Below are 99330 nucleotides of genomic sequence, written 5' to 3'. Positions count from 1 at the left end.
CCGAACAGAGAAGTTAAGCCCGCCAGAGCCGATGGTACTGCAGTAAAATGTGGGAGAGTAGGTCGGTGCCAACCTTTATTAGAAAGCCTTCACTGGAAACAGGAGAAGGCTTTTTTGCGTTTAGGCAATTTTTGCTTGTTGGAGCGAAGATTACAGAGCTGGAGTCGGGATATTGTAATTTGATTAAATTGCAGCCATTAGCTTCAGAAAATGATACGATTAATCTTTAGCATTCTACTGCTGTTAACAGCCTTGCTGATCCTGTTTCCTGCACCCGAATATCATCTGTGGCTGCTTGCTGTTATTTCCGGCGAGTATTGCTGGGTGCTTGCACTGGTGGCATTGGTCGTGTTGGGTGCGGGGCAACGGGGCGACAAGAATTTTATCATCGGTAGTATCATAAGTGCCATAGGTTTCCTGATATTTATTCTTCCGCTTTTTCAGGCAAGCCAGATTTCCGGCAAATTGGGAAACGATCTTGATAAAGCATTTCCTGCTAAAAATAGCTCCGAGGCAGCAAAGCCATTTTCTTTTGCAAAGCTTTTTGCTAAAACACCACCGATAGGCCACTCCACACGCACATACATAACTTACGCAGACACTTCCCTAACCCTGGATTTCTACCCAAGTAAGGTCAAAGCACCACGACCTTGCGTTATCGTTATCCACGGTGGATCATGGAGCAGTGGCGACTCGCAGCAATTGCCTGAACTTAATAACATCCTGGCTGCCAATGGTTACAACGTGGCATCCATCAATTACCGCATGGCGCCGAGGTGGAAGAGCCCGGCACCTGTTGAAGACGTAGAGAATGCCCTTAAATGCCTGCGTGCCCATGCTGCCGACCTTTCCATCGATACCAACCGGTTTGTTTTGCTTGGCCGCTCGGCGGGGGGGCAGATAGCGTTGGTGGCGGGGTATACGCTTAAGAACCAACACATTGCCGGAGTGATAGACTTTTACGACCCTGCCGATATGGTGTGGGGTTATTCGGTACCGTCCAGTAAGTTGATAATGGACTCGCGGAAGGTGATGGAGCGGTACCTTGGTGGTACGTATGCCAAAGTGCCTCAGCAATATGTGAATAGCTCGCCATTGACGTTTGTGGATGCTTCGGTGCCGCCTACGCTTATCATCCATGGGGCTAATGATGCCCTGGTGGCTTATGAGCATAGCCGCCGCCTTAACGAGAAATTACAGCAGGCAGGGGTGCCGCATTACTGGCTTAAACTGCCCTGGGCCACCCATGGCTTCGATTATAACATTAACGGGCCGGGTGGCCAACTGTCTACCTACGCGGTGCTGCGGTTTATGGCTGCTTTGGGCCCAAAGTAGCTTAGTATGGGGTTACTTTGGCTTACTTTTTTTGCCCACTACTACCAAATCACCCCTAAAAGTGGGTGTTCACGTTCACGGTATGAACGCTGGTGAACACCGTGAACGCCGTGAACGCTGACAGCATTGTGTCACCATTTGCTGTGGCTTTGTTGAGTATATTTGTAATGGCTGCGTTCTGCGGCTTTGGTTTGCACGGTGTTTCTGCCGTGCCATGTTGTATTACAAAATTAATTTGATGGAATATTACTATCCTACCGGCCGGCCGGAGAAGATCGACCGGATACGGGCCGAATCACGCGGCATGATCTACTGCCCTACGCCTCCGCCCGATCCTGAACCTGCTAAAGAAGACCCCATTTACCGTTACCTGTTTCACCCTGCTACCGGTAAGCGCTGGATGGACCTGGGCGAGCAGGAACCGGTACTCAAAATGCTTTTCGGAGAGTTTTGGCACGAGGGCGAAATAGCCATCCTGCTTGCCGATACCAACGTGGGCAAATCGGTACTGGCCGTGCAAATTGCCAACAGCATAGCCGAGGGGCGGCCCATTGCGCCTTTTGGCATGGATGCCGACCCTGCCAAAGTGCTTTATGTAGATTTTGAATTAGGGACCCGGCAGTTTTACAAGCGCTACACCCACGCCGGTGCCGACTATAATTTTAATAACAACTTTTTAAGGGCGCAGTTTACGCCCGAGCGCCTGTTAGCTAACGGGATAGATTACCAGGAAGAGCAGATAATTGATGCCATAGAATTTTGGGTGATGGAATTAAAGGCCACCGTACTCATTATTGACAATATTACCTGCCTGCGTGCCGGTATGGAGAATGCCACCGCTGCGCTTAATTTGATGAAGAAATTGAAAACGCTGCGGGCCGACTATAACCTCTCTATCCTGGTGCTGGCCCATACACCTAAGCGCCGCAACCCTTGTGCGCCTATCTCGGCCGATGATATGCTGGGCAGCAAGCTGATGATAAACCTAGCCGATAGTGCCTTTGCCATTGGTACAAGCGCTACCCAACCCGGCCTGCGCTACCTCAAACAGATAAAGCAACGTAGCAGCGCGCAGCTGTATGGCGAAGATAATGTATGCCTCTGCCGCATTACAAAACCACATAACTTTCTGCAGATGGATTTTGAAGGCCACAGCCCCGAGCGCCAGCACCTATCATCCCGCACTTATCACCAGAAAGCATTGGCAACCCGGGTGCCCGAGTTAGCTGCCCGGGGTTACAGCCAGCGGCTGATCAGTAAAGAGCTTGGTATTTCTTTGGGGATGGTGAATAAATTGATGAAGAAATAAATTGTTAAAAAATCACTAGCCGATAAGGCATATTCAACCGAATTTGTGTCATAGAAATGCATCGTTGATGTTCAAATTTTTGCTTTTGATAAAACATAACTATACTTGAAAAAATATTTATATGTACGTAGATTTTATATCAGACGAGCACTACAAAGAGTGCGTGCGATATGTGTTAGATTCATTCAATAACGCAAAAAAATTAAAGGAATCTCTACAAAAAGCAATTGTCGCGAAGGATATTTTCAAAAGTTCTTTATTTAGTAATGTTGTGGATCCGTTCAAAATGACTTTCGAAGTTTCAAAAATAGGGGTCAAAGATTGGATTAGAAAAGAAATATTAAGACAACTGGATAAGTCAGTTGAACAAAAGATGGGAGAATTTCACCAAAAAATTTTAGGTGGAGTCGATAATTGGACCGATCTCAAAGTAGGTCAAGGTATCGATCTAGTAAACGATGATAAAACACTATTCATTGAAATAAAAAACAAATTCAACACCTGTAGCGATAGCGCCCTTAAAGATGTGAGACGTAAATTGGAAGACATTACAAGTAAAAAGCATCAAGCAACAGCATATTGGGCATATATAATTTCGAATTCCACTAAGAAGTCTGGCGAAGGAGTTTGGGTGAAAAAGGGGTTTAATAAAATCGAATCTGTAAAAGCAATTTGGGGGAAAGCAGTTTATGAAAAAGTAACTGGAGACCCTGATGCTTTGTACAAAATTTATAAAACTTTACCATCAGTTATTGCTGATGTGACAAAAGAAGATGATATCAAAGACGTTTCAGAGATAATAGACGATATTGTAAACGGATTGGATGATCATTTCGAAATGATACAGAATCAAATTTTTAAAGTAGTTTTTGGATAACTCAAATTATATTGCAATCAAAGATTTTTCACTCTGTTCAATTAACCTTTTTTCATTTAAAAACTTTACAATAGATTCTCCTATTGCTTTAGCTAAGTTTACAGGCACTGCGTTACCAATCTGCTTATATTGACTTGATACAGGGCCAGCAAATTTCCAATTATCTGGAAACGTTTGTATACGTGCATATTCTCTTACTGTGAAGGGGCGAGTTTCCTCAGGGTGGCATCGTTCAGTTTGTTTTTGAGCTGGGCTACAAGTTAAAGTTAAACTTGGTTCATCCCAGCTAATTCTGCGTGCAATACCGGTTTTTCCACCGCCAAGAAAGAAGCTTTTCTGCATGTATTCTTTTTGTAAATCTAACGGAAGATCGCGCCAGTATCCGCCGGGCGGAACTAACTCCAATATTTTTTTCTTGCTCACAGGATATTTAGCGCCTGGAGATAATGGAACATCTTCATTAAAAAGCTCGCCCTTTTTTAAAGCATCTTTCAAGGTATAAGTAGCTTTTGTTGGTTGAGGATATTCGAAATCAATTTCAATGTCTTTTCTAACACCAACCAAAATCAATCGTTCACGTTTTTGGGGGACTTTGTAATATATGGCTTTAAGTACTTTTGGGTCTATCACACGGTAGCCAATTTCATCGAGAATGGAAATCATTCCCTTCAAAGTTTTACCACCATCATGGTTTAGCAGGCCTCTAACGTTTTCGCCGATACATATAGCCGGCGAGGTTTCTTGCACCGCCCTTGCAAATTCATAAAATAGTGTACCCCTTGCATCTTGTAAACCAAGTTTTTTGCCAGCATAACTGAACGCCTGGCAAGGAAATCCACCGGTTACAACATCTACTTTACCCCTCAAACCAGAAAAAGATATTTCGCGGATATCACCCTCTAAAACATTCCAATGTGGCCTATTAAAGCGTAATGTTTCTGCAGCCCAGTGATCAATCTCATTTAATGCTGCACATTTAAGCCCAGCCTGTTCAAGTCCAATTGCTAAACCACCTGCTCCAGCGAATAGCTCTAATACGTTATAGTCACCTTGAGGTTTAATATCAATAGAATCCTGAATTTGATGGTTATTAAATTCTTCAAAAAAAGAAAGCTGTTCTTTTTTATAATAGCGATAATTGCTCATTGGTTCTCTAAGAGCACACAATTTTCCGCTCTTGTCCCATCTTCTAAGCGTTTCTTTACTTTTGCCCAATAAACTTGCGACTTCAGATATTGTATAAACTTTTTTCATAAAACCATGTTAAACAACCTTACACATGGTTACAAATATATTTCTTGATTTGAATATATTATTATGCTAATAAAATTAGTTTTCCACAATTTTGTATATGGGTGATACTGAGACAGAAAAAATAAAAGTACCGCGTTTTGAGAAACGCTATGGATTTTCAACAACTGAAAAACGTAGCCGTTTGATGTCAAAGATTAAAGGAAAAAATACTACACCCGAGGTTTTAATCAGGAAAGCCCTTACCGCTGTGAATGTCCGATATCGGTTACATAATAAAGGTTTGCCTGGAAACCCCGATATCAGTAGCAAAAAATATAGATTAGCAATTTTTATAGATGGAGAATTTTGGCATGGCTTTAATTGGCAAATCAAAAAGAACAAAATTGCAACCAATAGAGCCTTTTGGATACCAAAGATTGAACGCAATATGCAAAGGGATGAAGAAAATAATAAAAGGCTGGGAGAATTAGGATATACCGTATTTCGTTTTTGGGATAGAGAGATAAAAACAGATTTAGAAGCTTGCGTTACTAGAGTAGTAAATTATATACGGGCATTAAAAAAAGTTGATGAGCTATAAGTTATTCGATATAAACGGGCATGAAGTCAATCAAGGCGACCTTCAGCAAAAAGAAATTTGGTATGAAGAAGGAATCTCATTTGAACAAGCGTTTATTGATAAATACGGTAATGCACTTTCTCTAGAAATCAACCCTGAGAAGAAAACCAATAGATTTACAGTAGATCTACTTAACACAAACACAGGAAACCTTGGTGATTTAAAAACGCAAACCACCCCTTTTTTTCAGTCTTCTTTTAAATATGGAATTGACCCTCAGTATGCTGTAACCTTTAATCACAAGGACTATATTAGATATTCTAAATTTTATGATAACCTAGAATTATATTTTTGGATCGATTGGTATGTAGTGAAGTTTGAAGGCAAACAAACCATCAAAGTTGACCCAATGAATGGCGTTTGAATGGTGTCTTTCAACAATTTGAAACCTTTCTTAAAAAATGCACCCAAACATTCTTATCAGCAAAGAATTTTCGACTTTCGGAATAATAAAGAAAGTTACGTATTGGATTTGAACAACCCACTATTTAAAAGAATAATATAAACTGTCAGTACCTACCCCTTGCTGGCGCATGCGTTCCGCGTGTGCTTAATTTGTCGATAAGATTGTCAGTCTCAGTTTGTCGAAGGCTTATCACAGCGACAGATGGTTCGACGGGGCTCACCATGACTTACTTATAAGTTAGCTTACTCTTCGTCCTGAACTTGTTTCAGGAGCCTACTTGCTATGGCTCTGCTTGTGGGATGCCGAAATAAATTCGGCATGACGTAACTGAATTACCTAAACCCGATAGCAACGGATACCGGCCTTCGGGTGTAAGGCTTGCAGGCGTATGAGTGGATAGCGGGGCTACAGGCTCCTACGGAGCACAGCAATAACGTTTACTGAAAAGAATCAGAATCTACCTGCCTGTCATGCGGCCAAATTCGGAGCCGCTGGCGTTGGTGATCACACGGTACACTGTCCAGTCGTCGGTTTCGTAAACCTTGCGGAAGTTAAGGTCTGATATGGTTTTGCGGATAAAGGTGATGTACTTATTGTTCAGCTGCGTGTAACCGGCCTCGGTATTGCGGGCATTGGCTACAATCACATAATCTACATACTTATCCGGCGATTCCAGCGCGCTCAGGAAACTGCCTTCGTATGGCATAATCAGCGGCTTTATATCGGTAGTAAAAGCTACAATGGGGTAAGCAATGGCATCGTCAACCAGTACGTGGGCATCGCTGGGCAGGCTGTTAAGGTAGTTGGCCACATCAATGTTCTGTCTGTCAATAGCGTCCTCGGTACGGTCAACCAGTACCTTGGTAAAGTTGCGCTCTTCGGCAATATTTGATGTGCGCAGGTAGTACCAGCCAACGTATAGCTGCACCAGCACCAGCGCCAGCAGGCCCAGTTTAAACAGTCCTTGGTTTTTTACGGTTTGCGCCTTTAGTATAATGGCCAGGTAAGCCAGTATCAAAAACATTAAATAGTACTGGTAGGCCAAAAAAACCTTATCGTACTTAATGTGCAAAAACTCGATAAAGGCAAAAGGAATTAATATGGTAAGCACCTGGTAGGTACTCTCGCGGAAGAGGTACACGGCCACCAGTATCATGGGGGCGAACAGCAGCACGCGCGCCGATAGCAGCAGCGAAACTTCGGGTATCTTATATTGCGTGTTGGTGGTTAGCTGGTCAAAGCTCAGTTTATCTATCAGCACGTTCCAGGTGGCGTACGGGCTTTCGGCAAAGTAGTTAAGGTCACTGGCGTGGGTAAGGTTAAGCAGCTTGTAACAAAGTACGGCCACCAGCGGCAGGCTGAACATGATGATGTACAGCGCAAAGGTTTTATTGACCAGCTTACGCCTTAACGACGGGCTGTTGAAGCTCATGAACAGCCTGAAAATGGATTCCTGCTCGCTAAGGTTTAAGCTGTTGATGGTGATGATGAGTATCAGCGGTAAAAAGAACAGCGTAAGCCATACAAACTTATAATCGCAAAAGATCAACCCTACCAAACTTAAGCTGGCGATAGACAGGTGGAAGGTGGTATTGGAGCGATAGAACTTGAACAGGTTAAGAAAGAACAGGAAAAAGCAGATGAGTATTAAATAAATGCTTTTGCCGGATGCTGCCGTGTAGATGATACCCGGGTGGAACAGGAACAGGGCCAGAAGCAGCAGCACGTAACCATTATCGTGCAGGCGCTTTACCACGTTGCTGGCAATAATGTAGAACAATATGGCTGTGCCTACGGCAGATGCCAGTACAGGTGCCAGTGTATAACTTACCGGGGTGAACAAAAACGTAGCATAGAACGGGATAAGCGGTGCCGTTAGGCCCATGGTTTTTAGGCGGTTGCCCACACCCTCGAAAACGATCTTAGCCTTCTCGATATAAAACAACGACTCGAGATTGTAGTAATCGAGCTTGTTTAAATACACGGCGCATACCAGGTAGTAAACCACCAGGAAGAGTGTAATAATAGCTAAATATACTGCACCGGATATCTTCATGTTATTTTACAAGGTTTGTTGGGTTGTTAACTTTACTTAAACCGTGATTTGTTTTTTCCCAGTAGAATGGTTTCACGATGAGCTGATACAGGCCTTTATATGCCGATATGGAGTGCATTAACCAGTATATAGGGTTGGCAATGGCAAATAATATCAGCTCGTAATAGCGGCGCTTAAATACGGCTATCATGTTCACGTAGATCATGAGGATGTTACCCACCATGAGGTTAAAGATAGACATGAAAAGCACCCAATCAGGAAACAAGCTGCGGATGGTTGAAAGATCAAACACCACGTAGCAGATGAATATCAGCAGCAGCAGCGGGTAAACCAAAAAGGTAATCGGGGTTGCCCCGATAAAGAAGTTAAAGCCCAAAAAACCTTTCCAGCCTATCTCGCGCACCAGGTTGGCCGGGTTACGCATGTGCACCAGGTAGGTTTGCATGTAGCCTTTTATCCAGCGGCTGCGCTGGCGGATCCAGTTAATGGGTTCGTTGTTGGCTTCCTCGTAGGTGGTGGAGTTGATGATGGCTATTTTGTGGCCCTTTGCATAAGCGCGCACACCAAGGTCGGCATCTTCGGTTACGTTGAATGGGTCCCAGGCGCCAAGGTCAACCAGTTCCTGCAGTTTAAAGTGGTTACTGGTACCACCCAACGGGATGGGGATATCAAGCGTATCCAGCCCGGGCAGCATATAATCAAACCAGTACGAATACTCGAGGGTGAACATACGGGTGAGAAAGTTCTCGTTACGGTTAAAGTAGTTAAGCGCACTTTGTATGCAGATGTATTCTTCCGGCAGTTTGTTAAACAGCGTTACCACTTTCTTCAGCTGGTCGGTATCGGGGATATCCTCGGCATCATAAATGGTGAGGTATTTGCCGCGGGCAAAGTGCAGGCCATAGTTACATGCCTTGGGTTTGGTTTTAGGCATGTGGAAGGGCACTACTATCACCTCAAATATCGCGGGGAAATCGAGGTTCTTTACTGCGTTGAAGGTTTTATCATCATCTTCCTCTATCAGCAGTTTTACATCCAGCTTGTGGCGCGGGTAGTCTATTGATTGCAGGTTCCAGATCAGTTTTTTGATCAGCTTATCTTCCTTGTAAACCGGCAGCAGGATGGTATAAATGGGCAGGCCGTCGTCATCAACATGGCGCAGGTCTTCGCGGGTTACGGCCTGGTGCAGCTCAAACCTTGAGCCTACCAAAGCCAGGAACAGCTTAAATATAATAGCCACCAAAAAGAACGAACTGATGAGCACGTTGATAATGATGGAGGTATTCTTAAAGCTCAGCACCAAGCCGATAGCTACCAGGGCTATCAGCACAAACAGGATAATAAGTTGCGCGGTAGAAAAGGTAATTACTGCAGAGCTATCCGGGTCGCGCTTTACCAGCTCAAATACAGATGCTTTTACATAGGGCTCGCCCAGTAGTTTGTTGCTTAGCCAGGTAATGTCAAGGTCGGAGGTTAGCACTACCTCGGCCTCCATGTCGTATGTAAAGCGGATGAAATCGAGCACCAGCTGATCGTCTGGTGCGGCCATCAGGGTTACTACTTTGCCGTTCTCAACGCGCAGGGGCAGGGCCATACGGTCGTGGGCAAAGGGCAGGTCTATCTTATCCAGTATCTCACGGTCGTAGGCTTCTTCGCGCGGGTGTTCGTTGATGGTGAAGCCGGCGTTGAGCAGGGAACGGTCGTAGTTTTTACGTGAGATATACCCCGAGGTGAGCGCAATTTTGATGAACGACAAGCCCGACTCCTCGGCGTAGGCCAGGATGCCATCGCGCTCGGCAGCGGTTAAAAAGCCATCGTTAACCAATAGATCAGGAATGGATATACTCATGAATAAGTTTCTCTGTCAAAAAAAATTAAACCTTATGAACAGCAGCATTTGTTGCTGCTGTTCATATCCCCGCATGTGAGAGAAATTAGTCGTTAAATAACTCCTGTGATTTTTGCACCCTCGAACGTATGTACAGGAACGATAGCAGGATCAGTACCAGGATACCCAACAGGATATACAGGTTGTAATTGTCCCAGAAACGGGTTAAAGCGCTCTTGGTATCAATGTATTCCAGGTTATCGCTTGATTTGTTGATGTTGAACAGGTATTTGTTGTTGTTAACATCAGAGATACAAACGTTGCTTGATAGGGTTGATAGCTGCTCGGTAATAGATTTTGATGCCGCCAGGAATGCCTCTGCCAAATGCTTACCGGTTGCGGTTAACACCAGCGTAGCATTATTGCTGCGGCCGTAAAAGATCTGGGCCAAACCGTTTGATGTGGTATCAGACAGTGAGTACACCACCGAGTTGTTATCTGTATTGTATAACCTGAAGTTCTTATCAAATTTAATAGGCGCATCAGGGAATTCACCGTTCTTAAACATCTCGTCATCCTTTGATAAAAGGGCGATGATGTTGTTCTTTTTAAGATCGTTTGAAGCTAACTCGTCAGAGTAAGAAAACTCAGGGAAGTTATTAGCGTTGATGTTGTTGTTCAACTCATAGATGATCTCGCCCATGGCACCTGCAGCGTAACGTGCATATGGTTTTGATACCACGATGCGGGTTGTACCACGGTTAAATGCTTCCGGATACTGGTAGAAGCTTAAGTCGCTGGTGATGAACGGGTTTTTTGATTCCAAGTATGATTTGTCAACGTCGATCTCAGCGAAGAAGTTGGTGAAGCTGTTTTTACAGTTACCGCTGTTAGGGTAAAAACGGAACTCGCACTCCAGCGTGTTGTATTTGTGGTGCTGGTACCTGTTAATGGTAACAGCTGTATTTAACTTACCTGATGCATCAAGTTTTTCGCTGCTTATCAACAGACCATTTAAATAGATGTTGAAGAAACCGCGGTCGCCGGGGTTTAAGCTGCTGTAGTTAGCTACTACGCGTATTTCAACTTCTTTTGGCGTAAAGCTGAAATCGGAGTTTTTGAAATTGAATGAGCTTTTTAACGAACCGATACCTGAAAGGAAATCGCTGGTACCGCCAATTTGCTTTAACGTTAGTTTAGAGCGGTTTTCGTCGATGGTTTTAAAGAAGGTATTTTGTGCTTTGTTTATCAGCAAATAATCGCCAAAGGTTGAGTTAAGCACGTTCATGTTACCCAGGGCGGTAATGGTTTTCTCGTAACCTGCATCATCGCCACCGGTTACAAACAACACTTCCGATGGTACGGTTTCCTGTACAACAGAACGGGTTGGCACAAACTTACCGTTGATGTTCACCATATTGGTGATGGTATCCGTAATGGTTGAAACCGATTTGTTAAGGTATAGTAAACCCTGGCTGCTTTGCGGGGTAACTTTTATCAGGCTGCGTTTTGCTGCCGGTAAAGTATTAACCGCACCAACCATAATGTAGTTCCTCACGCTATCAGGCAGCTGGTCTACCTGGTAAACACCGATATTTCTTTGCTGGGTTTTCTTTAAACGAGCATAAGCCCATGCCACCGCCTTAAGATCATGCAGGGTAGGGTTGGTATTGTAAACAACCGCAGTTTTGGTATCAAAACAGTTGCTGATGTTTACATTGTTAAAGAAATTCTTGGTGCTTTTGGTAAGCGACAGGTAAGAGTAGTTCTTCACCTTAACCCACATTGCAGGGTTATCAAGGTCGCGGCACTGGTCATCTGTAATGGTCAACGCAGTTTTAACCTGTATCTTTAAGTAGTTATCGGCAGGCACATCCGCACGGCTCAGATTAAGCTGAATGCGCTGGATAGAATCCTTAGTTAAACGGCCGCTGTAAACCGGCTTAGTGCCAATAAATAAGTTGATGTAAGATTTTTCGCGTATTAGGGCCTGCGAAGCTTCAATAAAAAGGGTAAGCTTGCTGCCGGTCATTTCATATTGAGGGGTGATCTTAAAGTAAAATGACACCGCACCACTCATACCAAAGATGGGAGTATCATCATCATGCCCCATGGCTTTGAACGAGATCATTTTTTGAGCTTGCCCAAAAGCAAAAGTGGTAGTAAGGATGAAGGCTAAAAGGGTGAAAATTCTTTTCATCAGATTATAGCGTTAGTTACAGATTATAAGCGTGTATTAGTTTATTACGTAAAATTCTACTCTAAAATAGTTTCCGTTATCGTTGCTGCGGTAAGTGAGTTCGCCGCCAAGCTCCTGCGTCATCAGTTTAGCTATTGATAAGCCTAAACCCAGCCTGCTTTCGCCCGGCCCGCCGGATGCATCGTTAAGGGTTTTTAATTTATTGAACATCATGTCCAGTTCATCCTGGCCAATAGGTACGCCTTCGTCAATTATCTCAAAAACAAATTTTTGGCGTTGCAGGCTGGTAACCACGCGGATGCTGTTATTGGTTTGCGAAAACTTAATGGCGTTTGATAAAAGATTTTGGAATACCTGGCCCACAAAAACCTTATCAAGCTTAACATTTAAGGGCAGTTTCAAAATATTATCAACCAGGTGAATGTTCTTCATGTTAGCAGTTTCCTGCAAACCTTTAAACACATGGGTAACCTCGTGGTTAATATCAAATATCTCCATGTTAAACTTCATATCAGGCGACTCTATCTCCTTAACATCCATTAGTTTGTTAAGCATATACTGCATCTTTTCAGAGGCCTCTGATATAAAGTGGATATATTCTTTCTGATCGTTGCTTAAGCGGTAATCCTCGTCTTTAAGCAGGTTATTGCTCATAATAACCTGTCCGATAAGGTTCTTAAGATCGTGGCCGGCAATGTTGATGAAGTTGTTTTTCTGATCGTCGAGCTTGCGGAGTTGTTCGTATTGGCGATCGATGATGTTGTTTTTTTCGTTGATGTTCTGGTTCTGATCTTTAAGCTGCTCGTTTGATTTTTCGATAAGCAGTTGAGAGCGAACCTCGCGAACAATTACCTTGTAGCGTGCGTTGGGAATAAGGCACGATAAAAAGGCGATAATAAAGAACATGGAGCCGCCGTTGTTGATAACAAGCTCAAGCGTGTACTCACTAAAAATGTTGTAAAAAACAGCAAGCAGTAAAAGGGCTATTAATCCCTGAGCTATAGAGTTGATAGGTTCCCAAAAAACCTGCAGGTTAAAAAACAGTATAACTACTGCGTATATCAAATAATAAGTAGTTGATTGTTGGATGCTTACCACATTACAAAGAACCGCGCATGTGGCCGAAAGTATAAAAAAGCAAATATGCAGCAGTGTGCGGTAATTGTACTTTCTTAACTGGAACCAGGTATACAATCCATAAATGATCAATATGGAAATGATACGGACTATAAAAAACTGAAGCCAGATATTTGGTGCAAATATGTAATCAACAACGCTGAAGATCGGGTATAGGAAGATGATCGTCCAGATGATGTTGTTGGTTTGATACCAGGCTTTTTTTTGTATCTCTTTTTTATACTCTTCTTTCGTAATTTGTACAAACATTTGCAAGCTTATTTGTATATCTATCCTAATAACTATTAAGAAAGTGTGAAAATCAAATCATGTAAAAATACCATCCCAAACGTAGTATTGGCCGGCACTTTATTTTTAACTGTGATAAGTACGACCCCAGTTATTGCAAAAAACAAACCAATGCCCCAAAGCACGCGGCAGATAGCGTTTAGGCGTGCCGGCAGCCTTAACAATGGCATAAGTATATCATGGTTTGAACAAACCTGGAACGCCAAGGTTTGGGATGAAAACCCACTTAAAACCTCCGGTTTTGAACTTTTAAGAAAATTAAACATCAAAACCATAAGGCTGCCTGTGGCTTTTGAATACTTTAAAGATGCAGGCGTACCAAATGAGAAAGTATTTGCACACATTGATGAAGTTTTGGAACAATGCAAGAAATACGGCTTTAACCTCATCATAGATTTTCACTACGGTAAACTTACAGATAATAACTATTCAACCGAAACACCAAAAATAATTGACCTTTGGTTAAAAATAGCGACACATTTTATACGCGAAGATCCTGATAAGGTTTTCTTTGAACTTTATAATGAGCCGCCCCACATGGACCCCAAAGTGTGGCATGATGCTGCTTATAACATAGTAACCGCTATACGCAAGGTAGATAAGCGGCGTACGCTTATTATTGGGGCATCAAACTTTAACAGTATATATGAATTGAGCCGGATGGAGCGCCTGGCCGACGAGAATATTATTTACACCTTTCATTTTTACGAGCCTTTCCTGTTTACGCATCAGGGGGCAGATTGGGTTGGGGCGCAAATGGCTACCACCGGCATACCTTTCCCATACAATGCATCAACTTACCCGCCCATGAACCCCACGGTTGCCGGTACCTGGGGCGAAACAAACTATAACCAATACTTAAAGGATGGTAATGAACAGGCCATACATGATAAACTGCAAATAGCAAAAAACTGGGCCGATAAATATTATGTGCCTATAATTTGCGGAGAGTATGGTGTTTATAACAAATATGCCGACCTGGACAGCCGTTGCCGGTACATAAAAGCGGTACGGCAAAACCTTAAGGCGATGGGTATACCGGGGCTTTTATGGGATTATAACAGCAACTTCAGTATATTTAGCGGTGAGCCATCGTTAGAAAATTTACCCGATTGTATGAAACAAGCGATAGGTTATAATGGTTCTAAATAAATAGGGTAAATTACGTACCTTTGCACACCAATAAGTATTTATGAAATTTTTCGAAGAAAAACGACGCGAGGTGATGAAGCATATAGAAAAGTTCATGCTTGAAAAGATGAACGAGTACTTAAAGCCCATCGATACCATTTGGCAGCCATCAGACTTTTTGCCTGATGCATCGCGTGAGACTTTTTTTAGCGAAATAAAAGAATTGCAGGAAAGTGCGCAAGGCCTGTCATATGATCTGGTTGCTGTGTTAATTGGTGATACCATCACCGAAGAAGCTTTGCCTACTTACGAATCGTGGTTAACCATGGTTGAAGGGGTTAGCGATGACGAAGAAGGTGGTTGGATGAAATGGACCCGCCACTGGACTGCCGAGGAAAACCGCCACGGCGACCTGCTGAACAAATACCTTTATTTGAGCGGCCGCGTTAACATGCGCGCCATGGAGGTATCAACCCAGTACTTAATTGCTGATGGTTTTGATATTGGCACCGGGCATGATCCATATCGTAACTTCATCTACACATCTTTCCAGGAATTGGCAACCAACGTATCTCACCGCAGGGTGGCATCTCATGCTAAAAAGGCAGGCGATACCTTGTTATCAAAAATGTGTGGTGTAATTGCCAGTGACGAAGCACGCCATGCCAAAGCCTATAAATATTTTATCGAGCGTACTTTTGAGGTTGATGCCAACGAAGCCATGCTGGCTTTTGAGGATATGATGCGCAAGAAGATTGTAATGCCGGCTCACTTCCTTAGAGAAGTAGGTTTAAAAATAGGCCAAACCTTTGGCCACTTTACCGATGCAGCACAACGTTTGGGCGTTTATACGGCTATTGATTATGTTGATATACTTAAAGAGCTGATAACCGATTGGCACATTGCCAGCGTTACCGACCTTAAAGAAGACGGTGAAAAAGCCCGCGATTATATTATGGCCCTGCCGGACAGGTTATTACGCGTTGCCGAACGTATGAAAAACCCAATGCTGGAGTATAAGTTCAGCTGGATAGACGGATAATAAGTCTTGAGTCTTTAGTCCGAAGTCACCACAGATATTATAAAGCCCTCTTTGTTAGCAAAGAGGGCTTTATTGTGTCATGGATCTCGCTTCTTCTTTCATGGTAGCCTATAAAAAAGGCACACGAATTTTATTTAGCGGTTCTACGAAGCGGTAGCCCCGATGGGACATATTAAAACTTACCTTGCTTAACGATCGTCCTGTATTAGTTTACAGTTTGTTTTTGCTCCGTAGGAGCTGTCGCTTTGTAGCAAATCAATCAGCGGTATTTATTTGCTTTTATTAGAGATCCTATGAAGCGGTAGCCCCGATGGGACATATTAAAACTTACCTTGCTAACAATCGTCCTGTATTAGTTTACAGTTTTGTTTTTGCTCCGTAGGAGCTGCCGCTTTGAAGCAAATCAATCAGCGGGATTTATTTGCTCCGTAGGAGCTACCCGATATTACCCTTCTTCCACCAGGTCTGTCCCTAATTTTCCTGAAAGGTCATCAAAAAGCAAATTGAGGATAGATTCAATGGTTACAGAGTTTACATCGTCAACATAATTTTCGTTGCGGGTAATCCATAGCTCATCGTCCTGCACGGCAATGGTGTATAAAGGGCCGTCGTAAAATTCCGGCTGGAGAATCTTGATGCCTTCAGGCGTGTTTTCAACCAGAAACTCCAGATCGCTTTGGCGTTGTTTACGAAACAGCGGGTTAAGCTGGTCTTTGATATGGTTATACAGCTTTTCTGTTTCTATGGGTTTATGCAGGGTGATGGTCTTCATTTGTTCATGCGTTTTATTAGTTACAAGCGGCCAGGCGGGATTGTTTAATGCACCTTTTATTTAAAGTTTTAAAACAGCAGCTTTGCGATGCCGTTAACTTATAAATACTAATGCTATGAAATACAAATTGCTGGGCCGCTCTGGCCTTAAAGTATCCGAACTTTGTTTAGGCACCATGGGCTTTGGCACCGAGGCAGGCTGGGGCGCGGATGCTGATACCAGTTTTAAAATAATGGATGCCTATGCCGAAGCAGGTGGCAATTTCCTGGATACGGCCAATATTTACAAACTGGGCACCAGCGAAAAGATCATAGGCGATTACCTGAGCAACCATGACCGTGACCATTTTGTAGTGGCTACAAAATATACTTTGAAGGATAACCAAACCAATGTTAACGCCAGCGGCAATAACCGCAAAAACATGATGCGCAGCGTTGAGGAAAGCCTTAAGCGTTTAAAAACCGATTTTATAGATGTGCTTTACCTGCACATTTGGGATGATATTACACCTATTGACGAGGTGCTGCGTGGTATGGACGACCTGATACGCCAGGGAAAGATAAATTACGCCGCCATAAGCGATACTCCTGCATGGGTAGTGGCAAAAGGGAACACCCTCGCCGAGCTGATGGGCTGGAGCCAGTTTATTGCTTTACAGGTGGAATATAGTTTGCTTGCACGTACTGCCGAGCGCGAACTGATACCAATGGCCAAACACTTCGGTATGACGGTTACACCATGGGCACCACTTGCCGGCGGAGCGCTGACCGGTAAATACCTTAAAGGCGAAAAAGGACGCATTAAACCCGACAGCAAACGCCTCAATGAAAAAGCGGAGCAGATCACTCGTGTAGTAATGGAAATAGCACAGGAGTTAGGCGTATCAGAAAGCCACGTTGCGCTGCAATGGACCATGAGTAAAGGTTTTCAATGCATCCCAATTGTAGGTGCCACCAAAGTTGACCAGCTTAAAGATAACCTGAAAACCGTAGATGTAACTCTCACGGAGCAGCACATTGCCAAACTCGACGAAGCCAGCAAAATTGAATTAGGCTTCCCCGGCGATTTCTTTAACGAGGATGCCGTGAAGATGAATTCGTTCGGCGGGTTTTATGATAAGGTGGAGAAGCGGTAGAGTATGGCAAGAATATCACTGATATGGTTCATGATAATATTCTTCGGCGTTGATAAACTTGCTCTGAAGAATGACTTGAAAAATGACAGGAGAAGACTAAAAGATCATGGCGTGTATTTGGAGAAGGATGCCATAATAAAACTTAGGGCTTTTGATCGATACGCTTCTCTTGATTTAAATGGTTATAAGTTTTCCAAGCGCAAAATTAATAACCACGTGATTAGTAGATGGTATAATAGCAAAGCCAAACAATATCTCTATCAAATAGAAAGTATATCGTATGTAGATACGCTTTTAGCAAATAAAGAGGTGTACATCGATACGATTAAAAAAGATCCGCAAATTGTTAAACCCAATATACCCGTTAGGGGAGATTTTAAGTTTCGCACTTATGTAATTGAGTCTTCGGCAAAGGAAAGACTTGTTTATTTAACACAGGAAGGAGAAGGGCTTGTCTGGTTCAGTGTGGGGAATAAAAATTACAGTCCGGTTCGGGAAGATATAATTGTTGGTGTTGTTTATCCCAATATGACTGAAATTAATAAGCTCATCAAGCAAATGTAGTTGGTTGAGTAAGGTTATACCGTCCCTCCAAAATAAATTACAACCCGCTTGTAAATTAAACAATTAAGCGTATCTTTGCAGTCCCGAAAATGCGGGGTTTACAAAAACGTTTAATTATTTAATTTAAAGCAAGTGAATACGTTAAGTTACAAAACTGTCTCAGCCAACAAGAAAACCGTTAATAAAGAATGGGTTGTTGTTGATGCAAACAATGAGATTTTGGGGCGCTTGTGTACTAAGATCGCTATGATGATCAGAGGTAAACATAAGCCAGGGTTCACCCCGAACGTAGACTGCGGTGATAACGTTATCGTTATTAATGCAGACAAGGTAAAACTGACCGGAGACAAATTTGCTACCAAGCAATACGTTTCTTACACTGGTTACCCAGGTGGTCAGCGTTTCATTTCTCCTAAGGAGTTAATGGCAAAACATCCGGAACGTGTAATTGAAAAAGCAGTTCGTGGTATGTTACCTAAAAACCGTTTGGGCCGTGCTATCTATGGCAACCTGCATGTTTACGCTGGTGCAGAGCATCCACACGCAGCTCAAAATCCTAAAACCGTTTAACTTTTTATTTTCAAAGGAGAAAAAACACAATGCCAACAACTAACACTTCAGGCAGAAGAAAAACAGCTGTTGCCCGCATCTACTTAAGCGAGGGCAACGGTGCCATTACCGTTAACGGTAAAGATTACAAAGAGTACTTCCCTACATTGCCTTTACAATACATCGTTACCCAGTCTACAGAAGTTTCTGGCTCAACTGGTAAATTTGATGTTGTTGTAAACGTAGCAGGTGGTGGTGTAAAAGGACAGGCAGAAGCCGTTCGTTTAGCTATCGCTAAAGCCATTGTTGAACTGGATGCTGAGAAAAAACCAGCTCTGCGCGCTAAAGGTTTAATGACACGTGATGACCGTATGGTTGAGCGTAAGAAACCAGGTCGTAGAAAAGCTCGTAGAAAATTCCAATTCAGTAAACGTTAATTTCAAAGGAGGAAACAAACAATGGCAAGAACAACATATCAGGATTTACTGGATGCAGGTGTACACTTTGGTCACCTTACCCGCAAATGGGATCCGAAAATGTCTCAGTACATTTTCATGGAGCGTAACGGTATCCACATTATCGATTTAAATAAAACATTAGCAAAGGTTGAAGAAGCCGCTGCTGCTATCAAACAAATAGTAAAATCAGGCCGCAAAGTATTATTCGTAGCTACTAAAAAACAAGCTAAGGATATTGTTGCCGAACAAGCTAAGAGCGTAAACATGCCGTTCGTAACCGAGCGTTGGTTAGGTGGTATGTTAACTAACTTTGCAACCGTACGCAAGTCGATCAAAAAGATGTCAAACATCGATAAATTGACCAAAGACGGTACTTACGCTATCCTTTCTAAGAAAGAGCGTTTAATGATACAACGTGAGCGTATTAAATTAGAGACCCTTTTAGGTGGTATCGCTGATTTGAACCGTTTACCTGCAGCATTATTCCTTATTGACGTTAAGAAAGAGCACATTGCAGTATCTGAAGCTTTAAAGCTTAACATCCCAACTTTTGCGATGGTTGATACTAACTCTGACCCATCTAACATCGACTTCCCTATCCCGGCTAACGATGACGCTACAAAATCAATTTCATTGATCACCGGTATCATCATCAAGGCTATCGAAGAAGGTTTGGATGAGCGCAAACGCGAAAAAGAAGACGAAACTGAAAAAGAAGCAGCTGCTGCTAAAGCGAAAGCTGACGCTCCTGAAACAACTTCAGGTGGCCGTGGCGCAAAAAGAGTAGCCGAAGAAGCTGAGGCTGGTACTCCAACTGCTGAATCTACAGAAGAGTAATATTTATTTAATGTTGTAAGGTTGCAAGGTTGGAATGTTTTAATGTTTCAACCTTGTAACCTTTCAACTTTATAACATTTAACATAAAATAAAATGTCTACAGTACAAATTTCTGCATCAGACGTAAATAAACTGCGCCAGCAAACCGGTGCAGGTATGATGGATTGCAAAAAAGCTTTAACTGAAACCAACGGTGATTTTGAAGCTGCAATTGATTACTTAAGAAAAAAAGGCGCTAAAGTTGCTGCAAGCCGCCAGGACCGTGAGTCAAACGAAGGTGTTGTTATTGCGCGTACTTCAGAAGATGGCAAACGTGGTGTTATCATCGAGCTTAACTGCGAAACCGATTTCGTAGCTAAGAACGCTGAATTTGTTGCTTTTGGCAACGAGATAGCTAACGCTGCTGTACAAGGTAACCCAAAATCACTTGAAGAGCTTAACGCTTTAGAAATTGATGTTGAGAACGCCCGTGTTAAAATTGGTGATGCCACTGTTGACAAAACAGGCAAGATCGGCGAGAAGATCGGTGTATCTAAATACGAAGTTTTAGAAGGCGAAAAAGTTGTTGCTTACATCCACGGTAACTTCCGTTTAGCTGTATTGGTAGCATTAAACAAAAACGCTAATGGTGTTGATGAAGCCGGTAAAGATGTTGCAATGCAAATTGCTGCAATGAGCCCGGTTGCTGTTGATAAAGACGGCGTTGACTCAACTACTATTGAGCGTGAGTTAGCTATTGCTAAAGATCAGATCCGTGCAGAAGGTAAACCGGAAGAAATGGTTGAGAAAATTGCTGCAGGTAAACTGAACAAATTCTACAAAGACTCAACTTTATTAAATCAGGAGTTTGTTAAAGATTCTTCTAAGAATGTTAGCCAGTTCCTTGATACTGTTGAAAAAGGCCTTACTGTTACCGCATTTAAGCGAGTTGCTTTAGGAGCTTAATCATATTATCCCCCTCGGCTTACCGAGGGGGATTTTTTTTGTTTGCCCCACCCAACCTTCCCCGGTAGGGAGGGCTTTGTTGTAAAAGGGACATTCACAATTAAAAACAAAAGTCTCCCCTAACGGGGGCGATTTAGAGGGGGCTATCTACCCATGATCACAGCACTTCACAATCTTCAACTCATCACCAACGGTACCATTACCGCAGGCAAGGCTGTCCTTATCGAAGGCAACAAGATAAAGGCTATTATTGATGAGCAGGCCATCCCTGCTGAGGCTTCTAAGCAAGACCTTAATGGCGCTTACCTTGCACCCGGGTTTATTGATCTGCAGATCTACGGCAGCGGCGGTAAACTTTTTGCGGGTAAGCCGGAAGAAGCGGCGCTGTTACGAATGGAAGATGACCTGCTTAACCAGGGTACCACAGGTTTCTTTGCTACCATCGGTACAAATACTAATGACATTGTAGAGGCGGGTATAGATGCCGCAAAGGCATACCGCAGCAAAGCACGCGGCAACTTTTGGGGCGTACACCTCGAGGGGCCGTATCTAAACGCTGCAAAGCGGGGCGCGCATCCTGAAAAATATATTAAGAAAGCAACTTTGGCAGAGGTTAAGGGCTGGATAGAGCGGGCGGAGGGCGTGATCACCATGATAACGATAGCGCCGGAGTTGCAGGACGAGGAAGTGATAGACTACCTGCACGGCCAAGGCATTATAGTATCTTCCGGCCATAGTAATGCTACTTATGAGCAAGGAAAAGGTTTCTTAAACAAACCTATCCCGGCGGTAACGCATTTGTTCAATGCAATGCCGCAGATGCACCATCGCGAACCGGGCTATATCCCCGCTATTTTTGAGGAACGCCCGTATACCAGCATAGTTGCTGACGGTAACCATGTAGACTGGCCTATGATACGACTGGCAAAGCGCGAACTGGGCGATAAGCTATTCCTGATAACCGATGCTGTTACTGCCGCTACGGAAGGTGCTTACCAGCACCGCCTGGAGGGAGATAAATACGTAATGCCCGATGGCACTTTATCAGGCTCCAGCCTTACCATGCTGAAGGCCGTACAGAACTGCGTGGAGAAAGTGGGAATCGGTTTGGCAGAGGCAGTAAATATGGCTTCGCTTTATCCGGCGCAGTTAGCTAAAAAAGAAACTAAAGGAATCATCCGCGCGGGTTTTGATGCCGATCTGGTAGTTTTTGATGCTGATTTTAAAGCACTTGCAACTATCCTTCAAGGTAAATACTTAACCATTAACACATAAAATTTTAACAATACCATTAATTATCTATTTTTGGCAAATCTTCCATTTAAATGAGATACAATAGAGTCCTTCTAAAGCTTAGCGGCGAATCACTTATGGGTGAGCGCCAGTATGGTATTGATAACAAGCAGGTTCTGCAATACGCGCAGGACATTAAAGCCGTAAAAGATCAGGGAATTGAGATAGCAATTGTAGTTGGCGGTGGCAACATCTTCCGCGGACTAAGCGCTGAAAAATCCGGTATGGAGCGTGCGCAAGCCGATTACATGGGTATGCTTGCTACAGTTATCAATTGTATGGCGTTGCAAAATGCTTTAGAAAGCATTGGTGTGGAAACGCGCCTGCAATCGGCCATAAAAATGGAGCAGATCTGCGAACCCTATATCCGCCGCCGTGCAATGCACCACCTGGAGTGTGGTAAGATAGTAATATTTGGTGCCGGTACCGGTAACCCTTATTTCACTACAGATACAGCAGCTTCGCTTCGCGCTATCGAGATCAAAGCCGATGTGGTACTGAAGGGAACCCGCGTTGATGGCATATACACCGCCGACCCGGAGAAAGACCCGACAGCTACACGTTTTGATGAGATAAGCTTCCAGGAAGTTTATGATAAAGGCTTAAACGTGATGGACATGACCGCCATTACCCTTTGCCAGGAAAACAAGTTGCCTATCATCGTATTTGACATGAATAAAGAAGGCAACTTCATGAAAATAGCCGAAGGTAACCCGATCGGTACTTTGGTGAAGTAGTTGCTAAAATACACAACAAGAAAGCCTCTGTATTACAGAGGCTTTCTTGTTTATACTCCCGTCATTGCGAGCGTAGCGTGACAATATCTTCTCGTTTATAAACATTCGACGAGATTCTCCCGTCTCTCGATATGCATCGGATCCTCACAGTAACGTTTAATTGTCAGTCTGAGCTTGTCGAAGACCTACCGTTCAAGAGCGGTTCGACAGGCTCACCGTAACAAATCGCCTATCGTTTATTCCTATCATAATACCCAAACACTTTTTGCAGCAACGGCGTGGTGCGTGCAGAGATGTTTTGGCGGATATTTAACTCTTCCCGCGCAATAACTACAAACAGGCCATCAATAGCCTTTTGGGTAACATAATCAGTAATGTTTGGGTTTATCTTGGTAACCAGCGGTATCCTGTTGTAGGCAGCAGCTGCATCACCATAGTATTTGGTAGCGCCTACTTTATTTAAACTGGTTTGGATAACCGGCCTGAAATTAGCTGCCAATTGCGCGGTTGTAGTGCGCCTGAAGTATTGCGTGGCGGCATCCTGCTGGCCTAACAAGATGTTGGTTACATCCTGTATGGTCATCTGTTTAATGGCGTTTACGAAGATGGGCTTAGCCTGCGATGCGGCATCTTCTGCGGCACGGTTAAGCGACAGGATAACGTTATCGGCCAGTTTGCCTAAACCTATGCTGCGTAAGGTACTTTCAACTTTTTGCGCCTCTGGCGGAAAAAGGATCTTCACCGCCGCATTTTTAAAGAAACCATCAACGGCAGATAGCTGATCAGCGCTTTGGGCAGTACCTATTTCAAGGGCCTGCTTAAGGCCGTTGCTCATTTCTAACTGGGAAGGATTGCCATATTGCTGTATAGTAGTTTGTGCAACCTGGTTAAGGGTATCGCAACTGCTAAGGCCTGCAAAAAGGAAAGGGATAAGTAGAAGGATTTTTTTCATAGCGATGGTATAAAAGCAAAATTGCTGCCAACAAGGGGCAGCAATCAGCTATGTTTAATTTGAGTGTGTGCGTTTAAATGTGCCTTACCAGGCAAAAAACTAAACCGGCAATAAGCGCTGATACCGGGATGGTAATTATCCATGCCCAAACCAGGTTGATGGTAACGCCCCAACGTACGGCTGATACACGCTTAGTTAACCCAACACCAATAATTGAACCGGTAATGGTGTGTGTTGTTGATACCGGTATAGCAAAGTGCTCGGTAATAAACAGGGTAACTGCACCGGCCGACTCCGCAGCAACGCCTTCAAGCGGCGTTATTTTGGTTATCTTAGAACCCATGGTCTTTACGATCTTCCAACCGCCAGACATCGTACCTAACGATATAGCAGAGTAACAAGCCAATGGGATCCAGTCCGGCATTTCTGCACCGCTACCTATCACTTTGGCAGCAATAAGGCTTACGTATAAAATACCCATTACCTTTTGCGCGTCATTGGTACCATGTGCAAAGCTTAAGGCGGCTGCTGATATCAATTGCAAGCGTTTAAACCAACGCTCGGCAGCAGCAGGTTTTGCCCTTTTACAAATGTGCAATATGATAATGGTGATCACATACGCTATAAACAAACCTATAAAAGGCGCCAATACAATGTAGGCGATAATGGTTAATACGTAGTGTGAGTTGATGGCTTCAAAAGCATGTTTACCTAAAAACAGTGCGTTGGTGATACCGGCACCCGCAAACCCGCCTATTAGCGTGTGCGAAGAACTGGAAGGTATACCAAACCACCAGGTGATCAGGTTCCAGCTGATGGCTGCTATAAGGCCCGCAAGTACTACGTGAAGCGTTATAAACTCCTCATGCACGGTTTTGGCAACCGTGTTTGCTACCTTATGGTCCTTTATAAAAAAATACGCTGCAAAGTTAAATACTGCGGCAAGTAACACCGCCTGGAAAGGTGTTAGCACCTTAGTTGATACGATGGTTGCAATAGAGTTGGCCGCATCGTGAAAACCGTTGGTGTAATCAAATAAAAGCGCAAGTACAACTACAGCAACAAGTAGGGTAGTAACCATTAGCTTACGCGTTTTTGATTAATATTGATTCCATTACGTTAGCAGCATCCTCGCACATATCTGTAGCGGTTTCTAACGCAGAAAGTATCTCCTTGTATTTTATTAAACGGATAGCATCTGTTTCATACAGGAACAGGTCGGCAACGGCACGGTCAAATACATAATCGGCCTGGTTCTCTACGCTGTTAATGCGGATACAAGAATCGGCTATGGCACGCACATTACGCAGGTCTTTAAGCTCACGAACTGCTTTTTCAAGATCGTTTGCTGCCTGTAGTATCAATTCAGAAAGTTTTTTGATGTGCTCGTTGTAATCGTCAATTTTATACAGGTTCATGCGGTTGGCAGCACCGTGTATGTAATCTGCAATATCATCAATGGCAGTAGCCAGGGTATGGATGTCCTCGCGATCAAAAGGAGTAATAAAGTTTTTTCCTAATTCAAGATAAACCTGGTGAGTTAGCTCATCGCCTTTGTTCTCCAGTTTATCTATCTGCCTGAAAAGCTCTTCGCGGGTAGCAGGGTTATTTGAGTTAACCGCCTCAACCAAAACGGTAGACATTGCTACCACATTGCTTGCTGCCTGTTCAAATAAGGGGAAAAAGGTTTTTTTGTCCTTTGGTACAAAGTACTGGAAAATACTGTTAAGTGACATCTTTACTTTTAAATTTCAGTAAAGGTACGGTTAGTATGTTAATTTAGTGTTAACTTTTTAACACCGGGATATTGGGGAATGGTAAAGTTTGTTTCGCCATTTCCAGTGTAAACCCAAATGTAGAGCCCAGCGTTTCGGTACTGCGTACGCTGATGGTTTGCTGATGTGCCTCAATAATATGCTTAACAATGGCTAAACCCAAACCGGAACCACCAATTTGCCTTGAGCGGCTGCTATCCGTACGGAAAAAACGCTCAAATAAGCGTGGCAGGTACTTTTCTTCAATGCCTATACCATCATCAGTAACTTCTATCAATACCTGGTCGTGCAGGGTAAAAAGGCTCACTGCCGTGTTGCCGCCCTCTTTGCCGTACTTAAACGAGTTATCAATAAGGTTCACCAAAACCTGCCGTATTTTCTCGCGGTCGGCGTTTACAAATATCGGGTCGTCGTATTTTTGTTTAAACGTTAATTTAATATTGTGCTGTTTGCTCTTTAGCTCCAGCGATTCAAAAACCTCTTTGATCAGGTCGTTGATCTTAAATTTGGTGTAATTGATAGGTATCTCACCGCTTTCCAGTTTCGAGATCTCATCCAGGTCATTGATCAAATAACTCAGGCGGTCTACGTTCTTTGATGCTTTCTCCAAAAATTGGGTCGCCATTTCCGGGTCTTCAAAGCCGTCATCCTGTAAAGCCTCTATGTAACCCTGTATAGCAAACAGTGGCGTTTTAAACTCATGCGAGATATTGGAAAGGAAATCACGGCGGAATTTTTCCTGCTTTTTCAATTCGTCGATCTCACTTTTCTTTAAGCGGGCCCATTCTTTAACCTCTTTCTCAACGTCGTTAATAGGGTCGGCGCTAATGTGCTCGCCGAGGGCATCGCGGAGGTCGCGGCCAAGCTTAAGGTTATGTATAAGCTTATAAATGATCTTTATTTTTGAGTAGATGTATTTCTCTATCAGGTAATAAAACACCAGGTAGCTGGTAATGAAGGTAACCAGGAAGGTTATCATCATATCATACCATTTGTGCTGAAAATAATAATTTACTGCCGATAAGGTGATGGCAACTGCGGCAGCGTTTATCAAAATGAGAACGCGCAATTTCATAGCCTTAAAGTTACTACAAAACTGCGCGTTACAGTGTTAAAAAATCGTTATTATTTAGCAGTTTCTGCTTCAACATTTATTGTTACATCGTCGCCCATGGTCATGCTGCTGCCGCCTACGCCAAAATCGCGGCGGTTTATTTTAAAGCTGCCTTTGAACAGGTGGCCGCTGCTTAGCGATGTATAAGTAAATGGCATTTCTACCGGCTTGGTCTTATCTTTAATAGTAAGATTAAAGATACCCACAAAACCGCTTCCTTTTTTCTTGAAAGAGGTTGATGTCATGCTGATTTTAGGATATTTGGCTACATCAAAATAATCCTCGTTCTTGAGGTGATTATCGCGCATGGTATTGTCTGTATTGATAGAAGCTGCCTCGGCAACTGCTTCAATTTTGCTGCTCCCCAATTGCGCCGGATCAAACTGGACATTGGCCTGTACCTTGTCAATGGTGCCGCCGGTTTTGATACCCATGTTCTTGATCTCAAAGCTGATCTTTGATCTGGTAAGATCGGCTTGTGCATAAGCGCCCACGTAAGCCAGCATTAAAACAACTATTGTGAATATCTTTTTCATCTGCAGGTATTGACTTAGCAGTTTGCCAATGGTTTAAAACTCTACGTGCGCACGTAGTGAAAATACGTTAACCGGGCCACGGTCGCGGTTGTAGGCCGGGTTTGCTATAAACTGGTAATCCGGCGATAACCAAACCATGTGCTTGTAAGCGTTAACTTTATAGTAAAGCTCGGCGATCATCTCAGTACTGTAATTCAATGCTCCGTCACCAATGATGAAACCGTAACCGCCTGCAGCCAGGTAATCACGGTGGTCTTTAGATATGCCGTTACCTACAAAGGCAAGGCCCAGTTCGTCATCTGCGCGGTGCCATGAGTTGCCGCGTAGGGTAGCGCCAAAGCTGATAGACCTGTCTATCTCCGTAAAAGCCCAAGTTTCGGTTTTGCCATCGTTATAGCTGGCTTTTGCAAACACGCCGAAATCTTTGGTAAGGTATTGGTCTGCGCTGATACCGAAACCGTATTTGTGGTGGCCGTAAGCCTGTACGGCATCAACATCTGGCGTGCCGCCCACAGGATTATTCAAAGCATCGCGGTAAATACCCATTTTACCATTGTTGCGGAAAGCTAATAGGCGAACAGTACCTTTTTTATAATCAGCACCGCCCAGGGTATAGCGTTTTTCGTACTCGAGGGTTTGGGTATTGGCACGGCCAAGGCGCTCGTCCCAGATGGAGCCGTTAGCAGTAGTGGTGGTCATAGTGTAGGCGAAGCGCAGGGCCCAGGTTGGCTGGCCTAATTCTGCTACGGCGCCAAATACGTAACCGCGGGTGTTGGCAGGGTAATCCCAGGCTGCGTTATCCATCAAGCTCCAGTTCATGAACTGTGAACGAGGGTCGTGGCTAAATTCGTTACCATCGAAAAAATCGGCCATGCCAAATTTACCAACAGTTACCCTGAAATAGCGTTTGCTTTTCCAGCCGGCCAGTTGGTTAACATCATCGGGTAGGAATTCCTTATCATCACCCCACTCAAAGTTTTGGGTAAAGTATAGGCGGGCGATGTAAATTTTAGGTTCGGCTGCACCTACCCTAAAGGTTTCGCCATTTGGGAAACCGGCTATACCAAGCGTTTTGCTAAGGCCGGCACCACCCGACATTTCGGTGTTGAAATAGCCTTCCATTCCCTTCCACAAGCGTGCGCCGCCAAAAAGCGTGGTGGTTAGCGATGTTTGGGTTTCCTGGTTTGGCACCAGGCTGTTGGTGCCTGTATATTTTGCGCTAAATGCAGGTTTATATTGCGTGATAACCGTTTGCTGGAAGTGCAGATTAACGTTTTGCGTTTTGGTGGTATCCTGCGCTTTAGACACGATATTGAAAAGCAGGGGTATTGCTGCTAACAGCAGGGTTTTCTTCATGTTGACTGTGATCGTAAAAATTTGGGCTAAATTACGATACTTCGCCGTAAAACTGCTTAAGAAAATGCTCCATAAAAGCGTGGCGCTGCAGAGCCATCTCGCGACCGGTATTGGTGTTCATTTTGTCCTTTAGCAAAAGCAATTTTTCGTAAAAATGATTGATGGTGGGGGCGGTGGTATTCTTGTACTGCTCTTTGGTCATGTTAAGTTGCGGCTTAATCTCCGGGTTGTAGATCTCGCGGCCTTTGTGGCCACCGTAGGTGAAGGCCCGGGCAATGCCTATGGCGCCAATGGCATCTAAACGGTCGGCATCCTGCACAACGGCAAGTTCGGGAGAGTGAAAACCGGCCTTATCAAAGCTGGCTTTGAACGACATGTGTTTGATGATAGAAGCCACGTGATCTGCAACCGCCTGGTCGACGTTAATGCTTTTAAGAAATTTTGATGCAGTGGCGGGGCCTATCTCTTCATCGCCGTTGTGAAATTTGCTGTCGGCAATATCATGTAGCAATGCGGCAAGCTCGACAGTAAGCAGGTCGCAGTCCTCATGCCGGGCAATGTGTTTGGCGTTTGTCCAAACCCTATCAATGTGCCACCAGTCGTGGCCTCCTTCGGCGTTTTTGAGGGTTTCCTTTACGAAGTTTACGGTAAGTTCAATGATTTGCTCGTGATCCATATCTGCATCTGTTAAGATGCAAATATAGACAACAAGTTTTCTGTGTTAAGACTATAATTAAGCAGCTACAGCTTTATCGGTACTTATGAGATTTGTAAGATCGATATCAAGGATATCTGCGATCTGGAACAACCGTTCTACCGTAATTTTGGTGTACCCAAGCTCAATTTTGCTATAAGCGTTCTGCGAAATATTAAGCTTTGCAGCCAGGTACTCCTGTGTGTAATTTAAATCTTCCCGCCTTTTGCGTATATTCATCGCAACGGCTTTTACTTTTTGATTCAGCGTAGTATTCATAAAAATTGTGCAATTCCTGATACTAACGAGATTTTTTTTTGCACGGATTTAAAAAAATACATTTTAGGTTAAAATATTTTCTCGGTTAACTTTTTAATTATTAACTCACGCGCAGTTAACGTTATCGTTAAAATTTAATTACGGCAGAGGTGAGTAATATAGGGATAGAAAGAGAAAGGCCGCATAAGCGGCCTTCTGTTATGATCTAAAATATTGCTTCGGCAATGCGCTTTGTCGGCCCGGGATTACCCATGGTATAGAAGTGCAGCACCGGCGCGCCAAACTTTACCAATTCCTTACACTGATTTATCATCCACTCGATACCGATCTCCTTTACATCCTTTTCAGATTTTGCATCGTGGATGGCGTCAGACAGATCTTCCGGAATATCGATATGGAATGTTTTAGCCAGCGATATCAGTTGCTTTGAAGCCGTGACCGGTTTAAGCCCCGGAATGATGGGTACATTTATACCCGCCGCGCGGCAACCGTTCACAAAATCAAAATAACGCTGGTTATCAAAAAACATCTGCGTTACAATGAACCCGGCGCCCATATCTACCTTTTGTTTCAGGTATTTAAAGTCGGTTTTCAGGTTGGGCGCTTCGAAATGCTTTTCGGGATACCCTGCCACGCCAATACAAAAATCGGTGCGCAGCATGTTATCGTAGTGCTCGTGCAGGTAAACACCATTGTTCATGTTTACTACCTGCTGCAGCAGGTCGGTTGCGTAACAGTGACCATTAGGCGTAGGCACAAATGACGAATCGCCTTTGCGTGCATCGCCACGGAGCACCAATACGTTCTCAATGCCGAGGAAATGCAGGTCTATCAAACCGTTCTCGGTCTCATCCTTGGTGAAACCACCGCAAAGTAAATGCGGAACGGTATCAACCTTGTATTTGTTCATGATAGCTGCACAAATGGCAATAGTGCCCGGGCGTTTACGGTAAGCCAGCTTTTGCAGCAAACCGTTCTCTTGCTCTTTATAAATAAAATCTTCACGTAAGGAAGTTACATCTATAAATGGCGGCTTAAACTCCATCAGCGGGTCAATAGCATCATAAATACCTTGTATGCTATGGCCTTTTAAAGGCGGTATCAACTCGAATGAGAATAGTGTTTTGCCGTTAGCGTTTTGGATATGTTCGGTTATCTTCATGATTTGTAGAGCGGGGATCGAGAGTTAAGGAGCGGTTTAGTTTACTATCAGTGCTTTTTGTTGATTAATCAATCCTGCTAACAGAATTCTTACTCTTGTTAATTTGTTCAAAAGCTCTTTCAAAATGTCTGCTTCAATGAATTCTAAATCGAAAGATAAATATAATTGAGTTTCTAATTCGTAGGCAGAACCACGCGCTATAAAAAAGAATCGTACAATGTCTTTAGGGTGACTGCGTCCGCAACCCTCAGCGATATTTGAAGGGATAGAAATAACTGATCGCTTTATTTGTGATTGCAAACCATATATTTCATCTTTTGGAAAATGCAGAAGGCAAGTATAAACCATTTTCACTAATAGCCGTGCCTCTTTCCATGCTTCTAAATCAGTAAATATCATATTATAATTTATCTCCAGTAATCCCTTTACCTCTCGCTTCTCGCACCACCATCCCGCACCTTTTTTTCCTCTATCCCGCTCCTCGCTCCAAACTCTCGCACCATATTAATAATTCAAATTAGGCCCTAACCAGCGTTCTACAGTGTCCACGCTCATGTTCTTTCTCACTGCATAATCTTCAATCTGATCTTTGCTGATCTTATTTAAACCAAAATATCTTGATTGCGGATGCGCGAAGTAGAAACCGCTTACTGATGCTGCCGGTGTCATGGCCAGGCTTTCGGTAAGATGCATGTGGGCGTTTTCTTCTGCTTTCAATATCTCGAATAAGGTCGTCTTTTCGGTATGGTCCGGGCAGGCGGGATAACCCGGTGCCGGGCGGATCCCCTGGTATTCCTCTTTGATCAGATCGGTATTGCTCAACTCCTCGGTTTTGGCATAGCCCCAGTATTCTTTACGTACCAGTTCGTGCATTTTTTCGGCAAAGGCCTCAGCCAAACGATCTGCAAGGGCTTTGGCCATAATACTGTTGTAATCGTCGTGGTCGCGTTCAAATTCCGCAACCAGTTCATCACAACCCAGGCCGGCAGTCACTGCAAATCCTCCCCAGTAATCGGCCACGCCACTTTCTTTTGGGGCGATAAAATCCGACAGGGCGTAATAAGGCTCGCCTTTTACTTTCTCGTTCTGCTGGCGAAGCGTATGGATCCTCGCTAACAAATGCTGGCGGGTGTCATCGGCATAGATCTCGATATCATCACCCACGCTGTTGGCCGGCCAGAAACCGATAACACCATCTGCACGCAGCAACTTCTCATCTACTATTTTATTCAGTAATGCCTGCGCATCGTCGAATAGTTTTTTGGCTTCATCGCCTACAAACTTATCTTCGAATATCCTTGGATAGCTGCCACGCAACTCCCAGGTATGGAAGAACGGTGTCCAGTCGATATACGGCACCAATTCCTCAAGCGGGACGGACTCAAATACTTTTGTGCCTAAAAAGCCTGGCGCAGGTGCCACAGCGTTCACATCTATCTGAAATTTTTGCGCGCGTGCTTCCTCAATGCTTACAAAACGCTTGTCGCTTTTCTTGTTGGCATGGGCTTCGCGGGCTTTAGCATATTCATCTTTTATACCCTGGATGTAGCTATCGCGGGTGTCCTTGTTCATCAGGCTGCTGCAAACCGTTACACTGCGCGATGCATCCAGCACGTGGATAGCAGCGCCCGAATAATGCGGCGCAACCTTAACAGCTGCATGGATACGCGATGTAGTGGCACCACCCAATATCAGCGGAATGGTAAAACCTTCGCGCTCCATCTCTTTGGCAAAATGCACCATCTCATCTAATGATGGGGTGATCAAGCCGCTGAGGCCGATGATATCTACATCCTGTTTCTTTGCTTCTTCTATAATTTTTTGTGCAGGCACCATCACCCCGAGATCGATGATCTCAAAGTTATTACAGGCCAATACCACGCCCACAATGTTTTTGCCAATATCGTGCACGTCGCCTTTTACGGTAGCCATCAGTACTTTGCCTGCATTTGCACGGCCGCCGCTGCTATCGCCACCGGCATCGATAATGCGTTGCTTTTCGGCTTCGATAAACGGCAGCAGGTAAGCCACCGCCTTTTTCATTACACGAGCCGATTTTACCACCTGGGGCAAAAACATTTTACCGGCACCAAACAGATCACCAACGATGTTCATGCCATCCATCAGCGGGCCTTCAATTACTTCCAGCGGGCGGGGATATTTCTGGCGGGCTTCTTCCACATCGGCATCCAGGTACTCTACAATACCTTTTACCAGAGAGTGCGACAGGCGTTCTTCAACAGAACCTTTACGCCATTCTTCATCACGCACCACTTCCTTGCCTTTGCTCTTGATAGTATCGGCAAATTCAACCAGGCGCTCGGTAGCATCGGGGCGACGGTTAAGCAATACATCCTCAACCAGTTCTAACAGGTCTTTCGGGATCTGCTCGTACACCTCCAGCATACCGGCGTTAACAATACCCATATCCAGGCCGGCTTTTATGGCATGGTAAAGGAAGGCCGAGTGCATGGCTTCGCGCACCACGTTATTACCGCGGAACGAGAAGGAAATGTTACTCACCCCACCGCTTACCTTTGCATGCGGCAGGTTTTGTTTTATCCAGCGGGTAGCCTCAATAAAGTCTACCGCGTAGTTGTTATGTTCTTCCAAACCGGTTGCAACGGTAAGGATGTTAGGGTCGAAAATAATATCCTGCGGTGGAAAGCCAACCTCATCAACCAGGATGCGATAGCTGCGTTCGCAGATCTCTTTACGGCGTTCCAGTGAATCGGCCTGGCCGGTCTCATCAAAGGCCATCACCACCGTGGCAGCACCATAGCTTAATATCTTGCGGGCATATTCTTTAAATTTTTCTTCGCCTTCTTTGAGGGAGATGGAGTTTACAATTCCCTTGCCCTGCAAACACTTTAAGCCGGCTTCCAGCACGCTCCATTTTGATGAATCGACCATGATGGGCAGTTTGGCAATATCCGGCTCGCTGGCAACCAGGTTCAGGAATTTCACCATCACGGCTTCAGAGTCGATCATCCCCTCATCCATGTTAATATCAATAACCTGGGCACCGCCTTCTACCTGCTGCAAGGCAACAGAAAGGGCTTCTTCGTAATTTTCGGCAAGGATGAGTTTAGAGAATTTTGGCGAACCGGTGATGTTGGTACGCTCACCAATGTTTACAAAGTTGGTCTCCTGCGTTAGCGTAACAGCTTCTAAGCCGCTTAGGCGCAGATAAGGCTGTATCTCCGGAATAGCACGGGGCGGATATTTCGCCGCTTTATCAGCAATACATTTGATGTGATCCGGCGTAGTACCACAACAACCGCCAACAATATTTACCAGACCAGCTTTTATAAAGTCGTCAACCTGGTGGGCGGTTTCGTGCGGGGTTTCATCGTAGGCACCAAACTCGTTAGGCAGACCTGCGTTAGGGTAGGCTGAAATAAACACACCAGCCTTTTCAGATAACTCCTCTAAGTGCGGGCGCATTTCGCGGGCACCCAAGGCACAATTTAAACCAACCGACAATAAATTAGCATGACTAACCGAGTTCCAGAAAGCCTCAACCGTTTGGCCCGACAGGGTACGGCCCGATGCATCGGTAATCGTTCCGGAGATCATGATGCCACCTGCAGGGCGGAAAGCTGCGTAATCTTTACCGGCAGCCAAACATTCCTGTTTATATCTATCTATCGCAAATAGTGCCGCTTTGGCATTCAGTGTATCGAAAATGGTTTCAACCAGCAGTACATCCGATCCGCCATCAACCAAACCGCGTACCTGCTCATAGTAGGCCTCGGCCAGGTCATCAAAAGTAACGGCACGGTAACCCGGGTCGTTTACATCAGGTGATAACGATGCCGTACGGTTGGTGGGGCCAACCGCACCGGCCACAAAACGTGGTTTATCGGGCGTAAGAGCAGTGTATTCATCAGCAGCTTCGCGGGCAAGGCGGGCACCCTCGTAGCTTAGCTCATAACCCAGCTCTTCCATGTGATAATCTGCCAGGGAAATGCGCTGGGTGCTGAAAGTATTGGTTTCGATGATATCGGCACCGGCCTCCAGGTACTCTTTGTGTATAGCTTTAATTACATCCGGGCGGGTAAGGTTCAACAGGTCGTTGTTGCCCTTAAGGTCTGACGGATGATCACGGAAACGCTCCCCACGAAAATCAGCTTCCGTTAGTTCGTACCGCTGTATCATGGTGCCCATTGCCCCGTCAATTACCAGGATGCGTTTCTGTAGTTCTTTTCTAATGTCCATTTTTCGGTATCAAGTAGCGAGTATCAAGTAGCAAGTACCGCATGGATACCATATCATATCTTGCACAAGAAAAAATCCTGATACTTGATACTAATTACTTGATACTACGTAGACTTATTTCGAAAAGTCGGGGTGTTAACGGTTGACTTTCACTTATCTGTCCCGGGCAGTATTGCTGATCCGGGTAGAATGTAGCACCTTGTTAAGTAACAGGTTGCTAAGACATCGCAGGGTCTAATCCCTCCGTCTTTCTCCATAAGCAGTGCAAAGATGAATAATAATGTTGTAAAGTGCAAATGAAACGGGGTTGCATCTCACAACTATGTTCACGTTCGTGCTCCGAATCCTCATGAACGTAAAAGGCAGCCCGATGGCTGCCTCTTTTGTTATTTTTTGCTGAACTTAACCTGGAACAGCTTATCCCATTTTTTGCCGGTAACAAAGATGCGCTTGGTGGCTTTGTCATAAGCGATGCCGTTAAGCACATTGGCCTCAATGTTACGCTTGCTTGCCGGGTACATATCAGCCATGTTAGCACGCTGCAATACCGCACCTGTTTTTGGGTCTATCACCAGGATGTTTTCTGTGTTGTATACGTTGGCATAGATCTTACCATCAATATATTCCAACTCGTTGATCTCGTTAACAGGCCCTTTATCATCATAAACATCAATATAGCCGGTTTGCTGATAAGTGTCCTTATTCAGGAACCAGATGCGGTTGGTGCTATCATCCATGTAGATCTTATTACCATCGTAGGTCATGCCCCAGCCTTCAACACCCACGTTGTTATTAAAGGTGTTTTTCAGATCAAACGTCTTGCGGTCAAAAACGTAGCCTATCTTTTCTTTCCAGGTAAGCATCATTATCTTATCGCCGATAACCACAATTCCTTCGCCAAATACTTTAGGGTCGATCATTTTCTGCTGAACAATTTTGCCACTTGGCAGGGTCGTTTTTACCAATTTAGACTGGCCATCGGCCGGCACACCGGCTGGAGGTTGGGCATAACCACCGCTGCTTTCATAAAAGCCGTTGTTGTCATATATCAAGCCTTCGGTGTAAAGACTGGTATCATGCGGAAAAACCTTTTCTACGGTAAACGTCAGTTCCTCGGGTGCTTTGGCCGGTAGTAACACGATGTTGGTTGTAACATCTTGTGCGGCAGAACCGGGTTGGTAAACCTTGGCAGTGATGGTGCGTGCGCCTAAGCTAAGGCTATCTGTTTTTAGCGTAACGCCGGTCTGGTCTTTTTTTGAACCGATGCGGGTGCTATCAACCAGGTACACCACAGAATCAACTTTTGCATCCTTCGGGAAATTTACCTTTATCTCAACCTGCTGACCGGCTTTGTAAGTGGTGCCGGCATCGGGGCTAACGGTAAGGTCTTGCTGGGCATTATCTGTATCAGTATGGCAGCCGTAAGCAAGCAAAGAACCCGCAAAGGCCAAAAGCACTAATTTTTTATCCATTTTTTGTTAGGTGGCAGAAGGCCAAAAGGCATCTTCGATATGTTTTATGGTATGGGTATTATTACGGTTAAAAAGCACAGATATTATATCAAACCTCACTTCTCCGTTATGGTTCATTAAATAAATGTATTCGTCGGCAGCTTGAGCCAGTAAGTTCTGCTTACGGGTATCAACAAAATCCTCGGGCAGGCCAAATCCTGTGCCGCTGCGCGCTTTTACTTCGGTAAATATAATCACCTTGTTTTTATAAGCAATAAGATCTATCTCTGCTTTGCCGAAAACCCAGTTCTCATCCAATATCTCATACCCCGAAGCTTCTAAAAACGCTTTGGCAAGTGTTTCGCCCTGTTTGCCGAGATCGTTGTGGGTTGCCATTAGTCAGCGATATTACGGAATAAAAATAATACGTAAAGGACGATGCCTATGCCTATCGCCAAATGAATTAAACTTCCAATAAACAAACCCCAACTCAGGTTTTTCAGTTCTTTATGTTGGTGCCTACTCAACACTTTAAGACTTATACCAAGGATTAGAAAAAGCAGTATTATAAATGGAGGTGTTATTATCTCAGGATGTTCCCTCGCAAGCCAAATACCTATAGCTTCTATAATGAGAGAAAGGATTAGGTAAGTGTATTTCATTCATTTCAATATAACCGAACCAAGATAATCAGATATATGCTTTTCTACCTTTTTCATGTGCATGTACTGGTTCAGCAGAATTTCCTGGTCGGCGGCTTCTGTGGTGGTTTGCAGTTGCTTGCGCAGGCTCTCCAGTATCTTGCCAACCTTTTGCTTTTTAAGGTGAAAGATAGCCCCAAGGATGGTTGCCTTCATGTTGGCCTGTTCATCGGGCACGAAGATCTTGTGCATCTCCAGCCAGTTTTCGCTTAGCATGTACTTGTTGGCTAACAGGTTAACAGTAAGGTCGACCAGGTTTTTATCCTGCGAATGAATGAAGAACTGTTCATCGGGCAGCACGCCGTTCTCTACTTCCTGGCGGTAAATTTCTAAAAATTCCTTGCAAACTGGCTGCTCAAATTCAACATCACTCAACTCGGCCACCATAAACGGGCCGATGTAAGTATTGGCAATGCCATCCCAGTCTATCATTTTGTTACCGTACAGCAACAACAGGCGGATGATCTCTTTTTCCTGCGTGTCAGATTCCTTTTCGGGCTTTGGTGCAGCTTCGGCAACATCGGGTTGTTCGCCAAATAAGGCAGCATCTTCCGGGGATAGTTCAGGGCGATAGGTAGTGGTCTTTTCGCTTTTCTCGTGATCCTTTTTGGCCTTGGCCTGGCGCATCTTGTTCAGCTCTGATAGCAGTGCGCGCTCATCTATCTGTAGCTGCATACTGCACTCCTTGATAAACACCGATGCCTTTATAGAATCAGGTATTTTAGAGATGCTCTCAACTATCTCGCGTATAACGGTAGCTTTTTTAATCGGATCATTACCGGCATCCTTAAGCAGGATATCGGTTTTATAGAGGATGAAATCTTTTTTATTATCCTCAATATGCTTCTTGAAAACGCTGGTGCCAAACTGCTGCACAAACGAATCCGGGTCGTGTCCATCAGGGAAGAGCACTACTTTTACATTAAGCCCTTCTTCCAATATCATATCCAGCCCGCGGAGGGATGCCTTAATACCCGCCGCATCCCCATCGTATAAAATGGTGATATTTTTGGTGAGGCGACCGATAAGGCGAATCTGCTCAACAGTAAGTGAAGTTCCGGATGAGGCAACTACGTTCTCGATACCGGCCTGGTGCACGGATATCACGTCGGCATAGCCCTCTACCAGGTAGCAGTTATCCTCGTCGCGAATGGCACGCTTGGCAAAATAGAGGCCATATAGTACGTTTGACTTATGGTAGATCTCAGACTCGGGCGAGTTAACGTATTTTGGTACGTTCTTGTCTTTTTTTAGTGTACGCCCCCCAAACGCAATAATCCTGCCTGTAAAGCTATGGATAGGGAACATTACGCGGCCGCGGTAACGGTCGTACAAACTGCCGTTGTCACGTTTAACAGATAGCCCGCTATCAACTAAAAACTCTTCCTGGTAGCCTTCTTTAAGTGCCTGCCCGGTAAAAGCTTCCCACTGGTCGGGTGAGTAACCCAGCTCAAACTTTTTAATGGTCTCGGTGCTAAAGCCGCGTTCCTTAAAATAGCTTAGCCCTATGCTTTGGCCCTCATCGGTTTCCAGCAAGCTCTCGTGGAAAAACTTAGCCGCATATGCCGATACGATCATCAGGCTCTCGCGGCGGTTATCTTCCTCGCGGTTCTCTTTGCTTTCAACCGTTTCCTCTATCTCTATGCTGTACTTCTTAGCCAGCCATTTAAGCGCTTCGGGATAGGTGAATTTCTCCAGCTCCATCAAAAAGGTAACCGCGCTGCCGCCCTTACCCGATGAAAAATCTTTGAAAATGCCCTTTGCCGGCGACACCGTGAACGATGGCGTTTTCTCGTTCACAAAAGGGGAGAGGCCAATAAAGTTGGCACCGCGTTTCTTCAACTGCACAAATTCTCCTATCACCTCCACAATATCTGTGGCTTCCATTATACGGTCGATAGTTGATTTGGTGATCATGCTGCTGTTGAGGACAAAAAATTGCGGGCTACAAAAGTAGCGTTTTGGGCTTTTATAAAGATAGAAAAATATAAGTAATTGAGTTTACTCACCCCGACGTCTCTGCCATTCGGCGGATCGTCGACCCTCTCTTCGTTGTGTGAAAAGAGGGTCGTTTTTTTCTTACCCTCTTTGCGGAGCAGAGAGGGTCGCGCATCCCGGTAGCAATCGGGACGAGGTGAGTGGAACAACGCAAAGGACTCACCCGGTCTTTGCTACGCTGGACCACCCTCTCTTCGCTGCGCGAAAAGAGGGATATTTTTTCTCCGCCTCTTTGCGGAGCAGAGAGGGTCGCGCACGAAGTGTCGCGGGGTGAGTCTTCATCGTCGCATTCAGCCCCCTCTAAATCTCCCCCGAAAGGGGAGACTTTTTAAGCCACCTCTCCCCCGGAGAAAGGTTGGGGAAAGGCTGTCTAAAAAATTCTCATTGCCATTGTAGCACTCTTAAAATTTTTAACGTAAAGGATAAGTACACTATTAATAACACTAAAATGAAAAAGTACACATTTACCCTTTTAGCGCTGGCAACAGTTTTATTTTCTTCCTGTTTTAAGAACGATAATAACAACAACACCGGCTTTTACTATGATCCTTATTTTGTTGCAGAAAAAAATGGCCTTGCTGTTTATGCTGTTCCGTTCTCTGCAAAAGTTGGCACTGATTCTATACAGGTATCAGGCAGAAGCAATGATGCCGGCCTGCGCATGAATTTTAAATATACCGGCAAGGGCACTTATGCACTTACCGGTAACCAGGCAAAATATTACCAGCTTTTGGGCAAGGATACGGTAAGCCGTTACAACGTTGGTTTAGATACCAGCAGCAAAGTTCAGATTGTTGCGCTTGACTCTATCAACAAGGTTATTGGCGGAACATTTACCATTAAACTAAAACGCACGTTCCCTGCAACATCAAGCATATACCCGGATAGTGTGAAATTTACCAAAGGGCAGTTTGTTATTGCCTTGCCGAGATAATTTTTCAAGCGTGTAATACTGTTTATACTTAGAAAAGCCTCGCTCATGGCCCTGCTTAAAAGGCGGCCGAAGAGCGGGGCTTTTTTGGCAAATAATTGTATTTTTGCTGCCCGATAATACTTTTTATATGAGCCAACGTACAAAAATTAAAGCACTGCTCGAGAGCGGTAAGACAGACATTGATGTAACCGTAAAAGGATGGGTACGCACCTTCCGTAACAATCAGTTCATAGCTTTAAATGATGGCTCAACAAATAATACCCTGCAGGTTATTGTTGATTTTGAGAATACAGCCCCTGCCCTGCTTAAACGTATCACTACCGGCGCTGCCATTAGCGCTACAGGTAAACTGGTTGCCTCGTTGGGTAAAGGCCAGTCCGTAGAGGTTAAGGCTGCTACCATAGAAATTTTGGGTGATAGCGACCCGGAGAAATATCCGCTGCAGCCAAAAAAACACAGCCTGGAGTTTTTGCGTGAGATAGCCCACCTGCGTTTCCGTACCAATACGTTTGGCGCGGTGTTCCGTGTGCGTAATACGCTGGCATTTGCGGTTCACCAGTTTTTCCAGGAACGCGGTTTTATTTACCTGCATACGCCTATCATCACGGCATCTGATGCGGAGGGTGCCGGCGAAACTTTTCACGTTACCAATTTTGACATGGCCAACCCGCCAAAAACCGAGACCGGCGAGATAGACTACAAGCAGGATTTCTTTGGTCGTGCTACTAACCTGACGGTATCTGGCCAGTTAGAGGGCGAACTGGGTGCAATGGGCATGAGCGATATTTATACCTTTGGCCCTACATTCCGTGCCGAAAATTCAAATACCACACGGCACCTGGCCGAGTTCTGGATGATTGAGCCGGAGATGGCTTTCTATGATGCCAAAGATAACGCCGACCTTGCCGAAGCGTTACTGAAATATGTGATCACCTACGCGCTGGATAAGAACAAGGATGATATTGAGTTTTTAACCCAGCGTTTATTAGAGGAAGAGAAACAGAAGCCGCAGAACGAGCGTTCTGAAATGACGCTGATAGAGAAACTGCAGTTCTGCCTGGCTAATGATTTTGAGCGTTTAACGTATACCGAGGCTATCGATATCCTGAAGGAATCGACCCCGAACAAGAAAAAGAAATTCCAGTACCTGGTTGAAGGCTGGGGCACCGACCTGCAATCAGAACACGAGCGTTACCTGGTTGAGAAACACTTTAAAAAACCGGTTATCCTTACGGATTACCCAAAAGAGATCAAATCATTCTACATGCGCCAGAACGACGACGGCAAAACCGTTGCCGCTATGGATATCCTTTTCCCGGGCATCGGCGAGATAGTTGGTGGCTCGCAACGTGAGGAGCGTTTGGACAGACTGGAACAACGCATGGACGAGATAGGCATTCCTAAAGATGAGCTTTGGTGGTACCTGGATACCCGCCGTTTTGGTGGCTGCCCGCACGCAGGCTTTGGTTTGGGTTTTGAGCGTTTAGTGCTGTTTGTTACCGGCATGGGTAACATCCGCGATGTGATACCTTTCCCTCGTTTCCCTAAGAATGCTGAGTTTTAATATTGGTGGATTTCACCGATCTTGGTTGATTACATTGATAAATAATGATTTTATGATAACGCTGACCTTTATGGTCGGCGTTTTTTATTTTTGATCAATGCCAGTCATCACTCTGACAACAATCATCAATGCGCCTGTGGAGCGCTGCTTCGATATTTCCAGGGATATCGATATCCACATCGCATCTACTGTTCATACCGGTGAACGCGCAATTGCCGGCCGTACCAGCGGCTTGATAGGTTTGGGAGAAAGCGTTACCTGGCGGGCCAAACATTTTGGGATATGGCAGAACCTGACTTCAAAGATCACGGAATTTAAGTTCCCTGAGTACTTTGTTGATGAGATGGTTAATGGCGCTTTTAAAAGCTTTCGTCATGAGCACCATTTTGAGGCGAGCGGCGACAGCACCATTATGCGCGATGTGTTTGATTATCGATCACCGTTAGGGGTGTTAGGCAAGTTGGCAGATTTCCTGTTTGTTAAGCATTACATGAAAAGGCTATTAATCATCCGGAATGGGGTGATAAAAGGTGAGGCGGAGAAAATTAACAACTGACCGTCATGCCGAATTTATTTCGGTATCCCACGAGACGATCTCCAAAATCTGATCTACTCCTTGAAAGTATTTACCGCTTTTGGTTTGTTCAAGTACGCTCTTAAAAACAAAAGCATAATTCCGATCAGTACAATCAATATCATATAGCTGATGGCAAAGGTTTGCTGGTTATGGATGTTAAGTGTATTGGCCAGCAGGTAACTGAAAAAAGATGTTACAATGTAACCCCCGCCGCTGGTGATGCCGCCCGAAACACCTGCATTCTCCGGGAAGCGGGTTAGGCAGTAGGTAAAGTAGATGTTGTACATAAAACCCATTAAAAAATGCAGACTTATCACAAAGAACATGATGGCATAAATGCTGCTGAACCAGCTTGCGGTAACAAACATGGCTACAGCAAATGCAGCTTGCAATAAATTAGCCGTAGTAAGCTTCACCATAAAATTACGCGCTATCATGGATTTGCTCAACATCCCGCCCAGCAGCAATGCAATACCCGAACTTAAAGCCGCATAACCTGTAACTACCGGCGAGTAATGAAACACATTCTCAATAAAAAAAGGTGCCGACATACCAAAGATGATCGCCATGGAGTAGCTTAGGCCCAGGATAACGATGCCATAGGCAAAATCCGGTGCGGTTATCATCTTTTTGTATGTGTTTACTATCGAGCCCAAGTGGAACGGTTTTGTACGGGGTAGCGTCTCACCACTATAGCGGAGTTCCAGCAACAGCATCACAAAGGCATAGATGGCCAGGAAGTAAAAGTTTGCCCGCCAGGCAAAAGCGTGTTGCAGATATCCACCTAAAAAGGGTGCTATAACCGGAGCAGCCGACCACACTACCGACAATAAGCTGGTGTAGTGCTTTTGTTTATCGCCCTCAAACACATCGATAAATAAGGATCGCTTAGATACCATAATGATGGAAATGAGGAAGCCCTGCAATGCCCGCATCACAAATATCAGCTCGATGCTGCGGGTACTTACAATTACCAGGTTAGTGACAATAAAAGCAGCCAACGAGGCCAGGCCCAGTTTGTAACGGCCATAGCTATCTATAATGCTGCCCACAAATAATTGCGATAAACCGTAGCTGATGAGAAAGATAGTCATGGTGAGGCGCACATCAGAAACCGATGTACCCAGGTCATGCACCATTGCCGGGAACGATGGCACGTAAACATCCATCGCAAAACCCGATATAGGGATAAGGATAAATGCCAGTATCGCGCTGATGTTCCTGTTGCTATCTGTAACGCGTCTCATTTTGCTTGCTCCGTTTGGTAGAGCGGCAAAATTAGAAACTAATTTTAATGCAGGGGTATTTTAGCTTAGAGATGCACCCTTATCGTATTAATATTTCATTGGGGTGATAAAGGGAAAATAATAACTTAGGTAGCTGAAGCATTATTTTGCTGCCGCCTTAGGTGCCTGTGGGGCGTAGTCCTTATGCACAATTAAAAAGCTTGCGCGTTCTTCTTTGTGGAACGGAATATCCCAGTTACCCTGGTAAGTGATTTTTGTAGGTAATAGTTCACCGTTGAAGCGGTTAAGCTCAATATTCATCTGCACATTAAAATCAACAAACATGTTGCTGAACTTCATATCGATGTAGCGGCCCAGTATCTGGAAGGTGTTCATGTCAAAGATGGTGGTCATCTCTTTGATCATCGTATCATCATCAGCTGTGCTGGGCTTTTTTACCACTTTAAAGCGATATACAGGGATACTGTCCATGTATGTACCGCGGGCAAATTCGTAGTTGTAATACTGGCGTAACTCCGGCCCAAAGATCTCTGTTTTACCGCTGATAAAAGGTATGCCGGATATACGCCTGCCCGGAGTAAATACCAGCGCCTTTAACTTCGCCTTGTAGCCGGCGTTTTTCCCTTTGCCCGGCGCAGAAGATGCCGAACCGCTGGTAAAATCAGAATTGTAAGCATTCATAAAGATATAATCAAACATCTCTACGGTGTATAGATCGTACTTGCCATTCTTTTTCTTAACGGCGCCGGTATCCTGATTGATCAGATAGGTGGTCTGGCGTTTACCGTTCAAAAAGTCGTGCCTTATTTTACGGTAGATCTTACCGTTAACCTTGTTCTTCTTGTCGTAGGTGTAAATGCGGTTCTCGGCGGTAAAGGCGTACCGCTTCATGTTCTGAAAAGCCCTGTAAAAGCTGGTGTCGCTCACTACAGCGTCGATAAAATCCTGCGCGCGCAACCGGTGAGAAACGATGTTAACTGCAGAATCGATAACGATGGTGCGGATGGTGTCAGGATTAAAACGCTGGATCTGCTGCGCCTTTGAGGTAAAGGCAGTAATGATCAGGCAGCAGGCGATGAATATTTTTTTGTTCATGGTTTATGGATATTAGTTCATAGTGGCAGCCATTGGCTATCAGCTATAGACCATCAACCAACTAATTACCTAATTGCTTAACAGCAATGTAAGCCATCAGACCAACACTCTGTTCCAACGCACTTTCCTCAACATCAAAGGTTGGAGTATGTACTGATGAGGTTATACCCCGTGCCTCGTTACGTGTACCTAAGCGGTAAAAGCACGAATTAGCCACTTGCGAGTAATAAGCAAAATCTTCAGCGGCCATCCATATGTCCAGGTCCAGCACGTTCTCTTTACCCAAAAAATCTTCGGCAAAGCCGCGTACCTTTGCAGTGAGTTTTTCTTCGTTAATAAGGAAAGGATAACCCTTCATGATGTTAAAATCGCAGCTGCCGCCCATGCTTTCGGCAATACCTTCGGCCATTTTCTTCATCTTAACATGCGCTTCATTACGCCATTGCTCGTCCATGGTACGGAAGGTCCCTTCAAGATAAACCTCGTTAGGGATAACATTGGTTGCACCGTTGGCGATAACCTTACCAAATGATAGCACCGACGGGCTTTTAGGATCTGCAAAGCGGCTTATCACCTGTTGCAGGGCTGTTAATATGTGGGCGGTGATGATCACCGGGTCAACATTTTGTTGTGGCTGCGCGCCGTGGCCGCCTTTGCCTTTTACAGTAACATATAACTCATCCGTGCTGGCCATATATTTGCCCGCGCGGAAACCCACCTTGCCGGCATCTATCAGCGGCATAACATGCTGACCGATTACGGCTGATGGCTTCGGGTTTTCCAATACGCCTTCTTTGATCATGAGGCTGGCACCGCCCGGCAATTTTTCTTCCGCAGGTTGAAAGATGAATTTTACCGTGCCGCCAAATTCGCTTTTGATCTCCGTAAGTATTTTGGCTACACCTAACAGTGACGACGTATGTACATCATGACCACAAGCGTGCATTACGCCCTCGTTTTGCGATCTGTAGGAAACATCGTTGGCCTCTAAAATTGGCAGTGCATCCATATCTGCACGCAGGGCAACTACCTTATCTCCGGGCTTATCGCCTTTTATAAGAGCAACCAAACCCGTATCAGCCATTTTATGATATTCGATACCCAGTTCTTCCAGCTTGCGGGCTACAAAAACAGAAGTTTCCACTTCGTGGAAAGACAGCTCCGGGTGGGCGTGTAAGTGCCTGCGGTTAGCAACAACATCATCAAATATCTCTTTAGCTAATTGCTGTATCTTCTCTTTAATCATCACTGGTAGTTATTTTGGGTGGGTTTATCTTCTCCGATATGATAAATAGCGAAGTAAAATAGGCCGATAGCTGTTGCTTAAAGCGTTCGGCTTCTATCCGCGTGCGGAAATCACCTGCGCGGATCTTAAAGTTTGGCTCGCGGTAAACGATGTAAGTACGCAGCTCAGGAAATTCTTTATTGCATTTTGCCTGGGCATTAAATGCAGCAGAACGGTTTGTGCCGCTGTAGATTTGCACGCGATAGCCGTAAGACGATGAATATCGCGGAGAACCGCCTGCCTTGCCGCTATTAAGCGCAGCGCGTTTGGCAAGCAGGGTATCAAATAATGGAGGTGCTACAACCTGTACCTTTCCCCTGGTTTGCCCAAAGCTTTTTACCGATGCAGAAAGCAGTAAAAGCAAAAAGCAATATTTGATACCTGCCGGGATAGCTTTATGATCAAATATTGCTTTCTTCATAGTTATATTATTCCTTTAACCGTCATTGCGAGGAACGAAGCAATCTCCAAACTATACAGGGCAGACTTTCCTGTGTAGAGATTGCTTCGTTTCTCGCAATGACGCGTGGTTTTTATTTATTTAGCCCTCTCCTTCAGGAGAGGGTTTGGGTGAGGCTCTTAATTCTGCCCTATACCGTGGCAATTTTTGAATTTTTTGCCGCTTCCGCACGGGCAAGGATCGTTCCTGCCAATTTTTTGCTCAACCTTTACCGGGCTGGGCTTTTGTATCTCCTGCTGCATCTCCTCAACCGGTAAACCGCTTTGGTCTACCATCTCCGGTTTTGAGGTACGCATCTGGCGCATATCTGTTTTAGGGGCCGGTGCTGCTTCGCGCACTTGTTCTGGTGCCTGCTGTACGGCAATACCACCTCTGAACAGGAAGCTCATCAACTCTTTGTTCACGCTGGCAAGCATCTGGCGGAAAAGTTCGAATGCTTCAAACTTGTACACCAAAAGCGGATCCTTTTGTTCGTAAACGGCGTTTTGTACCGATTGTTTCAACTCATCCATCTCACGCAGGTGCTCTTTCCAAGCATCGTCTATCAATGAAAGGGTTACGTTTTTCTCAAAAGATTTAAATACTTCCTGGCCGTGGTTCTCTACCGCTTTTTTCAACGGTACAGCTACCTGCATGCCATGTACGCCATCAGTAAACGGAACAACAATGTTCTCTACATACTGGCCGCGGGTATCGTAAACATCTTTTATAACCGGGTAAGCTTGCTGCGCTACGGCTTCGGCTTTGCGTTTGTAAAACTCGCTTACCTCAATAAAGGTGCTATCAACCAGCTTTGGCAGCGGGGTGTTGGCAAACTCTTCGGCAGTGATCTCGGTATCAACAGAGAAGATACGGATGATCTCTAACTGGAAGCCTTCAAAATTGTTGCTCTCTTTATATTCGGTTACGATATCCTCAATAACATCGAAAATGGTGTTGCTGATATCTACATCCAAACGATCACCAAACAGTGCGTTCTTACGTTTTGCGTAGATAACGGTACGCTGTGAGTTCATCACGTCGTCATACTCAAGCAAACGCTTACGGATACCGAAGTTGTTCTCTTCCACTTTCTTCTGTGCACGCTCAATAGATTTTGAGATCATGGAGTGTTGGATCACTTCACCTTCCTCAATACCCATACGTACCATCAGGTTAGAGATACGCTCTGAACCAAATAAACGCATCAGGTTATCCTCAAGCGATACAAAGAACTGCGAAGAACCGGTATCACCCTGGCGACCAGCACGACCGCGCAACTGCCTGTCAACACGGCGCGACTCATGGCGCTCCGTACCGATGATGGCTAAACCGCCGGCCTCTTTAACACCTGTGCCCAATTTAATATCCGTACCACGGCCCGCCATGTTGGTAGCAATGGTTACCGTGCCGGCTTTACCAGCTTCGGCAACAATGTCTGCCTCCTTCTGGTGAAGTTTAGCGTTCAGTACGTTATGTTTAATACCACGAAGTTTAAGCATGCGGCTCAGTAATTCTGAGATCTCTACCGATGTAGTACCCACCAACACCGGGCGACCGGCCTTGGTCAATTCTTCTATCTCGGCAGCAACCGCATTGTATTTCTCACGTACGGTACGGTAAACAAGGTCTTGCCTGTCTTCGCGGGCAGTTGGGGTATTGGTTGGTATCTCTACCACATCCAGTTTATAGATCTGCCATAACTCGCCTGCTTCAGTAACTGCAGTACCGGTCATACCGCAAAGTTTGTGGTACATCCTGAAGTAGTTTTGCAGGGTAACGGTAGCAAATGTTTGGGTAGCATCCTCAACCTTAACATTCTCTTTAGCCTCAATAGCCTGGTGCAAGCCATCAGAGTAACGGCGGCCATCCAATACACGGCCTGTTTGCTCGTCAACTATCTTAACCTTGCCATCATCAAGAATATACTCGGTGTCTTTTTCAAATAAAGTGTAAGCTTTAAGCAATTGATTAACAGAGTGGATACGTTCTGATTTGATGGAGAAGTCGCGCATCAATTCATCTTTCCTTGCCAGTTTTTCGTCGGCTGGCAGGTCTGATTTTTCGATCTTGGCTATCTCTGTACCCACATCCGGCATTACAAAGAAATTTGGATCCTCGCCTGACGCGGTGATCAACTCGATACCTTTTTCTGATAACTCTACCGAATTGCTTTTCTCATCAATGATAAAGAACAATTCAGAATCAACCTTAGGCATTTCCTTGCCCTGGTCCTGCATGTAATAGTTCTCAGTTTTTTGGAGCACGGTACGGTTAGCACCCTCGCTCAGGAATTTGATCAAAGCTTTGTTCTTCGGTAACGCACGGTGTGCACGTATCAAAGCTAAACCACCATCATCAACACCAGTTTTGCCTTCATTGATGGCTTTTTTAGCCTCGTTCAATACGGTATTTACGTAAGCTTTTTGAGCGTTAACCAAACGCTCTATGCGTGGTTTCAGTTCATAAAACTCATGCTCGTCACCACGCGGGATAGGGCCGGAGATGATCAATGGGGTACGGGCATCATCTACTAATACGGAGTCAACCTCATCCACCATGGCATAATGCAGCTTGCGCTGTACCAATTCTTCAGGGCTACGTGTCATGTTGTCACGCAGGTAATCAAAACCAAACTCGTTGTTGGTACCAAAAGTAATATCGGCCAAATAAGCCTGGCGGCGCTCTTCAGAGTTTGGCTCGTGTTTATCAATACAATCAACAGATAAACCGTGGAATTCATACAACGGGCCCATCCATTCGCTATCACGGCGGGCAAGGTAATCGTTCACGGTTACAATATGTACACCCTGGCCGGCCAATGCGTTAAGGTATGCAGGTAGCGTAGCTACCAATGTTTTACCTTCACCCGTTGCCATCTCGGCAATTTTACCCTGGTGCAATACAATACCGCCTATCAGCTGCACATCATAGTGTACCATGTTCCAGGTAACCTCATTGCCTGCAGCAAGCCAGGTATTATGGTGTATGGCTTTATCGCCTTTTATAATAACGTTGTTTTTGCGCGAAGCCAACTGGCGGTCAAACTCGGTAGCAGTAACCTCAATGGTTGGGCTGCCGCTAAAACGGCGGGCAGTTTCTTTAACCACAGCAAAAGCTTCAGGAAGGATGTTTATTAATATCTCTTCCAGCTCTTTATTACGGTCTTTTTCCAGCTTATCTAATTGGGTAAACAAGTTTACTTTCTCGTTTACATCCATACCTGGCTCGTTCTCGGTACGGTCTTTAATAGCTTTTATCTCGCTATCGATGCCGGAAAGCCCGGTGGCAATGGTCTCTTTAAATTCTATGGTTTTAGCCCGAAGGTCATCGTTGCTCAATTGGTCAAGCTTGGCATAAGCAGCCTTTATTTTCTCAACTATAGGCGTTATCCCTTTAACATCACGCTCCGATTTACTTCCAAAAAGCTTACTGAAAAAATCTAACATATCAATTTATATATGGTGCACCCAACTCAACAATTAAGCCAATGCAATTATAAAGTCATTTTGACAGGCAAAGGTAAGAAAATAGTATCAAGTAGCAGGTATCAAGTAGTAAGTACAGCGCCCGGTTGACATAAAAACTCATGATACCTGATACTAAATACTTGATACTACCCAAAATGTTATCTTTGCCCGCATGAATATCCTGATCCTTGGTTCGGGTGGAAGGGAAAGTGCCTTCGCCTGGAAGATTGCCCAAAGCCCCAAATGCACCAACCTTTACATTGCCCCGGGCAATGCAGGCACCGGCGCTTACGGCACCAATGTAAACCTAAAGGTTACAGATTTTGAAGGTATTAAGGCCTTTGCTTTGGCAAATGATATTAACCTGGTGCTGGTTGGCCCCGAGGAGCCGCTGGTAAAAGGTATTCATGATTTCTTTTTGGCTGATGAGCAGTTGAAAAATATCCCTGTTGTTGGCCCGCAACAAGAGGCGGCGCAGCTGGAGGGCAGTAAGGATTTCTCTAAAGAATTTATGCAGCGTAACGGTGTACCTACCGCTGCATCAAAAACCTTTACCCGCGATACCTTGCAGGAAGGCATGGATTACCTGGCAACTGCAGGCCTCCCCATCGTTTTAAAAGCCGACGGACTTGCCGCAGGCAAAGGTGTACTGATATGCCTAAGCCTTGAAGAAGCAAAACAGGAACTGAACGCTATGCTTGCCGAAGCCAAATTTGGCGATGCCAGCTCAAAGGTGGTGGTAGAACAGTTTCTACAGGGCATAGAGCTTTCGGTTTTTGTAATGACGGATGGTAACAGCTACAAAATTTTACCTGAAGCTAAAGATTACAAACGCATAGGCGAGGGCGATACCGGCTTAAACACGGGCGGCATGGGTTCTATTTCGCCCGTACCATTTGCCGACGAAGCATTTATGCAAAAGGTTGAGCAAAGGGTGATCATCCCAACTATTGATGGGTTAAAAAAGGAGGGCATTCCTTATAAAGGCTTCATCTTTATCGGCCTGATGAATACCCACGGTGAGCCATGGGTTATTGAATACAACTGCCGTATGGGTGACCCTGAAACAGAAAGCGTAATGCTGCGTATTGAAAGTGACTTTGTTGATCTGCTGGAAGGAGTGGCCGAAGGTAACCTGCACGAGAAGGAATTGATCATTTCTACCAAAACTGCTGCTACGGTAGTTTGCGTAGCTGGTGGTTATCCTGGCGAATATCTAAAAAATAAAGCCATAGCAGGTATTGAGAACGTTCGCGACTCGCATGTTTTCCATGCCGGCACCACGCAGGTTGGCGATGAAGTACAGGCAACAGGTGGACGTGTGTTAGCTGTAAGCAGCTTGCAGGATGATATGTTTAACGCGCTGCAACAAGCCACAGCCGACGCTGCACGTATCTATTACGATGGCGTTTATTTCAGGAAAGATATCGGCTTTGATCTGCTTTAATTTACAGGCCGTAAGTCGGGTGCCCGATAGCCCGAAAGACGAATAAACAATAGACCGGAAGTCAAAACGACGAAAAGTCTGTAAGATGAAATCAAAAGAGAAAGTCCGAAAGTTTTAGCTGATAAGCTTCTACTTTCGGACTTCTGTCTTTTCGGACTATCCGACTAAAGACTATATCTTACCGAATATCTCTGCCAGTTTATTTTCCAGGTCCTGGCCGGTAAGGTTTTTAGCGATGATCTTACCATTAGGGTCTATCAGGAAGTTTTGCGGAATGGCACGCACTGCATACAGATCTGCAGTTTTACTTTTCCAGAATTGCAGGTCTGATACCTGTGTCCAGGTCAAACCATCTTTGTGGATAGCACCCAACCAAGCAGCTTTAGCGTCAGGCCTGTCTAACGATACACCTAAGATGGTAAAGTTTTTGCCTTTGTATTTATTGAAGGCCTTAACCACATTGGGATTTTCGTGACGGCATGGGCCGCACCATGATGCCCAGAAATCAACCAATAAATACTTTCCGCGGAATGATGATAAAGCAACTGTTTTGCCTGCTGTATCAGCCTCGGCAAACTCAGGCGCTGTAGCACCAAGTGCAACGTTTTTCAATTTTGGCAATAGCTCTCCAAATTGTTTGCCGCTTTCGGTAGCTTTTAATGCCGGAGACAAGCCACCGTATAATTCTGCAAGCTCAGGGTAGTCTGCACTGTAAGCATAAGATTGCAATGCACTTAAGGCAAGGTAAGAGTCAGGATGCGTTTTAATGAATTTTTTGTTGATGGCAGATTCCTGCTTTTCAATCGCCTTTTCCTCTTTGGTTACAGCTTCTTTTTGCGCATCGGTAATCGCATTCTTTTGTTTTTCTTCAAGGGCCGTGTAAGCATCGTTAACAGGTTTCAGGGAAGCTTGTAACTCTGCACTCTCTTTGTTAGTTTTTGTACCGGTTATCAATGCATTTGCCAATGTATCCGGCGACATAACCGTAATGGTACCTGCTTCCACGAAGATCGGATGATAATCTTTCGATTTACGCATGCCATCCCCCTTTTGGTTAAGGATAAGATACCCGCTCATTGGTACCGCACCGGCATCACCTGTAAAGGTAAACTGGCCGTTATTAACAATCGTAGAGTCAATGGCTATCTTGCCATCTTTGCGGTATTGCAGATATGCTTTAGCCGGGGCGTTTATTTTACCCAATTTACCCTGTATAGTAAATTTGCCGGTTTGGGCAAAAGCAAGGGTAGGTAATATGGCAACTGCACTTAAAAGTAGTTTTTTCATTGTTAGTAAAGTTAGGACTGCAATATGCGGCTAAAACCGCATAAATCAAATCTTGCCGAGATATTTCTCTAAAGCGGCATCCAGGTCATCGCCCCGTAGGTCCCTGGCTACGATCTTGCCTTGCGGGTCTATCAGGAAGTTCGCCGGGATAGACTGCACGTTATAAAGCTTTGCGGCCAGGTTGTTCCAGTATTGCAGGTCTGATACCTGTGTCCAGGTTAGGCCATCATTTTTAATAGCTGCCAGCCAATCTGCCCTGCCTGTATTTTTATCGAGCGATACGCCCAGCACAGTGAAGTTTTTGCCTTTGTATTTATTATAAAGCTTAACCACGTTAGGGTTTTCCTGGCGGCACGGAGGACACCAAGATGCCCAGAAATCAAGCAACACGTATTTCCCTTTAAAAGATGACAGGCTTACAGGTTTGCCGTTCACATCATTTTGTGTGAAATCCGGCGCTGTTGCGCCAATGGCGGTAACCTTAAGGCCATCAAGTCCGGCTTTCATTGCGCGGCCGCCGTCAGAAACTTTCAATTTATCAGAAAGACCGTTGTACAGCGGCTCCAGGTCATTTACATCCGGTGAAGGGCCACCATAGCTGGATAGTGCCAGCAAGCTTAAATAGCTGTCAGGATGAGTGGTTATGAAATTTTTAAGTATACCTTTTTGTTCGGCCTGCAAGGCTTTGTATTTAACCTGCATGGCGTTTTGAAAGGCCGGTGAGCGTTGTTGTTCGGGCGATGCTTTCTTAGCTTCGGCTGTCAGTGCACGGGCTTTGTCGGTGATTGTCTGCAGCTGTCCTTTTAGTGTTTTGTTATCTACATTGAGCTGCGAGCCGGTTATATCTGCTTTGGCTGCTGAGTCTTTGATGGCGATATTCATGTTACCCTGCTCCAGGAAAAACGCCAGGCCATCTGCGGAGGTAGATGGGCGACCGTCCGGGAAATTGATATCAACGTATTTGCCGAAGCCGAGATTCTTTCTGTCTAAAAACAGGGTGGCGGTAACAGGTTCTGCAACAGCGCCTTTAAAGGTGAAATCGCCGTTAGTTACGGTTGATGAATCGGTAACGTTGTTTGAGCCTACGTTATAAACCAGGTAAACTTTGGTTGGCGTAGTGGCATTGGCAACCTTGCCTTTTATAGAGAAATCTTTTGCGGTTTGGGCGAAAGAAAGTACAGGCAGCAATGCCAGGACGGGGAACAATAGTTTTTTCATTAATTTACTAAAGTACTAATAACGTGTAAAAGGCTGGTTAATTGCCGTTTAATTTAACTTTTGATAGGTGCGCCACCAAAGATCGGGCATCTCGCCGGATGTGGCCGTGCGGTAGTCTTCATAACGGCAGGGCACCAGATGGAAACGCTCGTTTTTAGAGCCACCTGTAGGGTATGGTACCTGCATCCACCAGCGGTCGCTTTTTTTGCTTTTCACAAATACCAGTTCGTGGTCATCATGCTTTAAGCTTGTTTTGTAGATGAGGTATTGCGATTTAGGGTTAAGCGGGAAATCCTTTTTGCGGTTATAAAAGCCATCGATAAAATACCATACCATCTGCGAGAGTAACATGGCTGTTTGCCCGTTGGTATCGTAAGCAGGATTAAATTCGTAAAAGCCGATCGAACTTAGTTTATCGCTAAACCCGGCGTACCTGCAGATCTGGCAGGCTTCCTCGCCGTAAAAACCGTTAGGTTTGGCATTCGCATTGGCCGCAGCATCAGATGAGCGTATAGCGCTTACATCAAAGCTTAGCATGTTCGCATTGCGGATAATGGGTTCTGCTACCGCAATATTTTGGGTTAACTCGCCAAGGCGGTGTACATCAAAATAAAGTTTATCCATTACCCGCAAACTATCCTGGCTGGCAAAATAGGTTTGATAACCCATATTGCTATAGTTGAACAAATAGTTAGGTTCGTGCAGGAAGATTTTGCTGAGGTAAGATGCAGATGTGGCCTCGATGGTTTCCGGATGAGCATCGTCCTCCAGGTCGAACTGTGAATCTACTACCAGCAGGTCAACCTTTTGTTCAAGATGCTCGTAGCCCAGGTATTGCGCGTAGGTAAGATCTTGCCCGCCGCCAATGATCACGGGAACAATATCTTTTTTCATCAACTCCTCAACCACGGTCTTTAAGGCGTAGTAGGTATCAACCACAGTTTCGCCGCGGGTGATATTGCCGAGGTCTACTATTTTGGTATTATAGCTCCCCTCATGAAGCTGGTAAAGTTTCTCGCGCACATAATCGGGTGCGAGGGCGCAACCTGGGTTATTTATAGCGTTACGATCATCAAGCACACCAATAATTGCAATATCAACCTTATCTTCCATCGATGGGAAATCAACAGAGTAGTGCTCTATCTTACTACCCAACTGGCTGGTGAAATAACCGTTCTTAGGCGTTATCTTTTTAATATCGATGGGTGAAAAAAAATCAGCTAAGGACATATTGTTTTTGATGTGCAGGTGTGCAGATATGCAAATATGCAGATTTTGGTTGATGTTGAACCATCATTCGTTTTTCAATTTGCACTTATGCCCATACTCATATCCGCACATTTACTCTACTTTTGTGCACCTTTACATTTTCAAATCTTCAAAATATAACATGATACTTGTAACCGGGGCAACGGGTTTTTTAGGTGCAGAAGTTGCAAAGGAGTTGGTGCTTCGGGGTAACCTTATCAGGTGCAGCAAAAGAGCTTCATCAAAGTTACCGGTGCTGTTGCAACCTTACAGCAATAAGATAGAATGGGTAACTGCCGACCTGATGGATGCCGATGCACTTGAGGAGGCCCTTGAAGGCGTTACACATGTATACAATTGCGCTGCGTTTGTGTCGCTGAAGGCGGCTGATAAGGATGCCATGATCCGCACAAATGTTACCGGCACGGCCAACCTGGTTGATCTTTGCAATTACCGAGGTATCCGTGTGGTGCATACCAGTTCGGTAGCAGCAGTAGGGGAAGCGCCTGCCGGTGAGCAGATCACTGAAAAACATCACCTCGACCCAACAACAGAAACGGATGGTTACGCCATTTCTAAACTTGAGAGTGAGATGGAAGTTTGGCGAGGCATTGCCGAAGGTTTGGATGCCGTAATTGTTAACCCAACCATTATAATTGGAGCCAGTGCGGGCACTGCAGGTAGCGGACAAATATTTGAGACCGTGCGCAAAGGCCTCAAATATTACACGCAGGGAACCATGGGCTTTGTAGATGTGCAGGACGTTGCCAAGTGTATGATAGCCCTGATGGAAAGCGACATCAGCGGCGAGCGCTATATTATTAACGGAGAGAACAGGGCTTATAAACAGCTTTTTGAAGAGATAGCTAATTGCATGCATGTTGAAGCGCCAAGTAAACTTGCCAAACCCTGGATGATGGAAGTAGCCTGGCGGGGCGCATCTTTTTGGGGCGCGCTAACCGGCAGCGACCCGGCTATTGATAAAACCAGTGCAAAGGCGGCATCGGTAACCCGTGTTTTTGATACCAGCAAAATCAAAGAGGCTATAGGTTATCAATTCAGGCCCATCAGCGAAACCATCAAAGAAGTTTGTGCTGCACTAACTGCGCAGGCCGGGAAATAACCCGCACTAAGCAGGCTGATTTGCCGTATTGTATTTGTTGCGATACTCTACAGGAGATAAACCGGTGATCTTTTTAAATACTGCACGGAAGGCTTTGGTATCAGAATAGCCAACATCGTACATCACTTCATTCACGTTTTTGCGGCTGCTTTCCAGTTGTTTCTTTGCAGCTTCTATTTTAACGCGCTGAATATATTCTAAAGGGCTGTTGTTGGTGGCCTTTTTAAAACGGCGCTCAAAGTGGCGCTTGCCTATGGCATATTTCATAGCCAGGTCCTCAACAGAGATACGTTCGGCAATGTTGGCCTCAATAAATTCCTGCGCTTTTTTTATCGGCTCGTCCTCGTGTGTTTTTTGTCCGTTGAACATAATAAACGGCGACTGGCTCTTACGGTCTATCTCCAGGGCAAAAACCTTGGCCGCCATTATCGACATATCACGTCCGGCGTATTTCTCCACCAGGTACAAAAGCAAATTCCAGTATGATGTTGCACCGCCGCTGCTGTATAAACCTTTTTGTTCGGTAACAATACGGTCGTCAACCAGGGTAACTTTGGGGAACATCTCCCTGAATTCGTTAGCCGTACGCCAATGGCTGCTGCACTCCTTGCCATCCAACAGGCCGGTAGCAGCCAGCATAAAGGCACCAATACAAAGGCTGGCAGCTTCGGCTCCTTTATGGTGCTGTTCTATTATCCAGGGCAAAAATGCCTCGTTATGCTTAAGCGTTGTTTTAATATCGCCGGATATGGCAGGGATAATGATCAGATCGGTCTTTTTAACATCACTTATCAATGCATCCGTATGTACCGAGAATAGCCCGCCATGCAATTTCACCTCCTTTTGCAGGCCAACCAATTGAACATTAAATAATGCTGGCTTGCCGGCGGCTTCTAAAAAGTCGTTAACGCCCGTAAACATAATCCGCGGGTCGGCAATGCTGGCCAAAACAGCTTCGTTGGTTATCAGTATCGAGATGTGTTTCATGGTGGTGGGTGCCGGTTTATATTGCAAGATAGGGTTACCATTATCGCAAAACAATAGCAAGTCGTAAACAACCCCTAAAAAGTCCTTTTTACACCTTATGCTATGCCGGCAGTGCGTTTACCTTTGTACTATCAAACATAAGCGAATATGAAAAAGGTAAAATTGCAGATGCAGCTAAGTGTTGACGGCTTTGTTGCCGGGCCGAACGGTGAGATGGACTGGCTGACCTGGAATTGGGATGATGAGTTGAAGAACTATGTAGGCGAACTTACTGCTTCGATAGATACCATTATTATGGGCCGTAAACTGGCCGAAGGGTTTATCCCGGTTTGGAAGGAACGGCTTGCCGACCCTCAAATGGCCGAGTTTGCCCGCACCATGGTTGAAACGCCTAAGCATGTATTTACTAAAACACTTGACGATAGCCCCTGGGAGTTTACTGAATTAGCAACCGGCGATTTTGCAGAGGAAGTGAATAAAATTAAATCAGGTGAGGGAAAAGACATCATCGTTTACGGCGGTGCAGGTTTTGTATCGTCATTGATCAAGCATAACCTGATAGATGAGTACCACCTGTTCATTAACCCTGAGGCTATAGGCAAGGGCATGGCAATTTTTAGCTCGATTGAAGATAGACTATCATTAACTCTCGAAGAAGCCAGGCAGTTTGATTGCGGGGTTACCGTACTTCGTTATAGATCCACACAAAAATAAGTTGATGATGCGGCGGCTTGTGGTATCCATGAATTTAACGCTTAATGGCTTTATGGCCGCCAGTAATGGCGACCTGGCCTGGCATACCGATTTTTGGGATGATGAGTTAGCCCGCGCTCTCACATTGCAATTGGCCGATGCAGATACGTTGCTATTAGGCCGCAAAACGTATGAGGCAATGGCGCCTTACTGGCAAAGTATGGCACAAAATGTAAACCCGCCCAGGCTTGATGCGGATTTTAGCGATCTGATGCTTAGGCATGAGAAAGTTATATTCTCGCGCACGCTTACCCGTGCCGGTGGCTGGGGTAATTGCCGCCTGGCCAGCAGAAACTTAAGCAAAGAAATAAATAGTTTAAAAGCTGCTGATGGCAAAGAAATGCTGGTTTATGGCAGCGGCAAATTGGTAGCAACACTGGCCAAGTTAAACCTGATAGACGAATACCGCTTATGGCTGCATCCTGTGGCTATACAAAAAGGCAGGCCTTTGTTCGGAAGTTTTATCAAGGCTCCAAACATACGGTTATCGTCTTCAAAAAGGTTTCAGAATGGGGTAGTGCTGATGTGCTATCGGTCCGTTTAAAAACGGATCTTAAAATGTTCTTTTGCCTGCCCGGGATTGAAGAATACCAATCCTATCCAAAACATATCAACGGTTGCTGTTACGCTTGGGTGATTTTTGATCTCCGCCCAGGCTTTTTTCATGCCATTGCTCCAGTAAATATCATCAAATATTAACATGCTGCCTTCGTGCACTTTGGGCAGGCACCAGTTAAAATACCTGATAGTGGCATCATATTGATGGTTGCCGTCGATATAAACAAAATCAAGCGTGGGCTCTCCGTTTAACACACCCGGAAGCGTATCGTCAAAATTCCCGGTGATCACATTGATATCGTTAACGCCGGCTTCAGCAAATACATTTTTAGCTACACCTGCCGTTTGCGGGCAGCCTTCAAGCGTGTATACCCGTGCGGTTGGTGCCGCCGCTTTCAGGTACAGCGTGGTTATACCTAAACAAGTGCCCAATTCAATAATATTTTTTGGCTTTACAAATGCTGCCAGGCGATATAATAACTTAGCCAAACGTGGAGGTTTAAGCGCATTTATGGTAATGTCGCTAACTTTTTTCTGCTTATTGTTGTTTACATGTGAGCCGGCACCCAAATCGGTAACGGTTATATAGTTATCATTAATAAGTAGTTTATCGCGTTCCTGTTCAATAGTAAAGTATGCAGGTTTGTCTGTTTTATCGTAAATAACCTCGTCCACCAACTTGTAAATGAAGGGAGAGTGCAAACCATGACGGTTTTTTGACGTGAAGCGGTGCAACAGAAAATCCCTTGCAATCGTTATATTGGACATAGCCGTAAAAGTATGAAAACGTTTATTATTTTAGTATACACAGTATGATTGATCCTATTGAAATACGATCTCTTATCAGCCTGCTTGATGACCCCGATGCAGAGGTATACGAGCATGTTCAAAAAAAGTTGTTCTCATATGGTGCCGAAGCGATAGAATATTTAGAAAACGCCTTTGGCGAGGCGTTTGACCCCGTACTGCAGGAGCGTATTGCCAACCTGGTGCACGAGATACAATTTACTTCTTTAAAGAAAGATCTTGAGCTATGGTATCAAGGTGGCGCCTTTGACTTGCTACAGGGTATCCTTATTATTAACCGTTATCAATACCCTGATCTGGACGAACAAAAGGTTATTAACCAGATAGAAGCTATCAAGCGGGATATATGGATACAGATGAGCAACGAAGGCAGCCCGGTAGAACAGATAAAACTGATCAATCATATCCTTTACAGCATCCACGGGTTTAGCGGTAATACAACAAATCACCGCGATCCGCAGAATAGTTACATCAGCCAGGTATTAGAAACCAAAAAAGGTAATCAAATATCTTTAGCTATTATTTATTCTATTATTGCTCAAAAGCTTGATATTCCGGTTTATGGCGTAAATCTTCCGCAGCATTTCATATTGGCTTATCTTGATGAAAGCCGCGAGAGCGAATTTGACGGGGGCATACTTTTTTACATCAATGCCTTTAATAAAGGGATGGTGTTTGGCCGCAGGGATGTAGATATGTTTTTAAAGCAGTTGAACCTGCAATATGATAAACAATTTTATGAGCCATGCTCTAATACTGACATCATTAAGCGCGTTATCCGTAACCTCATCAGCGCTTATGAGCATTTAGGTTCATCAGAAAAGGTTGATGAGCTGAACGAGTTGCTGCAGATATTAGAATAATTCCATTCAAAAACAAAAAAGCCTCTCCGTTAGGAGAGGCCCATCTATTAAAAGATTTAAAGTAATGGCTCGTTTATGGTTCGACCGGCTCACCATGACAAAACTGTATTGTCAGTCTGAGCGTGTCGAAGACCTGTGCGTGCGATAATGGTTCGATAAGCTAACCATGTCACGCCGGCGAGGACTTATTCCTCAACCAATGAATCACCGGTTACGGTAGCTTTTATTTTTGCTTCAAGTTCGTCCGCAAGTTCGGGGTTGTCCATTATCAGCTGTTTAACTGCATCGCGGCCCTGGCCCAGGCGGGTTTCGCCATAGCTGAACCATGAGCCAGCTTTTTTGATGATGTTGTATTCCACACCCAGGTCAATGATCTCGCCGGCTTTAGAGATACCCTCGCCAAACATGATATCGAACTCTGCGACACGGAATGGAGGTGCTACTTTATTTTTAACGATCTTCACCTTAACGCGGTTACCAGATACCTCGTCGGTATCTTTAATTTGCGATATACGGCGAACATCCAAACGTACCGAAGCGTAGAATTTTAGTGCGTTACCACCGGTAGTGGTTTCAGGGTTACCAAACATTACACCGATCTTATCGCGCAACTGGTTAATAAAGATACAGCAACATCCGGTTTTGCTGATGGTACCGGTAAGCTTACGCAATGCCTGCGACATTAAACGTGCGTGCAAACCCATTTTAGAATCGCCCATTTCGCCTTCTATCTCTGCTTTTGGTACAAGGGCAGCAACAGAGTCGATAACCAGGATATCAATAGCTCCTGAGCGGATCAGGTTGTCGGCAATTTCCAAAGCCTGCTCACCGTTATCCGGCTGTGAGATCAATAGGTTCTCTACATCAACACCTAATTTTTTAGCGTAGAAACGGTCGAAAGCGTGCTCCGCATCGATAAAAGCAGCAATGCCGCCTTTCTTTTGCGACTCTGCAATGGCATGGATAGCCAACGTGGTTTTACCAGATGATTCCGGGCCATAGATCTCGATAACCCTGCCTTTTGGCAAACCATTAACACCTAAGGCAATATCAAGGCCCAATGAACCGGTAGAAATGGTTTCGGTTTGTTCAATAACCGAATCGCCCAGTTTCATAATGGTACCTTTACCGTATGATTTTTCCAGCTTATCAAGCGTAAGCTGTAGTGCTTTCAATTTATCTGTGTTGCTCATCTTAATCTAATGTGAAACAAATATAACAAAGTTTTATTAAATGCTAATTTTTTTAGTAAATATTTTTTATCGTTTTATTGTTATTGCGAGGAGCGGAGCGACGCGGCAATCTCTTCGCGTTTGTTTGCATGCGATGAGATTGCCGCGCTATCGCTCGCAATGACATATTGGTTGGGTAAACTTACCCAACCATCCCTAATCCATCAACTATTCTTATCAACACTACGTTTCTTCAACTCCTTGCTGATGCTGTTGAGCGTGCGTTTCTTTTTAGCAGCTTCTGCCTTTTTTATCCGTGCGGCTTCTGCTTTAAGAAGCGCTTTTTCTGTATTGTGCTGTTCGTAGTACTTGCAGAACCAGGTAAGCGGGCATATGTCACATTTGGGTGTCCGGGCCACGCAGATGTATCTGCCATGCAATATCAGCCAATGATGCGCAATGGACAAAGTGTTTTGCGGCAGGTTCTCAACCAGTTGTTTTTCAACGGCCAAAGGCGTTGTAGCCCTGTTGGTTAAGCCAATGCGGTTGGCCACCCTAAAAACGTGCGTATCTACCGCAATGGCCGGTGCATCAAACACAACCGAGGTGATCACATTCGCTGTTTTGCGGCCAACGCCGGGCAACTGCTGCAAGTCGGCCATATCTGATGGTACTTCGCCGTTGAACTTTTCTACCAGCATTTTGCCCAAGCCGGCCAGGTGCTTTGCCTTGTTATTGGGATAGCTTACGCTGCGGATATAATTAAATATCTCATCAGCATCAGAAGCAGCCAGGGCAAAAGCATCGGGGAAACGTTCAAATAATGCTGGGGTGACCTGGTTAATACGCTTATCAGTACACTGAGCAGATAGCACTACGGCAACAAGCAGCTGATAGGGATTATTATAATGCAGTTCGGTAACGGCGTTGGGTTGGTTCTTTGAGAAATATTCTACAAAATGCTTGTAGCGTTCTTTTTTTAGCATTTGGTTAGTTCAATGGTTCATTAGTTGAGTTGTTCATTAGTACTGAGCATTTGTAGAACAACAAACCGCACGTAAAATTATCAAACTATTCACCAATAAACTAATGAACCTGTGAACAAATGAACCCTATATAAAATAGAAAGGTTCATACCTCAAAAGTAAGATATCGCTATCCGTGTTTTGAACTATGAACCAGTTACGTGGTTTGCGTACTAATTAACGCAGGCTTTTTGAATAATCAAGTATCTTATGAATGGTCTGCGGATTCGGCTTTTTCTTCAGAAGATCAAGTTCCGCCCGGATAGAGTGATAAAATATCACATCGTCCGCTTCTAAATTTTCATGTAGATCAGATTCTTTCACCTGTGCTTTATTAGTGAACGCATTAAGTGTTGATGTAAAGGTTTCACCCATAAGCTTTTTAAGTTTATAATTATAAAATTAACGATAGTTTTTCACTAATATTTTAGAAAGATGAAAATTAAATGAAATTTTTTTCATGTTGGCTTTTGCCTCTCCAAAATCGTTTAAACTAACATCCATTAAACTAAAAAGCCCCCGATATATTATATATCGGAGGCTTTTATTTTGTAAAATATTTTAGTTTAACGAAAAGTGAACAAACCTGTCGTTAACAAACTAATTTTTTAAGCTCAGTTCTTTATTCTGCATCATTTTACGCAGGTTGTTTAAGGCATAGCGCATACGGCCAAGAGCGGTATTGATACTCACATCAGTAACATCGGCTATTTCTTTAAAGCTCATATCACCAAAGTGACGCATAATTAAAACCTCCTTTTGCTCAGCAGGTAAAAGTTGTATCAAAGCTTTAAGATCTTTGTGCGTTTGCTCGCGAACCATGCGGTCTTCGGCACTTTCGTCATAATGGCCAAGCACTTCAAAGATGTCAAAGTCGTCGCCGCCGCTAACCATCGGCGCACGTTTTTCACGGCGGAAATGGTCAATAACCAGGTTATGGCCAATGCGGGTAACCCACGGTAAAAACTTGCCCTCCTCGTTGTATTTGCCGGCCTTTAGGGTGTTAATTACTTTGATAAAAGTATCTTGGAAGATATCCTCGGCAAGCGCCTCGTCTTTAACCAGTAAGTAAATAGAAGTGTAAATTTTGGCCTGGTAACGGCGTATCAACTCAACAAGCCCTGCTTCTTCGCCGCCAATATAGAGATGGATTAGATCCTGATCACTTTTCAATTGAAAATCCATAGAATTACTACTGATAAACTAAATTAAATTCTTGTTCGTTATTAACTTAATAAAAGTAGAGTTCTATCTATAGCGTTCGTTTTAGGGGGTGAATCAAATAATCTATCCTCAAATATAATCATCTTAAAAAATAAAAGCAAATATTTTTTAGCAGGGAGAGTTGCGTTTTGCCAAATATTGTTTGCTTGCCATTAATTAAGCATTTAAATAACTGCTTAATAATCATATTCAAAACCTAAACTCATTTGCAAAAGGCTAAAAATTTTAGGATTTTTGCAGTCTCAAAAAGTTGATGGTTGATAGATCATAGTTCATAACAAAAACTATCTGTTAGACTACATGTTTTCTTTGAGGTTTAACGCACCATGCAAATTTCTGCCATGATCTATCAACCATCAACTACGAACTAAAAATTATGATCAAAGAAGCAGATAAAGATCCGCAGAAACATATAATCATAAAAGGTGCAAGGGTTCATAATCTTAAGAACCTTGATGTAGCCATACCCAAAAATAAACTGGTGGTGGTAACCGGTATGTCGGGTTCCGGCAAATCGTCATTGGCATTTGATACGCTCTACGCCGAAGGCCAGCGCCGTTACGTGGAGAGCTTATCATCATACGCACGCCAGTTTTTGGGCCGTATGAACAAGCCCGACGTTGACTACATAAAAGGTATAGCGCCCGCAATTGCCATTGAGCAAAAAGTGATCACCAGCAACCCGCGCTCTACGGTAGGTACATCAACCGAGATATACGATTATTTAAAATTACTGTTCTCTCGTATAGGTAAAACTATTTCGCCCGTATCAGGCGGGGTGGTAAAACGCGATACGGTTACCGATGTAGTGAATTTTATTTCGGCCTTGCCTGATGAAACACAAGTAACTATCCTATGTCCGCTGCATCCTCACAATAACCGAAGCCTTAAAGAGGAACTGGCTGTGTTGATGCAAAAAGGCTTTGTGCGGGTGGAGTTAGACGGTAAGTTAGCTCGTATTGAAAGCCTGCTCGAGGACGAAAGCATTGCTGCCGATACGGAGGTTAAGGAAAAGAAAAAGAAAAAAGCCAGTGCAGACCATGAACAGTCTGACGGTTATAATGAGCACGTGCGCATTGTGATCGATCGTGTTACCAAAAACATGGAAGACGAAACGATCAGCCGTTTGGCAGATTCTGTACAAACGGCCTTTTTTGAAGGTAAAGGCGATTGCTACGTGAGATATAATCAAGCCTCGAACGACGGGGGAGATTTAGAGGGAGCTTCTGAAACCGAACGTTTCTTCTGCGACCGCTTTGAACTTGACGGGATGCGTTTTGAAGAGCCTACGCCAAACTTCTTCAGCTTTAACAACCCGTATGGTGCTTGTAAACGCTGCGAGGGCTACGGCAAGGTGATAGGGATTGATGAGGACCTGGTTATACCCGATAAAAGCAAGACCGTATACGAAGGCGCAATTGCCCCTTGGCGCGGCGAGAAGATGCGCGAGTGGAACGATGTGCTGGTTAAAAATGCCCTTAAGTTCGACTTCCCGATACACCGCCAGTATAACCAGCTAACAGAAAAGGAGCAGCGTTTACTGTGGACAGGTAACCAGTACTTTCGCGGGCTTGATGCTTTTTTCAAAGAGATGGAGGAGCAGACCTACAAGATCCAGTACCGTGTTCTATTATCACGCTACCGCGGAAAAACTACCTGCCCCGAGTGTAAAGGTAGCCGACTGCGCAAGGATGCTTCTTATGTGAAGATAGATGGCAGATCAATAACCGATGTGGTGCTGATGCCACTTGATACCGCTTCTGAATTTTTTAGTACGCTGAAACTTAACGAAACGGAAGAAAAAATTGGTAAACGCCTGTTGATGGAGATAACCAGTCGCCTGCGTTTCCTTAACGATGTGGGTTTGAGCTATCTGACGTTGAACCGCTTATCTAACACGTTGTCGGGCGGAGAATCACAGCGTATCAACCTGGCAACCTCGTTAGGTAGTAGCTTGGTTGGTTCGGTTTACGTATTGGATGAGCCAAGCATTGGCTTACACCCGCGCGATACCGAAAGGTTGATCTCCGTTTTACGTTCGCTGCGCGATGTAGGTAACACGGTGTTGGTGGTAGAACACGAGGAAGAGATAATGAAAGCCGCCGACCATATTATCGATATTGGCCCGGAAGCAGGGACCCATGGAGGTAACCTCATATTCACCGGTACGTACGACCAGATCATTGTTGATGACGACAGCCTTACCGGTAAATATCTCAGTGGTCGCGAGGAGATCGCCATCCCTAAAAGCCGTCGTAAATGGCACGACTATATCGAGATAAAAGGTGCGCGCGAGAATAACTTAAAACATGCCTCGGCTAAGTTTCCGTTAGGTGTGCTTACGGTAGTTACCGGCGTATCCGGTTCGGGTAAAACCAGTTTGGTTAAACGTATTCTGGCGCCTGCACTGCAAAAAACATTAGGTAATTACACCGGCGACCAAAGCGGTTCGTTTGACAGCATTGAAGGTGATTACAATAAAATTGAACAGGTTGAATTAGTAGATCAAAACCCTATCGGTCGTTCGTCACGCTCAAACCCTGTTACCTATGTTAAAGCATGGGACGAGATCCGAAATTTATTTGCCGCACTGCCGGCGGCAAAGGCAGGCGGTTTAAAGCCTTCGGCATTCTCTTTTAACGTTGAAGGCGGCCGTTGTGATGTTTGCCAGGGCGAGGGTGAGGTGAAGATAGAGATGCAGTTTATGGCCGATATCTTTCTTACCTGCGAAGCCTGCGGTGGCAAGCGTTTTAAGCAGCACATTCTGGACATTACTTATAATGATAAGAATGTATCTGAAGTGTTGGATATGACCATAGATGAGGCCGTGGAGTTCTTCGCTAAGGAAACAAAAATACTCGCTAAGATAAAGCCACTGGTTGATGTAGGTTTGGGCTACGTTCAGTTGGGTCAATCGTCCAACACGCTATCCGGCGGCGAGGCGCAGCGCATTAAGCTCGCAAGCTTCCTGGTAAAAGGTAACAACACCCACAAAACCATGTTCATTTTTGATGAACCTACTACTGGTTTGCATTTTGCAGATATCAAAAAGCTCCTGAAATCATTTGATGCCTTGATTGAAAATGGCAACACCATCCTGGTGATTGAACATAACATGGACGTGATCAAATGTGCCGACTGGGTTATCGACATTGGCCCCGAAGGCGGCGAACGCGGCGGTAAGGTGGTTTTTGAAGGCGTACCCGAAGATCTAATCAAGAAAAAAGATAACTACACCGGTAAATTTTTGAAAGAGCGATTCGAGTAATAAAATATCACATTACTGGCGCGGGCTTACAGCCCGTGTCTGAGCATAATGTCAGCTTTCAGCTGACGGAAGCATAATAGAATTGAAAGGCGATGATAACTCATCGCTTTTTTTATTAGTCCCCACCTCCGCTACAGCCGCTTCCGCATCCGCTACATCCAGATGATGAACAACCTGAGCACCCGCTGCTACATCCGCTATCTCCGCCATGGTGGTTGCCGCAACCTGAATGACCATGATGGTGCTCTCCGCTGTTCCAATCCGAACTACCTCCAGCGGTGCAACCACTTCCGCCAGAGTCATCTCTGTCATTGCCGTTTCGCCATTTATCAGAACTCCCTTCAGCTTTGTAGACCGCTATTGTTATCAGTACGAATATACCAATCACAATGAAAGGGATAAAACTATCAACGGCTTGTATAAAAGTAAAACAAGCTGCTGCAACAATCAGCATAACTATTGAGTAAACAGTTATAGCGGGCTTTTTAACCAACCAATACTTACCCAGGTTCACACGCTGAAAATTGACATCAGAGAAACGCGTATGGTTATCCTGCCAAATATCTGCAGGCGGTTCGTGTCCAAATTTGTCTTTGTATAGCTGATGTGTTGAAGTGTAAAAACCATTAAATTTATTGGCTTCCTGTTTGCCCCCTTTAGTAGGGTTGTGATGGACTTCCTGTCCTAAAGTGTTTTTACAAAGGTCGGTCCAGTATGACCAGGTAAAGGTAAGGTGCAGATGCCATGCCTGGTCAACCGGGTCAGATGGTGTAACGCCATGTTTGGTTACACAACATAAAAAGATAAACTTTTTATATTCTTCAATAACACGCAGTGAAAAGGGGATGTTCCATCCATTCTCTCGCGCAAGCCGGGCTGAGAATTTGAAGTCAACTTCCGGGTCATCTATTTCGAACGCTTGTAGTTTGTCCCAAAGCGCTCTTTCTTGTGCATTCATAAACACAGGTTTGGTTACCTTAAGGTCTTAAAAATTTACAATATATTATTGCTGCTGATAAGGAAACGGTAACCTCATCCTGATCTCGCTGTCCTCACCAGCTTTGTTAGTAAATTTGGCTTCCTTAAGTACGCGCACGGCTTCTTCGTCGCACCCGTACCCTAAGCCTTTTACAACCGTAATATCTTTTGTGCTACCGGATCCGGTAACGGTAAGTTGTACTGTTACGAAGCCATTAATGTTGGCGGCCTTAGCCTGCTCCGGATAAGCAAGTTGACTGTAGATGGCTTTATTGCCTCCCACAGGTTCAATGGCCGGCAGCTCTTCCTCGGTTACCTTATAGTAAAGGTTAGGTGGATTAAGATTTGCAGTGCTGCTTACAGGTTTATAGTCAATTCCCCACTTTTTGAGATAAGATTGCAAGGAAGATAACCCTGCTTTTTTGCGCCTGTCGTTCACGAAAGCTTCATCACCAATTGGGTATAATTGAAATATGCCTTTTTTTGACTCATGCAGTTGTGTACCGTAAACCTGTGGTTGGTTCTGCGTTATCCGCACCCTATCTACCATTAAAGGTATCAGCGACGGCGAAAGTTCGCCTTTATCTGCAGCCTCAATAATTACAGGAAGATATTTTTCCTGCGCCTCCAGATCATTATGCTGTATAACGTTAAAGGCAACATCGCTCAAGTTTTGGCCTACAAGTGTTTTGCCCGGATAGCCATAATCGGTTATGATACGCGCTACCTTGGCCAGATTGGCCACATCCGCCGCCGACTGCTTTGCCATTAAAGCCTTGTCTTGTTCAGAGCCTGTTCCATGCTTTTTAGCTTCGGCAATAGCAGCAACCCGGTACTGCTGATCGGCCTTGCCAATGGCGGCTATCTCAACCGCCAGTTTTTTATTGGTTTGGGCAAAGAGAGTGGTTGCTGAAAGTATGAGTAATGAAACGGCGGTAAGGGTTTTCATGGGAGTGTTAATGGCTTAGCCAAGATAGGAAAATCTTACACTAAAAGCGTCATAGCTTCGTACCTCGCAATGATGCGGTGTTTAAGACCCTCTCCTTTGAATAGGGATTGGTGAGCAGCCAACAAAAAAAGCCTCTCCAAACGGAAAGGCTTTTTGAATTTTTAATTTTGACTTTTTACTTATTATGAAGCCATTTGCTTACGGATGATGTTTAGCGCACCACCTGCTTTAAACCACTCAATTTGCTGTGCATTGTAAGTGTGGTTTACCTGGAAGCTTTCTGTTGTGCCATTTGAATGATGTAATACAACGGTAAGCTGTTTACCAGGGGCAAAAGAAGTTAGGCCTACAATATCGAAGATATCATCTTCCTGAATTTTATCGTAATCGTTAGAATCAGCAAAGGTGATACCCAACATACCTTGTTTTTTAAGGTTGGTTTCGTGGATACGGGCAAACGATTTTACCAATATAACACGTACACCCAGGTGGCGTGGTTCCATCGCCGCGTGCTCGCGTGATGAACCTTCACCGTAGTTCTCGTCACCAACTACAACAGTACCAATACCGGCAGCTTTGTAATCGCGCTGGGTGGCGGGTACCGGGCCGTATTCACCGGTTAATTGATTTTTAACGCTATCGGCAGTATTATTAAAGTAGTTGATGGCACCGATAAGCATGTTGTTTGAAATGTTATCTAAGTGACCACGGAACTTTAACCATGGGCCGGCCATAGAAATGTGGTCAGTAGTACATTTACCTTTAGCTTTAATAAGGAGCTTTAAGCCGCTAAGATCGGTACCTTCCCAAGGTGAGAATGGTGCCAACAATTGCAGACGAGAAGACTCCGGACTAACGATAACCTGTACCTGGCTGCCATCTTCGGCAGGTGCCTGGTAACCGGCATCCTCAACTGCATAACCATTTATCGGCATTTCAATACCTTGCGGCTCATCAAGTTTAACTTGCTCGCCGTTAAGGTTGGTCAAGGTATCAGTAAGCGGGTTAAAAGTTAAGTCACCTGCGATGGCAAATGCTGTAACAATTTCCGGCGATGCCACGAAAGCGTGGGTATTAGGGTTACCATCCTGGCGTTTAGCGAAGTTACGGTTAAACGACGTGATGATAGAGTTTTTGCGTGTAGGATCATCAGTATGACGCGCCCACTGGCCGATACATGGGCCACAAGCGTTAGCCAATACAACGCCACCCATTTTAGCGAAAGTATCTAAGTAACCATCGCGATCAACTGTATAACGTACCTGCTCAGAACCCGGAGTGATGGTGAACTCGGCTTTGGTTTTCAGGTTTTTATCTACAGCCTGCTGTGCAATTGATGCAGAGCGGGTAATATCCTCATAAGATGAGTTGGTACATGAACCTATCAAACCAACTTCAAGAATTGCAGGCCAGTTGTTTTCTTTAACCGCTTGTGCAAATTTAGAGATAGGCCATGCCAAGTCAGGAGTGAACGGGCCATTCACATGCGGTTCAAGCTCGTCTAAGTTAATTTCAATAACCTGGTCAAAGTATTGCTCAGGGTTAGCGTAAACCTCATCATCGCCTGTTAAGTGCTCGGCAATGCCGTCAGCAAGGTCAGCAATGTCAGCACGTTTGGTGCCGCGCAAATAAACACCGGCTTTTTCATCGTAACCGAAGATAGAAGTAGTAGCACCAATCTCGGCACCCATGTTACAGATGGTAGCTTTACCTGTAGCAGATAATGAACGTGCGCCTTCGCCAAAATACTCAACAATGAAACCGGTACCACCTTTTACGGTAAGGATACCTGCAACACGTAGAATAACGTCTTTAGCTGATGACCAGCCAGATAATTTACCGGTTAATTTAACACCCAGCAGTTTAGGGAATTTTAGCTCCCAAGGTAGGCCGGCCATAACGTCACAAGCATCGGCACCGCCAACACCAATGGCAACCATACCCAAACCACCTGCATTAGGTGTGTGTGAATCGGTACCTATCATCATACCACCCGGGAAAGCGTAGTTCTCTAACACTACCTGGTGGATGATACCTGCACCGGCTTTCCAGAAACCGATACCGTATTTATCTGATACTGATGAAAGGAAATCATAAACCTCGCGGTTAACATCAACAGCTGTATTTAAGTCGGCAGTAGCGCCTACTTTTGCTTGAATCAAGTGGTCGCAATGTACGGTAGAAGGTACTGCAACCTGCGGGCGACCAGCCTGCATAAATTGTAAAAGCGCCATTTGTGCAGTAGCATCCTGCATGGCAACACGGTCTGGTGCAAAATCTACATAGTCTGTACCGCGTTCAAATGCTTTTTTAGCGTCTCCCTCTGATAAGTGGGCGTATAATATTTTTTCGGTTAAAGTAAGAGGTTTACCGGTCGCTTTGCGGGCAGCATCCACACGGGTGCTGTAGCGATCATAAACCTTTTTGATCATGTCTATATCAAAGGCCATAATAAATTGATCTTTATGAGGTAAAAAGATGTTGTAACCCGTTCTGGGCCAACAGCCGCGAATTTACAAATTATAAACTTTATTCACAGTCAGGGACTTGTACAAATACTATTTGGATATATTCTAAATAAGACTTTGCCGGTTTCAATCTGCCAGCTTACTTCCCGCTCACTTCGATCACCTTGTCATTATTCCCATTGCTGGTGATGATATAAACCTTTCCCTCAGGCGAAATAGCTACATCACGCATGCGGCCATACTTACCCTTTAGAAATGCATTCACCTTCTCTACACCGGTACCGGCGGCGTTAAGTTGCAGTTGCAATAATTCACTGTCCTTAAGTACGGCTAACAGTAAAGAGTTTTTCCATTGGGGGATGGCATTGTTATTATAGTAATCGATGCCGGATGGCGCGATGGTTGGTGTCCAGGCTTGTATGGGCTGGGCAACATTGTTAGCGCCGCAGAAGGTTTGCTCGTTTGCGGTATTGCAATAGCCCTCAACATTGGGCCAGCCAAAATTGCGTCCTTTTTCTATGATGTTCACTTCGTCGTCGGTAGCGTTGCCGTGCTCGGAACTATAAAGGCGATCGCCCACAAATACCAACCCCTGCGGATTGCGGTGCCCAAAGCTCCAAAGCGTACTGCCGGCAATGGAGTTGTCGCCGGGTATGGTGCCGTCAAGGTTGATGCGTTGTATTTTGCCCGCAAGGCTGTTCTTATCCTGCGCCCTGGATGCGTCTGCTGCATCGCCGCTTGTGATGTACAGTTTCCTGTCTGGCGATATGGCCAGCCTTGTTCCGTTGTGGGTATTGTTAGCAGGTATATTGTTAATGAGCGTAACCGGGTTGCTTAAAGCATTATTACGGAAGGTATACTTAACCACCTTTTTAAGATAGTTGTTGCCGTTAAGGTAGTTATAGGCCACAAATACTTCCGGCGTGGTGGCAAAATCAGGGTGCAACACCATTCCCAATAAGCCGCCCTCACCACGGGAAACCACCTCGCTTATGGTAAGCAATGCTGTTGCTCTCCCGGTAGCAGGATCTATCCGGCTTATTTTGCCGCTGCGCTCGGTTATCCAAAGCTGGTTATCAGGCCCCCAGAGTATTTCCCAGGGCAGGGTGAGGTTTTCAGTTAATACACGGTCGGTTAACGTTGCCGGGGTAGTGGATTGGTTACCTGTTGATGGCTTGTCTTTACTACAGTTGGTTAATAGCAGTGCACCCACCAGTGCTGCCAAAGTGGTTAGTTTTTTCATAAAGTTGATTTTGTGTGGGTGTTATAATAAGTAACCGCAAACCGGTTTATATTGTTTGCAGTGTTACTTTGGCTTAGTATGCCCTTACTATGGCTTACTTTTTTTACTATACACTTACTGATCGCTCATTATATGAGGTGTTCACGTTCACACCATGAACACTCGTGAACACCGTGAACGCTGACGGGAAAATGTCAGCACATTCAATTTTCAATACTTCGATGTTTAGTAGCTGTAAACAATGTTCAAACAAACAAAATGAAAATCACGTGTTTTTACGTGGTTTTTTACCGATCTGCTGCTTTAGATTTGAACTATCTAAACCTTATTATAATAGGCTATAGCAAACTTATAGTGCAAGTAAGTTTTAATATAGTAATATCAGTTGTGTTATTGGAATAAGCTCTGATACAAAAAGCCGCGCGATGCGGCTTTTTGTTTATCCGGATTTTGGTTCAATAATTGCTTTCTGAAACCCTGCCCCTGTGTACATCTTACACTGTACTATTTAATCAATCGATTAATTTTTTATGTCTGTTAATCAGTGCATTATGCACGTATGACAAAAAGATGACGGCATTAATCAATCGCTTGATTAATTTTGTGCGGGACAAAGGAAAATGGAAAAAGAAAAGATAGATAAAAAAGACCACATACTTGACGTTGCCGAGCGTGTTTTTGCTGAGCAGGGATACGATGGCGCATCAACCCGTATGATATCCGGCGAGGCTGGTGTGAACATGGCTATGCTTAACTATTATTTTGGCTCTAAAGAGGGTGTTTTCCTGGCCATTTTCGAGCGCAGGATATCAGCTTTTCAAAGTACTCTTTTAGGAATAAGTAATGATAGTGGCCTTGACCCATGGGCCAGGTTATCGCAGTTTGTTGACAAGTACTTAGATAAAGTGATCAACAATAACTGTTTCCACATTATGCTTAACCGCGAAGTATCGAAGTCTAAAAAGACCGAGCTTACAGATAAAATTACAACCATCATCATGAGAAATGTTCATGTTTTTAAAGACATTATTGAAGATGGCATTAAAACCGGCGCCTTTAATAAAGATGCCGACCGGGAATTGCTGATAGCTACCATGTTTGGTACCAAAAACTACATCGTGAACACGCCGCATATCTCATCGGCCATATTGGGTTATGATGTAATGGATACCAAAATGCAGGAAGATAAACTAAAACCAAGATTGAAAAACTACATGAAAACCCTCCTTAAAGCTTATTTAATGAATGAAAATGACAACAAATAACATATCTCCGAAACCTTTATTTAGCAGTGCGCTAAAGGCCGCCGCACGTTTTGCCCTGCTTATGCTGGCTACGTTGGCTGCCACAACCGCATTTGCACAAGACAGGGCCATTACGTTAGATGAGGCCCTTAAACTTGGCATCCAAAACAGTAAGGTGCTTAAGTTGTCGCAATCACGTATAGACCAGGCCGTATCACAGTACGAGCAGGCTAAAGATCGTGCGTTGCCTACCGGTAAGGCCAGCTTTGGTTACAACCGCGCACAAATACCTGCCAACAACTTAAAGCTTGGCGAAGAGAACCTTACCCTGCCAACCAGTGCCAATGCATGGTTAGGTACACTATCATTAAACCAAACTATTTGGGCTGGTGGTAAATTAAGGTATGCTCAAAAAAGCACAGAATTGTTAACACAGGTAGCACGCCTTGATGCTGAGAACGATAAAGACCAGATCGCTTACGCAGTTATCAGTGCTTACTATAACTTGTACAAGGTGCTGCAAAGCAAAAAAGTGGTTGACCAGAATTTGGCTACCATTGATGCACAAATAAAACAAGCCCAGCGCTTTTTTGACCAGGGCCTGGTTACCAAGAACGATGTGCTGCGTTTTCAATTACAGCGCTCAAATATTCAGCTGAACGGTATCGATTTGGAAAACAACCGCAAGATCATCAACTATAACATGAATATTTTGCTTGGTTTACCTGAAACTACCGAGCTTAATATTGCCCAGATAGATAACAGCACAAGGGATGTAGCGCCGCTTGCCAATTACCTGGATACCGCAATGGCCAATCGCCCGGAGCTAAGACAGGCTGACGTGAGAGCCAAGGTTGCCGATTACAATGTAAAAAGCATCCAGGCTAATTTGTCGCCAAGTTTATCTGCATCAGGCAGCGCTTATTATGTAGGCATATCAGGCAACCCTATCCCTAAAAGCGGCAATTTTATTACTCCTATATCATTAGGGTTAACGCTTGGGTGGGATTTTGGCGCCCTTTGGACCAATAAGAACAAAGTAAAGCAAGCCAAATTAGAACGTGAGGAAGTTACGATCAATAAAAGTATTGATAGCGACAACATCCGTAATGAGGTAAACCAAAACTACCAGAATTACAAAACAGCAGTTGATAAGATCAATTTATTACAAACCTCTATCAACCAGGCGCAGGAGAACAACCGCATTCTCGAAAATAAATACCGCAGCAACATATCGTCATCAATTGACCGTGCTGATGCGCAAACCTTACTTTACCAGGCAGAGATAAACCTGGAACTGGCAAAAGCCGATGCCGGCCTTGCTTACTATACATTATTAAAATCAACAGGAAAACTTAACAAATAATACACAACACAATGGCAACTCAGGAAACCGAAACTAAAAAGAAACCGAATAAAGTTATCCCCATCATTTTAGGGATCATACTTATTGGCGGTGTTATTTTTGGTATAAAAGAATATATATACTTCAGCAAACACGTTGATACGGACGATGCCCAGATAGATGGCGACATTAGCCCGGTTGTAGCACGTGTTGGTGGTTACGTTGATTCTATCTTTTTTGAAGAAAATACTCACGTTAAAAAAGACCAGTTATTGGTAAAAATTGACGACCGCGATTATAAAGTGAAGGTTGAGCAGGCGATAGCTGCACAACAAGGTGCAAGCGCCGGTATCAACGTAGGCCAATCTCAGATCTATAGCACTGCAGCTAACTCGGCAAGTGCAAAAGCAGAGGCAGAATCTGCAAAGGCACGTTTAGAAAAAGTACGTAAAGATTATGCCCGTTATGCTAATCTGGTTCAAGACGGTTCTGTAACCCGCCAGCAATTTGACCAGGCCAAAGCCGACCTGCAGGTAGCACAAGCTAACTATCAGGCAGCGCTTGACCAATATAAAGCTGCACAACAACAGGTAGGTACCACCCGCAGCCAGTTAAAGGTAACTAATACAGGTGTTACTGCACGCCAGGCCGAGGTTGACTTTGCTAAACTGCAACTATCTTATACTAACATCAAATCACCTGCAAGTGGTTTAGCTGCTAAAAAGAATGTGCAGGTTGGCCAGTTAGTACAGGCGGGTCAAACCTTGTTCTCTGTAGTTAATGATAACAGCTTATACATTACTGCAAACTTTAAAGAAACGCAGTTAGAGCACATCCGTAACGGCCAAAAGGTAGATGTTAAAGTTGATGCTTATCCTGATCTTAAAATTGATGGACAGGTATACAATTTTTCGCCTGCAACAGGTGCTAAATTCTCATTGCTGCCACCAGATAACGCTACAGGTAACTTTGTTAAGGTAGTACAACGTATCCCGGTAAAAATTAAACTAAGCGGTAGCAAAGAAGATATCGCAAAATTACGCCCTGGTATGAGCGTAGATGTTTCTGTAATAATAAAAGACTAATAAAATGGCTGAAACTGGCTTTAAAAAGTGGATAATTACCATTACGGTGATCATGGCATCGCTCCTGGAGCTGATTGACACGACCATTGTAAACGTAGCTATACCGCACATACAAGGTAACCTTGGTGCAACCCTTGAGGATATTGCATGGGTGGTTACCGGTTATGCCGTTGCAAACGTTATCATCCTGCCCATGTCGGGCTGGTTGGGCGGGCGTTTCGGCCGTAAAAACTACTTCCTTACATCTATCATCATATTTACTATAGCCTCGTTCCTGTGTGGTAACGCAACGTCTCTTGATGAGCTGGTGCTGTTCCGTATCCTGCAAGGGGTTGCCGGTGGTGGTTTGATCTCAACGGGCCAAACCATCCTGCTTGAAACCTGGCCGCGTGAACAGATCGGTACGGCTACGGCATTATTCGGTTTAGGTGCGGTGGTAGGCCCAACAGTGGGCCCAACCATCGGCGGCTGGATAACAGAGAACTACTCATGGCCATGGATATTTTATGTGAACCTTCCTGTTGGTGCACTGGCCGCCTTCCTTACCTATACATATATCAATGAGACGCCTAAGGAAGCCAAGAAACCTATCGACTGGTGGGGTATTATCCTGCTGGCTGTAGCTGTAGGCAGTTTGCAAACCATCCTTGAAAAAGGTGAATCTGAAGACTGGTTTGCTAAAACATATATCATTGTGTTAACAGTAGCTGCGGTGCTGGGCTTTATATTGTTTATATGGAGAGAGCTGAGTACTGATCACCCGATCGTGAACTTCAGCATTATGCGGCACCGAAGTTTTTCGGTGGGGATGTTTACGTCGTTTATACTTGGTTTTGGTTTGTACGGCTCGGTTTTCGTGTTCCCGGTGTTCTGTCAAAACCTGTTAGGCTTTAACGCCCAGCAAACCGGCGAGCTTTTATTCCCCGGTGGTTTATGTACCATTGCCATGATGCCGTTTATAGGTAAAATGCTTAATAAAGGTGTGCCTGCGCAATTTTTAGCTACCGGTGGTATGTTCCTGTTCTTTGTGTTTACGTGGATGCTGAGTAACTCTACCCTGGCAACAGGCGAGAACGATGTGCTGGTACCTTTGCTTATCCGCGGTGTGGGTATGGCACTGTTATTTGTACCGTTAACCACATTGGCTATGGCCGACCTTAAAGGGCCGGAGATAGGCCAGGGATCCGGCTTAAATAACATGATGAGGCAGTTGGGTGGTTCATTCGGTATTGCGGCTTTAACAACCTTAATACACATCAGGCAGGGCCTTCACCGCTCAAACCTTATCACCAACATCAACCCATATAATCCGGCTTATACGGAGCGTTTTAACTTGCTGATGCATGGGTTTATGGCAAAAGGTAAGTCAATGCTTGATGCTACCCATATGGCTTATGCAGCCATTGAGGGTGCGGTTGTAAGGCAAACAATGTTGCTTACTTATGATGATGCTTATTGGGTATCAGGTTTGATCATGCTTTTCTCAATACCTTTATTGTACCTGCAGCCTTTCAAAAAACTGAAAGCCGTTACAGATGCACACTAATAAAAACAAAGCCGTTCTGTTTTTCAACAGAACGGCTTCTTTTCCAAAAAATCAACAATTAAATTTTGTATTAACCCTTTGAGGCTACTGCCTTTATAAGTTTACTACAAAGCAGTATAACATTGGGAGATTACTATCTTAAAGGCTTAAAATTAAGCCTTTTTTGTTGACAATGCCAAATAAGTGCAGCTAATAGTTTTGCACATTTTTTATTATTTAGAAAATTACTTTCCCCGTAGCTGTTACCAATGATGCAATTCTTACGGCATCAAAGATACGTTCTTCGGTTGTGCCTAAATTTATAAGCGAGTCTTCATGTGCGTTTACACACATCTCGCAGCCATTTACTGCAGATATGGCAAGGCTCATCAACTCAAAAAATTCTTTACCGGTAACAGGCTTCATCATTAATTGCATGCGGATACGTGCCGGTATCTGAGAATATTTTTCTTTTTGGGTAAAATGCCTGAAACGGTAGAAAATGTTGTTTGATGCCAGTAACGATGCACAGCCAACAGCCTCGGCAACTTCGGCATCGGTAGCTTCGTTTTGTTTGGCAACCGTGGTATAATACTGTATCAGCGGTTTGTTCTGGTTGTTAACCGCGGTGCTTAAACCAAGCAGGGCGCATTCTTTAGCGCTTAAGTGCTCTGATGTAAGTGTGCTGCTGAAGTTAAGTTTAAAATCGCGCAGGTAACGGCTTTCGCCTGTTTCTAAAAGTTGCAGCGCATCTGTACGGTAATCTGCCGGTTGGCCAATGCTGCCTAATATTTCCTGTATCAATTCGGTGCTTTCGCTCATGGTGTGTAGATATAAAAATGTGCAAAATCCGGATGCATAGATGGTACTAATTTGCACATCTGCACATCTGAAATTTGCACATCAGATAATTACTTATTTATATAATTATGCAGTTAAAGTTTCCTGGCCTTTTTCCCAGTTGCAAGGGCAAAGCTCGTCTGTTTGCAAACCGTCTAACACGCGTAATACTTCTTTAACGTTACGGCCAACATTAAGGTCGTTAACTGATACCCAACGGATAATGCCTTGTGGGTCGATGATGAAAGTAGCTCGGTAAGCGATCTTTTCGTTTGGCTCTAAAATACCCAGGTCTTCTGCCAATGATTTTGAAGTATCGGCAAGCATCGGGAATTTAAGGTCGCGAAGATCATCGTGGTGGGTTCTCCAGGCAGCATGAACAAACTCGCTGTCGGTAGAAGCGCCGATCAAACGGGTCTCACGGTCGCGGAACTCGCCGAAGTTTTTGTTGAACTCAGCAATCTCTGTAGGGCAAACAAAAGTGAAATCTTTTGGCCACCAGAACATTACTGTCCAAACGTTATCATCATTAGTAAGGTAGTCTGATGTAATGGTTTCAAACTCTTTACCTTTCTCTAAAGAAACAACGGCAGTTTTACTAAAAGCGGGAAATTTTTGTCCTATCGTTAACATAATGGATGTATTATTAAAATTACTGCAACAAAGATACGTTTTTGAGCTGTTGGGTACGCATTGGAAATATCTATGCGATATAAAGATTTTCTATAAATATTAACTGTTTGTATTGTAAAGGTTTATGGTTTACTGGTAGCTTTTTGTCAATATTTATTGCAGGTTTAAAACACCAATTGTAAATATTCTACTTAATGCTACATTTGTATCCCCGCGTAACATTTAATTCATATCCTTTTAATGTTGTACGATATCTGTTGTATTGGGCATATCACCCTCGATAAAGTTGTTACCCCCAGGGCCGAGAAGCACATGGCCGGTGGTACTGCTTTTTATTTCTCGAATGCCATCCGCAACATGGATGTGAAATACAAACTGGTTACCGCCGTTGCCGAAAGCGAATTGCCAAGCGTAAAAAAGCTTACTGATAAGGGCATCGAGGTAAAAGCTGTTCCGAGCGCGCATAGTGTTTATTTTGAGAATATCTATGGCGATAATCAGGATAACCGTACGCAGCGTGTTTTGCAAAAGGCAGATGCGTTCACCAGCCAAGACCTGCAGGATACCGAAGCCGTGATCTTCCATTTGGGCGCGCTGCTGGCAGATGATATGTCGACCGACTTTATCAAGTCATTATTTCAGCGAGGTAATGTTTCTGTTGATGCCCAGGGTTACCTGCGCGAGGTGGTGGACCAACAGGTACATGCCATTGACTGGGCCGACAAACGCGAAGCCCTGCAATATGTAGACATACTGAAAGTAAACGAACACGAACTGGAAGTACTTACCGGCCTCAGCGATATTAAAGAAGGTGCTAAAGTATTAGCAGAATGGGGCGTTAAAGAAGTAGTGGTAACGCTGGGCAGCATGGGCTCCGTTATCCTTAACGACAATATTTTTTACACCATACCGGCCTACAAGCCTACCGAAGTAGTGGATGCTACCGGTTGCGGCGATACATACATGGCCGGCTACCTCTACAAACGCGTTAAAGGCATCTATATACAACAAGCAGGCGAATTTGCCGCCGCCATGGCAGGATTGAAAATAGAAACCTCCGGGCCTTTTGAGGGGACCGAGGAAGATGTTCTGGCGATGATGAACAGGTAGTATCTGTTATAAAACGTAATGCCCAATTTATTTCGGCATCCCACATGTTGAGTCTTGCATAGGCACTCCGCTTGCGTAAGCTGGAAGTTTACGTCATTTTAGGTCGAAGTTAGAAACTTCGACCAGTGAGGTGTGGAACAATATAAAGCCGTTATATAAATATGTCATTGCGAGCGATAGCGTGGCAATCTCGTCGCTTGTAAGCAAACGCGATGAGATTGCCGCGTCGCTACGCTCCTCGCAATGACACCGTTTCTTACATCCCCAACTGGTTCATCACATACTCAAAAATAAACGTCCAGTTATCTATGGATTGCTGGGTGCTTTGGCCGCTGCCGTGGCCGCTGTCAAAATCCATGTGGAGGATGATAGGGCTGGTTTGGCCGGGGTTGTTCTGCAACGCCGCTACAAACTTTTTGGCGTTCATCGGGTCAACACGGGTATCGTTGGCACCGGCGGTTACCAGCGTCGGTGGCACGTTTACACCCATGCGGATGTTTTGGTAAGGTGAGTAACGCAGCAACCAGCGGAACTGCTCTGGATCTTCTGATGAACCATACTCGGGTATCCAATAGCGTGCTATCAGGAATTTGTGGTAACGCAGCATATCCAGCAATGGTACTTCACATACAATAGCTTTAAACAGGTCGGGGCGCTGGGTTGCTGCTGCCCCCATTAATAAGCCGCCGTTGCTGCCACCAAGGGCTACAATCTTACTTTCAGTAGTGTACTTCTCTTTTATCAGCCACTCTGCGCAGGCGTAGAAATCGTCAAAGCTGTTTTGCTTTTTGGCCAGCATCCCATCCAGGTGCCATTTTTCGCCAAACTCGTCGCCGCCACGGATGCCCGGCTGAACAACTATACCACCGGCTTTGATGAACGGCGCATAAAAACCATAATACCCCGGCTTAATGCCCGACTGGAAACCACCATAGGCTGTCAACAACACCGGGTTTTTGCCGTCCATCTTGATGTCCTTACGATGCACCACAAATACCGGCACACGGCTGCCATCTTTAGAGGTGTAGAATTTGATCTCGCCGGTAATATCGCTCATGTCAACCGGTAGTTGGCGCTGGTAAAACAGCTTCCACTTATAATCCTTTGGCGAACAGACGTAGGTTTTTGGGGTAGAGGTGAAGGTAACCAGCGAAATGTAAAGCTTATCCTCTTCACGGTCGTAACTCATGCTGCCAATGCTGCCTTCCTCCGGCAATGGTACCGGGCGAAGCTTCTTTCCTTTAATGTCGTAAATGGTAAGGCGGCTTTGTATGTCCTTCTTATCCTGTACAATAATGTTATTGCCTTTGGTTACCACAAAATCTTCCATTACGGTGCTGCTCTCCGGGATAAGCACTTTCCAGTTCTTATAATCAGGATGAAGCTTATCAGCTACCATTAAGCGGCTGTTTGGCGCATTATCGTTGGTTTTGATGTAAAGCTTATCGCCAATGGCTTCCGGGTAGGCCTGGAATTTTTTACTGTTGTAGATCAGCTTGCCATCTTTGAGGCTGCCGGTTGGGCGCATCTTTAAACTGTTTGAGTAAAAATCGCCCTCGCCGCTAAAGGTAACATCACTGTAACGGTTATCATAAATAAAGAAGCTGTTCTTGGCATCGGCCGTTGTGCCTACAAATGTTGCCTTTTCAATAGGGTCGCCAACCTTTATATAGTAAGTTTTAAGCGGGCGCTGCTTATCCACATCCTCCTGCGTGCGCAAGGTTACGTAGGCATGCTGCTGATCTTTACACCATTGAAAACCGCTGGTGCCGGTCAATGGTTCGTGGATCTGTTTGCCGGTGCGGGTATCAATAAAATAAACAGTGTTTACCTCGGCACCGCTTTTTTGGGCGCTTATAGCAGCGCGTTCGCCATCGTAGGTGTAAGAAATGCCACTGGTAGATATCTTTCCATCAGGGTCGAGCGTTACCGGGTCCCATATCAATATCTTTTTACCATCAATAATGGTGTAGGTTTTATATTGCTTATCGCCTTTCTTTTTCACCGTTTGGAAAACTCGTTTGCCTACGTTGTTTAACGGACCTTCGTAATCCATGTTCAGGTATGCCGAGATGCCGGCTTTAAGGTCAGGGTGTGTTTTTTGGGTCTTGTTCAGATACTCGACACCATAGTCGTGCTGCTTTTTGGTCCACTCAATTACGTCAGGGTCTTTCTTATCCTCCAGCCAACGATAGTAATCGGTAAGCTGGACCCCATGCAGGGTATCAACAACGGGTTTGGCTTTTGTTTTTGGCGGATCGAATTTTACTTGAGCTTGTGCAGCCATAGCGACGGTAGTAATTAGGGTGAGTAGCAGGCCTTTTTTCATTGCGATATCGATAAGGATAATGAGCTAAATATATACAAAGAAGTTGTTGGTGGCAACAGCAGCCCATTATTGATAAGATATAAAACCCCAAGGATGTTCATCTACAAAACTATATTTCATAAACAGCGCAACCTTTACCGCCTTTCTATCATCTACTAAACAAACCTACGCAGTATGAAAAAAGTTGCCATTGTATTATTTACGGTATTATTCGGATTTACCTGTAGTGCCCAAAATGCCAAAGAAAAACTGACCGATAATAAAATGACTACCAAGTTCGACTCGGTGGTTGATAACTTTGTTTCGGCGTTTATGAATGCTGGCCCACGAGTTGGTATTTCCATTGGGATCATCAAAGATGGCAGCTCCCTTATTTACAATTATGGTACAACGGTAAAAGGGAAAAAGCAACTCCCAACCGGTAATTCAGTTTATGAATTGGCCTCTATAACTAAAACATTCAGCTCGGCTTTGCTTGCAAAAGCAGTTATAGATAAAAAGGTAAATCTTAACGATGATATCAGGCTGTATTTAGACGGAAAATATCCCAACTTAGCATACAATGGTATACCCATTAAACTGGTTAATTTAGCTAATCTTACCTCTGGCTTGCCCAATTGGATGCCCGATAACAGAGACCTTTTCAGTAAGGCCAACCCGGATTCTATTGCGGATATCCTGGATGCTATACATAAGAAGTACAGCCGTGCACAGCTTTACCGCGATCTCCATAGCGTAAAACTGGACACCGTCCCCGGCGCGGTCACAAGGCATTGTAATACCGCAGCGCAGTTACTGGGGTATATCATGGAACGTGTGTATGGTGCCCCTATAGATAAATTGTTTGAGCAGTACTTTGCAAAGCCACTAAAGATGAAAAACAGTACTTTTTTGTCTGAAGGCAGACTTCCGGCCAACCTGGCAACAGGGTATGACGGTAAGGGAAGAATTATGCCATTTGTTGTTTGGGACGATCTGCGGGTGGCGGCAAGCCTTGCTTCAACCGCTAATGATATGTTAAAATATATGGCATACCAAATGGATGAAAAAAATCCTGATGTGTTGCTTAGCCATCAGCCGACTAACGGAACGCCGGATAAAGGCGCTATCGCATTAAATTGGAAAGTGAATATGACGGACAAAGGCACACGCAAGTTTTCTCATACTGGCGGAAGTTTAGGCTTTAGCAGTTACATCGTTTTCTACCCGGATAAGAAGACTGGGATAGTATTGCTTACCAATGAGGCAGACCCAGCCGCGCAAGGCGCCTTGATCAATTTGGCCGACAACATAATCAAGCCCTAAGCTGATTATTAATAGAGAAGTGCGGATAGCAACAGCATAACAAGGATTAACATCTGTTTTATTATATAAAACAGATGTTAAATTTTAAAAGCCTTTTAAGTTAAGCCCCTTCCGGCAAAAAGGCATCTTCGGGTATAGCATTAGGCTTGCTACCTTCCATTTTTCTTTTGGTCATTTTATCAACCCGCCACATTAAACCTATACTGATAATAGAAATTACTACAATTACATAGCCTACGATATTGTAATGCTGTAACGGTGCGCCTTTGGCTGCCTGGGTAACTATTTTACCCGCAGCTATGGCCGCAATACCGCCTGCAATTTGCTGTAACGATGAGTTAATGCTCATGAAAGCCCCGCGGTCGGCGGCATCAGGTATGGCACTTGTAAGAGCCGATGATGGGATCATCCTGCTCATTACACCTATCATCATCATAATGTTGAATACCATTATTAGCGGTAAAGGTGTTACGCCCAAATTGGTGTACAGCACGCAGGTTATCATCATCCACACAGAGGCTGCAACAAATATTTTAAACTTATCTATTTTATCGCTCAGCTTACCTACAAACGGCATTACTACCAGTGAGCTGATGCCTGATACCATTAGCAGCATGGTTAGCTGGTTATAGTTTACGCCGAGGTTATTAACGGCAAAGGTGCTGCCGAACGGCATCATCATAAAACCACCTATAGATAGTAACGCAGTTGATGTAAATGCTATACGGTAGTTGCTGTTTGATAGTGTTTTACCCAGGTGCGCAAATGCCGATGTACCCTTTTGCAGCGCAAGGTGTGCGGTAAGTGGTTTAAGATACATGGCAATAGTTATCGCGATTAAGATACTTAAGCCGGCAACCATCCAAAACGGCGCTTCCCATTGCCAAAGCGTTGCTATGTATATCCCGATAGGTACACCCAACACCTGGCTGGCGCCAAAGCCCATTTGTATAAAGCTCATTACCTGGCCGCGTTTCTCTAACGGAAATACATCGGTAATAATAGCCATTGATATTGATCCGATAACGCCGCCGAATAAACCGGTAACAATACGTGCAGCCACCAATGCCGCATAGCTATGTGCGAGGCCGCAAAATATAGTGCCTACAATAAAGCCGCAATAAAAGAAAAGCAGCAGCTTTTTGCGGTCAAATTTATCGGCGAATGCTGCGGTTAGCAGGCCGCTGATGCCTGCGCTTATGGCATAACCGGATACAGCTACCCCAAAGGCAGATGGTTTAAGCGAAAGTGCTTTCATCAGCATATCGCCAAGAGGCGACATTACCATAAAATCAAGTATTACGGTAAACTGGGTGATAGCCAGGATGAATATTACAAATTTTTGGTATCCCGATAGGGGAACCGATTGTTCTGATCTCATTTTGTTTAGGTTAGTTCACAGCACTGGTGGCCGTGTTTGTTTAATAACTGAATAATTTGGCGATGGCCGATGGTTGGTGATATGATACGTAACACGCAGTCTTCATCTTCCATATCTATACTCCAACTTTCTACAGCATGGTCATTGTCCAGCAGGGTGTGCAGCAACTGTTTATCGCTATCACAGTTGATGTTGGTTTTAAAAAGTAATATATGTTCAAAGCCTTCCATAAGTTTTGATGTTATTTCTTAAATGCCTTTATTACCAGGTCAAACGTTGTCCATAAGATCTCATCCGTCATTTTAAAGGGACGGCCACCCATGCTCTTGCCTTCCTGGTCAAAGCGGATGAGCGAGTACAGCGGGCCGTAAGCTATAGACCAATAGGTTTCAAAAGGCATTTCTTGCAGTTCGCCGCGTGCAACAGCGTTGTTCATAAACGATCCCATGGCCAGTTTAAAATCTGCAAGAAAGCTTTCCAAAAATTCCTGCTGGTAGCTCGAGCTCCGTAACTGCTCAAAAAAACCGTTCATCATCGGGTTATCTCTAACGTACTGGTACCTGTTACGCCACTGCACACGCAAACCTTCTTCAAAAGACATCGAAGCATCAAAGTCCTTTGTAATGGTATCACTCATGCCCCGGCCTTCTTCCTTAGCTATATTGACGATCAAGTCGTCCCTATCTTTATAATAAATGTAAAGTGTTGCCACAGATATGTTGCAGGCACGGGCCAGCTTGTTCATGCTAAACCCTTCCAGGCCCTCTTTTACGATCAGTTCTATCGCGGTTTTTTTTACCAGTTCAACTTTATTATTATCTCTTATGCGCATAGTTCGTTACAAATATAAATGAATGTTCATTTATTTATAGAATGTTTTTAAATAAAAAAAGCGCACCGAGAGGTTGCGCTTTGTAGGGGTAGTTATTGGTTATGGAAATATTTTGATATACGATTGGGTAGCGAGCACCATGTACACTATCGGGCAAAATGCCCGATAGGTAATGATGCACACAATTGATTCAGAAAATCCCCCTTCTAAATCGTATTAATTAGTGTCTTTTTATTTTCTGATTTTTCCCAAACGCTACCGTACACATTTGTGGCCCTTTGGCACAAATTACATTCGTAGCGTTTAATAGGAAGCCAAAACAAAAGTGTTTTAACTAAGGGTTGTCTTTTAACCCGGAAGGATAGGCGCCCCCGCTCACAGTGCGGGCATTTCTTTGTTTGTTTGGTCTGCATAAGGGGTACAGTAAACGTTTAAAAAATTTTTAGTTTATTCAATATTTTTGTAACCTTCTATATACGTTATTTCGTATAACTCTTAAAAGTTACCTCCGCTATTAATCAAGTGTTAATGGCAGAGCTATTATTTAATTTGGGGGAACAGCTTATTTAATTACAAATATCAGCGTAAAACTGATTTTTGTAGATTTTTTGGGGTGGACAAAATCGCGACAAATGCGTTTTTATATAGCAAAAGGCTCTTTTTAGAGTTTATTTACCACATTTTCTATCTCATCACCTTCATCCAGGTTCATTTTTTTACGAAGGCGTTGTTTAGCTTTCTTTACTCCATCTACCGTTATGCCCAGCATGCCGGCCATTTCTTTATTATTAAGTTTTAGCTTGATCAAGGCAAGCAGCCGTACATCTGTATCAGATAATCCTTGGTGATTATGCCGTACGTTGTACAAAAAGTCAGGGTGTACCTTGATAAATAATTTTTTAAAATCCTCCCAGCTATCATCTGTCATGATGTGGGCCTGCATCAGCTTCTCAATGTTGGCCGCAAAGTCGCGGTCGGTTACGTTGCTTTGCAGCTTTTCGAGCTCAGTTTTAAATTCTTCGATGATCTCGTTTTTCTGCTTCAGGTTTTCAGTGTAGCCGCTCAAGGCGTCTTCCGCGTTTTTGTGTTCCTCTTCAATACGTCGCAATTCAGATGCTAATAATTCTTTATCTTTTTGTGTTTTTAACCATTGGTGGTTAAATATGAACACCCCGATGATGATGATCAGTATTAAGCCTAAGATGACGGTGTATTGTTTGTAAGAATTTAATTCTGCAGTTTTCTGCAGGTCCTTGTAATCTTCAAAACTTTTCTCTTTTGTCCACTTAAGTCTTACGCGTTCAATTGCAGTAACGTTATCCCGTTCGGCAAGGGTATCTTTTAGTTGCTCAGATAAGAGTCGGTAATGTTCGGCAAGGGTAGTGTTGTTTGATCGTTCTTTAACCTGTGCCAGTAACTCAAAATATTCAATGCGCTCTTTAAGCACGTTCTCTTTAGTAGTTAATAAAACCCGGTTGGCGGTATCAAGCTGGCCTACCGCAAGTTTCACGTTATTAAAATGAAGGCTTATTTTCGCAAGCCTGAGCATGGCAATAGCACAGTTTCCACCTTCATCGTACTTTACAGATTGCTCATAATCTTCCCTAACCAGCGGTAAAGCTTCTTTATACCGTTTTTGCATAACGTAAACCGAGCCTATATTACCTTTTGCCAAGGCTATCCATATACTATCCCGCAGTTGCTCGGCAAGTTTTAGGGCTTTGTCAAAATAATTAAGGGCCAGCGGGTAATTGTTGCTGTTGCGGTAGGTAAGCCCTATCGTATTTAAAACGTTAACACGGGTGCGCGATGCTTCGGGCTGATATGTAAGCGCATTTTTAAGATTTTCCCGGGCATCTTCATAATCGCCGAGTGAGTAGTAAAAGTTCGACGTCTCTGAGAAAAGATTTCCCATACCGGGCACTTTACTGTAACCAACCTCCCGTAAATTACGATCGGATAGGAGATAATATTTGGCCGCCTCAACATTTTGCTTGTAGAGCGCAAAGTAGTTGGCAATACGATGCTGATAAATGCCGGCCAGCATTTGGTCTTTCTTTTCTTCGGCAAGGGAGATGGCCTGTTTGTAATATTTGGTGCTTAGCTCATTGTAGCCATTGTTAACGGAGTAATAATCGGCCCGGAGATCATATACCGCGCATTGAAGCGGGATGTCATTAAGTTTGATGGCGATCTTATTGAGATCATCAATGGTGCGCATGGCATCAACCTCGGTCATTTTTCTGGCAGGGCGGCTCAGTCTGCGCGCAGCTTCAACTCTCCCGTCAGCAGATGAGTCTTTTAGGGTTTCAAAAATTCCGGGGCGATAAGTTTGTGTTTGAAGTAGCTTTTGGGCTTTGCAAAACGTCGGGATGTAAAGCAGCAGCCACAGCATGGCCACGCTAAACATACAGACCTTTAAGATGTGCAATCTCTTTTTGGTCACTGGGTTTAAGTTATTTATTTAAGCAGGGGGATTATCCCGCTAAGGTAATAAACCAGTGTAGATTACCGAAAAAAGATTTTCACCTATTATTTAAGTGCTTTTCGCCCTGATTAAGCCACTTTTTCGCCCGCTTGCGGTGTGTGTATCTCTGTGAGCGAAAGCGGCAGCAATTTTTTAGTTTTCAGGAAAGTGAGTGTAACGATCAAAATAGTCATGCTGCCACCAAAGATCACGGCCGGGACCGTACCCATAAGTTTGGCCGCCACACCCGATTCAAAATCGCCTATTTCATTTGAAGAACCGATGAACATAGAGTTAACTGCTGACACGCGCCCGCGCATGTGGTCAGGAGTTAACAACTGCATTAACGTGCCCCTGATGATAACACTTACACTATCAAAAGCACCCTGCAAGAATAAGAATATAAGCGATAGGTAGAATACCCTCGATAAACCGAAGCCAATTATTGCTAAACCAAACCCTGCCACTGCAATGAGCAAATTGCGCCATGGGCGATTCATGGGAGAGAAGCGTACCATCGTTATCATGGTGAGGGCTGCACCTAATGATGTTGCCATACGCATGATGCCCAAGCCTTCGGGCCCAACCTTAAGAATATCTAAAGCAAACACCGGAAGCAAAGCTACCACGCCGCCGAAGAAAACAGAAAATAGGTCAAGGCTCATGGCGTAAAACATGATCTTGTTGGTGAAAACAAAGTCGAGACCTTCTTTTAAGCTTTTCCAGATGTTCTCTTTTGGCACAAATACAGGCGGGAATTTCCTTAGCAGGTAAACTAACACTAAAGCTACCAGCAAAAATGCCAGTATAATTACAAAGGTAGCAGTGATACCGCTTAAGCCTGGAATGATATGCCCTGCAAAGCCGTAAATGGCACCACCTGTTAGCGGCCCCAATATAGATGCTACCTGCCAGCTGGAACTGCTCCAGGTGCTGCCGTTGGGGTATAAGTCCTTTGGAATGCTGTTGGCGTATATCACAAATGTTGCAGGGCCATAAAATGCACGGGCAAGTCCGTTGCAAAAAATCATGGCATACAGGGTTGGCAGTATCCAGGCGTGATGGATGTAGGCTTTTAAACTATCAAGCGTTACCGTGAACATGGCCAGCGCGGCCACAAATACGCCTGCAAAAATAATGAGCAGCATTTTTCGCTTTTCATATTTATCTGCAATGTATCCACCATAAAGGGCGATACCTACCGCAGGTATAGCTTCGGCAAGGCCGATAAACGCAATAGCTATTTTGCTGTGCGTTAGCTGGTAGATATAGAAACCCAGCACCGTGGTTTGCATTTGATATGCAAACGTGAAAAAGAAGCGCATGCCGATGTACGACCGAAAATCTTTATAGCGTAATGCGGCAAATGAATCTACTTTCTGGGGGGCGGAGTCGTCTGTTGACACGATGATGTGATTAAAGGCCGCAAGTTACGACAGCTTACCCGCGGTGCAAAACGTTTGATTGTAAAACTTTTATTAGTTTAAGCCGTGCTGGTCTATGAGGTAAACCATGCTGGCAATGGCTGCAGCCCCTAAATGTAATTCGCGCTTGTTTACATTTTCAAATACATCGTTAGCGGTGTGGTGGATGTCAAAATAACGCTGCGAATCGGGCCTGAAACCGATGAGTTTGATAGAGGGTACGGTCTCTTTAAGCGGGCCGATGTCTGTACCCCCTCCGCCTTCTACCAGCCTGTCGGCTTCGTAAGGCTCAAGCAAGTTCTTAAATTTTGCGTTTACCTGTTTAATAAAAGCAGGAGAGGCACCCTCAAAGCTGAAACCGCGAGGAGTAAAACCGCCCTCATCAGTTTCAATAGCGGCAATATGCTCTTCCTTATCGGCAGCGGCTTGTTCTGCATATTTGATACCGCCTTTATGGCCGTTCTCTTCATTCATAAAAAATACTGCGCGGATGGAATTCTTCGGCTTATAACCGGTGGTTTTTAAAATGCGCAGCACCTCTACAGATTGCATAACCCCTGTGCCATCATCATGCGCGCCCTCTGCAAGGTCCCACGAGTCAAGGTGTCCGCCTACTGTGATAAATTTATTCGGATTCTCGCTACCCTTTATTTCTCCGATAACGTTGTATGATTTCACATCGGGGAGGGTTTGGCAGTTTTGTTTAAAGTAAAATTTAATTAGCGGGAGCTTACGTAACCTCAGCATGTTGCTCAACTTGTTAGCAGCGAGGGTTGATATGGCGGCCGCCGGGATTTTTGTAACCCCGTCTACGTAAACTGTACCGCCGGTATGTGGGTAATCATCCAGCGCAGGTGTAATAGAGCGTACTATTGCACCAACAGCACCGTATTTAGCCGCCGCCGATGGTCCTGCAAAGCGCTGAACGCCTGCCGCGCCGTAACCTGCCCCCGTTTCAATAAAGCGCTGATCGAATGCACCATTAAAGAATACTATTTTACCCTTTATTACGCTCTCGCCAAGTGTCTCAAGCTCTTTAATGCTTTTTACCTCTACAATGTTAGCGGTTATGCCGCTTGCCGGTGTTGCTATCGATGAGCCTAAAGCCGCTATAGGTACGGCAATTTTTTTATTACCATCAATAATGTAAGCCTGCTCTTTTGCACCGCGTACCCAATGCGGCACCATCACTTCCTGCAGGTACACCTTATCAAAACCATAACCATCCATCAGCTTTTTGCTCCAGGTAACAGCTTTCTCTGCACCGGCAGACCCGCTTAAACGCTGACCGATGTTCTTACACAAATAGCGAAGGTTGTCATAAGCCTGGCCGTTAACCAGCGCTTCGTCGTAAATTTTGCGGATGAATAGTGAGTCTTGCGCCTGAGAAGCAGTTGCAGAAAAAAACAAGGCGGCTAATAGTAGATATCTCTTCATGATAAGATGAGTGTTTAAGCAAATGTAATATTTGCAGGCGCAAATGCCAATCCTCAGGAAATCTTATCCCAGGTTAAACCGTCTTTTTTTTGATTGAATGCCCTGTTAAGTATCTGGTTTTCGGGCGATGCAAGCTGTGGGTCCTTGTCAAAGATCTCTATCACCATGTTGCGTGCCTGCTGCAATACTTCCTGATCTGTTGTAAGATCGGCAACTTTAAGATCGAGCACTCCGCTTTGCTGCGTACCTGCAATGTCGCCGGGGCCGCGTAGCTGCATATCTGTTTCCGCTATCTCAAAACCATTGTTAGTTTTCACCATGGTATTCAGTCTTATGCGGCCATCATTGCTTAGCTTTTCTTTACTCATCAAAATACAGTAAGACTGCTCGGCACCGCGCCCAACTCTGCCACGTAACTGGTGCAATTGCGACAGGCCAAAGCGTTCGGCATTTTCAATGATCATTACTGATGCGTTTGGTACATTTACGCCAACCTCTATCACTGTGGTAGCCACCATTATCTGCGTTTCGCCTTTAATAAAGCGCTGCATCTCAAAATCTTTTTCCGCGGCTTTAAGTTTACCGTGTACAATACTTATGCGGTATTGCGGTAACGGAAACTCGCGCGACATGATCTCTACACCATCCTGCAGGTTCTTCAGGTCAAGTTTTTCACTTTCCTGTATCAACGGGTAAACCACATAGATCTGCCGCCCCTTAGCTATTTCCTGTTTCATGAAACCGAACATACGCAGGCGCTGTGCTTCATAATAATGATGCGTTTGTATGGGCTTTCTGTTGGCAGGTAACTCATCAATTACAGAAATATCCAGGTCACCATACATGGTCATGGCCAGGGTGCGGGGGATAGGGGTAGCCGTCATCACCAGCATGTGCGGTGGTACAGTGGCTTTCTTCCAGAGTTTTGATCTTTGTTCAACACCAAAACGGTGTTGCTCATCAATAACTACCAGTCCCAGGTTTTTGTACTGTACCTTATCTTCAATTAAAGCATGTGTACCTACTAAAATGTGCAGCCGGCCATCTTCCAGGCGTTCATGAATACCTTTGCGTAGTTTTTGCGGAACAGAACCGGTGAGCAGGGCCACATCAACAAAACCTTCGCCAACCAGGCTTTTAATGGTTTCATAATGCTGTGTAGCCAAAATCTCGGTAGGTGCCATTATGCAGGTTTGAAAGCCGTTATCTATTGCCAGCAACATGCACATCAGCGCTACAACGGTTTTGCCGCTACCCACATCCCCCTGTAATAAACGGTTCATTTGTACACCACGCTGGGTGTCCAAACGGATCTCCTTTAATACCCGTTTTTGCGCGTTGGTTAGCGGGAAGGGGAGTTTATGATGGAAGAAATCGTTAAAGTAATCGCCTACCTTATCAAAAACATTACCCTTAAACTTTTGCGTATTCAGCAGTTTATTCTTAAAAAGTTTGAGCTGCAGAAAAAATAGCTCTTCAAACTTTAAGCGGTACTCTGCTTCTTTTAACTGGTTAGCATCCCCGGGAAAATGGATACAACGATAGGCCTCTGCACGGGCCATTAACTTAAAACGGTTTAAGATATATGCAGGCAGGTTTTCTTCAATGTCGCGGCTATGCTGCTCAAGCATCGAAGCAACAAGTTTTTGAATGCCCTTGCTATCTAAAGTAAACTGTTTTAATTTTTCTGTAGAGTTGTAAGCCGGTTGCAGGGTAAGGTTGCCTTTTTGGCGTGCGCCGGGTACGTAAAGATCCAGCTCGGGATGCGACATTTGGGTTTTGCCGTTAAAGAAACCCGGTTTACCAAATAATACGTAAACCTTTCCGATCTGAATTGTCTTCTCCACCCATTTTATGCCCTGGAACCAGGCGAGTTCAATAACGCCGGTATCGTCCTTAGCCTGCACTATCAGGCGCTTGGTGTGCTTTTCGCCCATTATTTCTTTACTGAAAACACGGGCTAATACCTGTACATAAGGCATATCGGGCTGTACGTCCTTTGCCTTATAAAAGCGGGTACGGTCAATATACTTGTAAGGGATATGCCTCAGCAGATCTTCAAAGGTGTAGATCTGCAGCTCTTTCTTAAGCACCTCGGCGCGAGAGAGGCCTACCCCTTTTAAATACTCAATAGGAGTTTGGAGATGCTGACTATTCAAGGCAAATTACTCAGTCCTTTAATGCAATTACAGATATCTCAACATTTACACCCTTAGGCAGGGCTGCCACCTGTACGGTTTCGCGGGCAGGGAAATCGGCAGAAAAGTATGAGCCATACACCTCATTAACCTGGGCAAAGGTTTGCATATCGGTTAAAAAAATGGTTGACTTTACTACTGCATCAAAGCCTAAACCGGCTTCGGTTAAAATGGCTTTAAGATTTTCCATCACCAACTTAGCTTCGTCGGTAATACCGGTAGTTACAATGTCGCCGGTTGAAGGGTCTGCCGGGATCTGGCCAGATACAAATAATAATCCGTTTGCTGCAACGGCCTGGTTATACGGGCCTATAGGTGCCGGTGCTTTATCAGTTTTAATGATGGTTTTCATAAACGATGTGAAAGTGTTTTACTTAGAGAAAAATAACCACTGCGCAATCTTGTAGATAATACCTGCTAAAAACATGATGATGGCAATGGCATTGATGGTATGCATTACCTTCAGGTTAAAGCTGGTTGGCCTGTTTGGGTCTTTCTTTCTAAAAAAGTACATATCACAAAGTTAATAAAAAAAGAAAGCCCCCCGAGTTATTCGGGGGGCTTCTTAAAGATTATTTAATCGAAATTATCTTTGTTTGAAAGCAACACGACGGTTAGCGATACGGCCTTCTTCAGTTGAGTTATCAGCGATTGGGTTAGTTTCACCAAAAGCTTTAACTTTCAATTTAGAAGCAGATACACCAGAGTTAACTAAGTAAGTTTTTACTGAGTTAGCACGGTCACGAGATAAAGTCATGTTGTGAGCTGCAGTACCTTCAGATGAAGCGTAACCTTGGATCTCAACAGTTTTACCAGATGAACGTAGGTCAGCTGAAGTAGCATCTAATGCTGGGTAAGCTGAAGTACGTAATACTGAGCTATCGAATTCGAACTGGATGTTAGAGTAAGCTACACCAGCAGTCGCAGCAGTTGAATCTGCTTTAGGGAATACGATAACACAACCAGAACCGTCAACAACGCTACCAGCAGGAGTGTTAGGGCATTTGTCAAATTGATCAGATACACCGTCACCGTCAGAATCTTTCTTAAGATCGTTAACAGCGTTCTCTACGTTAGTTACACGGCCTTTAAGAGCTTCAACTTCTTGACGAAGAGCTGCATCGTAAAGTTCGTCATACATCATAGCAACTGGGTTAACCCACTCTAAGCTTGGTTTTGAGCTTGAGCCAAGGGTGAACTCTAAACCACCGTAACCGTAAGAGTAGTGGTCTTTTTTGTTGTTACCAGTTGTACGGCCGTCAAAGTTACCACCATCAATAAAGTTTTGAGTGTAACCTAAGTTTAAAGCAACTGCTTCGCTTAAGCGGAACTTAACACCAGCACCTACCGGGATAACGTATTCTTTAACCCACTCGCCAGTACCAGCGTTTGCCTGGCCACCATCTTTGAAGTTAAAAGTTTGACCGTTTGGAAGAACACCAGTTGGGTTGTACATAGCCAAACCAGCACCAGCGTTGATGAAGAAGTTAACAGAGTTTTTACGACGGATGAAGTCGATAGTTGCAACGTTAACAACACCGCTTAAAGTAGCTTGGTAGAAACGGGTTGAGTAGCTACCAGTAGCCGGAGCGTTGTCACCAGCAACTTTACCACCGCGAACGTCTAATTGTAAGCCAAAGTTGTGACCTAATTGATCGCGGAAAGAGATACCGTAACCTAATTGTACTTTGTTGTTACGGTAATCGTTAAGGCTACCACCGGTTGCCATTGTTGGAGAAGTAACACCAGCGTTTAAGCCAATGCTCCAGGTTCTGTACTGACCTCTACCGCCAAATACCTTAGCGTTAGTGGGTGTAGACGACATTGTTGTGTCTGTGCTCATTGTGGTTGTAGTTGTAGTGGTAGCGGTAGAATCCGTTTGCGCACTAACTACACCAGCAACCAGCAGAGAAGCGAATGATAATGCTACTGATTTTCGTAATGTAGAATAATTCATAGTTTTAAGATTAAACGATTTAATTGTGATTTTTTGTCAAAATTAGTAATTATGTTTGAAACGGATACCAAATCCTGTTCCAATTTTTACAATATCTATTACAAACTTTCAAATAGTTTGTTTTTCTAAAATTCAATATTTTTTAGTTTATGAAATATCTTCCTGTTGACGAACAGTTATTTACAATTAATAGAAAAAATTTCGTTCAGCGACTAAAATCGAACTCAATAGCTATTTTTCACTCGAATGATGAGTATCCGCGTAATGGCGACCAGACTTTCATTTTTAAACAAAACCCTGATTTTTTTTACCTGACAGGGATAGATCAGGAACAGAGTGTACTTATTTTGTACCCCGATTGTCCTAATCCACTATACAGAGAAGTACTATTTTTAAGACAAACCAGTGAGCATATTGCCGTATGGGAGGGTCATAAGTACACTAAGGAAGAAGCTCGCAAAGCATCAGGCATAAAACAAATATTTTGGCTGCACGAGTATGATACCATATTGCATACGATTATCAACTACGCAGATAATATATATATCAATACAAACGAAAATGACCGTTACGCGCATAGCGTTCCGTACCGCGATCTGCGCATGCTAAAGGATCTTAAAGAGCGTTATCCCTTACATCATTACGAACGTGCTGCGCCGTTACTGCGCGACTTGCGTGTGGTGAAGTCGGAAATAGAGATAGCACTTACCCAAAAAGCTTGTGACATTACCCGTGATGCCTTTATAAGAACATTGAAATTTGTAAAGCCCGGCGTTACAGAATATGAGATAGAAGCTGAGATAACCCATGAATTTTTAAGGCAGCGCGCCACAGGGCATGCTTACAGCCCCATTATAGCATCGGGCAAGAACGCAAACGTGCTGCATTATATAGATAATAACCAGTTTTGCAATGATGGCGACGTGGTTTTATTTGATTGGGCTGCTGAGTATGCTAATTACAATGCAGACATGAGCCGCTCAATACCGGTGAACGGCAGGTTTACCAAACGCCAGCGCGATGTTTATGATGCTGTTTTACGCGTATTTAGGGCGGCCTCAAAAATGATAGTTGCCGGAGCCATACTTACAGAGTACCAGGATGAGGTAGGCCGTATTATCGAAAGTGAGCTTATTGGCCTTGGTTTGCTTAAGAAGCACGAGGTGGAAAAGCAGGACCCTAAAATGCCTTTGTATAAAAAGTATTTTATGCACGGCACCTCGCATCACCTGGGCTTAGATGTTCATGACTTTGCCAGCCGCTATAAGGCATTTGAAGTTGGTAACATCCTTACCTGCGAACCAGGCATTTATATCCCGGAGGAAGGTTTAGGCATACGTTTAGAAAATGACATTTTAATAACTGCTGATGGTAACCGCGACCTGATGGCACACATACCTATTGAAGCAGAGGAGATAGAAGAGTTGATGAATTCGAAGTAGAGATTAGTTGGATCGGAGATCAATGATCAGGAATTTATTACTTATTGATCTTCGTAAGCTGATGCAAATTTGTACAAATTAAAGCTATCGCTTTTTAACGCTTCGGCAATTTGTTGCCGGAGCTTTCTTTTGTCGATGCCAGCCATACGGCGCTGCCGGATAATTTGGTAAACTCTTTCGGTAAGTAGTAGTTCTTTCCTTTTTTTTGGTTGTTGAGGGGTAGATAACATCAGGTTAACAACGGCAGCAATGCCTTCGTTTTTTGAAGCTACAGTTTTTAATATAGGTATGTTACGGCTACTATCGTGATGTAATATTTTTTTAAGGTTATTGATAAACAGGTCGGCGCCATCCCGGTCGGCCTTGTTGATTATAAAGGCGTCGGCAATTTCCATTAACCCCGATTTGATGTTCTGTATTTCATCCCCGGCCTCGGGTACCAATGTTACAAAAGTTTGGTCGGCCAAACCGGCTATCTCCACTTCAGATTGGCCTACACCAACAGTCTCCACAATAATATGGTCAAACCCTGCAGACCTCAGCACCTCGGTCATCTCTATGGTTTTTGCCGATAATCCACCTAAAGACCCCCTGGTAGCCAATGAGCGTATAAAAACATTGGGATGGTTAAAGTGCGTTGCCATGCGTATCCTATCGCCCAGCAGTGAACCAAAGTTAAACGGCGATGTTGGGTCAATAGCAAGGACGGCTATCTTATTGCCTTTCTCCAACAACCCGGATATAATAGCATTAACCAGCGTACTTTTCCCCGCGCCAGGCGGGCCGGTAATGCCGGTAATAGGCGTATGGCTATGTGGTAAATTTTTAAGGAGATCATCGTAACCGGTAAGCTCATTCTCAACCACGGTAAGTGCCCGGGCAATTTCGCGGAAGCCCGAAGCTGGGTTGATGTTTATGTTTAGCGGTGCCGGCATGATGATGGTAAATGTAGTAAAAATGCATCACTACGTTGGGAGTGTAAAGGTGCATCACGAGTTAAAGCTTATAAAAAGCTATATCTTTGTCACCAAATGAAAGTTGCCGGTTTTACATTTATTCGCAATGCGGTAAAAAATGATTACCCGATAGTTGAGGCCATCACGTCAATCCTCCCTTTATGTGATGAGTTTGTAGTTGCACTGGGAAACAGCGATGATGAAACCGAGCAATTAATAAAAGGCATCAACTCACCCAAAATACGTGTTGTTAAAACCGTTTGGGACGAAGGCTTACGTGAGGGAGGATCAGTATTCGCAAAAGAAACCGATAAAGCATTTGACGCCATATCGCCTGATGCCGACTGGGCGTTTTATATACAAGGCGACGAGTGTGTCCATGAGAAATACCTGCCTACCATTAAAAAGGAAATGGAAGATAACCTTACCGATAGTAATATCGATGGTTTGCTTTTCAAATACCTGCACTTTTATGGCTCTTATGATTACTACGGCCATTCGCGCCGTTGGTACCGCAGGGAAATTAGGATAATTAGGAATAACAAAGGCATCCGCTCATACCGGGACGCGCAGGGCTTCAGGTGGGCTGATAACCGCAAATTAAAAGTAAAGCTTATTGATGCGTATATATACCATTATGGTTGGGTAAAGCCGCCGGCCGGTTTAACTAATAAGCTGCGCAACTTTAATCATTTTTACCATGATGATACATGGATCCAGGAAAATCTCCCCGAAACTTTTGCATTTGACTACAGCCAAAAAAATCCTGACAGGTTAGTACGTTTTGAGGGTACGCACCCGGCTGTTATGCAAAAGCGCGTAAACGCCATGAACTGGACATTGGACATAGACCTTGATGCCTTAAGCAAGCAAATGACCTTTCGCCGTAAAGTGCTGCAAAAAATTGAAGATCTTACCGGCTGGCGGGTAAGTGAATACAGGAATTATAAGTTGATTAAGAAATAGGTTTAAGGATATGAATAGTTTTACAGTTGGTGTTCTTGTTTCAACTTACAACTGGCCGGGTGCACTGGAACTTGTGTTTTTAAGTTTGCTTAAACAAACTGTAATGCCCGATGAGATATTGATTGCCGATGATGGTTCGGGCAAGGAAACGATTGAATTGATAGAACGCTACAAAGAAAAGTTTAAAATACCGGTAAAGCACGCCTGGCATGAGGATAATGGCTTTAGAAAGAGCATTGTGCTAAACAAAGCGGTTAAACTTTCTAATGCTGATTATATCATTGAAATAGATGGCGATATTGTTTTGGACAGGCGATTTATTGCAGACCATATTTCGCAAGCACAAACCGGCTATTTTGTACAAGGCAGCCGCGCAATGATCAATGAGGTAAAAACAAACCAAATGATCAGAGAAAAGGATGTAAATCTCAATTCACTTTCAAGGGGATTATATACACGATTTAATGCTTATCGGGTTCCGGCTTTAGCAAAATTTTACAATAACAAGCCGTTAGACCCCATGAACGTTAAAGGATGTAACCTGGCCTTTTGGCGGCAAGATTATATTAAAGTAAACGGTTACTACAATGATTTTAAAGGTTGGGGTTGGGAGG

Annotated in this window: 85 protein-coding genes, 1 rRNA gene and 1 riboswitch (1 of these 87 cut by a window edge); of the genes, 34 read left to right on the top strand and 52 right to left on the bottom strand. The window is 44.3% G+C overall.

Annotation, left to right across the window (positions count from 1 at the left end; genetic code table 11):
- The 4 genes from rrf to FPZ42_RS18545 form a co-directional block, all read left to right on the top strand.
- Positions 1–74, top strand: a 5S ribosomal RNA gene (rrf, locus tag FPZ42_RS19540); the annotation flags it as partial.
- 136 nt (positions 75–210) lie between these two features.
- Entirely contained in the window at positions 211–1335 is a 1125-nt protein-coding gene (locus tag FPZ42_RS18555; RefSeq protein ID WP_146273364.1) for an alpha/beta hydrolase, read from the top strand.
- A gap of 238 nt (positions 1336–1573) precedes the next feature.
- Positions 1574–2644, top strand: coding sequence for an AAA family ATPase (locus tag FPZ42_RS18550; protein WP_186458828.1), 1071 nt, complete (start codon positions 1574–1576; stop codon positions 2642–2644).
- A gap of 121 nt (positions 2645–2765) precedes the next feature.
- Positions 2766–3521 (top strand): Eco47II family restriction endonuclease, encoded by a 756-nt coding sequence (locus FPZ42_RS18545; RefSeq protein WP_146273362.1) that lies wholly within the window; start codon positions 2766–2768, stop codon positions 3519–3521.
- 6 nt (positions 3522–3527) lie between these two features.
- Here FPZ42_RS18545 and dcm read toward each other — a convergent pair whose 3' ends face one another.
- On the bottom strand, positions 3528–4775 hold the full coding sequence (gene dcm, locus FPZ42_RS18540; RefSeq protein WP_146273361.1) for a DNA (cytosine-5-)-methyltransferase: 1248 nt from the start codon (positions 4773–4775) through the stop codon (positions 3528–3530).
- Positions 4776–4872: 97 nt separating this feature from the next.
- Between dcm and FPZ42_RS18535 the strand changes: the two genes are divergently transcribed.
- Positions 4873–5355, top strand: coding sequence for a very short patch repair endonuclease (locus FPZ42_RS18535; protein ID WP_146273360.1), 483 nt, complete (start codon positions 4873–4875; stop codon positions 5353–5355).
- Complete coding sequence (locus tag FPZ42_RS18530; RefSeq protein WP_146273359.1) at positions 5345–5758, top strand: hypothetical protein; 414 nt, start codon at positions 5345–5347, stop codon at positions 5756–5758. Before FPZ42_RS18535 ends, FPZ42_RS18530 begins: the two co-directional genes overlap by 11 nt.
- A 499-nt stretch (positions 5759–6257) precedes the next feature.
- Here FPZ42_RS18530 and FPZ42_RS18525 read toward each other — a convergent pair whose 3' ends face one another.
- The 4 genes from FPZ42_RS18525 to FPZ42_RS18510 form a co-directional block, all read right to left on the bottom strand.
- A complete protein-coding gene (locus FPZ42_RS18525; RefSeq protein ID WP_146273358.1) occupies positions 6258–7856 on the bottom strand; it encodes a hypothetical protein in 1599 nt (532 codons plus the stop codon).
- Between the two features lies 1 nt (position 7857).
- Positions 7858–9705 (bottom strand): glycosyltransferase, encoded by a 1848-nt coding sequence (locus FPZ42_RS18520; RefSeq protein WP_146273357.1) that lies wholly within the window; start codon positions 9703–9705, stop codon positions 7858–7860.
- Between the two features lie 85 nt (positions 9706–9790).
- Positions 9791–11884 (bottom strand): cellulose biosynthesis cyclic di-GMP-binding regulatory protein BcsB, encoded by a 2094-nt coding sequence (locus FPZ42_RS18515; RefSeq protein ID WP_146273356.1) that lies wholly within the window; start codon positions 11882–11884, stop codon positions 9791–9793.
- Positions 11885–11920: 36 nt separating this feature from the next.
- The gene (locus tag FPZ42_RS18510; protein ID WP_146273355.1) at positions 11921–13270 is read right to left on the bottom strand and encodes a sensor histidine kinase; all 1350 of its coding nucleotides are present in this window, start codon (positions 13268–13270) and stop codon (positions 11921–11923) included.
- Between the two features lie 45 nt (positions 13271–13315).
- On the opposite strand from FPZ42_RS18510, the gene FPZ42_RS18505 reads away from it, so the two are divergent.
- Both FPZ42_RS18505 and FPZ42_RS18500 read left to right on the top strand, forming a co-directional pair.
- Complete coding sequence (locus tag FPZ42_RS18505; protein ID WP_146273354.1) at positions 13316–14461, top strand: glycoside hydrolase family 5 protein; 1146 nt, start codon at positions 13316–13318, stop codon at positions 14459–14461.
- Positions 14462–14501: 40 nt separating this feature from the next.
- Entirely contained in the window at positions 14502–15482 is a 981-nt protein-coding gene (locus FPZ42_RS18500) for an acyl-ACP desaturase (protein ID WP_146273353.1), read from the top strand.
- Between the two features lie 445 nt (positions 15483–15927).
- On the opposite strand, the gene FPZ42_RS18495 is transcribed toward FPZ42_RS18500, so the two are convergent.
- Positions 15928–16254 (bottom strand): hypothetical protein, encoded by a 327-nt coding sequence (locus FPZ42_RS18495; RefSeq protein WP_146273352.1) that lies wholly within the window; start codon positions 16252–16254, stop codon positions 15928–15930.
- A 115-nt stretch (positions 16255–16369) separates the two neighbouring features.
- Here FPZ42_RS18495 and FPZ42_RS18490 point away from each other — a divergent pair, with 115 nt between their 5' ends.
- From FPZ42_RS18490 to pyrH, 8 genes are all read left to right on the top strand, one after another.
- The gene (locus FPZ42_RS18490; RefSeq protein ID WP_146273351.1) at positions 16370–17389 is read left to right on the top strand and encodes an aldo/keto reductase; all 1020 of its coding nucleotides are present in this window, start codon (positions 16370–16372) and stop codon (positions 17387–17389) included.
- Between the two features lie 3 nt (positions 17390–17392).
- On the top strand, positions 17393–17953 hold the full coding sequence (locus tag FPZ42_RS18485) for a hypothetical protein (protein WP_146273350.1): 561 nt from the start codon (positions 17393–17395) through the stop codon (positions 17951–17953).
- A gap of 132 nt (positions 17954–18085) precedes the next feature.
- The gene (rplM, locus tag FPZ42_RS18480; RefSeq protein ID WP_146273349.1) at positions 18086–18523 is read left to right on the top strand and encodes a 50S ribosomal protein L13; all 438 of its coding nucleotides are present in this window, start codon (positions 18086–18088) and stop codon (positions 18521–18523) included.
- A gap of 29 nt (positions 18524–18552) precedes the next feature.
- The gene (gene rpsI / locus FPZ42_RS18475; RefSeq protein WP_146273348.1) at positions 18553–18939 is read left to right on the top strand and encodes a 30S ribosomal protein S9; all 387 of its coding nucleotides are present in this window, start codon (positions 18553–18555) and stop codon (positions 18937–18939) included.
- Positions 18940–18960: 21 nt separating this feature from the next.
- Entirely contained in the window at positions 18961–19797 is an 837-nt protein-coding gene (gene rpsB / locus FPZ42_RS18470; RefSeq protein ID WP_146273347.1) for a 30S ribosomal protein S2, read from the top strand.
- Positions 19798–19890: 93 nt separating this feature from the next.
- Positions 19891–20742, top strand: a complete 852-nt coding sequence (gene tsf / locus FPZ42_RS18465; protein ID WP_146273346.1) for a translation elongation factor Ts — start codon at positions 19891–19893, stop codon at positions 20740–20742.
- 153 nt (positions 20743–20895) lie between these two features.
- Positions 20896–22017: an N-acetylglucosamine-6-phosphate deacetylase gene (gene nagA, locus FPZ42_RS18460; protein ID WP_146273345.1), complete on the top strand. Its 1122-nt coding sequence runs from the start codon at positions 20896–20898 to the stop codon at positions 22015–22017.
- A 50-nt stretch (positions 22018–22067) separates the two neighbouring features.
- The gene (gene pyrH / locus FPZ42_RS18455) at positions 22068–22772 is read left to right on the top strand and encodes a UMP kinase (protein ID WP_146273344.1); all 705 of its coding nucleotides are present in this window, start codon (positions 22068–22070) and stop codon (positions 22770–22772) included.
- A gap of 229 nt (positions 22773–23001) precedes the next feature.
- On the opposite strand, the gene FPZ42_RS18450 is transcribed toward pyrH, so the two are convergent.
- The 14 genes from FPZ42_RS18450 to dnaG form a co-directional block, all read right to left on the bottom strand.
- Positions 23002–23724, bottom strand: coding sequence for a DUF4197 domain-containing protein (locus FPZ42_RS18450; RefSeq protein ID WP_146273343.1), 723 nt, complete (start codon positions 23722–23724; stop codon positions 23002–23004).
- A 73-nt stretch (positions 23725–23797) separates the two neighbouring features.
- On the bottom strand, positions 23798–24805 hold the full coding sequence (locus FPZ42_RS18445) for an inorganic phosphate transporter (RefSeq protein WP_146273342.1): 1008 nt from the start codon (positions 24803–24805) through the stop codon (positions 23798–23800).
- Positions 24806–24809: 4 nt separating this feature from the next.
- Positions 24810–25460, bottom strand: coding sequence for a DUF47 domain-containing protein (locus tag FPZ42_RS18440; RefSeq protein ID WP_146273341.1), 651 nt, complete (start codon positions 25458–25460; stop codon positions 24810–24812).
- A gap of 49 nt (positions 25461–25509) precedes the next feature.
- On the bottom strand, positions 25510–26574 hold the full coding sequence (locus tag FPZ42_RS18435) for a sensor histidine kinase (protein ID WP_146273340.1): 1065 nt from the start codon (positions 26572–26574) through the stop codon (positions 25510–25512).
- Between the two features lie 50 nt (positions 26575–26624).
- Positions 26625–27149 (bottom strand): YceI family protein, encoded by a 525-nt coding sequence (locus tag FPZ42_RS18430; RefSeq protein WP_146273339.1) that lies wholly within the window; start codon positions 27147–27149, stop codon positions 26625–26627.
- 33 nt (positions 27150–27182) lie between these two features.
- Entirely contained in the window at positions 27183–28505 is a 1323-nt protein-coding gene (locus FPZ42_RS18425) for a carbohydrate porin (protein WP_146273338.1), read from the bottom strand.
- A gap of 31 nt (positions 28506–28536) precedes the next feature.
- The gene (locus FPZ42_RS18420) at positions 28537–29181 is read right to left on the bottom strand and encodes an HD domain-containing protein (RefSeq protein ID WP_146273337.1); all 645 of its coding nucleotides are present in this window, start codon (positions 29179–29181) and stop codon (positions 28537–28539) included.
- 57 nt (positions 29182–29238) lie between these two features.
- Complete coding sequence (locus FPZ42_RS18415) at positions 29239–29478, bottom strand: helix-turn-helix domain-containing protein (protein ID WP_146273336.1); 240 nt, start codon at positions 29476–29478, stop codon at positions 29239–29241.
- A 205-nt stretch (positions 29479–29683) separates the two neighbouring features.
- Positions 29684–30640: a methylenetetrahydrofolate reductase [NAD(P)H] gene (gene metF / locus FPZ42_RS18410; protein WP_146273335.1), complete on the bottom strand. Its 957-nt coding sequence runs from the start codon at positions 30638–30640 to the stop codon at positions 29684–29686.
- A gap of 36 nt (positions 30641–30676) precedes the next feature.
- Entirely contained in the window at positions 30677–31039 is a 363-nt protein-coding gene (locus FPZ42_RS18405; RefSeq protein WP_146273334.1) for a four helix bundle protein, read from the bottom strand.
- A gap of 105 nt (positions 31040–31144) precedes the next feature.
- Complete coding sequence (gene metH / locus FPZ42_RS18400; RefSeq protein ID WP_146273333.1) at positions 31145–34861, bottom strand: methionine synthase; 3717 nt, start codon at positions 34859–34861, stop codon at positions 31145–31147.
- Between the two features lie 150 nt (positions 34862–35011).
- Positions 35012–35123: riboswitch (SAM riboswitch) on the bottom strand.
- A gap of 124 nt (positions 35124–35247) precedes the next feature.
- Positions 35248–36333 carry a glutaminyl-peptide cyclotransferase gene (locus FPZ42_RS18395; protein ID WP_146273332.1) on the bottom strand — a complete coding sequence of 362 codons (1086 nt, stop codon included), beginning with the start codon at positions 36331–36333 and terminating at the stop codon, positions 35248–35250.
- Between the two features lie 6 nt (positions 36334–36339).
- On the bottom strand, positions 36340–36708 hold the full coding sequence (locus FPZ42_RS18390) for a YraN family protein (protein ID WP_146273331.1): 369 nt from the start codon (positions 36706–36708) through the stop codon (positions 36340–36342).
- Between the two features lie 266 nt (positions 36709–36974).
- Positions 36975–38930, bottom strand: a complete 1956-nt coding sequence (gene dnaG / locus FPZ42_RS18385) for a DNA primase (protein ID WP_146273330.1) — start codon at positions 38928–38930, stop codon at positions 36975–36977.
- Positions 38931–39459: 529 nt separating this feature from the next.
- Between dnaG and FPZ42_RS18380 the strand changes: the two genes are divergently transcribed.
- The 3 genes from FPZ42_RS18380 to FPZ42_RS18370 all read left to right on the top strand — a co-directional run bounded on the left by FPZ42_RS18380 (position 39460) and on the right by FPZ42_RS18370 (position 42065).
- A complete protein-coding gene (locus FPZ42_RS18380) occupies positions 39460–39945 on the top strand; it encodes a DUF6252 family protein (RefSeq protein ID WP_146273329.1) in 486 nt (161 codons plus the stop codon).
- Between the two features lie 127 nt (positions 39946–40072).
- A complete protein-coding gene (asnS, locus tag FPZ42_RS18375) occupies positions 40073–41509 on the top strand; it encodes an asparagine--tRNA ligase (protein WP_146273328.1) in 1437 nt (478 codons plus the stop codon).
- A gap of 97 nt (positions 41510–41606) precedes the next feature.
- Positions 41607–42065 (top strand): SRPBCC family protein, encoded by a 459-nt coding sequence (locus FPZ42_RS18370; RefSeq protein WP_146273327.1) that lies wholly within the window; start codon positions 41607–41609, stop codon positions 42063–42065.
- A 53-nt stretch (positions 42066–42118) separates the two neighbouring features.
- Here the strand turns inward: FPZ42_RS18370 and FPZ42_RS18365 are convergent, their stop codons facing one another.
- The 5 genes from FPZ42_RS18365 to secA all read right to left on the bottom strand — a co-directional run bounded on the left by FPZ42_RS18365 (position 42119) and on the right by secA (position 49601).
- Complete coding sequence (locus FPZ42_RS18365; RefSeq protein ID WP_146273326.1) at positions 42119–43333, bottom strand: MFS transporter; 1215 nt, start codon at positions 43331–43333, stop codon at positions 42119–42121.
- Between the two features lie 141 nt (positions 43334–43474).
- Complete coding sequence (locus tag FPZ42_RS18360; RefSeq protein WP_146273325.1) at positions 43475–44428, bottom strand: hypothetical protein; 954 nt, start codon at positions 44426–44428, stop codon at positions 43475–43477.
- A gap of 61 nt (positions 44429–44489) precedes the next feature.
- On the bottom strand, positions 44490–45674 hold the full coding sequence (locus FPZ42_RS18355; RefSeq protein WP_146273368.1) for a M20 metallopeptidase family protein: 1185 nt from the start codon (positions 45672–45674) through the stop codon (positions 44490–44492).
- A complete protein-coding gene (locus tag FPZ42_RS18350) occupies positions 45667–46134 on the bottom strand; it encodes an SPOR domain-containing protein (RefSeq protein WP_146273324.1) in 468 nt (155 codons plus the stop codon). Before FPZ42_RS18350 ends, FPZ42_RS18355 begins: the two co-directional genes overlap by 8 nt.
- A 158-nt stretch (positions 46135–46292) precedes the next feature.
- On the bottom strand, positions 46293–49601 hold the full coding sequence (gene secA / locus FPZ42_RS18345) for a preprotein translocase subunit SecA (RefSeq protein ID WP_146273323.1): 3309 nt from the start codon (positions 49599–49601) through the stop codon (positions 46293–46295).
- Between the two features lie 193 nt (positions 49602–49794).
- On the opposite strand from secA, the gene purD reads away from it, so the two are divergent.
- Positions 49795–51069: a phosphoribosylamine--glycine ligase gene (gene purD / locus FPZ42_RS18340; RefSeq protein WP_146273322.1), complete on the top strand. Its 1275-nt coding sequence runs from the start codon at positions 49795–49797 to the stop codon at positions 51067–51069.
- 171 nt (positions 51070–51240) lie between these two features.
- On the opposite strand, the gene FPZ42_RS18335 is transcribed toward purD, so the two are convergent.
- Genes FPZ42_RS18335 through FPZ42_RS18325 form a run of 3 tightly spaced genes read right to left on the bottom strand, consistent with a single transcriptional unit; the run spans position 51241 to position 54804 of the window.
- On the bottom strand, positions 51241–52356 hold the full coding sequence (locus tag FPZ42_RS18335) for a TlpA disulfide reductase family protein (protein WP_146273321.1): 1116 nt from the start codon (positions 52354–52356) through the stop codon (positions 51241–51243).
- A 45-nt stretch (positions 52357–52401) separates the two neighbouring features.
- Complete coding sequence (locus FPZ42_RS18330) at positions 52402–53574, bottom strand: TlpA disulfide reductase family protein (RefSeq protein WP_146273320.1); 1173 nt, start codon at positions 53572–53574, stop codon at positions 52402–52404.
- A gap of 48 nt (positions 53575–53622) precedes the next feature.
- Complete coding sequence (locus FPZ42_RS18325) at positions 53623–54804, bottom strand: formimidoylglutamase (protein WP_146273319.1); 1182 nt, start codon at positions 54802–54804, stop codon at positions 53623–53625.
- Positions 54805–54964: 160 nt separating this feature from the next.
- Here FPZ42_RS18325 and FPZ42_RS18320 point away from each other — a divergent pair, with 160 nt between their 5' ends.
- The gene (locus FPZ42_RS18320) at positions 54965–55945 is read left to right on the top strand and encodes an SDR family NAD(P)-dependent oxidoreductase (protein WP_146273318.1); all 981 of its coding nucleotides are present in this window, start codon (positions 54965–54967) and stop codon (positions 55943–55945) included.
- Positions 55946–55951: 6 nt separating this feature from the next.
- Here the strand turns inward: FPZ42_RS18320 and FPZ42_RS18315 are convergent, their stop codons facing one another.
- Positions 55952–56932, bottom strand: a complete 981-nt coding sequence (locus FPZ42_RS18315) for a GlxA family transcriptional regulator (protein ID WP_146273317.1) — start codon at positions 56930–56932, stop codon at positions 55952–55954.
- A 147-nt stretch (positions 56933–57079) separates the two neighbouring features.
- On the opposite strand from FPZ42_RS18315, the gene FPZ42_RS18310 reads away from it, so the two are divergent.
- Together FPZ42_RS18310 and FPZ42_RS18305 are read left to right on the top strand one after the other, a co-directional pair.
- Positions 57080–57646, top strand: coding sequence for a dihydrofolate reductase family protein (locus tag FPZ42_RS18310; RefSeq protein ID WP_146273316.1), 567 nt, complete (start codon positions 57080–57082; stop codon positions 57644–57646).
- Positions 57647–57650: 4 nt separating this feature from the next.
- A complete protein-coding gene (locus tag FPZ42_RS18305; protein ID WP_146273315.1) occupies positions 57651–58229 on the top strand; it encodes a dihydrofolate reductase family protein in 579 nt (192 codons plus the stop codon).
- Here FPZ42_RS18305 and FPZ42_RS18300 read toward each other — a convergent pair.
- The gene (locus FPZ42_RS18300) at positions 58226–59011 is read right to left on the bottom strand and encodes an O-methyltransferase (RefSeq protein ID WP_146273314.1); all 786 of its coding nucleotides are present in this window, start codon (positions 59009–59011) and stop codon (positions 58226–58228) included. The two genes, FPZ42_RS18305 and FPZ42_RS18300, sit on opposite strands and share 4 nt — an antisense overlap.
- Before the next feature lie 44 nt (positions 59012–59055).
- Between FPZ42_RS18300 and FPZ42_RS18295 the strand changes: the two genes are divergently transcribed.
- The gene (locus FPZ42_RS18295) at positions 59056–59913 is read left to right on the top strand and encodes a transglutaminase-like domain-containing protein (RefSeq protein ID WP_146273313.1); all 858 of its coding nucleotides are present in this window, start codon (positions 59056–59058) and stop codon (positions 59911–59913) included.
- Between the two features lie 185 nt (positions 59914–60098).
- Here FPZ42_RS18295 and recA read toward each other — a convergent pair whose 3' ends face one another.
- From recA to FPZ42_RS18275, 4 genes are all read right to left on the bottom strand, one after another.
- Complete coding sequence (recA, locus tag FPZ42_RS18290; RefSeq protein WP_146273312.1) at positions 60099–61106, bottom strand: recombinase RecA; 1008 nt, start codon at positions 61104–61106, stop codon at positions 60099–60101.
- Positions 61107–61309: 203 nt separating this feature from the next.
- Positions 61310–62071, bottom strand: coding sequence for an endonuclease III (nth, locus tag FPZ42_RS18285; RefSeq protein ID WP_146273311.1), 762 nt, complete (start codon positions 62069–62071; stop codon positions 61310–61312).
- Between the two features lie 216 nt (positions 62072–62287).
- On the bottom strand, positions 62288–62485 hold the full coding sequence (locus FPZ42_RS18280; protein WP_146273310.1) for a hypothetical protein: 198 nt from the start codon (positions 62483–62485) through the stop codon (positions 62288–62290).
- A 225-nt stretch (positions 62486–62710) separates the two neighbouring features.
- Positions 62711–63295: an RNA polymerase sigma factor gene (locus FPZ42_RS18275; protein WP_146273309.1), complete on the bottom strand. Its 585-nt coding sequence runs from the start codon at positions 63293–63295 to the stop codon at positions 62711–62713.
- Between the two features lie 415 nt (positions 63296–63710).
- Here FPZ42_RS18275 and uvrA point away from each other — a divergent pair, with 415 nt between their 5' ends.
- Positions 63711–66602 carry an excinuclease ABC subunit UvrA gene (gene uvrA, locus FPZ42_RS18270; protein WP_186458827.1) on the top strand — a complete coding sequence of 964 codons (2892 nt, stop codon included), beginning with the start codon at positions 63711–63713 and terminating at the stop codon, positions 66600–66602.
- A 115-nt stretch (positions 66603–66717) separates the two neighbouring features.
- Here uvrA and FPZ42_RS19265 read toward each other — a convergent pair whose 3' ends face one another.
- The 4 genes from FPZ42_RS19265 to FPZ42_RS18250 all read right to left on the bottom strand — a co-directional run bounded on the left by FPZ42_RS19265 (position 66718) and on the right by FPZ42_RS18250 (position 72240).
- Positions 66718–67560 carry a glycine-rich domain-containing protein gene (locus FPZ42_RS19265; protein WP_186458826.1) on the bottom strand — a complete coding sequence of 281 codons (843 nt, stop codon included), beginning with the start codon at positions 67558–67560 and terminating at the stop codon, positions 66718–66720.
- A 45-nt stretch (positions 67561–67605) separates the two neighbouring features.
- On the bottom strand, positions 67606–68529 hold the full coding sequence (locus tag FPZ42_RS19290; protein ID WP_222431603.1) for an energy transducer TonB: 924 nt from the start codon (positions 68527–68529) through the stop codon (positions 67606–67608).
- 182 nt (positions 68530–68711) lie between these two features.
- Entirely contained in the window at positions 68712–70979 is a 2268-nt protein-coding gene (locus FPZ42_RS18255; RefSeq protein WP_146273308.1) for an aconitate hydratase, read from the bottom strand.
- 157 nt (positions 70980–71136) lie between these two features.
- The gene (locus tag FPZ42_RS18250) at positions 71137–72240 is read right to left on the bottom strand and encodes a PQQ-dependent sugar dehydrogenase (protein WP_146273307.1); all 1104 of its coding nucleotides are present in this window, start codon (positions 72238–72240) and stop codon (positions 71137–71139) included.
- A 620-nt stretch (positions 72241–72860) separates the two neighbouring features.
- Here FPZ42_RS18250 and FPZ42_RS18245 point away from each other — a divergent pair.
- From FPZ42_RS18245 to FPZ42_RS18230, 4 genes are read left to right on the top strand one after another with little or no spacing between them, the layout of a single operon-like run.
- Complete coding sequence (locus FPZ42_RS18245; RefSeq protein WP_146273306.1) at positions 72861–73505, top strand: TetR/AcrR family transcriptional regulator; 645 nt, start codon at positions 72861–72863, stop codon at positions 73503–73505.
- On the top strand, positions 73486–74850 hold the full coding sequence (locus FPZ42_RS18240; protein ID WP_146273305.1) for a TolC family protein: 1365 nt from the start codon (positions 73486–73488) through the stop codon (positions 74848–74850). The genes FPZ42_RS18245 and FPZ42_RS18240 overlap by 20 nt, the downstream gene beginning before the upstream one ends.
- A gap of 11 nt (positions 74851–74861) precedes the next feature.
- On the top strand, positions 74862–75914 hold the full coding sequence (locus FPZ42_RS18235; RefSeq protein ID WP_146273304.1) for an HlyD family secretion protein: 1053 nt from the start codon (positions 74862–74864) through the stop codon (positions 75912–75914).
- A 4-nt stretch (positions 75915–75918) separates the two neighbouring features.
- Entirely contained in the window at positions 75919–77460 is a 1542-nt protein-coding gene (locus FPZ42_RS18230; protein ID WP_146273303.1) for a DHA2 family efflux MFS transporter permease subunit, read from the top strand.
- A 216-nt stretch (positions 77461–77676) separates the two neighbouring features.
- Here FPZ42_RS18230 and FPZ42_RS18225 read toward each other — a convergent pair whose 3' ends face one another.
- Together FPZ42_RS18225 and FPZ42_RS18220 are read right to left on the bottom strand one after the other, a co-directional pair.
- A complete protein-coding gene (locus FPZ42_RS18225; protein ID WP_146273302.1) occupies positions 77677–78261 on the bottom strand; it encodes a carboxymuconolactone decarboxylase family protein in 585 nt (194 codons plus the stop codon).
- A gap of 105 nt (positions 78262–78366) precedes the next feature.
- Positions 78367–78912, bottom strand: coding sequence for a peroxiredoxin (locus tag FPZ42_RS18220; protein ID WP_146273301.1), 546 nt, complete (start codon positions 78910–78912; stop codon positions 78367–78369).
- A gap of 240 nt (positions 78913–79152) precedes the next feature.
- On the opposite strand from FPZ42_RS18220, the gene FPZ42_RS18215 reads away from it, so the two are divergent.
- Complete coding sequence (locus FPZ42_RS18215) at positions 79153–80022, top strand: PfkB family carbohydrate kinase (protein WP_146273300.1); 870 nt, start codon at positions 79153–79155, stop codon at positions 80020–80022.
- Positions 80023–80278: 256 nt separating this feature from the next.
- Here FPZ42_RS18215 and FPZ42_RS18210 read toward each other — a convergent pair whose 3' ends face one another.
- Positions 80279–82309: a prolyl oligopeptidase family serine peptidase gene (locus tag FPZ42_RS18210; protein ID WP_186458825.1), complete on the bottom strand. Its 2031-nt coding sequence runs from the start codon at positions 82307–82309 to the stop codon at positions 80279–80281.
- 216 nt (positions 82310–82525) lie between these two features.
- Between FPZ42_RS18210 and FPZ42_RS18205 the strand changes: the two genes are divergently transcribed.
- Positions 82526–83656 carry a serine hydrolase domain-containing protein gene (locus FPZ42_RS18205; protein ID WP_146273298.1) on the top strand — a complete coding sequence of 377 codons (1131 nt, stop codon included), beginning with the start codon at positions 82526–82528 and terminating at the stop codon, positions 83654–83656.
- A gap of 100 nt (positions 83657–83756) precedes the next feature.
- On the opposite strand, the gene FPZ42_RS18200 is transcribed toward FPZ42_RS18205, so the two are convergent.
- The 10 genes from FPZ42_RS18200 to FPZ42_RS18160 all read right to left on the bottom strand — a co-directional run bounded on the left by FPZ42_RS18200 (position 83757) and on the right by FPZ42_RS18160 (position 95352).
- Complete coding sequence (locus FPZ42_RS18200) at positions 83757–85037, bottom strand: MFS transporter (protein ID WP_146273297.1); 1281 nt, start codon at positions 85035–85037, stop codon at positions 83757–83759.
- 5 nt (positions 85038–85042) lie between these two features.
- Positions 85043–85267, bottom strand: a complete 225-nt coding sequence (locus FPZ42_RS18195) for a hypothetical protein (protein ID WP_146273296.1) — start codon at positions 85265–85267, stop codon at positions 85043–85045.
- Positions 85268–85278: 11 nt separating this feature from the next.
- Complete coding sequence (locus tag FPZ42_RS18190; RefSeq protein ID WP_146273295.1) at positions 85279–85869, bottom strand: TetR/AcrR family transcriptional regulator; 591 nt, start codon at positions 85867–85869, stop codon at positions 85279–85281.
- Positions 85870–86530: 661 nt separating this feature from the next.
- Positions 86531–88315 carry a tetratricopeptide repeat protein gene (locus FPZ42_RS18185; protein WP_146273294.1) on the bottom strand — a complete coding sequence of 595 codons (1785 nt, stop codon included), beginning with the start codon at positions 88313–88315 and terminating at the stop codon, positions 86531–86533.
- Positions 88316–88425: 110 nt separating this feature from the next.
- A complete protein-coding gene (locus tag FPZ42_RS18180) occupies positions 88426–89742 on the bottom strand; it encodes an MFS transporter (RefSeq protein WP_146273293.1) in 1317 nt (438 codons plus the stop codon).
- 72 nt (positions 89743–89814) lie between these two features.
- Positions 89815–91197, bottom strand: coding sequence for a M20/M25/M40 family metallo-hydrolase (locus tag FPZ42_RS18175; RefSeq protein ID WP_186458824.1), 1383 nt, complete (start codon positions 91195–91197; stop codon positions 89815–89817).
- Positions 91198–91250: 53 nt separating this feature from the next.
- Complete coding sequence (recG, locus tag FPZ42_RS18170) at positions 91251–93356, bottom strand: ATP-dependent DNA helicase RecG (protein WP_146273291.1); 2106 nt, start codon at positions 93354–93356, stop codon at positions 91251–91253.
- 10 nt (positions 93357–93366) lie between these two features.
- Complete coding sequence (locus tag FPZ42_RS18165) at positions 93367–93747, bottom strand: RidA family protein (protein ID WP_146273290.1); 381 nt, start codon at positions 93745–93747, stop codon at positions 93367–93369.
- Positions 93748–93765: 18 nt separating this feature from the next.
- On the bottom strand, positions 93766–93909 hold the full coding sequence (locus FPZ42_RS19260) for a DUF6728 family protein (RefSeq protein WP_186458823.1): 144 nt from the start codon (positions 93907–93909) through the stop codon (positions 93766–93768).
- A 72-nt stretch (positions 93910–93981) separates the two neighbouring features.
- The gene (locus tag FPZ42_RS18160; RefSeq protein WP_146273289.1) at positions 93982–95352 is read right to left on the bottom strand and encodes an OmpA family protein; all 1371 of its coding nucleotides are present in this window, start codon (positions 95350–95352) and stop codon (positions 93982–93984) included.
- A 149-nt stretch (positions 95353–95501) separates the two neighbouring features.
- Here FPZ42_RS18160 and FPZ42_RS18155 point away from each other — a divergent pair, with 149 nt between their 5' ends.
- Entirely contained in the window at positions 95502–96794 is a 1293-nt protein-coding gene (locus FPZ42_RS18155; RefSeq protein WP_146273288.1) for an aminopeptidase P family protein, read from the top strand.
- A 41-nt stretch (positions 96795–96835) separates the two neighbouring features.
- On the opposite strand, the gene meaB is transcribed toward FPZ42_RS18155, so the two are convergent.
- Positions 96836–97729, bottom strand: coding sequence for a methylmalonyl Co-A mutase-associated GTPase MeaB (gene meaB, locus FPZ42_RS18150; RefSeq protein ID WP_146273287.1), 894 nt, complete (start codon positions 97727–97729; stop codon positions 96836–96838).
- 96 nt (positions 97730–97825) lie between these two features.
- On the opposite strand from meaB, the gene FPZ42_RS18145 reads away from it, so the two are divergent.
- Both FPZ42_RS18145 and FPZ42_RS18140 read left to right on the top strand, forming a co-directional pair.
- On the top strand, positions 97826–98716 hold the full coding sequence (locus tag FPZ42_RS18145; protein ID WP_146273286.1) for a glycosyltransferase family 2 protein: 891 nt from the start codon (positions 97826–97828) through the stop codon (positions 98714–98716).
- 10 nt (positions 98717–98726) lie between these two features.
- Positions 98727–99330, top strand: partial view of a glycosyltransferase family 2 protein gene (locus FPZ42_RS18140; RefSeq protein WP_146273285.1) — the 5' portion only. Its footprint extends 188 nt past the window's final position; the window shows 604 of its 792 coding nt (coding positions 1–604); it begins with the start codon at positions 98727–98729; its stop codon lies off the right edge, out of view.

It is taken from the genome of Mucilaginibacter achroorhodeus, assembly GCF_007846095.1.
GTDB lineage: Bacteria > Bacteroidota > Bacteroidia > Sphingobacteriales > Sphingobacteriaceae > Mucilaginibacter > Mucilaginibacter achroorhodeus.
The sequence above is the reverse complement of the archived record's forward strand: the minus strand, read 5'-3'. Positions and strand labels throughout refer to the sequence as shown.

What these genes read in the sequence shown, in the direction of transcription:
- FPZ42_RS18555 (WP_146273364.1), top strand. Translation starts at nt 211, where the DNA reads ATGATACGATTAATCTTTAGCATTCTACTGCTGTTAACAGCCTTGCTG.
- FPZ42_RS18550 (WP_186458828.1), top strand. Translation starts at nt 1,574, where the DNA reads ATGGAATATTACTATCCTACCGGCCGGCCGGAGAAGATCGACCGGATA.
- FPZ42_RS18545 (WP_146273362.1), top strand. Translation starts at nt 2,766, where the DNA reads ATGTACGTAGATTTTATATCAGACGAGCACTACAAAGAGTGCGTGCGA.
- dcm (WP_146273361.1), bottom strand. Translation starts at nt 4,775, where the DNA reads ATGAAAAAAGTTTATACAATATCTGAAGTCGCAAGTTTATTGGGCAAA.
- FPZ42_RS18535 (WP_146273360.1), top strand. Translation starts at nt 4,873, where the DNA reads ATGGGTGATACTGAGACAGAAAAAATAAAAGTACCGCGTTTTGAGAAA.
- FPZ42_RS18530 (WP_146273359.1), top strand. Translation starts at nt 5,345, where the DNA reads ATGAGCTATAAGTTATTCGATATAAACGGGCATGAAGTCAATCAAGGC.
- FPZ42_RS18525 (WP_146273358.1), bottom strand. Translation starts at nt 7,856, where the DNA reads ATGAAGATATCCGGTGCAGTATATTTAGCTATTATTACACTCTTCCTG.
- FPZ42_RS18520 (WP_146273357.1), bottom strand. Translation starts at nt 9,705, where the DNA reads ATGAGTATATCCATTCCTGATCTATTGGTTAACGATGGCTTTTTAACC.
- FPZ42_RS18515 (WP_146273356.1), bottom strand. Translation starts at nt 11,884, where the DNA reads ATGAAAAGAATTTTCACCCTTTTAGCCTTCATCCTTACTACCACTTTT.
- FPZ42_RS18510 (WP_146273355.1), bottom strand. Translation starts at nt 13,270, where the DNA reads ATGTTTGTACAAATTACGAAAGAAGAGTATAAAAAAGAGATACAAAAA.
- FPZ42_RS18500 (WP_146273353.1), top strand. Translation starts at nt 14,502, where the DNA reads ATGAAATTTTTCGAAGAAAAACGACGCGAGGTGATGAAGCATATAGAA.
- FPZ42_RS18495 (WP_146273352.1), bottom strand. Translation starts at nt 16,254, where the DNA reads ATGAAGACCATCACCCTGCATAAACCCATAGAAACAGAAAAGCTGTAT.
- FPZ42_RS18490 (WP_146273351.1), top strand. Translation starts at nt 16,370, where the DNA reads ATGAAATACAAATTGCTGGGCCGCTCTGGCCTTAAAGTATCCGAACTT.
- FPZ42_RS18485 (WP_146273350.1), top strand. Translation starts at nt 17,393, where the DNA reads ATGGCAAGAATATCACTGATATGGTTCATGATAATATTCTTCGGCGTT.
- rpsI (WP_146273348.1), top strand. Translation starts at nt 18,553, where the DNA reads ATGCCAACAACTAACACTTCAGGCAGAAGAAAAACAGCTGTTGCCCGC.
- rpsB (WP_146273347.1), top strand. Translation starts at nt 18,961, where the DNA reads ATGGCAAGAACAACATATCAGGATTTACTGGATGCAGGTGTACACTTT.
- tsf (WP_146273346.1), top strand. Translation starts at nt 19,891, where the DNA reads ATGTCTACAGTACAAATTTCTGCATCAGACGTAAATAAACTGCGCCAG.
- nagA (WP_146273345.1), top strand. Translation starts at nt 20,896, where the DNA reads ATGATCACAGCACTTCACAATCTTCAACTCATCACCAACGGTACCATT.
- pyrH (WP_146273344.1), top strand. Translation starts at nt 22,068, where the DNA reads ATGAGATACAATAGAGTCCTTCTAAAGCTTAGCGGCGAATCACTTATG.
- FPZ42_RS18450 (WP_146273343.1), bottom strand. Translation starts at nt 23,724, where the DNA reads ATGAAAAAAATCCTTCTACTTATCCCTTTCCTTTTTGCAGGCCTTAGC.
- FPZ42_RS18445 (WP_146273342.1), bottom strand. Translation starts at nt 24,805, where the DNA reads ATGGTTACTACCCTACTTGTTGCTGTAGTTGTACTTGCGCTTTTATTT.
- FPZ42_RS18440 (WP_146273341.1), bottom strand. Translation starts at nt 25,460, where the DNA reads ATGTCACTTAACAGTATTTTCCAGTACTTTGTACCAAAGGACAAAAAA.
- FPZ42_RS18435 (WP_146273340.1), bottom strand. Translation starts at nt 26,574, where the DNA reads ATGAAATTGCGCGTTCTCATTTTGATAAACGCTGCCGCAGTTGCCATC.
- FPZ42_RS18430 (WP_146273339.1), bottom strand. Translation starts at nt 27,149, where the DNA reads ATGAAAAAGATATTCACAATAGTTGTTTTAATGCTGGCTTACGTGGGC.
- FPZ42_RS18425 (WP_146273338.1), bottom strand. Translation starts at nt 28,505, where the DNA reads ATGAAGAAAACCCTGCTGTTAGCAGCAATACCCCTGCTTTTCAATATC.
- FPZ42_RS18420 (WP_146273337.1), bottom strand. Translation starts at nt 29,181, where the DNA reads ATGGATCACGAGCAAATCATTGAACTTACCGTAAACTTCGTAAAGGAA.
- FPZ42_RS18415 (WP_146273336.1), bottom strand. Translation starts at nt 29,478, where the DNA reads ATGAATACTACGCTGAATCAAAAAGTAAAAGCCGTTGCGATGAATATA.
- metF (WP_146273335.1), bottom strand. Translation starts at nt 30,640, where the DNA reads ATGAAGATAACCGAACATATCCAAAACGCTAACGGCAAAACACTATTC.
- FPZ42_RS18405 (WP_146273334.1), bottom strand. Translation starts at nt 31,039, where the DNA reads ATGATATTTACTGATTTAGAAGCATGGAAAGAGGCACGGCTATTAGTG.
- metH (WP_146273333.1), bottom strand. Translation starts at nt 34,861, where the DNA reads ATGGACATTAGAAAAGAACTACAGAAACGCATCCTGGTAATTGACGGG.
- FPZ42_RS18395 (WP_146273332.1), bottom strand. Translation starts at nt 36,333, where the DNA reads ATGGATAAAAAATTAGTGCTTTTGGCCTTTGCGGGTTCTTTGCTTGCT.
- FPZ42_RS18390 (WP_146273331.1), bottom strand. Translation starts at nt 36,708, where the DNA reads ATGGCAACCCACAACGATCTCGGCAAACAGGGCGAAACACTTGCCAAA.
- dnaG (WP_146273330.1), bottom strand. Translation starts at nt 38,930, where the DNA reads ATGATCACCAAATCAACTATCGACCGTATAATGGAAGCCACAGATATT.
- FPZ42_RS18380 (WP_146273329.1), top strand. Translation starts at nt 39,460, where the DNA reads ATGAAAAAGTACACATTTACCCTTTTAGCGCTGGCAACAGTTTTATTT.
- asnS (WP_146273328.1), top strand. Translation starts at nt 40,073, where the DNA reads ATGAGCCAACGTACAAAAATTAAAGCACTGCTCGAGAGCGGTAAGACA.
- FPZ42_RS18370 (WP_146273327.1), top strand. Translation starts at nt 41,607, where the DNA reads ATGCCAGTCATCACTCTGACAACAATCATCAATGCGCCTGTGGAGCGC.
- FPZ42_RS18365 (WP_146273326.1), bottom strand. Translation starts at nt 43,333, where the DNA reads ATGAGACGCGTTACAGATAGCAACAGGAACATCAGCGCGATACTGGCA.
- FPZ42_RS18360 (WP_146273325.1), bottom strand. Translation starts at nt 44,428, where the DNA reads ATGAACAAAAAAATATTCATCGCCTGCTGCCTGATCATTACTGCCTTT.
- FPZ42_RS18355 (WP_146273368.1), bottom strand. Translation starts at nt 45,674, where the DNA reads ATGATTAAAGAGAAGATACAGCAATTAGCTAAAGAGATATTTGATGAT.
- FPZ42_RS18350 (WP_146273324.1), bottom strand. Translation starts at nt 46,134, where the DNA reads ATGAAGAAAGCAATATTTGATCATAAAGCTATCCCGGCAGGTATCAAA.
- secA (WP_146273323.1), bottom strand. Translation starts at nt 49,601, where the DNA reads ATGTTAGATTTTTTCAGTAAGCTTTTTGGAAGTAAATCGGAGCGTGAT.
- purD (WP_146273322.1), top strand. Translation starts at nt 49,795, where the DNA reads ATGAATATCCTGATCCTTGGTTCGGGTGGAAGGGAAAGTGCCTTCGCC.
- FPZ42_RS18335 (WP_146273321.1), bottom strand. Translation starts at nt 52,356, where the DNA reads ATGAAAAAACTACTTTTAAGTGCAGTTGCCATATTACCTACCCTTGCT.
- FPZ42_RS18330 (WP_146273320.1), bottom strand. Translation starts at nt 53,574, where the DNA reads ATGAAAAAACTATTGTTCCCCGTCCTGGCATTGCTGCCTGTACTTTCT.
- FPZ42_RS18325 (WP_146273319.1), bottom strand. Translation starts at nt 54,804, where the DNA reads ATGTCCTTAGCTGATTTTTTTTCACCCATCGATATTAAAAAGATAACG.
- FPZ42_RS18320 (WP_146273318.1), top strand. Translation starts at nt 54,965, where the DNA reads ATGATACTTGTAACCGGGGCAACGGGTTTTTTAGGTGCAGAAGTTGCA.
- FPZ42_RS18315 (WP_146273317.1), bottom strand. Translation starts at nt 56,932, where the DNA reads ATGAAACACATCTCGATACTGATAACCAACGAAGCTGTTTTGGCCAGC.
- FPZ42_RS18310 (WP_146273316.1), top strand. Translation starts at nt 57,080, where the DNA reads ATGAAAAAGGTAAAATTGCAGATGCAGCTAAGTGTTGACGGCTTTGTT.
- FPZ42_RS18305 (WP_146273315.1), top strand. Translation starts at nt 57,651, where the DNA reads ATGATGCGGCGGCTTGTGGTATCCATGAATTTAACGCTTAATGGCTTT.
- FPZ42_RS18300 (WP_146273314.1), bottom strand. Translation starts at nt 59,011, where the DNA reads ATGTCCAATATAACGATTGCAAGGGATTTTCTGTTGCACCGCTTCACG.
- FPZ42_RS18295 (WP_146273313.1), top strand. Translation starts at nt 59,056, where the DNA reads ATGATTGATCCTATTGAAATACGATCTCTTATCAGCCTGCTTGATGAC.
- recA (WP_146273312.1), bottom strand. Translation starts at nt 61,106, where the DNA reads ATGAGCAACACAGATAAATTGAAAGCACTACAGCTTACGCTTGATAAG.
- nth (WP_146273311.1), bottom strand. Translation starts at nt 62,071, where the DNA reads ATGCTAAAAAAAGAACGCTACAAGCATTTTGTAGAATATTTCTCAAAG.
- FPZ42_RS18280 (WP_146273310.1), bottom strand. Translation starts at nt 62,485, where the DNA reads ATGGGTGAAACCTTTACATCAACACTTAATGCGTTCACTAATAAAGCA.
- FPZ42_RS18275 (WP_146273309.1), bottom strand. Translation starts at nt 63,295, where the DNA reads ATGGATTTTCAATTGAAAAGTGATCAGGATCTAATCCATCTCTATATT.
- uvrA (WP_186458827.1), top strand. Translation starts at nt 63,711, where the DNA reads ATGATCAAAGAAGCAGATAAAGATCCGCAGAAACATATAATCATAAAA.
- FPZ42_RS19265 (WP_186458826.1), bottom strand. Translation starts at nt 67,560, where the DNA reads ATGAATGCACAAGAAAGAGCGCTTTGGGACAAACTACAAGCGTTCGAA.
- FPZ42_RS19290 (WP_222431603.1), bottom strand. Translation starts at nt 68,529, where the DNA reads ATGAAAACCCTTACCGCCGTTTCATTACTCATACTTTCAGCAACCACT.
- FPZ42_RS18255 (WP_146273308.1), bottom strand. Translation starts at nt 70,979, where the DNA reads ATGGCCTTTGATATAGACATGATCAAAAAGGTTTATGATCGCTACAGC.
- FPZ42_RS18250 (WP_146273307.1), bottom strand. Translation starts at nt 72,240, where the DNA reads ATGAAAAAACTAACCACTTTGGCAGCACTGGTGGGTGCACTGCTATTA.
- FPZ42_RS18245 (WP_146273306.1), top strand. Translation starts at nt 72,861, where the DNA reads ATGGAAAAAGAAAAGATAGATAAAAAAGACCACATACTTGACGTTGCC.
- FPZ42_RS18240 (WP_146273305.1), top strand. Translation starts at nt 73,486, where the DNA reads ATGAAAATGACAACAAATAACATATCTCCGAAACCTTTATTTAGCAGT.
- FPZ42_RS18235 (WP_146273304.1), top strand. Translation starts at nt 74,862, where the DNA reads ATGGCAACTCAGGAAACCGAAACTAAAAAGAAACCGAATAAAGTTATC.
- FPZ42_RS18230 (WP_146273303.1), top strand. Translation starts at nt 75,919, where the DNA reads ATGGCTGAAACTGGCTTTAAAAAGTGGATAATTACCATTACGGTGATC.
- FPZ42_RS18225 (WP_146273302.1), bottom strand. Translation starts at nt 78,261, where the DNA reads ATGAGCGAAAGCACCGAATTGATACAGGAAATATTAGGCAGCATTGGC.
- FPZ42_RS18220 (WP_146273301.1), bottom strand. Translation starts at nt 78,912, where the DNA reads ATGTTAACGATAGGACAAAAATTTCCCGCTTTTAGTAAAACTGCCGTT.
- FPZ42_RS18215 (WP_146273300.1), top strand. Translation starts at nt 79,153, where the DNA reads ATGTTGTACGATATCTGTTGTATTGGGCATATCACCCTCGATAAAGTT.
- FPZ42_RS18210 (WP_186458825.1), bottom strand. Translation starts at nt 82,309, where the DNA reads ATGGCTGCACAAGCTCAAGTAAAATTCGATCCGCCAAAAACAAAAGCC.
- FPZ42_RS18205 (WP_146273298.1), top strand. Translation starts at nt 82,526, where the DNA reads ATGAAAAAAGTTGCCATTGTATTATTTACGGTATTATTCGGATTTACC.
- FPZ42_RS18200 (WP_146273297.1), bottom strand. Translation starts at nt 85,037, where the DNA reads ATGAGATCAGAACAATCGGTTCCCCTATCGGGATACCAAAAATTTGTA.
- FPZ42_RS18195 (WP_146273296.1), bottom strand. Translation starts at nt 85,267, where the DNA reads ATGGAAGGCTTTGAACATATATTACTTTTTAAAACCAACATCAACTGT.
- FPZ42_RS18190 (WP_146273295.1), bottom strand. Translation starts at nt 85,869, where the DNA reads ATGCGCATAAGAGATAATAATAAAGTTGAACTGGTAAAAAAAACCGCG.
- FPZ42_RS18175 (WP_186458824.1), bottom strand. Translation starts at nt 91,197, where the DNA reads ATGAAGAGATATCTACTATTAGCCGCCTTGTTTTTTTCTGCAACTGCT.
- FPZ42_RS18165 (WP_146273290.1), bottom strand. Translation starts at nt 93,747, where the DNA reads ATGAAAACCATCATTAAAACTGATAAAGCACCGGCACCTATAGGCCCG.
- FPZ42_RS19260 (WP_186458823.1), bottom strand. Translation starts at nt 93,909, where the DNA reads ATGTACTTTTTTAGAAAGAAAGACCCAAACAGGCCAACCAGCTTTAAC.
- FPZ42_RS18160 (WP_146273289.1), bottom strand. Translation starts at nt 95,352, where the DNA reads ATGAATTATTCTACATTACGAAAATCAGTAGCATTATCATTCGCTTCT.
- FPZ42_RS18155 (WP_146273288.1), top strand. Translation starts at nt 95,502, where the DNA reads ATGAAATATCTTCCTGTTGACGAACAGTTATTTACAATTAATAGAAAA.
- meaB (WP_146273287.1), bottom strand. Translation starts at nt 97,729, where the DNA reads ATGCCGGCACCGCTAAACATAAACATCAACCCAGCTTCGGGCTTCCGC.
- FPZ42_RS18145 (WP_146273286.1), top strand. Translation starts at nt 97,826, where the DNA reads ATGAAAGTTGCCGGTTTTACATTTATTCGCAATGCGGTAAAAAATGAT.